This window comes from Amycolatopsis sp. lyj-90 (genome assembly GCF_046549035.1).
Lineage (GTDB): Bacteria > Actinomycetota > Actinomycetes > Mycobacteriales > Pseudonocardiaceae > Amycolatopsis.
Map to the genome: position 1 here is coordinate 449,846 of NZ_JAJPWP010000007.1, position 113,251 is coordinate 563,096.

The 113,251-nt window shown below is 67.9% G+C and carries 111 protein-coding genes, 1 tRNA gene and 1 pseudogene (1 of these 113 only partly in view); 48 read left to right on the forward strand and 65 right to left on the reverse strand.

The window, feature by feature from the left end; genetic code table 11:
• The first annotated feature begins 58 nt into the window (after positions 1-58).
• From ACLJPX_RS28420 to ACLJPX_RS28435, 4 genes and pseudogenes are all read left to right on the forward strand, one after another.
• Positions 59-1,192 (forward strand): metallophosphoesterase, encoded by a 1,134-nt coding sequence (locus tag ACLJPX_RS28420; protein WP_410603265.1) that lies wholly within the window; start codon positions 59-61, stop codon positions 1,190-1,192.
• 125 nt (positions 1,193-1,317) lie between these two features.
• Entirely contained in the window at positions 1,318-1,962 is a 645-nt protein-coding gene (locus ACLJPX_RS28425) for a DUF998 domain-containing protein (protein ID WP_410603267.1), read from the forward strand.
• A 22-nt stretch (positions 1,963-1,984) separates the two neighbouring features.
• Entirely contained in the window at positions 1,985-2,782 is a 798-nt protein-coding gene (locus ACLJPX_RS28430) for an alpha/beta fold hydrolase (RefSeq protein ID WP_410603269.1), read from the forward strand.
• Positions 2,783-2,792: 10 nt separating this feature from the next.
• Positions 2,793-3,156: pseudogene (locus ACLJPX_RS28435) on the forward strand (macro domain-containing protein); the annotation flags it as partial.
• Positions 3,157-3,258: 102 nt separating this feature from the next.
• Here the strand turns inward: ACLJPX_RS28435 and ACLJPX_RS28440 are convergent.
• From ACLJPX_RS28440 to ACLJPX_RS28450, 3 genes are all read right to left on the reverse strand, one after another.
• Positions 3,259-4,242: a hypothetical protein gene (locus ACLJPX_RS28440; RefSeq protein WP_410603271.1), complete on the reverse strand. Its 984-nt coding sequence runs from the start codon at positions 4,240-4,242 to the stop codon at positions 3,259-3,261.
• Positions 4,239-5,483, reverse strand: coding sequence for an MFS transporter (locus tag ACLJPX_RS28445; RefSeq protein ID WP_410603273.1), 1,245 nt, complete (start codon positions 5,481-5,483; stop codon positions 4,239-4,241). Before ACLJPX_RS28445 ends, ACLJPX_RS28440 begins: the two co-directional genes overlap by 4 nt.
• A gap of 75 nt (positions 5,484-5,558) precedes the next feature.
• On the reverse strand, positions 5,559-7,148 hold the full coding sequence (locus ACLJPX_RS28450; RefSeq protein WP_410603275.1) for a discoidin domain-containing protein: 1,590 nt from the start codon (positions 7,146-7,148) through the stop codon (positions 5,559-5,561).
• Positions 7,149-7,295: 147 nt separating this feature from the next.
• On the opposite strand from ACLJPX_RS28450, the gene ACLJPX_RS28455 reads away from it, so the two are divergent.
• A complete protein-coding gene (locus ACLJPX_RS28455; RefSeq protein ID WP_410603277.1) occupies positions 7,296-7,940 on the forward strand; it encodes an HAD-IA family hydrolase in 645 nt (214 codons plus the stop codon).
• On the opposite strand, the gene ACLJPX_RS28460 is transcribed toward ACLJPX_RS28455, so the two are convergent.
• Positions 7,930-8,397: an NUDIX domain-containing protein gene (locus ACLJPX_RS28460; RefSeq protein WP_410603279.1), complete on the reverse strand. Its 468-nt coding sequence runs from the start codon at positions 8,395-8,397 to the stop codon at positions 7,930-7,932. The two genes, ACLJPX_RS28455 and ACLJPX_RS28460, sit on opposite strands and share 11 nt — an antisense overlap.
• Before the next feature lie 142 nt (positions 8,398-8,539).
• On the opposite strand from ACLJPX_RS28460, the gene ACLJPX_RS28465 reads away from it, so the two are divergent.
• Both ACLJPX_RS28465 and ACLJPX_RS28470 read left to right on the forward strand, forming a co-directional pair.
• A complete protein-coding gene (locus tag ACLJPX_RS28465; protein WP_410603281.1) occupies positions 8,540-8,980 on the forward strand; it encodes a DoxX family protein in 441 nt (146 codons plus the stop codon).
• A 196-nt stretch (positions 8,981-9,176) separates the two neighbouring features.
• The gene (locus tag ACLJPX_RS28470) at positions 9,177-9,602 is read left to right on the forward strand and encodes a DoxX family protein (RefSeq protein WP_101610139.1); all 426 of its coding nucleotides are present in this window, start codon (positions 9,177-9,179) and stop codon (positions 9,600-9,602) included.
• 81 nt (positions 9,603-9,683) lie between these two features.
• On the opposite strand, the gene ACLJPX_RS28475 is transcribed toward ACLJPX_RS28470, so the two are convergent.
• The 5 genes from ACLJPX_RS28475 to ACLJPX_RS28495 form a co-directional block, all read right to left on the reverse strand.
• Positions 9,684-10,289, reverse strand: a complete 606-nt coding sequence (locus ACLJPX_RS28475) for a GTP-binding protein (RefSeq protein WP_101610140.1) — start codon at positions 10,287-10,289, stop codon at positions 9,684-9,686.
• Positions 10,270-10,641: a DUF742 domain-containing protein gene (locus tag ACLJPX_RS28480; protein ID WP_101610141.1), complete on the reverse strand. Its 372-nt coding sequence runs from the start codon at positions 10,639-10,641 to the stop codon at positions 10,270-10,272. The genes ACLJPX_RS28475 and ACLJPX_RS28480 overlap by 20 nt, the downstream gene beginning before the upstream one ends.
• A complete protein-coding gene (locus ACLJPX_RS28485) occupies positions 10,638-11,048 on the reverse strand; it encodes a roadblock/LC7 domain-containing protein (protein ID WP_410603284.1) in 411 nt (136 codons plus the stop codon). The genes ACLJPX_RS28480 and ACLJPX_RS28485 overlap by 4 nt, the downstream gene beginning before the upstream one ends.
• Positions 11,049-13,556 carry a nitrate- and nitrite sensing domain-containing protein gene (locus ACLJPX_RS28490; RefSeq protein ID WP_410603286.1) on the reverse strand — a complete coding sequence of 836 codons (2,508 nt, stop codon included), beginning with the start codon at positions 13,554-13,556 and terminating at the stop codon, positions 11,049-11,051.
• Between the two features lie 373 nt (positions 13,557-13,929).
• Positions 13,930-14,280, reverse strand: a complete 351-nt coding sequence (locus ACLJPX_RS28495) for a hypothetical protein (protein WP_410603288.1) — start codon at positions 14,278-14,280, stop codon at positions 13,930-13,932.
• Positions 14,281-14,576: 296 nt separating this feature from the next.
• On the opposite strand from ACLJPX_RS28495, the gene ACLJPX_RS28500 reads away from it, so the two are divergent.
• Positions 14,577-15,155, forward strand: coding sequence for a TetR/AcrR family transcriptional regulator (locus ACLJPX_RS28500; RefSeq protein ID WP_410603290.1), 579 nt, complete (start codon positions 14,577-14,579; stop codon positions 15,153-15,155).
• Positions 15,156-15,756: 601 nt separating this feature from the next.
• Here the strand turns inward: ACLJPX_RS28500 and ACLJPX_RS28505 are convergent.
• Positions 15,757-16,938, reverse strand: coding sequence for a kynureninase (locus ACLJPX_RS28505; protein WP_410603292.1), 1,182 nt, complete (start codon positions 16,936-16,938; stop codon positions 15,757-15,759).
• Positions 16,939-17,100: 162 nt separating this feature from the next.
• On the opposite strand from ACLJPX_RS28505, the gene ACLJPX_RS28510 reads away from it, so the two are divergent.
• Positions 17,101-18,960: an AMP-dependent synthetase/ligase gene (locus tag ACLJPX_RS28510; RefSeq protein ID WP_410603294.1), complete on the forward strand. Its 1,860-nt coding sequence runs from the start codon at positions 17,101-17,103 to the stop codon at positions 18,958-18,960.
• 151 nt (positions 18,961-19,111) lie between these two features.
• The gene (locus ACLJPX_RS28515) at positions 19,112-19,768 is read left to right on the forward strand and encodes a maleylpyruvate isomerase N-terminal domain-containing protein (protein WP_410603296.1); all 657 of its coding nucleotides are present in this window, start codon (positions 19,112-19,114) and stop codon (positions 19,766-19,768) included.
• Between the two features lie 8 nt (positions 19,769-19,776).
• Here ACLJPX_RS28515 and ACLJPX_RS28520 read toward each other — a convergent pair whose 3' ends face one another.
• Positions 19,777-20,670: an SDR family NAD(P)-dependent oxidoreductase gene (locus ACLJPX_RS28520; RefSeq protein ID WP_410603298.1), complete on the reverse strand. Its 894-nt coding sequence runs from the start codon at positions 20,668-20,670 to the stop codon at positions 19,777-19,779.
• A 371-nt stretch (positions 20,671-21,041) separates the two neighbouring features.
• Here ACLJPX_RS28520 and ACLJPX_RS28525 point away from each other — a divergent pair, with 371 nt between their 5' ends.
• The 5 genes from ACLJPX_RS28525 (at position 21,042) to ACLJPX_RS28545 (ending at position 28,843) form a co-directional block, all read left to right on the forward strand.
• Positions 21,042-22,256, forward strand: a complete 1,215-nt coding sequence (locus ACLJPX_RS28525) for an MFS transporter (protein WP_410603300.1) — start codon at positions 21,042-21,044, stop codon at positions 22,254-22,256.
• 443 nt (positions 22,257-22,699) lie between these two features.
• Positions 22,700-24,145, forward strand: a complete 1,446-nt coding sequence (locus tag ACLJPX_RS28530; RefSeq protein WP_410603302.1) for a GGDEF domain-containing protein — start codon at positions 22,700-22,702, stop codon at positions 24,143-24,145.
• A 110-nt stretch (positions 24,146-24,255) separates the two neighbouring features.
• Positions 24,256-26,409 (forward strand): phospholipase A2, encoded by a 2,154-nt coding sequence (locus tag ACLJPX_RS28535; RefSeq protein ID WP_410603304.1) that lies wholly within the window; start codon positions 24,256-24,258, stop codon positions 26,407-26,409.
• Positions 26,410-26,781: 372 nt separating this feature from the next.
• Positions 26,782-28,185 carry an LCP family protein gene (locus ACLJPX_RS28540; protein WP_410603306.1) on the forward strand — a complete coding sequence of 468 codons (1,404 nt, stop codon included), beginning with the start codon at positions 26,782-26,784 and terminating at the stop codon, positions 28,183-28,185.
• 187 nt (positions 28,186-28,372) lie between these two features.
• Positions 28,373-28,843 carry a helix-turn-helix domain-containing protein gene (locus ACLJPX_RS28545; RefSeq protein ID WP_101610153.1) on the forward strand — a complete coding sequence of 157 codons (471 nt, stop codon included), beginning with the start codon at positions 28,373-28,375 and terminating at the stop codon, positions 28,841-28,843.
• A gap of 72 nt (positions 28,844-28,915) precedes the next feature.
• On the opposite strand, the gene ACLJPX_RS28550 is transcribed toward ACLJPX_RS28545, so the two are convergent.
• Positions 28,916-30,376, reverse strand: a complete 1,461-nt coding sequence (locus tag ACLJPX_RS28550; protein WP_410603309.1) for a flavin-containing monooxygenase — start codon at positions 30,374-30,376, stop codon at positions 28,916-28,918.
• A gap of 103 nt (positions 30,377-30,479) precedes the next feature.
• On the opposite strand from ACLJPX_RS28550, the gene ACLJPX_RS28555 reads away from it, so the two are divergent.
• Complete coding sequence (locus tag ACLJPX_RS28555; protein WP_410603500.1) at positions 30,480-31,055, forward strand: TetR/AcrR family transcriptional regulator; 576 nt, start codon at positions 30,480-30,482, stop codon at positions 31,053-31,055.
• A 233-nt stretch (positions 31,056-31,288) separates the two neighbouring features.
• A complete protein-coding gene (locus ACLJPX_RS28560) occupies positions 31,289-31,699 on the forward strand; it encodes a hypothetical protein (RefSeq protein WP_410603311.1) in 411 nt (136 codons plus the stop codon).
• Between the two features lie 6 nt (positions 31,700-31,705).
• Here ACLJPX_RS28560 and ACLJPX_RS28565 read toward each other — a convergent pair whose 3' ends face one another.
• The gene (locus tag ACLJPX_RS28565; RefSeq protein WP_005165704.1) at positions 31,706-31,927 is read right to left on the reverse strand and encodes a DUF3618 domain-containing protein; all 222 of its coding nucleotides are present in this window, start codon (positions 31,925-31,927) and stop codon (positions 31,706-31,708) included.
• 124 nt (positions 31,928-32,051) lie between these two features.
• Here ACLJPX_RS28565 and ACLJPX_RS28570 point away from each other — a divergent pair.
• The 5 genes from ACLJPX_RS28570 (at position 32,052) to drmB (ending at position 44,388) form a co-directional block, all read left to right on the forward strand.
• Positions 32,052-32,125: transfer RNA gene (locus tag ACLJPX_RS28570), tRNA-Leu, on the forward strand.
• Positions 32,126-32,872: 747 nt separating this feature from the next.
• The gene (locus ACLJPX_RS28575) at positions 32,873-37,537 is read left to right on the forward strand and encodes a DEAD/DEAH box helicase (protein ID WP_410603313.1); all 4,665 of its coding nucleotides are present in this window, start codon (positions 32,873-32,875) and stop codon (positions 37,535-37,537) included.
• Complete coding sequence (locus tag ACLJPX_RS28580; protein WP_410603315.1) at positions 37,534-39,396, forward strand: UvrD-helicase domain-containing protein; 1,863 nt, start codon at positions 37,534-37,536, stop codon at positions 39,394-39,396. The genes ACLJPX_RS28575 and ACLJPX_RS28580 overlap by 4 nt, the downstream gene beginning before the upstream one ends.
• Positions 39,396-42,557 (forward strand): helicase-related protein, encoded by a 3,162-nt coding sequence (locus ACLJPX_RS28585; RefSeq protein ID WP_410603317.1) that lies wholly within the window; start codon positions 39,396-39,398, stop codon positions 42,555-42,557. Before ACLJPX_RS28580 ends, ACLJPX_RS28585 begins: the two co-directional genes overlap by 1 nt.
• Entirely contained in the window at positions 42,517-44,388 is a 1,872-nt protein-coding gene (gene drmB, locus ACLJPX_RS28590) for a DrmB family protein (RefSeq protein WP_410603319.1), read from the forward strand. Before ACLJPX_RS28585 ends, drmB begins: the two co-directional genes overlap by 41 nt.
• Positions 44,389-44,397: 9 nt before the next feature.
• Here drmB and ACLJPX_RS28595 read toward each other — a convergent pair whose 3' ends face one another.
• Complete coding sequence (locus ACLJPX_RS28595) at positions 44,398-44,718, reverse strand: hypothetical protein (RefSeq protein ID WP_410603321.1); 321 nt, start codon at positions 44,716-44,718, stop codon at positions 44,398-44,400.
• 65 nt (positions 44,719-44,783) lie between these two features.
• Positions 44,784-47,255, reverse strand: coding sequence for an AAA family ATPase (locus tag ACLJPX_RS28600; protein WP_410603323.1), 2,472 nt, complete (start codon positions 47,253-47,255; stop codon positions 44,784-44,786).
• Positions 47,256-47,417: 162 nt separating this feature from the next.
• Between ACLJPX_RS28600 and ACLJPX_RS28605 the strand changes: the two genes are divergently transcribed.
• A complete protein-coding gene (locus ACLJPX_RS28605; RefSeq protein ID WP_410603325.1) occupies positions 47,418-49,598 on the forward strand; it encodes a UvrD-helicase domain-containing protein in 2,181 nt (726 codons plus the stop codon).
• A 73-nt stretch (positions 49,599-49,671) separates the two neighbouring features.
• Here ACLJPX_RS28605 and ACLJPX_RS28610 read toward each other — a convergent pair whose 3' ends face one another.
• From ACLJPX_RS28610 to ACLJPX_RS28640, 7 genes are all read right to left on the reverse strand, one after another.
• Positions 49,672-50,271, reverse strand: a complete 600-nt coding sequence (locus ACLJPX_RS28610; RefSeq protein ID WP_410603327.1) for a dihydrofolate reductase family protein — start codon at positions 50,269-50,271, stop codon at positions 49,672-49,674.
• Entirely contained in the window at positions 50,268-51,077 is an 810-nt protein-coding gene (locus ACLJPX_RS28615) for a metalloregulator ArsR/SmtB family transcription factor (RefSeq protein ID WP_410603329.1), read from the reverse strand. The genes ACLJPX_RS28610 and ACLJPX_RS28615 overlap by 4 nt, the downstream gene beginning before the upstream one ends.
• A gap of 33 nt (positions 51,078-51,110) precedes the next feature.
• On the reverse strand, positions 51,111-52,118 hold the full coding sequence (locus tag ACLJPX_RS28620) for a methyltransferase (RefSeq protein ID WP_410603331.1): 1,008 nt from the start codon (positions 52,116-52,118) through the stop codon (positions 51,111-51,113).
• A gap of 23 nt (positions 52,119-52,141) precedes the next feature.
• Positions 52,142-53,269: an aminotransferase class V-fold PLP-dependent enzyme gene (locus ACLJPX_RS28625; RefSeq protein ID WP_410603333.1), complete on the reverse strand. Its 1,128-nt coding sequence runs from the start codon at positions 53,267-53,269 to the stop codon at positions 52,142-52,144.
• A gap of 75 nt (positions 53,270-53,344) precedes the next feature.
• Positions 53,345-53,932 carry a short chain dehydrogenase gene (locus ACLJPX_RS28630; RefSeq protein ID WP_410603335.1) on the reverse strand — a complete coding sequence of 196 codons (588 nt, stop codon included), beginning with the start codon at positions 53,930-53,932 and terminating at the stop codon, positions 53,345-53,347.
• Positions 53,933-53,946: 14 nt separating this feature from the next.
• The gene (locus ACLJPX_RS28635; RefSeq protein ID WP_410603337.1) at positions 53,947-54,711 is read right to left on the reverse strand and encodes an aminotransferase class IV family protein; all 765 of its coding nucleotides are present in this window, start codon (positions 54,709-54,711) and stop codon (positions 53,947-53,949) included.
• A gap of 17 nt (positions 54,712-54,728) precedes the next feature.
• On the reverse strand, positions 54,729-56,234 hold the full coding sequence (locus ACLJPX_RS28640) for an MFS transporter (RefSeq protein ID WP_410603339.1): 1,506 nt from the start codon (positions 56,232-56,234) through the stop codon (positions 54,729-54,731).
• A gap of 71 nt (positions 56,235-56,305) precedes the next feature.
• Here ACLJPX_RS28640 and ACLJPX_RS28645 point away from each other — a divergent pair, with 71 nt between their 5' ends.
• The 7 genes from ACLJPX_RS28645 to ACLJPX_RS28675 all read left to right on the forward strand — a co-directional run bounded on the left by ACLJPX_RS28645 (position 56,306) and on the right by ACLJPX_RS28675 (position 62,722).
• Complete coding sequence (locus tag ACLJPX_RS28645) at positions 56,306-56,929, forward strand: TetR/AcrR family transcriptional regulator (protein WP_410603341.1); 624 nt, start codon at positions 56,306-56,308, stop codon at positions 56,927-56,929.
• A 24-nt stretch (positions 56,930-56,953) separates the two neighbouring features.
• Positions 56,954-57,883, forward strand: coding sequence for a LysR family transcriptional regulator (locus ACLJPX_RS28650; protein ID WP_410603343.1), 930 nt, complete (start codon positions 56,954-56,956; stop codon positions 57,881-57,883).
• A 226-nt stretch (positions 57,884-58,109) separates the two neighbouring features.
• Positions 58,110-58,541, forward strand: coding sequence for an ester cyclase (locus ACLJPX_RS28655; protein ID WP_410603345.1), 432 nt, complete (start codon positions 58,110-58,112; stop codon positions 58,539-58,541).
• Positions 58,538-59,014: a DUF3237 domain-containing protein gene (locus ACLJPX_RS28660; protein ID WP_410603347.1), complete on the forward strand. Its 477-nt coding sequence runs from the start codon at positions 58,538-58,540 to the stop codon at positions 59,012-59,014. The genes ACLJPX_RS28655 and ACLJPX_RS28660 overlap by 4 nt, the downstream gene beginning before the upstream one ends.
• A gap of 65 nt (positions 59,015-59,079) precedes the next feature.
• Positions 59,080-61,416, forward strand: coding sequence for a xanthine dehydrogenase family protein molybdopterin-binding subunit (locus ACLJPX_RS28665; protein ID WP_410603349.1), 2,337 nt, complete (start codon positions 59,080-59,082; stop codon positions 61,414-61,416).
• Entirely contained in the window at positions 61,413-62,264 is an 852-nt protein-coding gene (locus ACLJPX_RS28670) for an FAD binding domain-containing protein (RefSeq protein ID WP_410603351.1), read from the forward strand. Before ACLJPX_RS28665 ends, ACLJPX_RS28670 begins: the two co-directional genes overlap by 4 nt.
• Complete coding sequence (locus ACLJPX_RS28675) at positions 62,261-62,722, forward strand: (2Fe-2S)-binding protein (RefSeq protein WP_410603353.1); 462 nt, start codon at positions 62,261-62,263, stop codon at positions 62,720-62,722. Before ACLJPX_RS28670 ends, ACLJPX_RS28675 begins: the two co-directional genes overlap by 4 nt.
• Before the next feature lie 55 nt (positions 62,723-62,777).
• On the opposite strand, the gene ACLJPX_RS28680 is transcribed toward ACLJPX_RS28675, so the two are convergent.
• Positions 62,778-63,737 (reverse strand): glycoside hydrolase family 25 protein, encoded by a 960-nt coding sequence (locus ACLJPX_RS28680; RefSeq protein ID WP_410603355.1) that lies wholly within the window; start codon positions 63,735-63,737, stop codon positions 62,778-62,780.
• Positions 63,738-63,867: 130 nt separating this feature from the next.
• Between ACLJPX_RS28680 and ACLJPX_RS28685 the strand changes: the two genes are divergently transcribed.
• The 3 genes from ACLJPX_RS28685 to bcp all read left to right on the forward strand — a co-directional run bounded on the left by ACLJPX_RS28685 (position 63,868) and on the right by bcp (position 65,300).
• Complete coding sequence (locus ACLJPX_RS28685) at positions 63,868-64,050, forward strand: hypothetical protein (protein WP_026466904.1); 183 nt, start codon at positions 63,868-63,870, stop codon at positions 64,048-64,050.
• A gap of 200 nt (positions 64,051-64,250) precedes the next feature.
• Positions 64,251-64,796, forward strand: coding sequence for a hypothetical protein (locus tag ACLJPX_RS28690; protein WP_410603357.1), 546 nt, complete (start codon positions 64,251-64,253; stop codon positions 64,794-64,796).
• A gap of 27 nt (positions 64,797-64,823) precedes the next feature.
• Positions 64,824-65,300, forward strand: a complete 477-nt coding sequence (bcp, locus tag ACLJPX_RS28695) for a thioredoxin-dependent thiol peroxidase (protein WP_410603359.1) — start codon at positions 64,824-64,826, stop codon at positions 65,298-65,300.
• Positions 65,301-65,352: 52 nt separating this feature from the next.
• Here the strand turns inward: bcp and rdgB are convergent, their stop codons facing one another.
• From rdgB to ACLJPX_RS28720, 5 genes are read right to left on the reverse strand one after another with little or no spacing between them, the layout of a single operon-like run.
• Complete coding sequence (gene rdgB / locus ACLJPX_RS28700; protein ID WP_410603361.1) at positions 65,353-65,958, reverse strand: RdgB/HAM1 family non-canonical purine NTP pyrophosphatase; 606 nt, start codon at positions 65,956-65,958, stop codon at positions 65,353-65,355.
• Positions 65,955-66,731 (reverse strand): ribonuclease PH, encoded by a 777-nt coding sequence (gene rph / locus ACLJPX_RS28705; protein ID WP_101613467.1) that lies wholly within the window; start codon positions 66,729-66,731, stop codon positions 65,955-65,957. Before rph ends, rdgB begins: the two co-directional genes overlap by 4 nt.
• A 23-nt stretch (positions 66,732-66,754) precedes the next feature.
• Entirely contained in the window at positions 66,755-67,522 is a 768-nt protein-coding gene (locus ACLJPX_RS28710) for an MBL fold metallo-hydrolase (protein ID WP_410603364.1), read from the reverse strand.
• A 30-nt stretch (positions 67,523-67,552) separates the two neighbouring features.
• Positions 67,553-68,359 carry a glutamate racemase gene (gene murI, locus ACLJPX_RS28715; protein WP_410603366.1) on the reverse strand — a complete coding sequence of 269 codons (807 nt, stop codon included), beginning with the start codon at positions 68,357-68,359 and terminating at the stop codon, positions 67,553-67,555.
• Positions 68,356-69,030, reverse strand: a complete 675-nt coding sequence (locus ACLJPX_RS28720) for a rhomboid family intramembrane serine protease (RefSeq protein ID WP_410603502.1) — start codon at positions 69,028-69,030, stop codon at positions 68,356-68,358. Before ACLJPX_RS28720 ends, murI begins: the two co-directional genes overlap by 4 nt.
• Positions 69,031-69,121: 91 nt before the next feature.
• Between ACLJPX_RS28720 and ACLJPX_RS28725 the strand changes: the two genes are divergently transcribed.
• Positions 69,122-69,994 carry an arylamine N-acetyltransferase family protein gene (locus tag ACLJPX_RS28725; RefSeq protein WP_410603368.1) on the forward strand — a complete coding sequence of 291 codons (873 nt, stop codon included), beginning with the start codon at positions 69,122-69,124 and terminating at the stop codon, positions 69,992-69,994.
• Here ACLJPX_RS28725 and ACLJPX_RS28730 read toward each other — a convergent pair.
• From ACLJPX_RS28730 to clpS, 9 genes are all read right to left on the reverse strand, one after another.
• Complete coding sequence (locus ACLJPX_RS28730) at positions 69,955-70,668, reverse strand: aspartate/glutamate racemase family protein (protein WP_410603370.1); 714 nt, start codon at positions 70,666-70,668, stop codon at positions 69,955-69,957. The genes ACLJPX_RS28725 and ACLJPX_RS28730 overlap by 40 nt on opposite strands.
• Positions 70,669-70,777: 109 nt before the next feature.
• Positions 70,778-71,728, reverse strand: coding sequence for a PLP-dependent cysteine synthase family protein (locus ACLJPX_RS28735; protein WP_101610184.1), 951 nt, complete (start codon positions 71,726-71,728; stop codon positions 70,778-70,780).
• 3 nt (positions 71,729-71,731) lie between these two features.
• Positions 71,732-72,004: a MoaD/ThiS family protein gene (locus ACLJPX_RS28740; RefSeq protein WP_034308802.1), complete on the reverse strand. Its 273-nt coding sequence runs from the start codon at positions 72,002-72,004 to the stop codon at positions 71,732-71,734.
• Positions 72,005-72,077: 73 nt separating this feature from the next.
• The gene (locus ACLJPX_RS28745; RefSeq protein WP_101613470.1) at positions 72,078-72,485 is read right to left on the reverse strand and encodes a Mov34/MPN/PAD-1 family protein; all 408 of its coding nucleotides are present in this window, start codon (positions 72,483-72,485) and stop codon (positions 72,078-72,080) included.
• Positions 72,486-72,540: 55 nt separating this feature from the next.
• Entirely contained in the window at positions 72,541-73,032 is a 492-nt protein-coding gene (locus tag ACLJPX_RS28750) for a hypothetical protein (RefSeq protein ID WP_410603373.1), read from the reverse strand.
• The gene (locus ACLJPX_RS28755; protein WP_410603375.1) at positions 73,025-73,264 is read right to left on the reverse strand and encodes an ATP-dependent Clp protease adaptor ClpS; all 240 of its coding nucleotides are present in this window, start codon (positions 73,262-73,264) and stop codon (positions 73,025-73,027) included. Before ACLJPX_RS28755 ends, ACLJPX_RS28750 begins: the two co-directional genes overlap by 8 nt.
• A gap of 31 nt (positions 73,265-73,295) precedes the next feature.
• Positions 73,296-74,288: a P1 family peptidase gene (locus tag ACLJPX_RS28760; RefSeq protein WP_410603377.1), complete on the reverse strand. Its 993-nt coding sequence runs from the start codon at positions 74,286-74,288 to the stop codon at positions 73,296-73,298.
• A complete protein-coding gene (locus ACLJPX_RS28765) occupies positions 74,285-74,842 on the reverse strand; it encodes a DUF2017 domain-containing protein (RefSeq protein ID WP_410603379.1) in 558 nt (185 codons plus the stop codon). The genes ACLJPX_RS28760 and ACLJPX_RS28765 overlap by 4 nt, the downstream gene beginning before the upstream one ends.
• Positions 74,839-75,138, reverse strand: a complete 300-nt coding sequence (gene clpS, locus ACLJPX_RS28770) for an ATP-dependent Clp protease adapter ClpS (protein ID WP_101610189.1) — start codon at positions 75,136-75,138, stop codon at positions 74,839-74,841. The genes ACLJPX_RS28765 and clpS overlap by 4 nt, the downstream gene beginning before the upstream one ends.
• A gap of 74 nt (positions 75,139-75,212) precedes the next feature.
• Here clpS and ACLJPX_RS28775 point away from each other — a divergent pair, with 74 nt between their 5' ends.
• From ACLJPX_RS28775 to ACLJPX_RS28785, 3 genes are read left to right on the forward strand one after another with little or no spacing between them, the layout of a single operon-like run.
• Positions 75,213-76,517, forward strand: coding sequence for a nicotinate phosphoribosyltransferase (locus ACLJPX_RS28775; protein ID WP_410603381.1), 1,305 nt, complete (start codon positions 75,213-75,215; stop codon positions 76,515-76,517).
• Positions 76,518-76,537: 20 nt separating this feature from the next.
• Positions 76,538-77,113 (forward strand): isochorismatase family protein, encoded by a 576-nt coding sequence (locus tag ACLJPX_RS28780; protein WP_410603383.1) that lies wholly within the window; start codon positions 76,538-76,540, stop codon positions 77,111-77,113.
• Complete coding sequence (locus tag ACLJPX_RS28785) at positions 77,110-77,763, forward strand: bifunctional 4-hydroxy-2-oxoglutarate aldolase/2-dehydro-3-deoxy-phosphogluconate aldolase (RefSeq protein ID WP_101610192.1); 654 nt, start codon at positions 77,110-77,112, stop codon at positions 77,761-77,763. The genes ACLJPX_RS28780 and ACLJPX_RS28785 overlap by 4 nt, the downstream gene beginning before the upstream one ends.
• A 77-nt stretch (positions 77,764-77,840) precedes the next feature.
• On the opposite strand, the gene ACLJPX_RS28790 is transcribed toward ACLJPX_RS28785, so the two are convergent.
• A complete protein-coding gene (locus ACLJPX_RS28790) occupies positions 77,841-78,506 on the reverse strand; it encodes a choice-of-anchor P family protein (protein WP_410603385.1) in 666 nt (221 codons plus the stop codon).
• Between the two features lie 153 nt (positions 78,507-78,659).
• Between ACLJPX_RS28790 and ACLJPX_RS28795 the strand changes: the two genes are divergently transcribed.
• The 3 genes from ACLJPX_RS28795 (at position 78,660) to ACLJPX_RS28805 (ending at position 81,844) form a co-directional block, all read left to right on the forward strand.
• Positions 78,660-79,250 (forward strand): biotin transporter BioY, encoded by a 591-nt coding sequence (locus ACLJPX_RS28795; protein ID WP_410603387.1) that lies wholly within the window; start codon positions 78,660-78,662, stop codon positions 79,248-79,250.
• Between the two features lie 125 nt (positions 79,251-79,375).
• Positions 79,376-81,433 carry an ATP-dependent DNA helicase gene (locus ACLJPX_RS28800; protein WP_101610195.1) on the forward strand — a complete coding sequence of 686 codons (2,058 nt, stop codon included), beginning with the start codon at positions 79,376-79,378 and terminating at the stop codon, positions 81,431-81,433.
• Between the two features lie 57 nt (positions 81,434-81,490).
• Positions 81,491-81,844: a hypothetical protein gene (locus ACLJPX_RS28805; protein WP_026466908.1), complete on the forward strand. Its 354-nt coding sequence runs from the start codon at positions 81,491-81,493 to the stop codon at positions 81,842-81,844.
• Between the two features lie 73 nt (positions 81,845-81,917).
• Here the strand turns inward: ACLJPX_RS28805 and ACLJPX_RS28810 are convergent, their stop codons facing one another.
• The 5 genes from ACLJPX_RS28810 to ctaD all read right to left on the reverse strand — a co-directional run bounded on the left by ACLJPX_RS28810 (position 81,918) and on the right by ctaD (position 87,953).
• Positions 81,918-82,322, reverse strand: a complete 405-nt coding sequence (locus tag ACLJPX_RS28810) for an OsmC family protein (RefSeq protein WP_410603390.1) — start codon at positions 82,320-82,322, stop codon at positions 81,918-81,920.
• 11 nt (positions 82,323-82,333) lie between these two features.
• A complete protein-coding gene (locus tag ACLJPX_RS28815; protein WP_410603392.1) occupies positions 82,334-84,085 on the reverse strand; it encodes a serine/threonine-protein kinase in 1,752 nt (583 codons plus the stop codon).
• A 17-nt stretch (positions 84,086-84,102) separates the two neighbouring features.
• Positions 84,103-84,861: a peptidyl-tRNA hydrolase gene (locus tag ACLJPX_RS28820; RefSeq protein WP_410603394.1), complete on the reverse strand. Its 759-nt coding sequence runs from the start codon at positions 84,859-84,861 to the stop codon at positions 84,103-84,105.
• Positions 84,858-86,087: a phosphoserine phosphatase SerB gene (serB, locus tag ACLJPX_RS28825; protein WP_410603396.1), complete on the reverse strand. Its 1,230-nt coding sequence runs from the start codon at positions 86,085-86,087 to the stop codon at positions 84,858-84,860. The genes ACLJPX_RS28820 and serB overlap by 4 nt, the downstream gene beginning before the upstream one ends.
• 87 nt (positions 86,088-86,174) lie before the next feature.
• Positions 86,175-87,953 (reverse strand): cytochrome c oxidase subunit I, encoded by a 1,779-nt coding sequence (gene ctaD / locus ACLJPX_RS28830; protein ID WP_076162482.1) that lies wholly within the window; start codon positions 87,951-87,953, stop codon positions 86,175-86,177.
• 135 nt (positions 87,954-88,088) lie between these two features.
• Between ctaD and ACLJPX_RS28835 the strand changes: the two genes are divergently transcribed.
• Entirely contained in the window at positions 88,089-88,925 is an 837-nt protein-coding gene (locus ACLJPX_RS28835; protein WP_410603398.1) for a phosphotransferase, read from the forward strand.
• Between the two features lie 61 nt (positions 88,926-88,986).
• Here ACLJPX_RS28835 and ACLJPX_RS28840 read toward each other — a convergent pair whose 3' ends face one another.
• On the reverse strand, positions 88,987-90,195 hold the full coding sequence (locus ACLJPX_RS28840) for a glycosyltransferase (protein ID WP_410603400.1): 1,209 nt from the start codon (positions 90,193-90,195) through the stop codon (positions 88,987-88,989).
• A gap of 109 nt (positions 90,196-90,304) precedes the next feature.
• Positions 90,305-91,042 carry an alpha/beta fold hydrolase gene (locus tag ACLJPX_RS28845; RefSeq protein WP_410603402.1) on the reverse strand — a complete coding sequence of 246 codons (738 nt, stop codon included), beginning with the start codon at positions 91,040-91,042 and terminating at the stop codon, positions 90,305-90,307.
• Positions 91,043-91,082: 40 nt separating this feature from the next.
• Between ACLJPX_RS28845 and ACLJPX_RS28850 the strand changes: the two genes are divergently transcribed.
• On the forward strand, positions 91,083-91,583 hold the full coding sequence (locus ACLJPX_RS28850) for a GNAT family N-acetyltransferase (RefSeq protein WP_410603404.1): 501 nt from the start codon (positions 91,083-91,085) through the stop codon (positions 91,581-91,583).
• A 1-nt stretch (position 91,584) separates the two neighbouring features.
• On the opposite strand, the gene ACLJPX_RS28855 is transcribed toward ACLJPX_RS28850, so the two are convergent.
• Positions 91,585-91,872, reverse strand: coding sequence for a hypothetical protein (locus ACLJPX_RS28855; RefSeq protein WP_101610204.1), 288 nt, complete (start codon positions 91,870-91,872; stop codon positions 91,585-91,587).
• A gap of 26 nt (positions 91,873-91,898) precedes the next feature.
• The gene (locus tag ACLJPX_RS28860) at positions 91,899-92,651 is read right to left on the reverse strand and encodes an AraC family transcriptional regulator (RefSeq protein WP_410603406.1); all 753 of its coding nucleotides are present in this window, start codon (positions 92,649-92,651) and stop codon (positions 91,899-91,901) included.
• Between the two features lie 51 nt (positions 92,652-92,702).
• Between ACLJPX_RS28860 and ACLJPX_RS28865 the strand changes: the two genes are divergently transcribed.
• Positions 92,703-93,266, forward strand: coding sequence for a class I SAM-dependent methyltransferase (locus ACLJPX_RS28865; protein ID WP_410603504.1), 564 nt, complete (start codon positions 92,703-92,705; stop codon positions 93,264-93,266).
• Positions 93,267-93,274: 8 nt separating this feature from the next.
• Here the strand turns inward: ACLJPX_RS28865 and ACLJPX_RS28870 are convergent, their stop codons facing one another.
• Positions 93,275-94,399, reverse strand: coding sequence for an alkaline phosphatase family protein (locus ACLJPX_RS28870; RefSeq protein WP_410603408.1), 1,125 nt, complete (start codon positions 94,397-94,399; stop codon positions 93,275-93,277).
• A gap of 50 nt (positions 94,400-94,449) precedes the next feature.
• Between ACLJPX_RS28870 and ACLJPX_RS28875 the strand changes: the two genes are divergently transcribed.
• Both ACLJPX_RS28875 and ACLJPX_RS28880 read left to right on the forward strand, forming a co-directional pair.
• A complete protein-coding gene (locus tag ACLJPX_RS28875; protein ID WP_410603410.1) occupies positions 94,450-94,665 on the forward strand; it encodes an FmdB family zinc ribbon protein in 216 nt (71 codons plus the stop codon).
• Between the two features lie 96 nt (positions 94,666-94,761).
• Positions 94,762-95,697: a mechanosensitive ion channel family protein gene (locus ACLJPX_RS28880; protein ID WP_410603412.1), complete on the forward strand. Its 936-nt coding sequence runs from the start codon at positions 94,762-94,764 to the stop codon at positions 95,695-95,697.
• A gap of 34 nt (positions 95,698-95,731) precedes the next feature.
• Here ACLJPX_RS28880 and ACLJPX_RS28885 read toward each other — a convergent pair whose 3' ends face one another.
• A complete protein-coding gene (locus tag ACLJPX_RS28885; protein ID WP_410603414.1) occupies positions 95,732-96,115 on the reverse strand; it encodes a DUF6401 family natural product biosynthesis protein in 384 nt (127 codons plus the stop codon).
• Between the two features lie 61 nt (positions 96,116-96,176).
• Entirely contained in the window at positions 96,177-97,295 is a 1,119-nt protein-coding gene (locus ACLJPX_RS28890) for a trans-sulfuration enzyme family protein (protein WP_410603416.1), read from the reverse strand.
• A gap of 58 nt (positions 97,296-97,353) precedes the next feature.
• Here ACLJPX_RS28890 and ACLJPX_RS28895 point away from each other — a divergent pair, with 58 nt between their 5' ends.
• Positions 97,354-97,839, forward strand: coding sequence for an Lrp/AsnC family transcriptional regulator (locus ACLJPX_RS28895; RefSeq protein WP_410603418.1), 486 nt, complete (start codon positions 97,354-97,356; stop codon positions 97,837-97,839).
• On the opposite strand, the gene ACLJPX_RS28900 is transcribed toward ACLJPX_RS28895, so the two are convergent.
• From ACLJPX_RS28900 to nucS, 13 genes are all read right to left on the reverse strand, one after another.
• Positions 97,836-98,669 carry a hypothetical protein gene (locus ACLJPX_RS28900; protein WP_410603420.1) on the reverse strand — a complete coding sequence of 278 codons (834 nt, stop codon included), beginning with the start codon at positions 98,667-98,669 and terminating at the stop codon, positions 97,836-97,838. The genes ACLJPX_RS28895 and ACLJPX_RS28900 overlap by 4 nt on opposite strands.
• A 10-nt stretch (positions 98,670-98,679) precedes the next feature.
• Positions 98,680-99,045: a hypothetical protein gene (locus ACLJPX_RS28905; RefSeq protein ID WP_410603422.1), complete on the reverse strand. Its 366-nt coding sequence runs from the start codon at positions 99,043-99,045 to the stop codon at positions 98,680-98,682.
• Between the two features lie 249 nt (positions 99,046-99,294).
• On the reverse strand, positions 99,295-101,070 hold the full coding sequence (locus ACLJPX_RS28910; RefSeq protein ID WP_410603424.1) for a 3-hydroxyacyl-CoA dehydrogenase family protein: 1,776 nt from the start codon (positions 101,068-101,070) through the stop codon (positions 99,295-99,297).
• 97 nt (positions 101,071-101,167) lie between these two features.
• On the reverse strand, positions 101,168-101,842 hold the full coding sequence (gene dhaM / locus ACLJPX_RS28915; protein ID WP_410603426.1) for a dihydroxyacetone kinase phosphoryl donor subunit DhaM: 675 nt from the start codon (positions 101,840-101,842) through the stop codon (positions 101,168-101,170).
• Entirely contained in the window at positions 101,839-102,471 is a 633-nt protein-coding gene (dhaL, locus tag ACLJPX_RS28920; RefSeq protein ID WP_410603428.1) for a dihydroxyacetone kinase subunit DhaL, read from the reverse strand. Before dhaL ends, dhaM begins: the two co-directional genes overlap by 4 nt.
• Positions 102,471-103,472, reverse strand: a complete 1,002-nt coding sequence (gene dhaK / locus ACLJPX_RS28925; RefSeq protein WP_410603430.1) for a dihydroxyacetone kinase subunit DhaK — start codon at positions 103,470-103,472, stop codon at positions 102,471-102,473. Before dhaK ends, dhaL begins: the two co-directional genes overlap by 1 nt.
• 68 nt (positions 103,473-103,540) lie before the next feature.
• Positions 103,541-104,542, reverse strand: a complete 1,002-nt coding sequence (locus tag ACLJPX_RS28930) for a DUF3558 domain-containing protein (protein WP_410603432.1) — start codon at positions 104,540-104,542, stop codon at positions 103,541-103,543.
• A gap of 47 nt (positions 104,543-104,589) precedes the next feature.
• Positions 104,590-104,856 (reverse strand): hypothetical protein, encoded by a 267-nt coding sequence (locus ACLJPX_RS28935; protein ID WP_410603434.1) that lies wholly within the window; start codon positions 104,854-104,856, stop codon positions 104,590-104,592.
• Positions 104,857-104,866: 10 nt separating this feature from the next.
• Entirely contained in the window at positions 104,867-106,564 is a 1,698-nt protein-coding gene (locus ACLJPX_RS28940) for a sodium:solute symporter family protein (RefSeq protein ID WP_101610220.1), read from the reverse strand.
• 154 nt (positions 106,565-106,718) lie between these two features.
• Entirely contained in the window at positions 106,719-107,741 is a 1,023-nt protein-coding gene (locus tag ACLJPX_RS28945) for a hypothetical protein (protein ID WP_410603435.1), read from the reverse strand.
• Between the two features lie 176 nt (positions 107,742-107,917).
• On the reverse strand, positions 107,918-108,694 hold the full coding sequence (locus tag ACLJPX_RS28950) for a hypothetical protein (protein ID WP_101610222.1): 777 nt from the start codon (positions 108,692-108,694) through the stop codon (positions 107,918-107,920).
• Positions 108,695-108,738: 44 nt separating this feature from the next.
• Entirely contained in the window at positions 108,739-109,701 is a 963-nt protein-coding gene (locus ACLJPX_RS28955) for a patatin-like phospholipase family protein (protein WP_410603438.1), read from the reverse strand.
• 319 nt (positions 109,702-110,020) lie between these two features.
• Positions 110,021-110,680 carry an endonuclease NucS gene (nucS, locus tag ACLJPX_RS28960; RefSeq protein ID WP_168214394.1) on the reverse strand — a complete coding sequence of 220 codons (660 nt, stop codon included), beginning with the start codon at positions 110,678-110,680 and terminating at the stop codon, positions 110,021-110,023.
• A gap of 37 nt (positions 110,681-110,717) precedes the next feature.
• On the opposite strand from nucS, the gene ACLJPX_RS28965 reads away from it, so the two are divergent.
• A complete protein-coding gene (locus ACLJPX_RS28965; RefSeq protein WP_410603440.1) occupies positions 110,718-111,257 on the forward strand; it encodes an NUDIX domain-containing protein in 540 nt (179 codons plus the stop codon).
• Between the two features lie 73 nt (positions 111,258-111,330).
• On the opposite strand, the gene ACLJPX_RS28970 is transcribed toward ACLJPX_RS28965, so the two are convergent.
• Positions 111,331-112,104: an enoyl-CoA hydratase-related protein gene (locus ACLJPX_RS28970; protein ID WP_410603442.1), complete on the reverse strand. Its 774-nt coding sequence runs from the start codon at positions 112,102-112,104 to the stop codon at positions 111,331-111,333.
• A complete protein-coding gene (locus ACLJPX_RS28975) occupies positions 112,077-113,063 on the reverse strand; it encodes a GlxA family transcriptional regulator (RefSeq protein WP_410603444.1) in 987 nt (328 codons plus the stop codon). The genes ACLJPX_RS28970 and ACLJPX_RS28975 overlap by 28 nt, the downstream gene beginning before the upstream one ends.
• A 71-nt stretch (positions 113,064-113,134) precedes the next feature.
• Between ACLJPX_RS28975 and ACLJPX_RS28980 the strand changes: the two genes are divergently transcribed.
• A protein-coding gene (locus ACLJPX_RS28980; protein WP_101610228.1) for a cysteine hydrolase family protein crosses the window boundary here: on the forward strand, positions 113,135-113,251 show its 5' portion. Its footprint extends 447 nt past the window's final position; only the first 117 of its 564 coding nucleotides appear in the window; the start codon lies at positions 113,135-113,137; the stop codon falls past the right edge of the window.

Sequence of the window (113,251 nt, forward strand, 5' to 3'; positions counted from 1 at the left end):
GAGAGGCCCTCAGCGAGGACCGCGGTAGAGACCAATGGTCTGTTAGTCTGGCCGCATCATGCCCCGCATCCTTGTCCGCGTCGCCGCGCTGATCGCCGTTCTCGCCCTCCTGTTCGGAGTGCCGTGGTGGACGATCGTCGGATCCCCCGAACTCCCGGCCGCGCTCGAAGTCCTCGGAACGATCGTGTTCGCCGTCGCCGCGCTGGCCGTGCCCGCGTGCATGATCCTCGGCCACGGCCCGTGGCAGCGCGACGTCGCGGCGAAGATCGGCGACCTCTCCCTCGGACTGATCTGGCTGCTGTTCTCCTTGTCGGTACTCGGAAACGTGCTACGACTCGTGCTCTCGGTGTCCGGAGTGGACAGTGCGGCGGGAATCGTGTCCGGCGTCGTCTTGGCGGCCTTCGCGGCGCTGGCGGCGTACGGGATGGTCGAAGCCCGGCGCGTGCCGCGGCTCAAGGAGCTCGACGTCGTCCTCCCCCGGCTCGGCGCCGGGCTCGACGGTCTCCGCTTCGCGATCATCACCGACACCCACTTCGGCCCGCTGAACCGGACGAAGTGGTCGGAGAAGGTCGTCGAGGTGGTGAACGAACTCGACGCCGACGTCGTGGCCCACGCGGGCGACCTCGCCGACGGTTCCGTCGCCAAACGCGCCCAGCAGGTCGCGCCGCTCGGCAAGGTGCGCGCGAAGCTCGGCAAGTTCTACATCACCGGCAACCACGAGTACTTCGGCGAGGCACAGGCCTGGCTCGACCACATGCGCGACCTCGGCTGGGAACCGCTGCACAACCGGCACCTGCCCGTCTCCCAGGGCGGGGACACGCTCGTCTTCGCCGGGATCGACGACCCGACCGGCGCCGCCTCGGGCCTCCCGGGCCACGGCCCCGACCTTCCCGCCGCGCTCGACGGCGTCGCCGCGAGCACCCCGGTCGTCCTGCTCGCGCACCAGCCGAAGCAGGTCAAGCAGGCCGCCGAGGCGGGGATCGATCTCCAGATCTCCGGGCACACCCACGGCGGCCAGATCTGGCCGTTCCACCTCCTGGTCCGGCTCGACCAGCCCGTTCTGGCCGGGCTTTCGCGCCACGGCGAGCGCACGCAGCTCTACACGAGCCGCGGCACCGGCTTCTGGGGACCGCCGCTGCGCGTCTTCGCACCGAGCGAGATCACCCTCCTGACCTTGCGAAACAGCAAGTAGTCCTCTGGTTGCGACGCCTTCGGGCGACGCACCGGGCATTACCGACAACTTTTTTTGTCTTGACAACTTGAGAGTTCGGAGCGAGAGTTGTGCGCAACGCACCCCCGCTCCGAAAGGCCGAGACGATGACCATCGCCGCCACCCGACCCCACCTCGCCGTTCCGGCCCGCGCCCTGCTCGCCTGCGGCGCCGTCTCGGGCCCGCTGTACTTCCTGACCTCGCTCACCCAGGCCGCGGTCCGCGACGGCTTCGACCCGGCGAAGCACCCGGCGAGCATGCTGAGCAACGGCGACGCCGGCTGGATCCAGGTGACGAACTTCCTGGTCACCGGCGTCCTGATGATCGCCGGAGCGAGCGGACTCAGCCGGACGCTGGAACCCGGTAGAGGAAGCGTCTGGGGTCCACGACTGCTGGGCGTCTTCGGCGTCAGCCTGCTGTTCGCCGCGGTCTTCAAGGCCGACGCGGGCAATGGCTTCCCTGCCGGCACCGGCCCGGCCGCCCTCAGCACGGCGGGCGTCCTGCACATGGCCGCGGGCTCGGTCGGCTTTCTCTCACTGATCGTCGCGACCTTCGTGTTCGCGAGCCGTTTCTCCCGTGAGGGCCACCGTGGCTGGGCCGTCTACTCCCGCGCCACCGGCATCGCGTTCTTCGCCTCGTTCGCCGGGATCAGCTCCGGCAACGCGAACGCCGTCGTGATGCTCGCCTTCTGGGCCACCGTGATGCTGGCCTGGGGCTGGGTCACCGCCGTCACCATCCGCACCGCCCGCTAGACAACCGAGGAGAATCCCCGTCATGAGCACCGTGACCTCGCAAGACGGCACCACCATCGCCTACACCCGCACCGGCTCCGGCCCCGCCGTCATCCTGGTCGACGGCGCGATGTGCCACCGCGAATTCGGCCCGGCCAAACCGCTGGCCGCCGAGCTGGCCCCGCACTTCACCGTCTACACCTACGACCGCCGCGGCCGCGGCGAGAGCGGCGACAACGAACCGTTCTCCGTCGCCCGCGAAGTCGAGGACATCGCGGCACTGATCAAGGAAGCGGGCGGGACCGCCCTCGTCTATGGGATCTCGTCCGGCGCCGCGCTCGCCCTCGAAGCCGCGAAAGCCGGGCTCCCCATCACGAAACTGGCGGTCTACGAATTCCCGCTGGTAGTCGACGACACGCGCCCGCCGGTCCCGGCCGACTACACCGAACGGCTGGAGACGGCCATCGCCACCGGACGGCCCGGCACCGCGATCAAGACCTTCATGCGCGAAGGCGTCCGTGTCCCGGCTCCGGTCGTGTTCATGATGCAGTTCATGCCCGCCTGGCCGAAGCTGAAGAAGGTCGCGCCGACCCTGCGCTACGACGCCGCGCTGTTCGACGGCCTGCACGACGGCACCCCGCTGCCCGAGGGCCGCTGGGCGAGCGTCTCCGTGCCGACACTGGTCATGGACGGCGGCAAAAGCCCCGCGTGGATCCGCAACGGTGTCTGCGCGCTGGCGAAGGCGGTCCCCGGTGCCGAACACCGCACGATCGAGGGACAGACGCATATGCTCAAGCCGAAGGCGGTGGCCCCGGTACTCATCGAGTACTTCAACGGCTGACGGAGCGGTCATGAGGATCGAACTGGTCGAAGGCGACATCACCGAACAGCAGGCCGACGTCGTGGTGAACGCCGCGAACTCGTCGCTGCTCGGCGGAGGCGGGGTGGACGGCGCGATCCACCGCCGCGGCGGACCGGAGATCCTCGCCGAATGCCGGGCCCTGCGCGCGGGGCACTAGCCTTCCGGCGCGCTGGGTGGTGCACACCGTCGGACCGGTGTGGTCCGATACCGAAGACCGCTCGCCGCTGCTGGCGGCCTGCCACCGCACCTCGCTGCACGTGGCCGCGGACCTCGGCGCGCACACCGTCGCGTTCCCCGCGATCTCGACCGGGATCTACCGGTGGCCGGTGGAATCGGCGACGGAGATCGCCCTCGGTGCGCGGCTCGCGTCGGGCCGCTGACGCTCCCCTCCGTGCAATGAAAGGCCCGTTACTTGCAAAATTTGCAAGTAACGGGCCTTTCATGGCACGCGCCGCCTACACCCCCGCAGGCGAGGCACCCCGCGCGACCAGCTCCCGGGCCGCCCCGCTCCCGTCCGCCGGTACCGCCCAGATCCCCGACTCAAGCCCGTAAGCCACGGTCCGGTCGTCGAGCCACGCCGCCTGGTCGTCCACGCTCCGCGTCTCCGCCAGCAAAGTCTCCCGACCGGAGGCCAGGTCGAGCACCGCCAGCCGCCACGGTGCCGCGAGATCGGCGGAAACCCGCTTCTTGAAGGCGATCCGCTTCCCGTCCGGCGAAAGCGACGGGCACTCGACGTTCTCCCGGATCATGTTCGCGCTGAACCGCTCGTAGTCCGCCTCGACGAGGTAGGTCTTCCCCTTCGTCCCCACGGTCGCGTAGAACTTCTTGCCGTCGGCCGCGAAGGTGATCCCCCAGTAGTTCACGTCGGACGAGTAGTACTGCTTGCCACCGAGGAACAACGCCATCTCCTCGACGCTCTTCAGCAGCTGCCCGCTCGTCAGGTCGAGGATCCCGGCCCTGGTCGAAAACCCTGTCTCCGCATAGGAATCCCCGTTGACGAACAGCGTCCAGTAGGCGAGTTTGCCGCCCGGGGAGACCCGGCCGCGGCTGGGTGTACCGGGCAGTTCGACCCGGCGGATCTCGTTGAGGTCCTTGTCCAGCACGATGACGTCGGTCATCGGCGGCAGCACGCCGGGTTGCGCGGCCAGGCAGAGTGCCGTCCCCGCCGACGCGGCGAACCGGTCGCAGCTGAGTCCGGCCACCTTCCGCGGTTCGCCGGGCGAATCCGCCGGAACGGTGGCGAGGTGGCCGAAGTCGGGACCTTCGGCGGTGTTGCGGAACAACAGCTGCCCCTTGGCCTGCACCGAGACCGGCTGGCCCGAAACCACGGCCACCGCGTTGACGCCCGGTCCGCGGTCCCGCGAGTAGAGGCCGTAGCCGACGGCCGCCGTGATCAGGACGGCGACCGCCGCCACCACACCCAGGATCCGCGTCTTCATGCGTATGTCCTCAGTGGACGGAGTACGGCGGCCGCGACGATCACGACCACCAGCGCGCCGGCGGCGACCAGGACCGCGACGTGCAGGTCCCAGGCGGTCCACGCGAGTCCGAAAAGGACGGACGCGAACATCCTCGTCGTCGCCTGGCCGGTCTGCACCAGCGCCAGTCCGCTCGCCCGCTGGTGCTCGGGAAGCAGCGGCCCGGCGGCGGCCATCAGGACACCGTCGGTGGCGGCGTAGAAGACACCGTGCAGCACGAGCGCCAGCACCGCGAGCACACCGCCGTCCACCGGCCCGAGCAGCGCCAGCAGCGCGACGACCAGCGCCACGTGCCCGCCGAGGAACACCTTCCAGCGGCCGATCTTGTCCGAAAGCCTGCCGAGGGGGACGGCGAGCAGGAGATACACACCGGCGGTTCCCAGCGGCAGCAAGGGAAAGAAGACCGCGCCGAGGTCCCATCGGCGCTGCAGGACGAGGTAGAGGAACGAATCGCTGAGGGTGACCAGGCCCAGCAGCGCGGCCCAGACGCAGATCCGGCGGAACGACGCCTGCCGGATCAGGCCCGCGGTCTCCCGCAAGGAGACCTTGTGCCGTTCGGCCCTCGGCTTGGGCTGGTGGTCCTTGACCAGCACCACCAGGATGATCACGCCGATCGCGGCGATGCAGAAACTCGTGAAGAACACCGAGTCGTAGCTGCCGAGGCTGAGCCACAGCACGGCCATCGCGACCAGCGGGCCGAGGAACGCGCCGAAGGTGTCCATCGCGCGGTGCACGCCGAACGCGCGGCCGAGGTGCTCGGGGTCGCTGCTCAACGTGATGAGCGCGTCCCGCGGCGCGGTCCGGACGCCCTTGCCGGTGCGGTCGGCCGCGAGCACCGCCCCGATCGCGACGGTGGACGAACCCGCCAGCATCAGGCCGATCTTGCCCAGTGCGGAGAGCCCGTAGCCGAAACAGGCCACCGCCTTGAGCCGTTGCCACCGGTCCGCGAGATGCCCGCCGACGAGCCGGACCAGCGCGGTGACACCGGAATAGAGGCCGTCGAGCACGCCGAACTGCAGCGGGCTCAGGCCGAGACCGAGGACGAGATAGAGCGGGAGGACCGCGGTCACCATCTCCGACGAGATGTCGGTGACCAGGCTGACCAGGCCGAGCGCGACGACGTTCCCGGTGACGGCCCGTTTCATGCCGCTCTTCGGTACTTCCGCCGCGGTGTCCGCTCCCCTGGCGGTGGCGATGTACATGGGAGACCTCCTACGCCGCGAGAAGGTGCCGGGCCGCGACGTACACGGCCGCGACCCGGCACCCGATCGCGTGGATCAGTGGCAGGTGTAGGTGGGTGAGGAGTCGATGGTCTTGCCGTCGAGGCCGATCAACTGCGTCGAGAACGCGTTGTCCGACATGTTCAGCTTGAGCACGCCGTAGGTCGAGATCGCCTTCGCCGTCGCCGGGTGCTCCGTCTTGACCGGGTACAGGGACGCCCCGCCGCCACCGCCGATGATCTGCACCGGTCCGTTCGGATCCTTGGCCCCGCTGGCGTTCTGCGGGAAGAACCGCTCGTAGTGGTGGTCGTGCCCGTTGAGCACGAGGTCGACCTTGCTCTTGACCATGGTCTCCCAGAGCGTGGCCATCTTCGGGTTGTCGCCGTGGTCACCCGAGGTGTAGCGCGGGTGGTGGTAGTACGCGGCGACGCAGGGCTTGGTGTTGCTCGCCAGGTCCTGCTTGATCCAGTTCAGCTGCTCGTCGCTGACGGCGTTCGCGGCCAGCCCGGGAGAGAACTCCGTGCTGTCGATGGCCACGAAGTGCCAGTTGCCCATTTCCCAGCTGTAGTAGGTCTTCCCGTTCGGCGTAGCGATCTTGCCGAAGTACTTCTTGTAGGCGCCCAGCGGGGTGTGGTCGTAGGTCTCGTGGTTGCCGGGGACCGGGTGCATGATGTTCTTGTACTTGCCCCAGGTCTTGTCGAAGTAGTTCGTGAAGTCCTCGATGTGGGCGTCGTCGTACTGGTTGTCGCCCATGGTGATCACCGCGGCCGGGTTCATCTGCCCGACCAGCGCGGCGGTCTTCGGGTGGACACACGAGGACGACGACGCGGTGCACTGTTCGGCGATGTCGCCCGAAGCGGCCAGCACGAACGACGAACCGCCGCCCGCCTGCGTGGTCGCCTGGATCTGGCCACTCGCGGCCGAAGTGTTGCCGGCGGCGTCCTTCGCGCGGACGGTGTACGTGTACGCGGTCGCCGCCGTCAGCCCGCTGTCGGTGTAGGGAGCCGTCTCCGACGTTCCCACGACCTGGCCGTTGCGGAGCACTTCGTATGCGCTGACACCGACGTTGTCCGTCGAAGCCGTCCACGTGAGGTCCACAGTGGACGAAGTGATCGCGCCGGCCTTGAGGTTCGTGGGCGCGGTGGGCGCCTGGGTGTCGCCGGTGGAGTCCGACGTCCCGTAAACCTGCATCTCCCACAGGGAGTAGCCGTAACTGGTGGCGCGCTTGGTCGCGACGAGGCGGAGGTACCGCCCGCGGGCGGCGAGACCGGTGAGGTCGTCGGTGCCGCCGTTGCCGTTGGTGACGGACTTGACGGAGGTCCACGCCGAGCCGTCGTTCGAGACTTCCAGCTTGTACGCGGTGGCGTACGCCGCTTCCCAGTTCAGCTTGACCCGGTTGACGGCGGAAGGACCGCCGAGGTCGACGCGGATGAACTGCGGGTCCGCGCCTTCGGCGCTGGCCCAGCGGGTGTTGGTCTTCCCGTCGACGGCGAGCGCGCCGCCGTACTCAGCGGCTTCGACCGAGGAGACGATAACGGGTTTTCCTTGGGACAAAAGGACATCAGCGGCCTGTGCGCTTCCGCTGAGCAGCGTCGGCAACAGGATGGCGGCCGCGCCTAAGGGCAGTAGTCGGGTTCGGGCCTTCACATCGATCTCCCCGGGAATCCGTGGCGGCGGGTTGAGAGGGACGGGTGCGCGGCGTTGTTCTTTTGTTCACTGTTCGTTTGGTAAGTTTCCTAACGAATGCGTACGGTAATCCGTGCCACTCAGCGAGTCAAGACGTAGACTCGTCCCATGACCGGCGCCTTGATCTTCGACTTCGACGGAACGCTGGTCGACACCGAAGCGGCCGTCCTCGTGGCCTGGCAGGAGACCTTCCGCGAACGCGGTGGCGAGCTCCCCCTCGACGTCTGGCACACCGTGATCGGCACGCAGAACACCGCCGTCGCGATGTTCGAGCTGCTGGCGAAGGACGACGAGAACCTGGACAGGATCGCGGTCCGCACCGGCGTGCGCGCCCGGGTCACCGAGCTGCTGGAATCCGTGGGCCCGCGTCCCGGCGTCCAGGAGTACCTCGACGACGCGAAGGAACAGGGCCTTCGGCTCGCCATCGCGTCGAGTTCGACCGGCGACTGGGTCTCCACGCATCTGAAGCGGCTCGGTCTGACGGACGCGTTCGAGGCCGTCCTCACCGGCGACCTTCACGAGGCGAAGCCGAGCCCGGACCTCTACCTGGCCGCGCTCGCCGCGCTGGACCTGCCGGCGTCCGAGGCGATCGCGTTCGAGGACTCGCCGCACGGCGTCACCGCGGCGAAGGCCGCCGGGCTGAAATGTGTCGCGGTACCGAACCCGATCACCGCGGTGCTGAACTTCGACCACGCCGATCTCGTCCTGGGATCGCTGGCCGACAAACCGCTCAGCGAGTTACTCAGCCGTTGAGCAACTCACCCAGCCGGGTGAGGAACGGACGCTGGCCCTTGAGTAGCTTCTCCTCCGCTTCGGCGAGCCCGAACCAGGCGACCCTGTCGACCTCCGGGAACTCCTGCGTCTTGCCCGACCGCGGCGGCCACTCCATCTCGAAGGTGCCGGGAACGACCTGAGCCGGATCGAGGTCGCCCTCCACCGCCCAGACCGTCACGACCTTGCCGCCGGACTGCTTCACCTCACCGAGCGGGCGGTACTCCCCCTCCGGCGCCGGCAGCCCCAGTTCCTCCTGGAACTCTCGCCGCGCCGCGGCCTCCGGCGTCTCGTCCGCCTCGTACTCCCCCTTGGGCACCGACCAGCCGCCCGCGTCCTTCTTCGCCCAGAACGGCCCGCCCATATGCCCGAGCAGCACCTCGGTCACCTCGCCCGACCTGCGGAAGAGCAGGATCCCGGCACTCGTCTTACCCGCCATGACCTCCAGTATGGCCTTGCTCCGATCGGGTGATGAGACCGCGCGGGAGAAAAAGTTTCCGCCCGGATGTCGATTCGCGTCGAGTCCGTCCGACGCATGAGCAGAAGCAGCCCGACAGCCTCTCCCGGAAGGACCCGGAACCATGACGCAGACCATCACCCCCGCCAAGACCACCTCCACCGTCACCCCGCGCACCGCCAAGGCACAGGGCGCGATCCAGTCGGCCGTCCGGATCGTCGTCTCGTTCCTCTTCCTCTGCCACGGTTTGCAGGGATTCGGCTTCTTCGGTGGCGTCGACGGCGCGGGCGGCTCCGTGGAACTCGGCTCCTGGCCCGGCTGGTACGGCAGCGTGATCGAGCTCGTCGGTGCCGCGCTGGTGCTGGTGGGCCTGTTCACCCGGCCGGTCGCGGTGCTCCTCTCCGGCGTCATGGCCTACGCCTACTTCACCGTCCACGCCCCGGAAGGCCTGCTGCCGCTGCAGAACATGGGCGAGCTGTCGACCCTCTACTGCTGGATCTTCCTGCTGATCGCGGTGGTCGGCCCGGGCACCTTCGCCCTCGACACGCTGCGCCGCCGACGCTGATACCGGAATCGCGAGGCCCCTTTCCTGGAATCATTCCAGGAAAGGGGCCAACATCGCGTTCCAGCCTATTGCGGCGTTGTTAAATTCGGACATACCATGGAATTACCCCCCGAAAGAAAGTTCCCTACAGATGGGGGTATCCGGCATCCTCTATCGCATCAATGGTTTAGACCACCTTGAGCCGGAAGGATGCGTCATGACCCAGACAGCCACCGCCACGACCACCGAGATCGGCCCGACCCCCGCCAAGTGGCAGGGCCTCGGCCTCTCCGTCGTCCGCGTAGTGGTCTCGTTCCTCTTCCTCTGCCACGGTCTGCAGAAGATGGGACTGTTCGACAAGCCCGCCGTCTCGTTCGGCACCTGGCCCGGCTGGTACGCCGGGGTGATCGAGCTGGTCGGCTCGCTGCTGATCCTGGTGGGCCTGTTCACCCGCCCGGTCGCGGTGCTGCTCTCGGGCACGATGGCCTACGCCTACTTCGTCGTCCACCAGCCCGACGCGCTGCTGCCGTTGCAGAACAAGGGTGAGATGGCCGCCCTGTACTCGTGGGTCTTCCTGCTGTTCGCGGTGGTCGGGCCGGGCACCTACGCGCTCGACACGTTGCGCCGCCGCCGCAAGTCCTGATCTCCCATCCTGTGCAAGGAAAGGCCCGTTACTTGCGAAATTTGCAAGTAACGGGCCTTTCATTGCGTCTGTGGTGAGGCGTCAGCGGCCCTGGGGCAGCCCAGCGGCCAGGTCGGACAGCGCGAGCACGTGCTCCATCAGCACGGTCAGCACCTGCTTCGTCGAGTCGCGTTCCCGCGCGTCGCACAGCAGCAGCGGGACGTCCATGCTGACGTCGAGCGCCTGCCGGACCTCCTCGGTGCCGTAGCGGTACGCGTTGTCGAAGCAGTTGACGGCGACGACGAACGGCAGCCCGCGGCGCTCGAAGAAGTCGACGGCCGCGAAGCAACTGTCGAGGCGCCGGGTGTCGGCCAGCACGACGGCGCCGAGCGCGCCTTCGGCCAGCTCGTCCCACATGAACCAGAACCGGTCCTGCCCCGGCGTGCCGAACAGGTAAAGGATCAGCTCGGGGTTGATGGTGATCCGGCCGAAGTCGAGGGCGACCGTGGTGGTCGTCTTCTTTTCGACGCCGGTGAGGTCGTCGACGCCCTCGGACGCCGCGGTGATGACCTCCTCGGTGCGCAGCGGGGGAACCTCGCTGACCGAACCGACCATCGTGGTCTTACCGACCCCGAACCCGCCGGCGATGAGGACCTTGACCGCGTTCGCGGTCAGGGATCGCCGGGGCTCAGAGTTTCCGGATGCCATCAAGAACCGCCTGGAGTACGTGTTTGTTGGGAGTGTCGGTGACCGGTGTCGCGGTGCGGAACAGCACGAGGTTCTGTTCGATGAGGTCGCTCAGCAGCACCTTCACCACCGGCAACGGCAGATCGATGCGCGCGGCGACCTCCGCGACGGAGGTCGGTCTCTGGCACAGGTTGAGGATCCGCCCGTACTCCGGCTCGAAGCCGGCGACCTCGTGCGCGGTGCGCATGGCGACCACCAGGGTGATCAGGTCGAGGCCGAGCGTGTCCGAGCGGGTGCGCCCGCCCGTGACGGCGTACGACCGGACCAGCGGACCGGCCTCGTCCTCGAACCACGACTCGTGCCGCCCGCTCATGGCGACGTGGGAGTCGCGGCGCGGGGCGCCGAGGTGAGCACCGCGCCGACCCGTTTGACCATCATGTTCATCTCGTAGGCCACGAGACCCATGTCCGCGTCTTCCTTGGCCAGCAGCGCGAGGCACGCGCCGCGGCCCGCCGCGGTGACGAACAGGAAGGCGTGGTCCATCTCCACCATGGTCTGGCGGACGTTGCCGCCGCCGAAGTGCCGTCCCGTGCCCCTGGCGAGGCTCTGGAACGCCGACGCCACCGCGGACAGGTGCTCGCCGTCCTGCTCCGACAGGTTGCCGGACCGGCCGATGAGCAGACCGTCCGCCGAAAGGACCACCGCCCTGTCCGCACCGCTGACCCGCTTGACCAGGTCATCCAGCAACCAGTCGAGTTCACTGACTCCCGCGTTGGCCATCTAGTCACGATCTCCGTACATGTCGTGGTCGGTGTAGTCGTCGGTGGGCTCGGTGTCCCGGCCTCGGCGCGTCCCCTGCTGGAACGCGGCGAGGCGGTTCCTGGCCAGCTCGGGGGTGTCCTCGCGGACCTCCTCGCGCTGGGCGGCAGGCCGGTCCTCCATCAGCTGGGGGACCAGGTTCGTCTGACGGCGGCGCTGCGGCAGCGGTGGCCTGCCCGGCGCCTCGGGGCCGGGTCGCCGGGTCTGCGGCGGACGGCCGTCCTGCGGTCGGGTGTCGGCGGGCGGCCACGCCGGCGGCTGCACCGGCTGCGGCCGGGCCTCGGCACGCGCGGGCTCCGGGCGGATCGGCTCGGGGCGGGGTGTTTCGGGCCGGGGCACCCGCGGCTGGCGCGGGGGAAGCGGCGGCAACGCGGCGCCGGGCGAATCGGGACCGGGCCGGTGCATGACCGGGGCCTGCGGGGCCACCGGCATCGGCACGGGGAGCTCGGGCCGTTCCGCGGGGAACTCGGTGCGGTGCCGGGCACGACGGCCCGGGAGCAGCGGTGCGGCGTCCGGCACCTCGGTGCTCTCGGGGTCCACCTCGTCCTCCGGCTGATCAGACGGGACCGGCGCGAGCAGGTCGGTGCGGACGAGCACGATGGCCCTGGTGCCGCCGTACGCGGACTCGCGCAGGTGCACGGAGATGCCGTGCCGCGCGGCGAGCCGCGCGACCACGAACAGGCCCAGCCGTGGCTCGGCTGACAACGCCATGATGCCGAAGTCCGGCGGATCGGCCAACATCCCGTTCAGCTCGGCGGCCTGCTCGGGCTCGATGCCGAGGCCCTGGTCCTCGACCTCGATCACGACGCCCTTGCCGACCACGTTGCCCCGGAGCTCGACGCGCGACTGCGGCGGCGAGAACGAGGTCGCGTTGTCGATCAGCTCCGCGAGCAGGTGCACGAGGTCGCCGACGACCGGGCCCTGCACCGCGATCGCGGGCATCTTCGCCGTCTTCACCCTGGCGAAGTCCTCGGTCTCGGCCGAGGCACCGCGGGTCAGCTCGGCCAGCGTGACCGGCTTGCGCCACTGACGGCCGGGCTGGCCGCCACCGAGGATGATCAGGTTCTCCGCGTTGCGGCGGGCGCGGGTGGAGAGGTGGTCCAGCTGGAAGAGCGTCTCCAGCTGCTCCGGGTCCTCCTGCTTGCGCTCGGCCTGGTCGAGCACCTTGAGCTGGCGGTGCACGATCACCTGGCTGCGGTGCGCGATGTTGAGGAACACCGTCTTGGTGCCTTCACGGGTCCTGGCCTCTTCGACGGCGGCCGCGATGGCGGTCTGCTGTGCCTTGTTGAAGGCCTCGGCGACCTGGCCGATCTCGTCGTCGCCGTGGTCGAGGAAGTGACCCTTGTCGTCGAGGTCGACGGGCTCGCCCGCCCGTACCCGGTCCACCAGTTCGGGCAGCCGGATCTCGGCGACGTCGAGGGTGTCCTCGCGCAGCCGGGCCAGCCTGCCGATGAGCCGGTTGGACAGCCGCAGGGCGATGAAGAACACGGCGATCGCCACCAGCAGCGCGATGGCCGCGGCGATGGCCGAGGTGATCAGCGTCCGGTCGGCGTCGTCGATGGCCTCGGTGGTGGCGGCGCCACTCTGCTCGACGAAGCCGCGCATCATCGCGTCGCCGACGCCGCGGGCCGACTGCAGCCAGAGCTGCTCGGGCACCGGGAGTGTGGCCTTGCTGTTCTGCAGGAAGGTGTTCTCGACCGTGCTGACGGCCTTCCACGGGTCGCTCGCGACGAGCTGGTCGAACTTCGCCTTGACGCCCGGGGACATCCGCGTCACGGAGGACTCGAGCAGCGACCGGTACGAACCGACCTGGGTGACGTACGCGCGGTAGGTCTCGTCGGTGAAGCCGCCGCCCGCCACGGCCGCGGCGGCGAGGGAGTTCGACCGCTGCAACTGGTCGATCGCGGTGAACAGCGGCACCGCGGTGATCCGCTGGTAGGCGTTCTCCGCGTTCGGCGCGTCCTGGGCGAAACCGGTGAGACCTTCGACGAACTGGTCGACGATCTGGTTGTAGTAGGTGAAGGCGTCGAGCAGCGGCAACTGACCGGAGTCGGCCGACTGCCGGATCTGCGGCATCTTCTGGAAGAGCCCGCTCACCGTGGCGATGTTGCGCTGCACGCTGTCGGGCGAGTTGCCGACCAAGGTCTGGAGATAGCTGACGACGCCTTGGGTGGCGGCGTCGGTCTTGGCGCGCTGCTCCACGAGCGCGGCGTGCTGCGAACGGTCGCCCGCGAGCTCGCGCAGCGTCAGCCGGCGCTCCTCCTGGATCTGAGCGAAGAAGGGGACCGTGGGCGCTTCCGAGCCCCGGATCCGTTGCGCGTAGTCGCGACCGTTGACCGCGTCGAAGATCAAGTACCCGCCGATCGCGAGACCGACGAGCATCAGCGCGATGCTCGGAATGAGCGCGATCGTCAGAACGCGCGAACGAATCGAAGAGCCGCGGCCTCGTCGAAGGGAAATCTGCTTCACCGTGGTCCGTTTTCCTTCCGGCAGTTATTGGTGTCGGGTCGCCGGGGATCTCATACCCGCGGGATCCGATAGCCGGATCAACACAGCGTGGTCCGCTCCGCCCGCGAAGACGCTAGGAGACCCAAACGGGTGAGTCAAGCCCGGACGCGAAGGGTAGTCGCGTATCGCCGTGACCAGGTGACAAGAGGCCGTCGGACCTCGAAAGTCCACCACGTGGACGGGGGTGCCCCGCGAAGTGACTCACCAGTAGATCACCTGGCGGTTTACCGCAGGCAGCGGCTTGATCGACGCTCATCGGACTCGATCAAGTAACAGCCCGTCGTACTCGTGTCCGCACGAAAAAGTCCACGAAAACTACTCGCCGTGACCTCGCTCACGCTTTCGGACCGGGGCTCCACATACCGTTCGGTTTGCGAACGACTTCACCCCGAAGGAAGGCGGCCGTAAGACCGTTCGATCCGCGGAATCGAGAATTGACGGCGCTTATTACGGGTGAATCGGCGAAATGATCTTCGGCGGCGCGGCCGAGCTCCTCCTCGAGGAGTGTGTCGACCCTCCTGGACGCGTCGCGGAGCATCCGGACGCCCGCCCAGCACAAGGTCGCCACCCCGGCGGCCAGAATCACGACGAGCGCCGTCTCGACCGGGTAACGCGAGCCGAATTCGTTGAGCAGGAAACCGGAAGCGACACCGAACACGGCGACGGCGGTATAGGTGATCGACACAATCCCCTCCTTCTCCAGACGCCGCGGCCCGCGCCTCGCCACTAAGACGAGTGACGCGGGTTTTCCTTACGCCACAGGGGAAGGATCTACGTCACACTCGCGGCGAGAGCGAATGTCGAGACTAACAGCGGATTCACCAAAGATCGCCTCGTCTCCCCCGAGGGGGCGAGGTGATCACCTTTTTGCCACCGATTCCCGAATGAACTTCACCATTTGCGCGGCCGTTACGAAGCCTTCCTATAAGGCGAATTCGCACGTCGGCAGCAGCAAGACAGAACGTTCTATATGCTGGAGGCATGGCAGCCACGACCACCCGCCGCTCCGCGGCCAGGGACCGCCTCCTGGAGACGGCGTCGAAGATCTTCTACACGCAGGGGATCCACTCCGTCCCCGTGGACGACGTCATCGTCGCGGCCGAGGTCAGCCGGGCGACCTTCTACCGGCACTTCCCCGGCAAGGAAGACCTGGTCCGCGCCTACCTCGAAGCCGAGCACGACCGGATCCGCGGGCTCGTCGCCGCCGCGGCGGAGCGGAAGCCGGAGCCTTCGAAGATGCTCGAAATCCTCGTCCTCGGCATCGGTGAGGAGATCTGCGCGCCGGGCTTCCGCGGCTGCCCGTTCATCAACGCGGCCGCCGAGTACCCGGATCCGGAGCACCCCGTGCGGCGGGTCGTGCGCGAACACCGGGCGTGGTTCCGCGACTCGATCGCGGAGATCGTCGGCGCGACGGGGCACCCCGACCCCGGCGGCGCCGCGCGGGAGCTGACCCTCCTGCGCGACGGGGCCATGGTCGGCGGCTATCTCGAAGACGCGGACGAGGTGCGCGAAAGCCTCGCGCACGCCGCCCGCGCCGTGCTCGGCGCCGGAGCTCCCTAACGCGAGTCGTGAGTGACAAAGAGGGCTAGAGCGGACCGGTAGTCGCTTACCTACGCGTGGCCAGGGCGAAGGTGAGGTGCGGGAGTCGAGGGGGCGCTCCGGTCTCGGAGCTCGATGACACCGGAATCTCACCGCGACAGGGTTCGTGTGTGGAGGATTTGGGACGCTCAACGTCCTAAATCCTCCACACACGGTTCACAACGACCACCTGACCGCTACTGGGTGGCGGCTCACGCGTGTGCGGGGTGTTGACGATGAAGGAATCGGGACGTTGAGTGTCCCGATTCCTTCATCGTCGATGGGGGGGCGGTCCGGTCTCGGGTCTTGATCAACGGAGGATCGGGGACACTCAACGTCCCCGATCCTCCGTCGATCAAGACCATGCCACCCCCACACCCCCGCGGACGGCAGCCGAGTGGGGAAGATTCCGGACGGTCAACGTCCCAAATCTTCCCCACTCACCCACATCGGACATTTATCCGCCTGAAGGTGTCCCCTGTGGACAGTCAGGATGCGGTCGGCTCTCGTCGACCGGCCAGATCCGCGACGCTGAAGGCTCGGCGCGACCCGACCGCGAAACATGCAACGTTCGCCCTTCTCCTCAATAGTTCCCCCGGCGCAATTCCCCCAGTGTCGTGACGGCGCGGAGCACCTCGCCGTAGGTGGTGTAGAGCGGCGCCAGGCCGAACCTCAGCACGTTGGGCGGGCGGAAGTCCCCGATCACCCCGCGCTCGATCAGGGCCGCCATCGTCTTGGCCGCGTCGTCGTCGACGACCGAGATCTGGTGCCCGCGATCGTGTCCGCGCGGGGTCGGGATCGTCGCGCCGTCGAGGAGTTCGTCCGCGCACCGGAAGAAGAAGTCACCGAGCGCGAGACCTTTCCGGCGCAGCAGCCCGCGATCCACGCCGTCCCAAACGTCGAGGGCCGCGTCCAAGGCCAGTAGCGAAAGCATGTCGGGAGTCCCCGCGCGGCCACGCGAGATCCCGGCGTGCGCCTCGTAGGCGCCGCGCATCGCGAACGGATCGCGATCGCCGGCCCAGCCGGCCAGCGGCTGATCGAACCGGTCCAGCCATTTCGTTGCCACGTAAAGGAAAGCGGGCGATCCCGGACCGCCGTTGAGGAATTTGTAGGTGCAGCCGACGGCGAGGTCCACTCCCGCCGCGTCCAGTTCGACCGGGAGCGCGCCGACGCTGTGGCAGAGGTCCCAGAGCGCGAGCGCCCCGGCCTGGTGCAGCGCGCCGGTCAGCGCGGCCATGTCGTGGACGCGTCCGGTGACGTAGTCGACGTGGTTGACCAGCGCGACGGCCGTCCGTTCGCTCACCTCGTCCGGCAGGTCCTCGGCGACGACCCGGCGCACCGTGCGCCCGGTCAGCCGGGCGGCCTCGTCCGCGAGGTAGCCGTCGGTCGGGAACGTGTCCGCGTCGACGAGGATCTCGTCGCGGCCCGGCCTGAGCCGGGTCGCGGCGACCAGCGCCTTGAACAGGTTCACGCTGGTCGAGTCCGCCACGACGACCTGCCCCGGCGCGGCCCCCACGAGCGGCGCGATCCGTTCGCCGACCCGTTCCGGCGCCTCCCACCAGCCTTCCGACCAGGATCGGATGAGCCGTCCGCCCCATTCCTCGCGGATGACCGCGGCGACACGTCCGGCGACGTGTTTCGGCGGCGCGCCCAGCGAGTTGCCGTCGAAATAGGCGACGCCCGCATCGAGGTCGAATTCGTTTCGCTTGTGCGCCAAGGGATCAGCCGCGTCCAGTGCCGCGGCCTCGGCTACGAGGTCAGTCACGTGGTCATCGTCGGTGACGGGGTTCCGGAAGTCCACGACTGACGCGATGAAAACGGAAAAGGTGGACATTTCGCGTAGCGCAACCGTGGCCGCGATTCTCTATCCACCACTGACCGAAGCCCTTACAGTGTGCCTGATCAGGCAGCATCGAGGAGGCCAGCGTTGACCAACCAGCCGACCGTCGCCGAGCAGATCGAAGGCCAGACCATCCCCGCCCTGCTTCACCGCAACGCCCAGGAGTTCGGTGAGCTGCCGGCGGTCACGTCCCTCGACATCGAGGGCAAGCCGACCCTGAACTGGCGTGAATTCCGCACCGCCATCGCGGAGGTGTCGCGCGGGCTCGCCGGGCTCGGGCTCGGCTCCCGCGACCGGATGCTGATCATGGCGCCGAGCAGTCCCGATCACCTGATCGCCGACCTCGCCGCGGCCCATCTCGGCGCGATCCCCTGCACCGCGTACGCGACGCTCAGCCCGGAGCAGATCGGGTACGTCGCCCGGCACAGCGCGGCAGGCGTCGTCGTGCTCGCCGGTGCCGACGAACTCGGCCGCTGGTCCCAGATCCTCGACGACCTGCCCGCGCTGCGCCACATCGTCCTGCTCGACGCGTCCGTGGTCCCCGCGGACGACAAACGGTTCCTCTCGTTCGCGGAGCTGCGCGCGGCGGGCGCCGAGGCCCACGCGGCCGACCCGTCGGCGTTCGAGACCACGTGGTCCGCGATCGGCCAGGACGACCCGCTGTCGATGATCTACACCTCCGGCACCACCGGCGAACCCAAGGGTGTCGTGCTGTCGCACCGGAACGCGATCTACGAGGCGATCGCGGTCCAGAAACTGCACGAGTCGCCGATGCACGCCACGAACATCGCGTACCTTCCGCTCGCGCACATCGCCGAACGCGAAATCTCGATCTACATGCCGATCGTGTGGGCCGGGCACGTGCACACCGTCGGCGACCCGACCACCGTCGTCGGAGCGCTGGGCCAGGTGCACCCGAAGAGCTTCTTCGGTGTCCCGCGGGTGTGGGAAAAGATGGTCGCGGGACTGAAGAACCTGCTCGGTTCGCTGCCGGAGGACAAGCGGAACGGGCTGCTCGGCGCCAACGAACTGCTGCAACAGGGCTACAAACTGCGCAGTGACGGCAAAGAGGTCCCGCCGGAGCTGGCGGAGAAGATCGCGCAGACCGACGCGGCCGCGCTCGCGCCGGTGCGGGCGATGCTGGGCCTGGACCAGATCGAGGTCGCCACCAGCGGTGCCGCCGCGCTGCCGGTGGAGATCCTGTACTTCATCGCCGGACTCGGCATCGAGATCCAGGAGGTCTGGGGACTGTCCGAGACCACCGGCGCGGTCACGTCGAACACGCCATCAGCGTTCAAGGCGGGCTCGGTCGGGAAGCCGCTGGAAGGCATCGAGGTGAAGGTCGCCGAGGACGGCGAACTGCTGGTCCGCGGCCCGATCGTGTTCCTGGGCTACCTGCAGGAGGACGGCTCGATCAAACCGGACATCGACGCCGACGGGTGGCTCGCCACCGGCGACATCGGGACCATCGACGAACGCGGCTTCGTCACGATCACCGACCGCAAGAAGGAACTGATCATCACCTCGAGCGGCAAGAACATCGCGCCGACGAAGGTCGAGGGCCTGCTCAAGGAGCACCCGCTGATCGGGCAGGCCGTCGCGATCGGCGAGAAGCGGCCGTACGTGACGGCGCTGATCGTCATCGACGACGAGATCGCGCCGGGCTGGGCGACCGCGAACGGCATCCAGCTCACCGAAGGCGAATCGCTCGCCGACAACGCGCAGGTGCGCGCGGAGATCGAGAAGGCCGTCGAGGCTGCGAACGCGCGGCTGGCGCGGATCGAGCAGATCAAGCGGTACCACGTGATCCCGAAGGCGTGGACGCCCGAAAGCGGCGAGGTGACCCCGACGCTGAAGCTGAAGCGGCGGATCATCAACGACCGGTACGCGCCGGCGATCGCGGATCTCTACGAGGCCTCCGCTCCGGCACCCGCCGCGGGTTCCTGACCCGGGGTACGCGCGCTGACATGAAAGGCCCGTTACTTGCAAATTTTGCAAGTAACGGGCCTTTCATGTCACGCGCGCGCCCCACACCCGGGCGGCGCCACCCGGCACAAAGCGGTCGCCGTCAGGGCGCCGCCGCTGCTAACTTGCCGCCGTGGATCTCTTCTCCCGCTCTTGGGCGGCGCTCCTCGCCGCCGTCGCCGAAACCCCCGACGAAGACTTCACCAAGCCGTCCGGCTGCGCGGGCTGGCTGGTCCAGGACCTGGTGTGTCACCTGGTGATCGACGCCCAGGACGTCCTGATCACTCTCGCCACCCCCGCCGAAACGGCACCGACGCGCGACGCGGTCACCTACTGGGAGGTCACCGACCGGCCGCCCACCGGCGAAGACGACCTCGACGCGCTGATCGTGCGGCTCGCCGCCGCGTACCAGGAGCCCCGGCTCCTCAAGTTCCACCTGGACGACGTCGGTTCGGCCGCGGGCCGGGCCGCCGGCCTCGCCGATCCGGGGATGCGGGTCGCCACCCGCGACATCGTCCTGTCCGCGGGCGACTACCTGGCCGCGTACGTCCTGGAGTGGACGTTGCACCACCTCGACCTCGTCGCGCACCTGCCGCACCTCGCGGGGCCGGCCGCCGACAGCCTCGCGAAGACGCGGCAGATCCTGGAGCAGCGCACCGGGGAGAAGTTCCCGGCGTCGTTCTCCGACACGGACGCGCTGCTGGTCGGCACCGGACGCCGCGAGCCGACCGGCGCGGAGAAGGCCGAACTGGGCGATCTCGCCGCGAAACTGCCGTTCGTCGTCGGCTAAGTGGCCGGTCAAGCGGTCCGGGTCGACTCCGTCCACTTGCGCAGCCGGGGCGGGACGCGCTTTTCGAGGCCGTAGTTCTCCAGGTGCGCGCTGAACACCTCGTCGAACGCGCGCTGCACGGTCTCGGTGTCCCACACCGGCCGCTCGAGGATGGGCTGCTTCAGGTACGGCTGTCCCATGACGTGCAGCTGCGGCCCGTTGCAGCGGATCATCTGCCCGGTGATCCCGTGGGATCCGGCGCCGAGCAGGAACAGCACGACCGGCGCGATCCGCGACGGCGTCCGGTCCGGCGGGCAGGAGCGCAGTGACCGTTCGGACTTCCACACCATCCGGGTGTGCGCGAGCGGGCACACCGCGTTCACCCGGATCCCGCTCTCCTCGAGGTCGAGCGCCCAGGAGTAGGTCAGCGAAGCGACGGCGCCCTTGCTGGCGGCGTACACGCCGAGCTTGCGCTGTCCGAGCGAAGCCCCGGACGAGATGTTGACGATCGAGCCCTGTTTTCCCCGCGCGACCATCGCCTTGATCGCGGCGAGGCCGGTGTACATGACGCCGAGGACGTTCACCTCGACCAGTTCGCGGGCCTGCTCGACGTCGTCCTCCCAAGGCAACGCCTCGTAGTTCAGGCCCGCGTTGTTGACCAGCCCGTCGATCGCGCCGAACTCGGCCAGGCAGAGGTCGACGATCTCCTGCGCCTGCTTCGGATCCGCGACGCTGTGCCCGCTGGCGACCGCTCTGCCGCCGAAGCGGCGGATGTTCTCCGCCGTCCGTTCGGCCAGCGCGACGTCGATGTCGTTGACCACGACGGCCCCGCCCGCCCTCGCCACGTGCACCGCGAACGCCTCGCCGAGGCCCCGTCCCGCCCCGGTCACGACGACGGCTTTGTCGTCGAGCAAACCGTTCATCGCCTTCACCCCTTTGGCCCGGCCGGCCTCCACCTCCAGGCCGGTCTCTACTCAGTGTTGGCCCATTCGGCCCAACCGGGACTCGGGCGGCGCTGAACGGCGGGCGGGCTGCGCCGAGCGAGTGCGGGGCGACAGGCGCGCAGATACCCGCGGACGAGTCAGAGCGGCGTCACTCACCGGTCAGACGGCGTAGCTCGATCGGCCTAACAGGCGAAGGATTCGCTGGTCTTCTGTTCGTCTCCCTGTAGCCGGAGGCATACTGAACGTTGTTCGGCGGGACATTAACTGTGACTCCCTCGTCGGCCACGTAACAAGGCAGGCAAGAATGCGAGGGAGTGAAGTTCACCCGATCGGGGGGAGGTGGTCACGGAGTGAAGACGAACGCGGCGCCGCGGATGACCGCCGCCCTGGCGAACCGCGAGTTCCGCGCACTCTGGCTCGCCGAGGTGCAGTCCCTGATCGGGGACCAGCTGACCATCGTCGCGCTGGCGATCCTCGTCTACGACCGCACCGGCTCCGCGCTGCTCTCGGCGGTCGTCTACTCCCTGACCTTCCTGCCCGCGCTGGCCGGCGGCCTCGGCCTCTCCCAGCTGGCCGACCGCTACCCGAGGCGTACCGTCCTCGTCTACTCGTCCCTGCTCCAAGCGGTGCTGATCGGGATCATGGCGATCCCCGGCACGCCGCTCGCCCTGCTGTGCGGGCTGGTGGTGCTGGCCCGGCTCGCGAACGCGCCCGGCAACGCCGCGCAGAACGCGCTGACCCGCGAGGTGTTCACCGACGACGACCTCTACCTCAAGAGCCAGGACATCCGGGGCATCTCGACCAACACCGCCATGCTGCTCGGCCTGGCGGGCGGCGGTCTGCTGGTTTCACAGGTCGGGGCGAGCTGGGCGCTGGGGCTGGACGCCGCGACGTTCCTGCTGAGCGCGGCCGTGGTCCGCTTCTCCGTCTCGCGGCGGGCGGCGGCCTCCGACGGCACCGGCAGCTGGTTCGGCGCGGTGAAGCAGGTGTTCGGCAACCGCCACCTGCGGGTGCTGGTCTGGTTCTCGTGGCTGGTCGGCCTGGCCGTCATCCCCGAAGGGCTCGCCGCGCCGCTGGCCGCCGAGATGGGCGTGGGGAAACAAGCCGTCGGCTGGTTGCTGGCCGCCGATCCGCTGGGCTTCGTCATCGGCGCGTTCCTGCTGTCCAAATTCGTCTCCGCGGAACAACGGCGGAAGCTGCTGGGTGTGCTGGCGGCACTGCCGATGGTCGCCCTGATCGCCTTCGCGTTCAAGCCGGGACTGATTCCGGCCTTGCTCCTGCTCGCGGCGGCGGGCGCCGCGGGGGCGTACCTGATCACGGTGAGCGCCACGTTCATCACCTGGGTCCCGAACGAACTCAGGGGCGGCGCGGGCGGGGTGTACCGCACCGGGTTGCGGGTGGCTCAAGGAATAGGGGCGGGACTCGGCGGGCTCGCCGCCGATCGGCTCGGGGCGGCGACCTCGGCCATCGCGCTGGCAGGCGTCGTCGGCCTGCTGCTGGCCGTCATGGTCGCGCTCAGCTGGGGGCACATCAACGGATCCAGCCCGGAACCGTTGCTGTCATGAGGAATCCACACTGGACGACCCCTGGGGCGGCACGGCCGCCCGGCGGGTTCGTACTCGGAAATCTCGACGGGACACTGCTTCGGCACCTGGGCCTTCGACAGACGGGCGAAAAGAAACGGCTCTCGATCAGAAGTCACGGCTCGACACGGTCACACACCTCCCGGCCACCTCGTTGCTGCGAACTAATACTCTGTCCGGGCTCAGAAGTCACGACTGGACACTATCGGTCACCCCTTCCACGACGCGTCTCGAAAAACATTCAGCTGTCAAGATCAGAAATCACGGGACACGATTGCCACCTCCGGTCGGTGTTCGCGGGCACCCTCGCCGGTGTCGAACAACTGATGCGATGGGATGATACCGGCCGTGGAATACGAACGGTGTATCAGTCGGTACCGGTGAGATTACTCAGCCGTGCCATCCGCGCGGAAAAGAGGTAGCAATTGCCAGCCGAGACCGGCGACCGCCGCCAGCACGGCGACGGCACCGGCGACCTTGACGATCAGGCGGGGACGGCCGCCACGGCGGACGGTGTGCCGGTGACCGAACGCGGGCAGACAAGCCCGGAAGGTGACCAGGCGGAACCGCCGCCGCGCCATCCCTACGATCCCAGGGCGTGGGCGCTGTGGCAGCGGCCGAAACGGTTCATCGCGTTCCTTTTCGCCATGGAGGCGATCGGAGTGGCGATCATGGTCGTCGCCACGATGAATTCCACGAATCCGGGAAGAACGGACTGGGTTCGTTTCGCGATTCTCGCCATCGGCGCCACGGCGCATATTCAGCTCACTCAGCGACAGGAAGAAAGGCGTCGTGATCGAAGCCGCACCGTTCTCATCGATCTCACCGCCGTATGGACATTTCCGGCCGCGGTCATCCTGCCGCTTTCACTGACCCTTTCCATCATCGCGCTCGTCCGGATCCAGCATTGGTTCATCGCCCGGCGGCCCGCGCACAACTTCGTGTTCTCGTCGGTCACCCACGGCGTTTCGGTGACCCTGGCGTCACTCACCTTCGCCGCGTTCGGGCCGCATGAATGGGGACGGATTTCCGGCTGGGACACCCTCGGCGAATTCGGCGTCCTGATCGTCACCGGGATGGTCTTCGAGGCGGTGCAGATCGCCTACATCGGCGGCATCCTCGCGATCGGCTCGTCGAAGCGGCCGTCGCTCTCGACCGTGCTCGGCAACGCGGCGGACAACCTGCTGGAGGCCATCACGATCGGCCTCGGCGCGGTCACCGCGGTACTGCTGTTGATCATGCCACCGATGGTGATCGTGATGGCCGTGGTGACGGTGGTGTTCAATCGCCTCGCCGAGATCGACCAACTGCAAAACGACGCGCGGACGGACCCGAAAACCGGTGTTCTCAACATGCGCGGATGGTCGGAGTCGGCCGATCGGGCGCTCGCAAGGACCGCCCGATCGGACGACAACCTTGCGCTTCTGATGATTGATCTCGACCACTTCAAGTGGATTAACGACACATATGGACATCCCGCGGGCGACGACGTCCTCCGCGATGTGGCACAGAAATTGGACGAGGTCACCCGGCCCGCCGACGTCATCGGCCGGTTCGGCGGCGAGGAATTCCTCGTGCTTCTCCCGGATATCGACGAAACCGCCGCGAAACTGGCCGCCGAGCGAGTGCGCAGCGCTATCGCCGAACTGCATATAGTGACTACCGACAAACGGGGCAGTCGCGTCACCATCGCGGGCCGTACTACCTCGATCGGGGCGGCTCTGTTCCCTCGTCACGGTGAATCGCTGGAGGAACTCCTGCACGCCGCCGACGCCGCCGTCTACGTGGCCAAGGAGAACGGTCGGAACCAGGTGCGGTTCGCCCAGGATCTGGACCGGCCCGCTCCTCCGCCGCCCACCGCCGAGACCTGACGCAAGCGCCTCCAGAGGACTGAACGCGCCACACCATCAGGGCACCCGGTGGGTGATCCCGGGGGTTATCCGGATGTCGGCCCCGATCGGCGGATGGCACCCTTGACGCCATGCCAGCGACAGCCGACGCCGACCGGAAGCCCGCCAGGATCCGGCGGCCGTGGTCGACTTCGGGCTGGCTGCTGCTGGTCACCGTGCTGGTCTTCGGGTTCGGCCTGATCGCGTCGCGGCCGGCCTCGCCGCCGGATCAGGGACCACCGACGGGTGACCTCCTCGCCGCCCAGAACGCGGTCGACGCGCTGGTACGGCCCGGCCGGGTCGAGAACGTCATCGCCGAACTACCCGCCGACTTCACCGCGGTCAGCGGGATCACCCCCGGCGTGATGACGGCACGCGACGGCACCGTACGCGCCGTCCACACCGACGGCGGCTGCTCGGCGCCCTGGGGCGACGACAACACCAAGTGGGATTACGCCGTCCCCTGCAAAGCCCATGACCTGGGCTACGACATCCTCCGCTACGCCGAACGCAAGGGGCACCCGCTCGGCCAGGACGCCAGGTCCACGCTCGACGACCGGCTCTCCGCCGACATGCACCATGCCTGCGCCCTCAACCCGATGGACTCGCGCGGCACCTGCGAGGTCGTCGCCTCCCTCTACACCGCCGGTCTCGTGCTCAACTCCTGGCACCAGCGCTGGGGGCCGCCGGTCGGCGACCCGCTCGGCCCGATGATCGTCGGGGTGCTGGTGATCGGCGCGCTGCTGGTGTTCCGCCTCCGTGGCTGGGTCCGCACCCGCCGGACCGTCGTCACGCTGCCCCGCGAGCCGCGTCCGGTGGTCCCGGTCGGCCGATGGGCCCTGCTCGGGGTCGCCGGGGTCGTGCTGATGCTGCTCGGCGAATCCGCCGTCGCGCTCGCGCATTGGGCAGGCGCGGCGGAGCGGTCGCTGTGGCCGTTCACCTGGCTCGCGCAGCTCTGCCCGCTGATCTTCTTCGCGGTGGGCCGGATCAACGAGGCGGGCTGGCGATCGATCCGCGCGACCGGCGGCCGCTATCCGCAGTACCTCGCCGACCGCGCCAGCCCGCTCCTGCGCCCCGCGCTGATCTTCGCCGTCGTCGCGCTGGTCGTGCCGCTCGCCCTGGAGGTGCTGGGGATCCCGACGGGCACGAACGCCACCGTCATGCGGATCGCGCTGCACCCGCTGTGGCTGCTCGGCGTCTTCCTGCTGACCGTCGTCCTCGCGCCGGCGCTGCTGGCGCTGTATCGCCGGACGCGCACCCCCTCCGTCGCCGGCCTGCTGGCCTTGACCTTGGCGAGCGAAGCCGCGGCGCAGTGGTCCGGCTCGGCGATCCCGCGCTACGCGGAAACGTTGTTCCTCGCCCTGTTCGTCCAGCAGCTGGCGTTCGCCCACGCCGACGGAGTCCGGCCGCCGCGTGTCGCGCTCCTGGCGACGGCGTTCACCGGCGCCGCCGGGCTGGGGCTCGCGGTCGCCGTCCTCGGCGAAGGGCCGATGCTGCTCGGCGGCCCCGGCGCCCCGGCCGCGTTGTCGGGCCCGCCGTGGGGTGTCCTCCTGCTCGGGCTGGTCCAGCTCGGGCTCCTCGGACTGCTCGCGCGGCCGCTGGCCCGGCTCGGCGAGAGTCCCGTTGTCGCCGCCACCGCCCGCCTCGTCCTCCGCGCCCCGATGAGCCTCTACCTCGGCTTCCTCTCCGCGATGCTGCTGCTCGTGGCGGTCGTTTACCTGCCAGGACCGGTCGTGGACGGCCTCAGCTGGCTCGCCAGGCCGAGGGTCCTGCTCGCGCTCGCCCTGCTGGCCGTCCCCGCCGCGCTCGTCTTCTGGTGGTTCGAACGTCATTCGGGACCGCAGCAGCGGGCCGTCGACGAACCGGGCCTGCGCGCCGCGGTGTTCTGCCGCGCCGCGGCGACGGTCGGGATGGCGTACGCGATGCTCGGCGTGTTCGGTTTCGCGCTGACCCGCTTCGGCGGCGCGTCGGCCGACGCCGACCTCCTCGGGCTGCGGCTCGGGCCGGTCCAGAGCCTGGTCAACCTGTTACTCGGGGTGTACCTGCTGCACACCGTCCGGAACGGCACCAGCCGGATGACCGGGACCTGGCTGGTCTGTGCGGTCGCGTGCGCTCCGCCGCTGATGGGGGCCCTCGACGGCAATCAGGTGAGCGCCGCGTCCGTCGCGCTGCCGGTCGCGACGATCGTCGTCGCGATGTTCGCGGCGGCCGCCACGCTGGTCCCGGCGCGAGCCGTACAGCGCTGACCTGGCCTTCTCCGTACCATTGAGGGCAAACCGGTGGTGCGTGCCACATCTTCGGGGGGATGTGTAATCCTGCGACAACCCGCAACAGGCACCATGCGTCCCTTGAGAAGACCGTAGAACCGGTACCGGAGAGAAGGAGCAGACCGCGTGGAGTACCCGCCTCGGAATGGGCATGGGGATCGACGTCCCGCCCGGCCTAGGCAGGACGCGCCCGGACGCGTTCCTTCCCGCCCGGCCCCGCCTCGTGGAGCCCGCCCGGCACCCGCCCGCCAGGCCGCGGCGCCGCCGCCCCGGCGCCCGGAACCCCGGCGCGCCCCCAGGCGGTCGTTCCGCGGGCCCAAGATCGCGCTGGGCCTCGTCTCGCTCCTGGTGATGGGCCTGACCGGCTACGCGTGGGCCGCGATGGACGGCCTGACGTTCGCGAACGTCGGCATCGGCGCCGATCAGGGCGACAAGCCCGCCGACGGCGCCCGCGACATCCTGCTCGTCGGACTCGACAGCCGCACGGACGCGCAGGGCAACCCGCTGTCCAAGGAGGTCCTCGCCCAGCTGCGCGCCGGGCAGGCCGACGGCGAACTGAACACCGACTCGCTGATCTTCGTGCACATCCCGAACGACGGCTCGAAGGCCGTCGCGATCTCGCTGCCGCGCGACTCCTACGTCGACATTCCCGGCGGTTTCGGCAAGCACAAGATCAATTCGGCGTATGCCCGCGCGATGCTCGACGAGCGCAAGAAGCAGCAGGAGAACGGCGTCTCCGACCCGAAGGAACTCGACCAGAAGGCCAACGAGGCCGGGGCGAAGACCCTGATCAAGACGGTCGAGCAGCTGACCGGCTCGACCATCGACAACTACGCCGCCATCAACCTGCTGGGCTTCAGCGAGATCACCCAGGCCATCGGCGGGGTGGACGTCTGCCTCAACGACGACGTCAACGACCAGTTCTCCGGCGCGAAGTTCACCAAGGGCCCGCACACCATCTCCGGTGTCGAGGCCCTCGGTTTCGTCCGGCAGCGCCACGGGCTGCCGCGCGGCGACCTCGACCGGGTCGTCCGGCAGCAGGTGTTCATGGCCGGGATGGCGCGCAAGGTGCTCTCGGCGGGCACGCTCGCGAACCCCGGCAAGCTGAACGACCTGATCACGGCCATCAAGAAGTCCGTCGTGCTCAACCAGAACTGGGACGTCTTCGGCTTCGCCCAGCAGATGAAGAGCCTCACCGGCGGTCAGCTCGAGTTCCGGACGATCCCGATCGTCAACATCGAGTACAAGACCCCGAACGACGGCGTCGCCATCCAGGTCGACCCGAAACAGGTGAAGGACTTCGTCCAGGGGCTCGCGGGCCCGCAGCCCGGCGAGCAGGCACCGGCGCCCACCGAGTCGGCCAACAAGGCGATCACAGTCGACGTCCGCAACTCCACGAACCGGGACGGCCTCGCCTCGACGGTGCTGAAGCAGCTCGTCGACAAGGGCTTCACCGCGGGCGACACGGCCACCGCCAGCGCGCGCAAGAAGACGGTGATCTGGGTCGCCAAGGGTCAGAAGGCGGCGGGCCAGGCCGTCGCCGCCGAACTCGGTGGCGACCCGACGGTCCAGGAGGACAAGAGCGTCGAAGCCGGGCGCGTGATGGTCTTCCTCGGCTCGGACTTCAAGCAGGCGAGCGGCGCTCAGGGCTCCGGCTCCTCGCAGAACGCCGCCGGTTCGTCGGCCGCGGCCCCGCCGCCCGAGCAGTCCGACGAGAAGCCGATCACCGCCGAAGGCGTGCCCTGCGTCAACTGACGCCCTCGCCGGGCGGGGCATTATTCACCCATTCGGCCCAGTACGTCAAAATTGGCATGAAAAGCACCCTCGAAACCGCGTAAGAGCGGACCACCTGCCGACTTTCATACACGTGAGTGCGCTCGTCCCAGGTTTTGTCACATGGGGTGAGCGGTGGGAGCAGGGTTGGCAAGGCAGGGGTCGGGGAGTGCTGATCGACGCTGAGAGCTATCAGCGGATACTCGGAGACGAGCTCCGCAAGCTCCGCCGTAAACGTGGCTGGACACGCAAGGAACTGAACCAGCATCTGCAGAGCGAGATCTCGCTCCAGACGCTGGCCACCTACGAGCTGGGCACCCGGCATTGTTCCGTGGTGCGGCTGGTCGAACTGTGCGTCGCGATGGACGAGCTGCCACAGGATCTGCTGGCCAAGGTGCATCGCCGGGTGTTCGTGGACGAACCTGGCCGGGTCCGGATCGATCTGCGCCTGGTGATCAAGGACGACCAGGAGGAACTGCTCCCCCTGCGACGGTGGGCGGACGATCGGCTCAAGCGGTCGGCCGACAGCGGATCCGCCGAAGTCCATCTCGACTTCGCGGCGCTGGAACGGATGGCCGAACTCTGCCGTATCCCCACCGTCGATCTCATCGGAAGGCTTCGCCGGCTCAACCCCTCATGAGCGCGGCGTTCCCCGGTCCGTGAAGGCCTTGCCCCCCATCTGGGCTTTCACGGACCCTCCCTCTTTCCCTCCTCAGCCGAGGAGGTCGTAGTCCTCGCGGCGCACCTTGCGGGTGTCCAGCCAGTACCGCCAGGTGAAGCCGGGCCAGATAGTCCGGTTGACGCCCTTCGCGTCCAGGTACCAGCTCTTGCAGCCACCCTGCGTCCAGATCCCCTTGGCGAGTTTGCGCTGGATCTCGCCGTTGAACCGCTCCTGCGCCTCCGGTCGCGGGTCGAGCGCCTTGCCCCGCCCGAGCCGCAGCGCCTGCGCGACGTAGGAGATCTGCGCTTCGATCATGAACACCACGGAGTTGTGCCCCAGCCCGGTGTTCGGGCCGAGCAGGAAGAACAGGTTCGGGAACCCGGACACGGTGATGCCCTGGTACGTCCGCATCCCCTCGGCCGACCACTCCTTGCCGAGGTTGCGCCCGTCGCGGCCGATGATCTCCAGATCGTCGAAGGCGTCCGTGACGTGGAATCCGGTGCCGTAGATGATCGCGTCGACCTCGTGCTCGACGCCGGCGCCGTCGACGACGCTGTGCTCGCGGACCTCCTTCACGCCTTCGGCGACGACGTCGACGTTCTCCCGCGCGAGCGCCGGGTAGTAGTCGTTGGAGACGAGGACCCGCTTGCAGCCCATGGTGTAGTCCGGTGTCAGCTTCCGGCGCAGTTCCGGATCCTTGACGGCCTTGAAGATGTTGCGCTTCGCGATGCGCTGGCCGATCTTCATCATCCACGGCTGCCCGTTGAAGCCGATCGCACGGGATTCGAGGCCCCAGTAGAGGACGTTGCGGAAGGCCCGCTGCAGCAACGGCACCGAGGCGAACGCCTTCTGCAGCGCTTCCGGCATTTCGCGGTCGGGCTTCGGCATGATCCACGGCGGGGTGCGCTGGAAGAGCGTCAGTTCGGCGACGTCCTTCGCGATCCGCGGCACGAACTGGATCGCGCTCGCGCCGGTGCCGACGACGGCGACCCGCTTGCCCTCGAAGTCGTAGTCGTGTTCCCACTGCGCGGAGTGGAACGCGCGGCCCTTGAACCGCTCGATGCCAGGCAGCTTCGGGATCTGCGGCAGGTGCAGCGCGCCGACCCCGGCGACCAGCGCGGGCGCGACGAAATCCTCGCCGGACTTCGACGCGACGTGCCAGCGGTTCTCGTCGGCGTCCCAGCGGGCGCCGGTCATCTCCTGGCCGAAGCGGATGAAGCGGTGAAGGTCGTACTTCGCGGCGACGTCGCGCATGTAGCGCCAGATCTCCGGCTGCGGCGAGTACGCCCGGGACCAGCCGGGGTTCTGCTCGAACGAGAACGAGTACATGTGCGAAGGGATGTCGCAGGCGCAGCCGGGGTAGGTGTTGTCCCGCCACGTGCCGCCCACGTCGTCGGCCTTCTCCAGGATGACGAAGTCCTCGCGGCCCTCTTTCCGCAGCTGGATGGCCATTCCGAGACCGGAGAAGCCGGTCCCGACGATGACGACACCGGTCTCGGTGCGGTTGCCCATGACCCGACCTCTCGCTCACATTACCTGTTACCGAGAGTTCACCTTACTTGAAGTAGGTTACCTTCGGTAGAGTGTTGTGGTGACGACGGCGAAGCGCAAACGCATGCCACGAGCAGAGCGCGAACGGCAGATGATCGAGATCGCCGAGCAAGTCTTCGCCGAACGCGGCTACACCGCGGCGTCGATGGACGACATCGCGGAGCGCGTCGGGGTCTCCAAGCCGATGCTCTACGAGTACTTCAACTCGAAAGAGGGGCTGCTGCTGGCCTGCATCCAGCAGTCGCGGGCGGCGCTGCGCGAGGTCACCGAACGGTCGATCGTCGGCGCGACGTCCGCCGAGGACGCGCTGAGGCGCGGGCTGCTCGCCTTCTTCGTCTTCATCCGGGATCGACGGCAGGCCTGGTCGCTGCTCCGCCACGAGATGGCGCTGATCGGCACCGGCGCCGCCGACGAAATCGAGCAGACCCGGCGCCAGCAGACCGACCTGATCGCCGCGCTGATGAGCGGCTACTTCGACTCGGGTGACGACCTGCGCGCCGAGGCGTCCGCGGAGTTCGTCGTCGGCGCGTGCGAACGGTTGGCGATCTGGTGCGAGCGACACGAGGACGTCAGCCCCGAAATGGCCACCGGATACGCGATGGACGTGCTCTGGTCGGGCCTGTCCGCGAGGGCCCGCTGAAGCGACCGTGAAGATGCGCGTGCATTAGGCCATTCGGTCGTCACTCAGAGCACATTGCCGCCAGTGTCTTGTGACACAGAGTTGTCCTACTGTATCGATGACACTGTAGAAACTCTGATGGACCTTCGCGACCTCCGTCAGGAGGGGGCGCCACCACCCGAAAGTGGCGTCATGACGGTGACGTGGCGAGGTCCACAGAGTGACGCATGCTCGCGAGGAGAGGGGTGAGGCGGATGACCGAACCGATCACCGCGTCGTACGTCCAAGAGGACGACGACTGGAAGGTCACGGTCAGCGGCTCCGGCAAGGAACTGACCGGTCGCGCGCCGGGCATCATCGCGGCACGGGACCGGGCGGACCAGCTGGTCGAGAAACTGTCCCCGCCGGAGCGGTCGACCGTGGTGCACCTGCTCAACGGCAGTGCGCTCGAGTTCACCGCCGCCTACATGACGGCGAGGCTGACGCTCCCGGAGATCGAACCGCTCGAGGTTCCTCCCCCGGCGAACGGCAAGGCCAAGGAGAAGATCGAGGCCAAGCCCCCGGTGCCCCAGGGCAAGGAACTCCCGAAGGCCGTCGACGAGGCGAAGCCCGCGGAGAAGCCCGAGCCCGCCAAGACACCTGCCAAGGCGGCCCAGACCTCCTGAGAGCCGCTACTTCAGGAGCTTGCGGATCAGCAGGACGCCGATCAGCACCGCCCCGCCGATGAGCGGGTACTTCACCTTGGGCTCGTCCAGCTTCGCGCGCAGACCGGTCTTCGCGGAATCCACGAGCTTCGCGGGGTTCGCCTTCGTGCCCAGCTGGTCGAGCGTGGCGACCAGCGCGTTCCTGGCCTGCTCGATCTCACGCTCGATGGTCTCGGGATCGCGAGCCACGTGTCCTCCTCGCCGCGACGTACTTGCTGGAAGCCCACGTTAGAGGACGCCGCCCGCCGAGGTGGCATCGGCCACGCCGAGAAACGCCGAACGTGTCGCACGCTACGATTTCAGAGCGGTACTGGGGCCCGTAGCCCAATTGGCAGAGGCACACGGTTTAGGTCCGTGCCAGTGAGAGTTCGAGTCTCTCCGGGCCCACCCCATCCACCTGGGACAAATCCGTTGCTCGCCCTGTGTGGCTCGCCCGCACTGTCATCGGCGTCAAGTCTTCGGTTCCCCGACTCGCCGGGAGCACAGGCCGACCTAGCGACGAAGTTCGATCACGGAGTGTTCGGTAGCGAACCGTCAGCGAGTCCGTTCGGTGGAATACTGGCGCCCGATCAGCCGCCGCGGCCGCCCGACACGGATCTACTGACGTCGAGACGCACGGCTAACTGCTCTGTTGTTCTTCAGCCGCCCTTCTCGGTGCGACCTTGAGGCACGGAGCTGCCACACCCACGCCACAGCGCCATATCGACCGAAACGAACGGCATGCTCGAACACATCGGGAACGCTGGCGTCAGCCATCCTGCTTCCGTCCTCGGGAACGCTCCATCGCCGGCTCTCCATGCACAGTCCGGCTGCCTATCCCTACTCCTGCGAAGGTCAGTGGGGGTGGCATCGAGAACCGCACCGACACTGATCAAGCTGTTGCCAAGACACGCTTCGAGTACGCATCTCTCCGATGCACAGGGTTCTCGTGGCCTCGCGACGCCCGTCCTTGCTCTCGGCGCAGAGCGACTTCAGCCGACGACACAAACAGATCAACTTCTCGTCGTAGACCGTAACAAGGGGGGTTGACAGCCCGAATATTCTGTCATGTTCGGCTGTCGCAGGGAGGGCAACACAAGTGATTCCGTCTATAGCAAATGTCGCTGACACTCGTTTCGGACGGAGGTCTGACACGTGAGTGAGCCCGGGCCCTCGCCCTCGACCGTCCGAGACATTGTGGTCCAGCAATCGGAGCGAGTACTCGAGACCTACCGGATCGACGCGGGTCTCATCCAGGAGCACGCCAATTCGGAACGTCGAATCACGCAGGGCGGCTACGGGGACCGCCAAATCTACGAGCTCGTCCAAAACGGCGCAGACGAACTACGCCAGGACCCCGGCGGCGAGATCGCCGTCGTGCTGACGGTGAGCCACCTCTACTGCGCGAACCAGGGGTCACCGATCACCCCCGAAGGCACTGACACGATTCTCCGGATGAGCGCGTCCCGTAAGCGAGGCGGCCAGATCGGACGGTTCGGTGTGGGGGTGAAGTCGGTGCTGAGTGTCTCCGATTCTCCTGAGTTCTTCAGCACCTCGGGCTCGTTCGGCTTCGATCGGCAATGGGCCGAAGATCGAGTGCGTTCCCTCCATTCGAGTGTGGAGGGTGTTCCGGTGCTGCGGATGGCCCGCCCGTTGGCGCTTGACGACGCCATGTCGGAGGACCCGCTCCTCGCAGACTTGATGTCGTGGGCCACGACCGTAGTCAGGCTTCCGCTACGACCCGGTTCGGTAAGTAGTCTGGCCAACGACCTGGCGAGGTTCCCCAAGGAATTTCTTCTCTTCTCCCCACACGTGGGGACCTTGACTCTGGAAGACCGACGCACGGACAAGGTCTCCCGTCGACAGCTGTTCCAGCGAGCGGACGGCGACCGGTACCAGATTCAAGAAGAAACCGCCAACGGCTCGACCGTGACGGCTCCGTGGAGGGTGTTCAATCGGATTCATCGGCCGAGCAAAGTAGCGTTGCACGCTGCAGGTGAGTTGCACGACCGGCCTGAGCTCGACCTCGCCTGGGCAGTACCTGATCGCAAGGGCCGGGGCAGCACGACAGGAACCTTCTGGGCCTACTTCCCGACCAAGTACCGTACGACCCTGCGTGGGATCGCCAACGCTCCTTGGAAAACCAGCGAAGACCGCCAAAACCTGTACGACGGTAATGCCTTCAACCGTGAGATGATCGACGCCATGGCGGCGCTGGTCGTCGATTCCTTTCCTCTCCTGTGCCGCCCGGAAGACCCGGCGTCCTATCTTGACTGTGCTCCGGCACGTGGGCGCGAAGAACCTCAATGGGCAGCCGAAGACCTCGTCGCCTCGATCTGGAAGGCGACTGTCACCCGACCATCCCTTCCGGACCAGCAGGGCACGATGCGACTGCCCGCGGTTGTAAGACTGCACCCACAGGACATCAAGACCGAATGGCTCGAGAAATGGCGCGCCTACCCCGGACGGCCTGTCGACTGGGTGCATCACACCGTGGACACGACAAAGCTCCGCCGTTCGAGTGCCGAGTTGATCTGCTCGGCTGCGCGACAGCCGATCGCCACCGTGTCCGAATGGCTCGAAGCGTTGGTCACCGACGGAACTCCTGCCGCCTCGGCTGCTGCCCTGCGAATCGCTGCTGACATGATCGCCTCCAATCATCACTTGGGCCACGAGGCGTTGAAGGCACGCATTCTTCTCACTGAGGCGCACGGCCACGTAGCTCCACATCGAGGAAGCGTCTTCAGGCGTGTATCCGAAGACTCGCTGCAGGACTCCAACGTCTATGTCGACAACCGGGTAGTCGACGAGTTCGGGGTGACCGGCGCACTCGACGCCCTCGGCATCCACGAGGCCGACGCACCTGGAAGGTTCGCCGCGGTCGTCGATCAGAAGTTCCACGACTACGACGACTCCCGGTGGACGGAATTCTGGCAGCTCTCACGTCAAGCCGGCCCGACGGCCACGATGACGACACTGCACAACTCCATCGACGACGTTGCTGGATCATTGTTCGTCCGCACGGTGTCAGGCTCCTTCCGTCCTCTAGGGAATTGCCTGCTTCCCGGTGCTGTCGTGCCCGGCGACGGGAGCCGGGACGAGGGCATCGCCGTCGACGTCACCTTCCATTCACCGGATCGGCAGGTTCTCCGCGAGCTCGGTCTCTCGGACCGTGCCCGTCGCTCCGTCGACCCTCGTCGAGAACCGTGGTTCCGAGACTACGAGACATCCATGTGGCAGGAGCACATCAAAAGCCTCGCCGATGAAGTGGCTCGTCCGCTACGCCGAGGTGTGCGCACTTCGGGCAGCGACCCTGCCGGCCCCTTGGGTTTGCTGATGGAGCTCAGCGACGCAGGAAAAGCAGCATTCATCGCGACCTTGCCGCTGGATGCGGTGGTTCCTGTCTGGACCTATCAGGTCGGCGGCCAGTCGACGACACGGCGTCAATGCCGGTCGCCGTTGGTGTGGATGGTGAACGAGCACGGCCGTATCAAAACGTCGAGAGGGCTTCGCCCAGCGGAACGGTGCGTAAGCCCGGAGCTGCGCGACCACGCAGACCTTCTGCCCGTCGCCGAGATTCCCTTGACCGTGGCGGAGGCGCTCGGGCTGCCGGACGACATCGGCAAGCTCGGACCGACACATTGGAAGGCACTCCTGGCAGAAATCGACGCCAGCACCGACGACCTGTTCCCTGGCAAGGCCTACGAACTTCTGATCGAGAGCGAGTCAGGGGCCGACGTCGGCAACATCCGCTGTCGAGTGGGCAATCGATGGTCCAGCTCGGTCCCTGATGCCGAAGTCGCGGTGACTGCGGACCGCGCGACCTATGACCTTCTGGTCGCGGAAAGTGTGCCCGTGACCTTGATCCCCTCCGAATCGACTGTGCGATTCATGGTCGAGACCTGGCATCTACGTGACGCCAACCAACTCGTCGAGAAGGAGTTTCGCTACGTCGAAGAAGCCGAGCCTGTTTCTCTTCTCACGGAGTTTCCGCATCTGGCCTGGCTCAACATCCCGAAACTCGACGGGTGGTCCATGGTCCGCTGTACCGAGCTGGAAGAAGTGACGAACACGCCTAACGGGACCAAGAACAAACCACTTCAGGTCGCGATCCAGGACAAGAAGATTCTTTTGCTTCAACCAAAGGACGATTTCGAGGTCCTCCGCGCAGTCGACGAGCAACTGAACCTGCGGCTCGGACCCAACGTGTGTCGGCAGGTCCTGGAACGACGCAAGCAAGACCGTCAAAGCGACGTGATCCGCGCCGCGAGCCAGGCCGACGACGTCGTAGACAAGGTCGAAATCCTTTTTTCTCCCGAACAGTTGAAGCGGAAATTACCCTCCGGCCTTGTCGAATACACGAAGACGGAAACCGGAGTCGAACCGGATCACCGCAAACTCGCACAGCTTGCAGTGAATGCGCACGGCCCTCGACTGTTGAGGACACACGCGAAGGACATCGAAAAACGAGCGCGTCTCACGCGCCAGTTCCGCGGAGACACGGCTTCTCGTGAGCTCGTCGCCGAGATGCGCTTCCCGGAAGCATATGCCGGTGTCAGGTCGGAGCCTGGCCGAAGTGCCGTGGAGGAAGTCTTCGGACCGAGCCAATTTCCTCGACTGCACGACTATCAAGAACGCCTGGCGGTACGCATGTTCGATTTGTTGTGCGAGCCGACACCACAGCGAGGCATGCTCTGCCTCCCGACCGGCGCCGGAAAAACTCGTGTGGCCGTCGAATCCGTGATCAGGGTCATCAAGGACCGGGGACTTGAAGGCAAGCCGGTCCTTTGGATCGCCCAAACGGATGAGCTCTGCGAACAGGCGGTACAGAGTTGGAAGTTCGTCTGGGAGAAGGTGGGACCTCCGGGAAAGCTCACGATCAGCAGACTGTGGGCAAGCCATTCCGCCTCGCCCGTACAGGCGAATCCTCACCTCGTCATCGCAACTGCCGCAAAGCTCGACAAACACCTGCCATCGGACAACTACCAGTGGCTGCTCGACCCGGCTCTGGTCATCGTCGACGAAGCCCACGTCTCGGTTGCGCCGACCTATACCCGGATCCTCCGGCAGCTCGGTCTCGCTCACAACAAGACAGAGCGACCGTTGATCGGGCTCACAGCGACACCTTTCCGGAACTACAACGACGAAGAGACAAGGCGCCTCATCGACCGCTTTGGCGGCCGCCGACTCGACCAGGGCGTTTTCGACGAAGACCCGTATCGAGCTCTGCAGAAGCTCGGCATGCTCGCGGAGATCGAGCATCGCGAGCTGGCAGGCACAACCACCGAGCTCGACGAGGCCGAGCTGGCAGGGATGCAGCTGTCGTTCCAGCAATACCTCCCTACAGCAACCGAGCGTCGTCTGGCGAGCGACGCCACACGCAACAGGCGGATCATCGACGAAGTCGAGAAACTTCCGACAGATTGGCCGATCCTGCTGTTCGCCACGTCGGTCGAGCACGCAAAGCTCATGATGGCCGCGTTGAACGAGCGCGGTATCCCGTCGGCCACGATCGACTCTGCGACTCCATCCAACGAACGACGGCAGGCGATCGAAAGCTACCGAAGCGGCAGGATCCGGGTGATCACCAACTACGGTGTCCTCGCCCAAGGTTTCGATGCTCCTGCAACGCGCGCCGTGGTGGTGGCACGTCCGACCTACAGCCGGAACGTCTACATCCAGATGATCGGCCGAGGTCTGCGCGGACCGGAAAACGGTGGCTCACGCTCATGTCTCATCCTCGACGTGAAGGACAACATCACCAACTACGAAAACGCTCTTTCCTTCACCGGTCTCGATGACCTGTGGAGGCGGGGGTGAACGACGCTGATCGGACAAGATTCCTCACTCCCGAGCAGCAAGCTGTGGTCTCCCGACCCGCCGACGCCATGACTCTCGTTACCGCAGGACCGGGAACCGGCAAGACCCATACGCTGATCCGCAGGTTGGACACACTGGTATCAGATGGGCTGAACGCCGGCGAGATCCTGGTCCTGACGTTCTCCAGAGCTGCGGTACGAGAACTACGGAGGAAAATCGTCGATCGTGACTCCGCGATCCGATTCATTCGTGCCCACACCTTCGACGCGTGGGCTCTGGAGCTGCTCACGACCTTGGACAGCGAGGGCGCCTGGGTCGGTCACTCTTTCGAGGAGCGCATCCGCAAGGCTACCGAGATGATCGAGGAGGGCGACGCCGACGAGTACTGTGACGGAATCCGGCATGTCGCGGTCGATGAAGTACAAGACCTCGTCGGCGCGAGGAGGCGCATGGTGGAAGCGTTGCTTCAACGCTTCGACTGCGGGTTCACGGTCGTCGGCGATCCCGCACAGGCGATTTACGGGTTCCAGATCGAAAATCCGGCAGAACGCGCCACGGAAACAGGCAGGTTCTTCCTCAACCTGACTACATTCTTCGGAGACAAGTTGACCAAGCTCGAGCTGACGCAGAACTTTCGCGCTCGACGCGAGACGGCCGAGTACGCACTTCCGTTCGGTCCGAGTCTACGGTCCTACACCGAGGATGCGGACATGAGTCTCCGGAACATCACCGGAGCGTTGCACGCAGCAACCAATTTCGGCCCGTTGGACGACGAGTACGCCCGCGCCGTTCTCAGTCAACCCGGTACCACGACCGCAATTCTTTGCCGCACCAACGGTCAGGCGTTGGTTGTCGCCGAGTCGTTGTCATCGGCCGGAATCGCCCACCGGCTGCAACGATCGGCGGCCGAGCGAGTCGTACCGATGTGGATCGGGCGGTTGTTCACGGTCCACAAGGAGAATATCCTGTCTTTGAGCAGCTTCGAGAATATCTCTGCTTCATTGGCACTTCCCGACAAAGCCGACCCGGAAATGCTGTGGCGTCTACTGCTCCGCGCCACCGGTGGCAACACGAGGAACAGGGTCGTGCGTCTCACTGACCTTCGTCGGGTCGTAGGGCAGAAGAAACTGCCGGACGAATTGCTCGACGAACCGGATACGCCACTGACGGTCTCGTCGTATCACCGCTCCAAGGGTCTCGAGTTCGACAGGGTTCTGGTTGCGCGCCCTGCCGGCAAGCAGGCCCATGACCGTAACGATGCAGCCGAAGAAGCGAGGATGCTCTACGTCGCCATGACCAGGGCACGCGATCTCGTGATGCGCATCGACACTCCGGACAACGGTGCGCCGATGAAGAAGGACCATTCGGACGGGAGGTGGTTGCGCCGCCGATGGCACACCCGCCAGTGCTTGGCATTCGAAGCGGACGGCGCCGACGTGGCAAGAGTGCTCCCGCCGGGAACGGAAGACTTCGTCGACGATCCTCCAAGCCTGCAAGAGTATCTCGCCGACAAGGTGCATCCTGGGGACGAGGTCGTCCTCGTCCGAGCCCATGACCTGCCGCTGGGGCAACGGGAGAGTCCGCCCTATCTGGTGATGCATGCAGATCGTCCGGTGGCAACGACTTCGAAGCAGTTCCGTGAAGTCATGCACAGGAATGCACGTCGCCGGGTCGGGGAGGTGCATTCCTGGCCGAAGAAGATCACCGGTATCCGCGTCGACACGATCGAAACCGTCGCCGGCAGTGAGGCAGCAGGAGCTGCAGCCGGCCTCGGACGCGGCGGAGTGTGGTTGATTCCGCGACTCGGCGGTCTCGGCAACATGGTTCACGGTCCAGGCTCGGCAAGAGGGGAGAGCTGATGTCCGATTACGAAGAGCACTACAGGTTCCGCGACGCGCTGCTCGAGGCGCTGCGCAAAGACGTCCTCGGACCGGCAGGCGGGCAGACCGAGGTCCTTTCCGACCCGCCGGGGACGGCCTACGTCTGCGGTGTTCTCTTCCCGCGGCAGGGCACTGACCTTCGACCGGAAGACGACCAGGACGTCTCACCCGCCAACAGGGAGGACGACGTCCCGGACACGGGCGTCGCGATGGCGAACCTGCAGGCGCCGTCATCCATGGGTCTCACGTTTGCCATGGACTTCAGCAAGGCGGACAGTTTCGACATTCGAGTCGAAGCGAGCGTCTACGACCCGATCGACCGTTCCGGGAATCCGACGGAGGCGAAACGGGCAGAACGAGGCAGCACCGGCACGACCGACTTGCAATGGCGACGCCGCAGACTCCCGACTTTCCGGCAGGTTGTGAAGATCTCCGGAATTGCCCAGGACGAGAGGTTCGAAGTCGCACCCGACCTCGAATGCAGGGTCCGACTACGACCGCCTCGGGGCGGTGTGGTCGCCGCGACCGTGACCTTGGTGAACACCAAACGAGTGGATGGGAACACCCTTCGCGATCAGCACTGCTTCTGCCAGCCGGTCATCGAAATCGAAGGGCCGGTTGTCCAACGCCCCGGGCCCGGGGGAGGCGACGAAGAGGAGGTATTGAGCAGCAGGCTCCTCCATCGCTTCGCGCCGACATTCGCAGTCGGCCACGGGTGTTCGGTCGAATGGGAATGGAAACCGCCGTCACCACGGGCTCTCGTCGATTTGGACGAAGCACATATGACGGTTCCGAGGGTTGCGACGACATTCGTTCCCTCACACGAAGTCCTGCTCACCGATTCGAACTCGGCCATCGACGACAAGGCGCTGCTGATGTCGGGAATCGCGGCCGCGCCGGACGACCAACTGATTGCGACACTTCGACGTCTGGCAAGCGCATACGAGAGCTGGATAGAAGAACGTCGTGCCGAGGTTCCTCGTCTGTCGAACGAGCGATTCCGGAAACGAGCAGATCAACACCTCGACCGATGTGTCACGGCGCATCGACGTATCGTGAGCGGCATCCGTCTGCTCGGACGTGACAGCCAGGCAATGGAGGCTTTCCGGCTCGCCAATGAAGCAATGGCCGAGCAGCGCGCACGCAGTGCTTGGATCAAGAACGGCCGCCAGGGCAAGGTCGTCCTCGACGGCCGATGGCGCCCGTTTCAGATCTCGTTCTTCCTGCAGTGTCTGGATGGAATGGCCGACTCGGACCACGAAGACAGAAGGCTCGTGGATCTCCTGTGGTTCCCGACTGGCGGCGGAAAGACCGAGGCATATCTCGGTCTGATCGCCTTCGCGACATTTCTTCGACGGCTACGTCACGGGAAGCATGGCGCCGGCGTCACGGCGATCATGCGGTACACCCTGCGACTGCTGACGTTGCAGCAGTTCGAGCGCGCAGCCTCACTGATCTGCGCCATGGATCGGCTCAGGGATCGCAACAAAGCCAGGCTGGGCGAAGCCGAAATATCACTGGGCATGTGGGTCGGCAAAGCTGCGACCCCCAATGATCTCCAGGATGCCGGAGTGTCACTGGACCAGCTCAGGAGCGGCAGGGAAGTGCACGAGAAGAACCCGGTTCAGCTGCGGAGCTGCCCTTGGTGTGGGACAGAGATCGATGCTTACGACTACACGGTCGACACCGTCGATGTGGAGTTGCGCATCTGCTGCCGAAGCACTGACTGCCCCTTCGCGGACGGAATCCCGGTCCACGTAGTGGACCAGACGATCTACCGTCACCACCCGACGCTCGTCATAGCCACGTCGGACAAGTTCGCGCGGCTGCCGTGGCGAAGTGACGTTGCCACACTCTTCAACCGCGACCTTCCGGACACGCCGCCTCCCGAGTTGGTCGTCCAGGACGAACTGCACCTCATTTCCGGACCGCTGGGCAGTCTCGCCGGCTTGTACGAAACTGCGATCGACGAGATCGCCGATCGTCCGAAGGTGATCGCTTCCACGGCCACGATCCGCCGGGCGAAGCAACAGGCCCGACAACTTTTCGACCGGGAGGTTGCACAGTTCCCTCCTCCCGGCTTGGATGCGCGTGACTCATGGTTCGCAGTGGAGTCGCCGCCTGCCAAGAAGGCGAGTCGACTCTACGTCGGGCTTCTCACTCCGAGCACCAGCCAGGCGAGCCTGCTCGTTCGGGCATACGCCTCACTCCTCGATCATGCGGATCTCATCGACGGTGACGACATCACACGCGATGCGTACTGGACGCTGATCGGCTATTTCAACAGCCTTCGCTTGCTGGCCGCGGCCGAGCTACAGGTACGCGCGGACGTCCGAGAGCGGATCGGTCAGCTGACCGACGACGAACGGGAACCGCGCTCCGTCGATGCTGTCGAGGAGTTGACCAGCCGGATCAATTCCGGGGAGATCCCGGAGAGGTTGAAGGAGCTCGAGCTGGCGTTTCCGGACAACGCCGCTCTCGATGTCGTTCTCGCCACGAACATGATCTCCGTTGGCGTGGACGTCGATCGTCTCGGCCTGATGGCCGTGATGGGGCAGCCCCAGACGACAGCAGAGTACATCCAGTCGACCAGCCGCGTGGGACGGAAGCATCCGGGTCTCGTGGTGACACTCTTCAACGCCGCTCGATCCCGTGACCGATCACATTACGAAAACTTCCTCTCCTACCATTCGGCACTCTATCGACAGGTTGAATCGACCAGCGTCACCCCCTATTCGGCTCGGGCCAGGGATCGCGCTCTACACGCCGTAATCGTGGGTTTGGCACGCTTACTGGTGCCGGAGTTGCGCGAGAATGAAGATGCAAGAAAGATCGAGAAGTATCGTCACCGGATGAACGAAATCAAAATTTTGATTCTCGACAGGGCAGCGCGCGTCGCACCGGAGGAGGTCGATGCGACCAGGGACCAGATCGATGCCATCGTCGAGGACTGGTGCGAGATGGCTCGACTCAACAGAAATCTCGTCTACGAAGCACCTCCCCGCGATGGCGTCCAGAAAAGGGGTCCATATGCGGCACTGCTGAGAACTTTCTTGGACGACGATCTGACGTACGCGACACCTACCCTGTGGAGCCTGCGTGACGTGGACGCAGAAACGCGTCTTGACTTGGAGAACTGAAATGGGCTTACGTAATCCCGACTCAAAGTCGACTACTCAGAAGAAAACCTCCGGACCTCGCCTCGGCTCCATCCGTCGAGGACAGGCTGTCAACACCTACGGCGTCGGCGCCATGGTGGCGATCGAGGACCAATCGTTCGTTGTAGGCGGCCTCGACGAGTGGCGTTTCGGCGACACTCAACCGATCCACGAACCTCGGCTGCAGAACCGTCTGGGCGTCAAGGAATTCAGGCCGCCACCTACAGAAGAGAGGAAGCAGAATAAGGCAATCGGCGTCCGACGCTTTCCCCTCATGCATTCCTGCCCCGAGTGCAAAGATTTGAAAGAATACAGGGAATTCGGAGCCACGCCAAGCAAGAACAAATGCGGCTGCGGAAGCGCTCTGATTCCTTCGCGCTTTGTCATCGCATGCCCAAATGGACATCTTGATGATTTCCCTTACTGGGATTGGCTGCACAGGAAAAACGAGCCCCGCGAAGGACCACACAACCTCCAGATGAAGAATGACGGCAGCTCGGCTTCTCTGCGCTCGGTAGTTGTCTCTTGTTCGTGCGGTCACACCAAATCCTTGGAAGGTGCCTTCGCCAAGACTGCTCTGCAGGCCCTCGGCATCACCTGTCGAGGGAAACGGCCATGGCTCGGCCGACACGCGACGGAAGCCGGCTGTGAACAGGTCGTGCGAACGCTACAGCGCGGCTCCTCGGCTGCATGGTTCGCAGTCAACAGGTCTTCCCTATCGATTCCACCTTGGTCCAACACGCTCAACAAGTTCGTCGAGCGGAACTTTTCATGGCTCGAGGGGCTCGCCTTGCTCTCGAACGCCGAGGAAGCTCTTGCCACGCAGCCCGCTGTCAAAGAGTCACCGTTCGCCCCGAAGGACATCGTCGCAGCAGTGCTGGAACGCAAGGCTTTGGCCGACGAAGAATCAGTGGACAGCGATGATGTCGCTCCGATGGAGGCCTTCGACGACTTCCGCATGGCCGAGTACGACCCTTTGTACTTCGGGACGACAAAGTCCGATGGAGGTGATGACTTCGAAAGCACAAGCTCACCGGACGCTCGGTCAGTCTTGTTGCCCAGTGGCATAGCACGCAGCATGCAGGTGAAGCGACTCAGAGAAGTAAGGGCCTTGGAGGCCTTCACTCGAATCGAGCCGCCTGACGCCGTCGCGGACAAGAAGCGATTGGCCTCGCTGGCACGGGACGAGAAGAATTGGCTTCCTGCGATAGAAGTGCTCGGCGAAGGCGTCTTTCTGTCACTGGACGCAGCACTGGTCGCCGACTGGGAAGGACGCGAGCGGGTGCGGCACCGCGCAGGAAAGATTCAGGAACGTCACGAGAAAGCACTCCACAACTCGGCGATGCGCCGAGGCGAGACCGGCATTACGGATGTCCGATCCCCGATCGACGCGCGATTCGTGCTCGCACACACGCTCGCACACACGTTGATCAACGAGTGGAGTCTCGAGGCCGGGTACCCTGCTGCGTCGCTACGGGAACGCCTCTACGTGTCGGACTCGCGCGTCGGACTGCTCGTGTACACGGCCACGAGTGATTCCGCCGGAAGTCTCGGCGGCCTGGTGGCGCAAGGCACGCACACCGGACTCGGCGAAAGCCTGAGGGCCGCGATGGAACGCATCTCCTGGTGCTCTCAAGACCCTCCCTGTATGGAGGCAGAAGCTGCCGGCACGGACAGTCTGAATCTCGCCGCGTGCTACGCATGCGTGATGCTTCCCGAGAGCAGTTGCGAGACCAACAACACGTTCCTAGATCGCGCGCTGCTCATCGGCGAGCCGGGATACCCCGGCACCGGCTTCTTCGAAGGTTTCTGAATCGCCGACTCATCGGTGGTCCGGCTCCTCGGATCGCACCAGAAGCTCCAGCGCGTCCACGCCTGCAGTCCACGCGGCGAGCTCGGCGGGCGGCGGAACGACCGCCGCCCGCCGACCGTGCAGGTACGCACTCGTGAGGTGGTACACCTCTTGGACATACCTGACCAGCCTTCTCGCCTCAGGGCGTCGCCGCTCCGGCACGGTCAGCATCAAAACCCACAGCCTCAACGATATCGAGCCCCGTGAGGTCCGAGTGGCGAAGAATGAGCTGTCGGCGGTCTTGGCCAAGGCTTCGAGCCGCATCCTCAATAGAACCAGTTCGCACTTCATCAACAGAATGCGATCGAGATCTCGGATTTCGGAGAACTCGTCGCGACCTTGCTGCGGTGTCCACATCAGCGACCGGCCGACGCGAGAAGATCCCGACAGAACCGCTCGGTCGTAGACGCTCGAACCTCCAGATTCGACACGGAGACGTCCAGGCGATGAGGATCGCCGTGCGCCCCGGCATTGAGATCATTGAGAAAGCCGGCGTCCGCCTGCAGCGCATCGATGAGCCCGACCGCCGGGTGCTCCGCCCGCACGATGCGGCGCACGACCTTCAACGTGGCTCGAGTGGTGAATACCTGGTCCATCTCCTTCAGTACAGACAGTGCCCGCCCGGAGGACCGTCTTTCCTCCTGGACGAATTCGCGCAACACCGCATCGATGGCTTGGCGACACAGCGAAAGCGTCAGGAGCGCAAGAGTGGCATCCGACAGAACCCGATTCGGACCACCCCCCACACCGCGCCGGAGAACGCTCCAGGCATCCTCGACGAGCACCTGCCAAGGGTGTGTGGAGTCGACACACTGAAGATTGTTGTGCTGATCTCGCCCCAACTTGAGGAGGATGACCTGCCCGACTTTGAGCCGGAGCACATCGACGAGTCGATCATCGTGTGTCAGCAACACCATCTGGCGTCCTTCGGTGACATACCGTTCCACCAACGCGGCAAAGGCATCGATTCGAAGATCGTCGAGTGCATGCACAGGATCGTCCACGACGAGGAACCTGAAGGGGTCGGTCTTACCTGCGGCAAGCAGAAGTGACAGCACGAAGGCGTTGTACTGTCCCGCCGAAAGTACGCCGAGCCCAGCCTCGTGTCCGTTCAGCCGCAGCCGCGGACCGGTCTTGTGTGCCCGACCGGTCGTCAGGCTCGGCGCGGGAGCCAGCTCGAGTCCCTCCAAGCCGGCATCGGCGAGCAACACCTGCAACAAGCTCTGCACGTCACGCTCCAATACGTCCCGCCTGTCACGGTGAACGGCGTCGAACGCCTTCGCCAGTCGTTGGAGCGCGGACTCGCAAGCACTGACCGAAGCGGCAGTCGCACCATGCTCGCGGTGCGCCTCGACCAGCTGCCGACAGTTGCGTCGCCGCTCCGAGGTCCACACCGATTCCCAGGCTGATGTCGCTACTTCCTGCAGCAAGTCTTCGATGTTGTCGGCGAACTCCGTGTCCACGACCAAGCCTGTCAGAATAGTCCACGCAAGGTCACCTTCGGCAGCCGGTTCATGTCCTACCAGCACCTCGACACGCTCAGCGAGCCTTACCGCACTCGACTCAAGGGCCACTATTCCCTTCGCTCGTCGTAGGACCGGTAGAACGCGCTCGACCAACAGTCGCCCCAAATGCGCGAGCTCCGTACGGGTCAGGTTGAACTCTTCGTGAACCGACCTCAGCCCTCTGCTCACAGAACGAGCCCGATCGGACCAATGTACCCCGTCGGCTCCGCACATCGGACAATCAGAATTCGGATCAGCGTCGATCCGCGAGATCAACATCTCCAATGCCTCGATGCCACCGCCTGACCAAATTTCCTGGCCGCTGTCCCGTTTGGTGCGGATGTTTTTCTCGACCGCCGTACGGGCGGCCTCGATCGACGTCACGACATCCACCGAAAGCTGGGGATCGACGGTGAGATGTTCGATGCATTCTTCACAGTCACCGAACTCCGCATGGAACCAGCCCTCGACGTCCTCCGCTGGAGTTTCCGGCAACCGGACCGGCCGAGGTACTTCGAAGTCCGGATACCGGAGTGCGAGTACCTCGTCCACTTCGGCTACTGCTGTTTCGACGCGGGCTCGAGCCAGCTGCCAAGCCGCAGCCGCAGCCGCAGCTTGTGCAAGGTATTCGTCCAAGAAGGACCGCAACTGCGACCAGACATCCCCCATCGCCAACGTCGCTTCCACGATGTCGACGGCATTGTCCGCCCTGAGCCGGTGAGTGAGATGGTCGTATCCGACGACCGGACGACGTGACGCCACAGAGCTCGCCCACTTGCCACCGGGGGTTATCTCGACCTCATGCTGAGTGTCAGACCTCCAGATGGCGATTGCGCTCTCGACGCCCGCTCCAGCATTCCACTCGAAATGTAACGTGTCACCGCGGCCGTTCTCCAGAACGACGCCAACCTCCGAGTCGACGAGACCCGAGTGGGAAACCACGGCGCCTCGCGCATCATCCGGGTTGAAGCCAGAGGCTCCTCCGGTGCCGCCGAAGAGTGCCACCTCGAGTGCGTCAGTGACAGTCGACTTACCGGTGCCGTTGGGCGCGTGCACCACCACGAGTCCGGCGGAAGCCGGGAAGTCCAGTCTGAACGGTTCTGTTGTCGCACCAGGAGCTCCCGAACCGTTGGCCGCTCCTCGAAATCCTGCCAATTCGATGGAACGCAAGAACCATGGCCCGACCGCCATGGCATCCTTGAGAGGATCCTCTGTCGTGTCGACGACGTCACGACACCGCTCGAGACCACGACGGACAATGAGGTCAGCCGGCCCGGTACACCCCGACGGGAGCAGCAGCTCCTCGACCTGTACCACAGTCATGGCCCGGCGTTCCCAACTTCCCGGACCAGTACCCGATTCGGACAACAGACCCTCCCGCCTGTGACGAACACACCGTAGTTCTCGACCCGCAGGGCTTGGCCTCGTCGACGGATCAACGATACTCTACAGGGTTGACCACAGACGGCAGAGGGGAAGACGAGTATGGCGACCGTGGTTCTCGCGAAGGAATTCCACCGGAATCTGGAGTTGGATGGCTCTCTTAAACCGCGAGCGTGGGATGTTCTCCGGAAACTGCAGATGGACGAGGATCTGACCGGACTCGATCTCAAAATCCCACAAGGTGCCCGCGATCCGCGCGTCCGCACCGCTCGTGTCACGGACAATCATCGCGCAGTCCTGTTCGCCACAGGATCGAAAGAAGACGCCTACTACCTTTTGGTTGCCATTCGACCGCACGATGAAGCCTATGAGTACGCCGTCAAGGTGACATTGCGTCTCAACCCGGCGAACGGTGTCGCCGAGGTGCTGCGCGAGACCACGCCACTGCCGGATCGCCCCTGGTCAAAACCGGCCGCTTCCGACGACGATCGTTCGTTCTTGTTGCCCTATCGCACTTCCGAGCTCGAAGACCTGGGAATTCTACCGTCATTGGCGAAGCAGGCGATCGAGGTGAGGGACGAGGACGCCTTGCAGGCACTGTGCCTACAGGCGCCCGCTTGGCAGGCCTGCGCCCTACTCGACCTGGCCTACGGCGAATCCTTGGACGCTGTACGCCGCTCGTATGCACGTGAAGCCGAGACCACCAAGGGCCTGCCGACCGATTCCAACGACCCTGAACAGCTTCGCGATTCTTTGAGCCGCTCCGCCTCGAAGATGGAATTCGTGGTCGTCGAGGACGACGATCACCTCTCGCGAATGGTTGCAGGCGATTTCGCGACTTGGCGCACCTTCCTCCACCCCACCCAACGTGACCTGGCCGAACGGCACCGGAAGGGCAGTTTCCGGATCGCGGGAGGTGCGGGCACAGGCAAAACAGTGGTCGCCATGCACCGGGCGGTACACCTCGCGAAGCGCAATCCGGCGTCCAGGGTACTGCTCACCACGTTCACGGTGACACTGGCAGCGCAGCTCGAAGACAACCTGCGAGCACTTGCAGATGAAGACGTGCTGAAGCGCATCGACGTGGTCGGGATCGACCGCCTGGCTCGCCAGATCGTCGCGCGAACCACGGGTCGCGACATCACTGTGGTGTACAGCGATGAAGAAGAACGCCGGTGGGAACACGCAGCAGCAGCGGTCCAGGATCTGTCACCATCCGATCGGGCAATCTTCACTCCTCGATTCTTGGCTGCCGAACACAGGCAAGTAGTCCTAGGTGAGGAGACCGCCACTCAAGAGACTTACCTCAACGCCATACGCAAGGGGCGCAAGGTGAAGATCGACCGGATTCAGAAGATCCGCTTGTGGCGGATCGTAGAGGAATTCGTCCATCGCCTTTCGGTCGACAAGAAGACGACGTTCTCGCTGATCGCCGCTGAGGCTGCAGCCATCGCCAAGTCCGACCGCCTCCCACAAGCAAACCGGTACGACCACGTCGTGGTGGACGAGGGACAGGATCTTTCACCTGCACATTGGCGCCTTCTGCGCGCCGTCGTCCAGGTCGGCCCTGACGACATGTTCATCTCCGAAGACGCACACCAGCGCATCTATGGTGCACAGGTCGTTCTGGGACGACTGGGAATCGAAACTCGCGGTCGTTCACAACGACTGACATTGAATTACAGGACCACACGGGAAGTCGTCGGCTTCGCGACCCGGATTCTCGAGGGCGAAGCCTTTTTGGACCTCGACGAAGACGACGAGTCGACTCGCCTGTACAGATCTCTTCTCACCGGGCCACGCCCGGAACCTCGACCTACGGACAGTTGGGAAGAAGCACAAGAGCACGCCGTCCGCACTCTCGAGAAGTGGGTCTCCGAGACTTCGGAGAACTCGCTGAGCTCGCTTGCGGTGCTCACTCCGGACTGGCGTGTTTCCGACAAACTTGTACGAGCAATGAAACGAGCGGGAATACCCGCCATGGTCACAAGAATCGATGGCCCGATGGACCCTCGACGAGTGCAGATCGCGACGGTTCACCGCGCCAAGGGAATCGAGTTCGACCGGTGTCTGGTCATCTCGGCAAATGCCGAAAAGTATCCACCCCGGAATGTCTTGGCGAAAGCCGCTCCGGCAGAGCGTCCGGTCATCGAAATGGAAAGTCGATGCCTCCTGTACGTGGCCTGCACTAGACCACGACGACAGCTCGTGGTCGTATGGCACGGAGAGCCCTCGAAGTTCCTACCGTTCGATGTGGACAACGTCGCACAGAGCGATGAATAGAGCGACCTGACTCGACTACCGCGATGAGCTTGCCCCGCCGACAGGAGGGTCAAGCTCATCGCGTACGAGGTGGTCAGCGCACGCGGTCGTAGACCACCGCCATCTCCCCCAGCTCCCCGACCTCCTGATAGGCCAGCGCCCACTTCGAAGCCGGCAGCCCGTCGACGAAAAGCCGCTGTCCGCCGCCGGTGATCTCGGGGCAGATCATCAGGTACAGCCGGTCGATCAGGTCGTCCGCGAGCAGGGCCTTGATGACGCTCGCGCTGCTGTTGACCAGGATGTCGCCCTCGCCGTTCGCCTTGAGGTCGGCGATGACTTCGGCGACGGGGGCGTTCACGACGCGGGCACGGTCCCAGGGCGCTTCGGTCAGGGTCGTGGAGAAGACCACCTTTTCCGCGTCGGTGAGCCATTTCGCGTAGGCGCGGTCACGCGGGTCGGCGTTCTCGTCGGCGGCGATGGCCGGCCAGAAGCCCAGGAATCCCTCCGCGTTCAGTCTGCCGAGTACCGCGGTCGTCGCCTTGTCGTGAATGCGGGCGAGGTGACCGCGGGCGACGTCGGTGGTGGCGTACGGGACGATCGCGCCCATGTCACCGGGGCCGCCGGGGCCGCTGTAGTGGCCGTCGAGGGTGAGGGCGATGTTCGCGGTGACGCGGCGGCCGGTCGTGTTCGTCATGGTGTTCGGTCCTTATCCTGAGTGAGGTGCTTGGCGAGGTTGTCGAGTACCTGGCCCCAGCCGGTTTCGATCCCGGCGATGAACGGGACGGCCTCGACGGTGGTTTCGGTGACGCGCAGGTCGAGCCGGAGCCGGGTCCCGCCCGGCGCGTCGGTGAACTTCAGGTCGTAGTGACCGGTGAAGAAGGTCTCCCCCTTGGCATCCAGCACCGAGAGATCGAACTCGAGGTGTTCGAGTCCGGTCGCGGCGTGGACCTTGCCCGCGGAGCGATACCGCCCCTCCGCGTCGCGGTAGTCGAGGACGGCACGTCCGCCCGCCCACGGCTCGATGACGCAGTCGGTGACGGTCATCGACGGCGGCACCCACCAGGCCGCGAGCAGCGCGGGCTCGGTCCACCGCCGCCAGACGGCGTCCCGCGGCGCGGCCAGCAGGCGGTCGAACGAGAACACCCGTCCATCCGCCCACCGGTCGCGATCCGCGGCCGCGGAGTCCGCGCCGATCGCGGCCTGATAGCGCGTGAGGACATCCCGCTCGCCCTCGTTCGCCTCGATGGTCGCGATCAGCTCCCGCAGCCGTCCGCCGAAGTCCTTCAGTGGAGCCGCCTCCACCGCGTAGACGCGACGCTGCCCGAGCGGGAAGACCGTCACGAGACCGGCGCGGGCGAGGGTCTGCAGGTGCTTGGTGGTCTGCGGTTGCCGCAGGCCGGTCAGCTCGGCGAGCTCACCGACGGACCGGGGCCGCTCGGCGAGAAGCTCGACGATGCGCCACCTCGCTCCGTCTCCCAGTGCTGCTGCGATCTGCTCCATGCCCAGAAGTATTCACTCAGCAGAATATTCTTGTCAAGGAATATCTTGGATCCGGAACTCCAGCAGGCTGCGCTGCTCGGTCAGGGTGGTCACGGAGTCGAAGACCAGACCGTGGGCGGCGGCGAGCTCACGAAGCTCGTCGAGGCGCCGCTCGCGACCGCCGTAGAGCACGAGCATGACCAGGTCCCACTCGGTCTGGGCCCCGAGTCCGCCGACGGCCTCGATCACGAGGACACGCCCTCCCGGACGGACGGCCTCGGCGCAGCGGGCCAGGATGCGGTGGGCGTGCTCGTCGTCCCAGTCGTGGAGGATGTCGGACAGCAGATAGGCGTCCGCGCCCGGCGGGAGCGGGTCGAAGAAACTGCCCGCGGTCACCTCGACCCGGTCTTCGAGCCCCTGCTCACGCAGTTCCTTCTCGGCACCGGCCGCGGTGGGCGCGAGGTCGACGAGATGACCGCGCACCGAGGGGTTGGCCGTCAGGATCGCGGCGAGCAGGCTGCCGTGGCCGCCGCCGACGTCGACGATCGTGCCGAAGCGGGACCACGCGAAGCCGGCGACGAGCCCCGGGATCTGCGCGCTGAACCGCTGCGTCATCTGCCGGTCGAACGACTCCCGCAGGCGGGGATGCTCGGCGAGATCGGACCAGAAGTCCTTGCCGTAGCGGCGGATGTAGCCCGCCTGGCCGGTGGCGACGCTGTGTGCGAGCTCGATGAACGCCAGTTCGCCTCGCCCGCCGGCGGCCTCCATGTCCAGAAGCCCCGCCAGGCCGTTCCCCGCGTCGGCGCGGAGGTTCGCGCCGTAGTCGGTGGTGCGGTAGCCGTTCGATGTCCGTTCCAGGACACCGAGAGTGGTGAGGTGCCCCAGCAGCAGTTCGAGCGCGAGCCGGGACTGGCCGAGTTCAGCCGCCAGGTCACCGGCGTCCGCGCCGTCGCCGGACAGCCTGTCCGGCAGGCCGAGGGTGACCGCGACCCGCAACGCCATCGGCGTCGCCAGCCCGGCCAGTCGGAGGAGTTCGTTCCTGTCGTTGTCATGGTTCGCCACGAAGATTCACTGTGGCAGGGCGGTCAAGCCGAAATCTCCCGTACCGCGACGATCAGGCGGTCGATTTCGTCCTCGGTGTTGTAGCCGTGCGGCGAGATCCGGAGTCCGCCGGATCTCGCCGAGCACGCGATCCCCCGCGCCTTGAGCCGTTCCGCCAGCAACGGGATCGGAAGTCCGCCCACCCGAACGGACACGATTCCCGAGCGGTGCCCGATTGCGCGTTCGGAAAGCACCGTCGCGCCGATCTCGGCGAACCCGTCGCGAACCCGTTCGCAGAGACCGTCCACATGCGACCAGATCTCCTCGATTCCCGCGGACAGCAGCAGGTCGATCGAGGTCCCGAGGGCGACGATCCCGGCGACGTTCGGCATCCCGCCTTCCAGCCGCCGGGCGCTGTCGTCCGGCACGTAGTCCAGGTTGTCCCAGTCCTCCCGATGGACGACGGAGTTCCAGCCCGGCTCCAGAGGCCGCAGCAGGTCCAAACAGGACTCCCGCACGTAGAGCACGCCGCAGCCCTGCGGCCCCAGCAGCCATTTGTGCCCGTCGGCCATCGCGAAGTCGACGCCCCACTCCTCCAGCCGGGCCGGGATCACACCGAGCCCCTGGATGACGTCGACGCAGAAGAGCGCGCCCGCGTCGCGGCACACCCGGCTCAGCGCGGCGAGATCGACCTGCCGGCCGTGCCCGAACTGGACCCAGCTGGTCACCACGAGTTTGGGCGGCGGGCCCGCGGCGATCGCCTCGGCGAAGGCCTCGGTGGTGAGCCCGCCGCGCACGCGATCCACCACCACGCCGCGATCGGCGAGCGCGAGCCACGGGTACAGCGTGGACGGGAACTCGAAGTCCGGGATGACGACGCGGTCGCCCGGCGACCAGTCGAGGCCGTTCGCGACGAAACCGAGGCCGGTACTGGTGTTCTTCACGAACGCGACGTCACGGGACGGCACCCCCATCAGCGTCGCCGCTGACGCGCGGGCCCGTTCGATCGCCGCACTGTGCGCGGCGTAGGTGAACTCGCCGTCCAGTGAGACCTCGACGGCTTGCCGGTGCATGGCCTCCACCGACGACGTGGGCAGCGGGCAGATCCCGGCGTGGTTGAGGTAGGCCCAGCGGTTCACGGCGGGGAACTGGTCGCGCGGCAACGGAGTCATCGGACCCTCCCTAAGTGAACACCGTGTCCACTTCGTTGGATCCGAAGCTAGCCGATAACCGGTCACGGTGTCCACTTACGGTGTCAACGTCCTCCCGGTGAGGCTCGCGGTCTCCACGGCCTCGACGTAGCTGCGGGCGACCTCAGCCGCCGGGGTGCCTCCGTCCGACTCGCCGAGCGCGGCGAGCGTTTCGCGCACCCAGCCGGGACTGACGGCGTTGACACGGAGGCCGCGCGGCAGTTCGCGGGCCGCGGCGGCGACGAACGCTTCGAGGCCGGTGTTGGTCAGGACGCCGAACGCGCTGCCGCGCAACGTCTCCGGGATCCGGCCCGCGGTCAGCGTCACGGAACCACCGTCCGGCAGGTGCGGGATCGCGTGCCGCACCAGGAACACCTGGCCGAGCAGTTTTCCCTGCAGCCCTTGGACGAACTCTTCGTCGGTGCCGCCGTCGACGGGGACGAGCGAGCCGCTCCCCGCGCAGCACACGACGTGCTCGATCCCCGGTTCGGCGGCGAACACCGCGTCGAGGGTGCCGGGCCGTTCGACGTCCACTTCGACTTCGCCGGAACGGGACGCGGCGAGCACGGTGTGCCCGCGTGCGGTGAGGGCTTCGGAGACCGCTGCCCCGATCGTTCCGGTGGCACCGACCACGAGGATCTTCATCGGCGTTCTTCCTTTCAAGGTCGGGTGAAGGGTTCTGTTTCGTAAGCCCGGTGCAGCGACGCGACGAACGACGGCGCCGACGGCAACGGCGTCTCGCCGATCCGGTGCACCGCGATCCCCGGCGTCCACGAGTTCATGACCACCGCGCCCGCCAGGTCCGGCAGATCGGCGAGGGTGATCTCCTGGACCCGCTGCGGCACGTCCAGCCGCCGTCGCAGGATGTCCATCGTGGTGCCCCGCAGCAGACCTGCGTCGGGCCACACCACCGTATCGCCGTCCCAGAACGCCAGGTTCCAGATCGTCGCCTCGCTGAGCTTGCCTTGGCGGTCCGTGAACGCGGCGTCGTCGAACCCTTCGGCCACGGCCTGACGCCGGAAGTACGTCTTCGCCGTCTCACCGGTGTGCTTGATCGACGGCAGCAGGCGTTCGTGTTCGACGACTGTCAGCTTCAGCGGACCTTCGGGGCCGGACGACGGAGGCCGGGTACGAACGAGGACTTCGAGATCGCCGGGCAGGTGGATCGTCACGGTCAGGGAGACGTCGGCGGGGCCGGACTCCAGCGCCGTGCGCAGGTACGAGCGGATCCGGTCGTCGGGGACCGCACTGCCGAACAGTTCCAGGGACGCGGTCCGCAGCCGGTCCAGATGCAGGTCGAGACCGCGGATCCGGCCGTCGCGCACCTGCATGGCCGTGAAGTGGGCGAAGCCCGCGAACGCCAGCGGGGCCAGGTCTTCCGCGGTCGCCGTCCGCCCGTTTCGCTGCGCCACGAAAGAACTCATGACCGCACCGTAATGGCTCAGGCCGTCACACGTCGCCGGAGCCGCAGAATCGCCAACGCCCCCAATCCGACAGTGACGGCGGCGCAGACGTAACCCACCGCGGAGAAGGCGGTTCCGAACGCCTCCCGCGCGGCCCCGAGCACCGCTTGCCCGCTGTCCGGTGGCAATCCCGCCGCGACCCGATCGGCCGCGGCGTGGCTTTCGCGGACGGCGTCGCGGGTTTCGGGCGCGATCCCCGGGGGCAGCAGACCGTCCAGCCGGAGCCGGTAGACGACGGTGGCGAGGGTGCCCATCACCGCGATTCCCAGTGCCACGGCCAGTTCGCCGCAAGTCTCGGACAGCGCGGCCGCCGAACCGGCGTGTTCTTCCGGCGCGGCGCCGACCACGAGATCCGTGGTGAGCACGGTCGCCGGGCTCAGCCCGAACACCGCGAGCGCACCGCCCACGACGACCGTCCACAGTGGATCATCCGGTCCGGACTGGGCCAGGACCAGGTAGCCGGCCAGCGAGACGACGGCGCCGGTCCCGATCACGGTCGCGAGCCCCAGCCGGGACGCCAGCGCGGGCGCGGCGAGAGAACCGCCGATGGCGGACAACGCCATCGGCGCGGTCAGCAGGCCCGCCCGCAGCGGCGACAGCCCAGCGGCCGTCTGCAGGAACTGCGGCACCAGGAAGTTCACCGCGGTGATGGTGAAGATCCCGATCGTCAACAGGGTCAGCGCGACCCGGAAGACTCGGGCCGCGAACAGTCCGGGCGCCACCAGCGGATTCGGGATCGCGCGCTGGCGCCGGGCGAACACGGTGCCGGTGACGGTGCCGAGGATCAGCACCGAGACGGTGACGGCGTCCGGTCCGGCGGCGACGAATTCCTTGAGCGCGTAGACGAGCGCGATCATCGTGGTCACCGACAGGACGACGCTGAGCACGTCGACCTTGTCCGGATCCGTGGCGCGGCTTTCCGGCAGCAGCGCGCGGCCGGACAGCACGACCAGTGCCATCACCGGTACGGCGACCAGGAAGACGGAACCCCACCAGAACATCTGGAGCAGCACCCCGCCGAGCAAGGGCCCGAGCGCGACGCCGACCGAGAACGTCGTCATCCAGACGGCGATGGCGGTGGTGCGCTGGCGGTCGTCGCGGAACATCGTGCGGATGAGCGCGAGCGTCGACGGCATCAGGGTCGCCCCTGCCAGGCCGAGGACCGCCCGCGCGCCGACGAACATCTCCGGCGACCTCGCCAGCGCCGCCGCCACCGACGCGGCGGCGAACGCCACGGATCCGATCAGGAGCAGGCGCCGCCTGCCGATGCGATCCCCGATCGCGCCCATCGTCACCAGGAAACCCGCGATCATGAAGCCGTAGACATCCATGGCCCACAGCCATTGCGTCGGCCCCGGCGCCAGGTCCGCCCCGATGTGCGGCGCGGCGAGGAACAGGACACTGACGTCCATGGCGAGCACGAACAACGGCAGCGCGAGCAGCGCGAGGCCGACCCATTCGCGGCGGCCTGCTTTCGGTCCCATCTTGCCCCCTATTGCGATACGATACGTACCGACTCGAAATCGACGATAGCCGGAAAGGGGCGAATCGGGCAATGGGGCAGACCGCCGGAGGCCGTCCGCGCGACGCGCACATCGACGAAGCCGTGCTGGACGCGGTCTCCGCGATCCTGGAGGAGACGGGCTACCGCGCGCTGGCGGTCGAGCAGGTGGCGAAGCGCGCGGAAGTGAGCAAGGCCGCGGTCTACCGGCGCTGGCCGAACCGTCAAGCGCTCGTCCTCGCCGAACTCCGCCGTCGGCTGGGCCAGGTCGTGGCACCCGACACCGGCTGCACGCTCTGCGACCTCAACGAAGCCCTGAACCTGTTCGCGCGGACCTTCACCTGCATGGGACCGGAATTCTTCAGCCCACTGCTCGCGGACTGCTCGGCCGACCCGGACCTGCGGAACACGTTCATGGAGACCCTGTTCGACCCGCCGCGCGAGGCTGTCCGTGCCACCCTCTCACTGGCGCTCGAACGCGGCGACCTCCGCGAGGACACGGATCTGACGCTGACCGTCGATACTTTGGCCTCGCTCGTCCACTACCGGCTGCTGTTCGGGCACGCGCCGGTCACGGAGCACGAGATAGAACGAGCCGTCACGAGTCTGCTCTCCGGGCTGGCCCGGGATTTTCCCGCCCTGGAGGCGAAAGCCGGAGTCACACACGGACGGTCGTGACGCCGGGAACGGAAGGAGTGCACAGTGGAGCTGGACCTGGGCGCGGTCCGCGCGTTCGTCGCGGTGGCCGAGGACCGGTACTTCGGCGAGGCGGCGATCCGGCTGGAGGTGAGTCAGCAGGCGATCTCCAAGCGGGTCGCGAAACTCGAAGCGGATCTCGGCGTGCGGCTGCTGTCGCGGACACGCGGAGGCGCCGAGCCGACCGAGGACGGCGAGGAGTTCCTCAAGCACGCTCGCGCGCTGATCAGCCTCGCGGACCAGGCCGTCGAACGGCTGCACGGCAGGCGCCACCCCCTGCGCGTCGACGTCCTCGGCACACGGCTGGCGACCATGGAGGTGATCCGGGCGTTCCACGCCGACCACGACGACGAACTGGAGCTCGTCACGCCGGGACTGGGTGCAGTGCGCCGGTCGATACTGCCCGAGACGGTCGATGCCGCCTTCGCCCGCGTCAACACCGTGACCGACCCCGCGATCGGCCGTACGCCCGCTTATCTGGAACCGGCGAACCTGCTGGTCGGGCGGTGGCATCCGCTCGCACGGCGGCGGCGGGTCGCGATGGCGGACCTCGCCGGCCTCACGGCCTGGATGCCGTACAACGCGCGGGCCAGCGAATGGGCGGAGTTCTGGCAGGAACTGTGCCCGGCGTTCGGCGTCCTCGTCGACACCGACGGCCCGAACTTCGGACTGGAGCACCACATCGAGGTGCTCAGCGAGTCGAAGGACCGTCTGGGTTTCGTCGGCGCGAAGATGCACGTGCCCTGGCATCCGGACGTCGTCCAGATCCCGCTCGTCGACCCGACGCCGGTGTACCCGTTCTCGCTGCTGTGGCGGCACGAGAACCGGCACCCGACGCTGCCGCTGCTGATCGAGCACGTCCGGTCCGGCTACCGGCCCTTCGACGCCGAGCGGCAATGGCTCCCGATGGCGGACCGGGCGGCGATGAGCTCCTAGCGGGCCTCACTCAGCGAAGGACGCCTTCGGATCAGCGGATGCCCCCAATACCTCGAGGTCGTTGCCCCGGAACGGCAACAGAATCGAACAGGGACGTCCAAGCTGGTCGCGGAGTCGTGAGTGGCGAGGACGGTTAGAACCGTCCTCACCACTCACGAGACCCAAGCACTCTTGCTTAACTATACGAACGGTCGTACGTTTAGTTCCCGACCCACTGGAGGGACCCGTGACGTACGCGCTCGTCCAAGCCCTGGCGCTCGCCAAGAGCAGGCAGGACATCCCCGCGGCACTCGACCTGCTGCACCCAGACATGCTCCTCGAAACCCCGGCCTTCGGGACCACGGCGAAAGGACGCGCCGAGAATGAGAGGGCGCTCAGGCACTTCTTCGCCTCCTTCCCCGACTACGACGTCACCCTCGACGGTCACGCAAGCGACGGCACGACACTCGCCTGCTGGGGCACCGCCCGGATGACGATGACCGGCGGCCGGTTCGGCGTCGTCCCCAGCGGCGATCGCGCCGAACTGCCCGTGTTCATCCGGTTCACGTTCGCCAACGGCCTCATCGCGTCCGAACGGTTCTTCTTCGACCTCTCGGCGCTCTGCGCCCAATCGGGCGTCTCGACCGACGCCGTCCGGCGGAAGGTGTTCGGCTCATGACCACTCGGGTGAAGGATGTCGGCGAACTCCGCACGGAACCGCTCTTCGACATCGTCATCGACCTACACCCGCCGCTGAACATCGGCGGCGGCCGGGTGCTCTTCGGCGCCGCGGGCGGCACGTTCGAGGGCCCGGAGCTGCGCGGCGAGGTCCTGCCCACCGGCGGCGACTGGGCGACGTTCCGCCCCGGCGGCACGATGGCGCTCGACGTCCGGCTGGCCCTGCGCACCCACGACGACGCGCTGCTGCACATGACCTACCACGGCCGCTGGCGGATCCCGGCCGACCTCCGCGCCGAACTCGCCGATCCCGCGACCCGCCATCTGGTCGACCCGGCCCGGTACTACTTCCGGACGACTCCGTACTTCGAGACCGGCTCCGAGCGCTACGCGTGGTTGAACGACGTCGTGTGCGCGGGTTCGGGCTACCCGGTCGAAGGCGGGATCGCCTACCGCGTCGCGAAGATCCTCTGACTCCGGACCCGCCGTGACCCGTGTGCACGATGCGCGAAGCACCATCGGTGCGGAAAAGTGAACGCATGGGCGAGGGGCTGATCGGCGCGAAGGTGACCCGGCAGGAGGACGTCCGCCTGCTCACCGGCCGGGCGCAGTACATCGACGACCTCCGGTTGCCGGGGACGCTCGAGGCCGCGATCCTCCGCAGTCCCCATCCGCACGCGCGGATCCTGCGCGTCGACACCACGTCCGCGAACGCCCATCCCGGCGTGTTCGCCGTGATCACCGGCGAAGACGTCGTGTCGAGCACGAAGACACCGCAGCCGGTGATCTGGTCGAACCTGCCGGACATGCGGGTGCCCGAGAACCACGCGCTGGCCGTCGGCAAGGTGCGGTATCCCGGCCAGGGCGTCGCGGCCGTCGCGGCGAAGAACCGGGCGACCGCCGAAGACGCGCTGGAACTGATCGAGGTCGAGTACGAGGAACTCCCGGCCGTCAGCACGCTCGAACAGGCGCTGGCGGACGACGCGCCGAAGCTCTACGAAGACTGGCCGAGCAATGTCGCCGGCACCGGAACCATCCCGATGGGTGACGTGAGCACCGCGTTCGCCGAGGCCGACGTCGTGCTCACCGAGTCGTTCCGCTTCGCGCGCCAGATGGGCACGCCGATCGAAACCCGCGGCGTGGTGGCGACCTGGGACCCGTTCACCGACCGGCTCGACGTCTGGCTCGCGACGCAGGCACCCAATCTCGCGCGCGAGCTGTTCGGCGAGGTCTTCGGGCTCTCGCTGGACCGGATCCGCGTGCGCACTCCGGACGTCGGTGGCGGCTTCGGCAACAAGTTCGACTTCTACGCCGAGGAGGTCGTCGCGGCGATCCTGTCCCGGCGTACCGGGAAACCGGTCAAGCTCATCGAGGACCGGGCGGAAAGCTTCGTCGCCAACGCGCACTCGCGCGAACAGAAGATCGACGTCGAACTCGCGGCCAAGGACGACGGCACGATCACCGGTCTGCGCGCCACCGTGTACGGCGTCCTCGGTGGCGTGCTCGGGACCGTCGGCCCCAGCCCGTGCTGGACGACGACGGCGCTGCTCACCGGTCCGTACGCCATCCCGAACGTGGAACTGAGCCTGGTCGCGGTGATGACGAACCGGTCGCCGTACGGATCGTTCCGCGGTTACGGGCTGCCGAAGGCGAACTTCGTGCACGAGCACCTGGTGGAGCAGCTGGCGAAGCGTCTCGGCATGGACGCGCACGCGGTGCGGCGCAAGAACTTCATCCCGCCGGAGGCGTTTCCGTACCAGAGCCCGGTGTTCGTCTACGACAGCGGCCGCTACGAAGACTGCCTGGATCTCTGCCTGAAGGCCGTCGAGGAGGCTGGCTGGGCGAAGCGCCGCGGAAACGGTGTCGGCATCGGCTATTCGTTCCACAACGAACTGACCGGGTTCGGGCCGAGCCGGATCATCAACCTTTCCGGGCTGGGGCATTCCGGCTTCGACGAGGAGGTCGTGCGGGTCGACTCGACCGGGCACGTGACCGTCCACACCGGACTGTCCGCGATCGGCCAGGGCATCCACACGACACTGGCGCAGGTGGCCGCGCATACGCTCGGTGTCCCGCTCGACCACGTCACCGTCGTTTCGGGGGACACCGACAGCTGCCCGTACACCGGCTACGGCACGGCGGCGAGCCGCGGGGCGGCCGTCGGCGGCGCGGCCGTGCTGAACGCGTCGACCCGGCTGCGGGCGAAGATCCTGCGGGTGGCGGGCCACATACTGGAAGTGTCCCCCGACGATCTGTCCATCGAGGACGGTGTCGTTTCGGTGAAAGGCGTGCCGGGCAAGGAGGTCACGCTGGCCGCGATCGGCGATGCGGCGTACCGGCGGCTGAACGGCGTCTGGCCGGAAGACGAGACGCCGACGCTGGAAGAGCGCGAGGTCTACGACCCGGTCAACGTCGCGACCTCGTTCGGCTGCACCGCCGTCCTCGCCGAGGTCGACCGGGAAACCGGTGTGGTGACGCTGCTGGACTACCTGATCGCGCACGACTGCGGCACCGTGATCAACCCGATGATCGTGGACGGGCAACTGCACGGCGGCGCGGCGCAGGCGATCGGCGGCGCGCTGTACGAGGAGCTGGTCTACGGCGCCGACGGACGGTTGGAGACCACGTCGTTCACGGGGTACCTGCTGCCGACCGCGACCGAGATCCCGCCGTTCTCCGTCTCCCATATGGCGACGCCCGCCGAACACGTTCCGGGCGGGTTCAAGGGGATGGGGGAAGCGGGCGTGATCGGTGGTGGCGCGGCGATCGCGCACGCCGTCGGAGACGCGCTACGCGAATACGGCGTCGACATCACGTCACTGCCCATCACGCCGCCACGGCTGCTGGCCGCGATCAAGCGGGGAGCACACCGGTGAAGGCCGCGCCGTTCGAGTACGTCCGGGCCGCGTCGCTCGACGAGGCCGTCGAGGCACTGTCGGGCACGCCGGACGCGCGGGTGCTGGCGGGCGGGCAGAGCCTCGTGCCGTTGCTGAACCTGCGTCAGGTACGGCCCACCCTGGTGGTCGACATCAACCGTGTCGACGAGCTTTCCTTCCTGCGCAAGGAGAACGGACAGCTCGAGATCGGCGCGCTCACCCGTCACCGGGTCCTCGAAACGTCCGAAACCGTCCGGTCCGAAGCCCCGCTGCTCGCCGAGGCGATCGGCTACGTGGGACACCCGGCGATCCGGAACCGGGGCACCCTCGGCGGCAGCCTCGCGCACGCCGACCCCGCCGCGGAACTGCCCGCGGTGATGATCGCGCTCGACGCCGGATTCACCGCGCGCGGGCCGCAGGGCGAGCGGGTGATCGCCGCGCGGGACTTCTTCCTCGGCCCGCATCGCACGGCGTTGGGCCCCGGCGAACTCCTGACCCGGATTTCGGTGCCGTCGCATCGGGGCGGCTGGGCTGTCGAGCAACTGAGCCGACGGAGCCGTGACCTCGCGCTGGTCGCCGTCTTCGCCACCGTGACACTGTCCGGCGACGTCTGCGAAACCGCGCGGATCGCCGTCGCGGGCGCGGGTCCCACGCCGATCCGGGCCACCGGTGCCGAAGAAGCGCTCGTCGGCCGCGCCCTGACGGACGACGTGATCGCTCTCGCCGCGGAACTCGCCGCCGCGGCGACGGATCCGCCCGACGACCTCCACGCCCCCGCCGACTACCGGCGCGAGATGGCCGCTGTCCTCACCCGGCGGGCGATCTCGCGAGCGAAGGAGGGCGCATGATCACGGTCAGCCTCACGGTGAACGGACGGACCTACCGCGCCGACTGCGAACCGCGGCGGACACTCGCCGACTTCCTGCGCCACGACCTGGGTTTCACCGGGGTGCGCGTCGGCTGCGAACACGGCGTCTGCGGCTCGTGCACGATCACCCTCGACGGCGCGAGCGCGCGCTCGTGCTGTCTGCTGGCGGTCCAGGTGGACGGCGCGGAGATCGTCACCGTCGAGGGACTGGCCGAGAACGGCGAACTGCATCCGCTGCAGGAATCGTTCCGGAAGCATCACGGGCTGCAATGCGGTTTTTGCACGTCCGGGATGCTGGCGACGGCGGTGGAGTTGCTGAAGGAGAACCCGGACCCGACGGACGCCGAGATCCGGCAGGGGATCTCGGGGAACCTGTGCCGGTGCACGGGTTACCAGTTCATCGTGGACGCCATCCGGGACGCGGCCAAACGTCCATGAAGGCCCCTTTCCCTATTCGAGGTAGGGAAGGATGCCTTCACGGACCTTCGAGCCGTCAGCCGACGATGTCGATCTCGAACTCCACGTTCGAGCTGTACTCGTAGTCGACCCAGACGGCGCCCGGCAGGGCGTACCGCCGGTGCGACACCGTCTTCGGGTTGAATCCGGGCGCCTGCAAGGGATTCCCGCCGACACCGACCTTGTCGCTGCCCCAGGCGAAGATGTTGCCCTGCCAGACGGGCGAGTCGGTGATGCCGTCGCCGTCGATCCGCGGGCGGACGATGATCGCGGCCGTCTCGCTGCCGGAGAGCAGCAGCCGCACGGACGTGGTGGCCGGACTGGCCGGAATGGTCTTGCGTTCCATGAGTTCTGTCGTCGCCTTCCGCTTCGGGGCGGCGCCGCCGCCGGTCAAGTGGGCGTTCGTGTAGGACTCGTTGAGGTCGACACTGCTCGCGCGGATGCCGGGGACCTGACCGGCGTCCGAGTACTGGTGCACGTCGTAGCGGCCGGCGGCGGCGTCGGGTTTGGCGCCGTAGCGCGCGATCCAGATCACCAGGTCCGGCACGCCGAACTGGTCGGGGCGCAGCATCTTGGCGAGCGAGTTGTTCAGGTAGATACCGGGACGGAACCCGTGCCCCGCCACGCGATTGCAGAACCTGATCGAGAAGTCGCGCTTACGGCCGTCGGGGATGTTCGGTGCCCCGGAACCCGGCGGATTGTCCTCCAGATCGAGCATCGGAACGCAGCCCGTCGCGCCGAGTTTCCGGACCTCGGCGATGAACAGGTCGGCTTGCGCTTCCGGCGACGGACTCGCCTGAGCGAAGTGGTAGCCGCCCACCGGAATCCCCACGGATCTCGCTCCGGCCACGAGCGCCCCGCCGGTGTGGCGGCCGCCGTTCGGCAAACCACCGCCATCGGTGAGCTTGACGAAGACGAATGTCACGCCGTGATTCTTGACGGCCTGCCAGTTAGTAACGGATTGGAAGCGGCTGTAGATATCGATTCCCAGCGCCATCTTTACAGCCTGACGGGTGAACCTGTTGGACAAAAGGGCCTAGTGGGCGATTACTCGTACGTCCGATTCGCCCTTTTGGGCGGCCCCTCCCTGGCTGACTCCGATCACCCGTGCCCGTACTGTGACGGCCATGGCGTCTCGAAGCCCCTTTCGCTGGATGACCCGGTGGGCGGACTGGTTCGAAGAACGCGGCGTCTACGTCCCGGGCGAAGAGAGCCGCGCGGTCGACCCGATGCGCGATTTCGGCTGGTTGATCGTGGCGTGGGTGTCCGGTCTGGCGATCTTCATCCTGTTCTTCGCCTTCGCCGTTTGACCTCTTCCGGTGTGCCACCGAGGTGACGACTGTCACTAGCCGTACCCTTCCGATCACGGATCGGCCACGGCTGTACACCAGGTGCGCTTCAACCCGGCCGTGCCGCTCCTCTCAGCTGGGAAAGCCAGTCACTCTGGACTCTTCGGCACTAATGACTACCTCGAACGGCCCACCCGCACCGCCGACTGGAGTAACCGCACATGGCGCCCCCGCGCACCCCGAAGCTCTTGATCGCCGCCTGCGCGCTGACGCTGGCAGCCGCGTGCGGGGTCCCGGCACCGGAGAAGGGGGCGGCCGTGCTCGGCGCGGACGCCCCGGCGCAGGGGCTGGCCGCGACGCACGCGGAAGGCGACCTCGCGTTCGGCGCCCCGCACCGGTTCGCGAGCGGGGTCACGATCTCCGTGTCCGCGCCGAAGGCTTTCCGCCCCAGCGCGTCGGCGTACCCGCAGAGCCCGCGCGCGGTGGCCTTCGGCATCGAGGTGACGAACGCGGGTGACGGGACCTACCGGCTTTCCGGCCTGTCCGTGACCGGTGAGGTCGACGGCGAAAGCTCGTCGGTCAAACAGGTCGTCGACGCGGTGCAGGGCTACAACGGCATCGCGGACGCGGGCAAGGACGTGGCGCCCGGCCGGTCGGTCCACCTGAACCTGGCGTTCGCCGTTCCGGAAAAGCCGGTGAAGCTGCGCCTGCAGGTGCGGCCGAGCCCCTCGGAACCCGTCGCCGCGAAGTACTGCGGAAAGGTCTGACGCCGCCGATTCGCTACCGTGTGCGTCATGACCGAGCAGCGACTCTCCCCCGGCGACAAAGCGCCCGACTTCACCCTCCCCGACAGCGAGGGCAACGACGTCAAGCTCAGCGACTTCCGCGGCAAGTCGGTCGTCGTGTACTTCTACCCGAGCGCCGGCACGCCGGGCTGCACGAAGCAGGCCTGCGACTTCCGGGACAGCCTCGCGCAGCTCAACGACGCCGGTTACCAGGTGCTCGGGATCTCTCCGGACAAGCCCGCGAAGCTCGCGAAGTTCGTCGAGGCGGAGGGGCTGACCTTCCCGCTGCTTTCCGACACGGAGAAGACCGCCCTCAAGGCGTACAGCGCCTTCGGCGAGAAGAAGAACTACGGCAAGGTCTACGAAGGCGTCATCCGCTCGACGTTCGTCGTCGACGGGGACGGCAAGATCGCCGTCGCCCAGTACAACGTGCGCGCCACGGGGCACGTCGCGAAGCTTCTGCGGGACCTCTCGCTGGCGTCGTAAAGCCTCGTGAGTGGTAAGGACGGTTCTAACCGTCCTTACCACTCACGAGAACTCAACCGGCCAGCTTCCGCAGCTCTCCCACCAGCGCCCGCAAAGCCTTCCCCCGATGCGAAGCGCCGTCCTTTTCGGACGGGTCCAGCTCCGCCGAGGTCCGCGTCCCGCCTTCCGGCACGAAGATCGGGTCGTACCCGAATCCGTTGGTACCACGGCGTTCCCGGATCAGCGTGCCGCGCCATTCCCCGCGCACCACGGTCTCGTCGCCCCCGGGGACGACCAGCGCCGCCGCGCAGACGAAACCCGCGCCCATGCGCTCGTCGGGGGTGTCGGACAGTTGAGCCAGCACGAGGTTCAGGTTCGCCTCGTCGTCGCCGTGCTTGCCGGACCAGCGTGCCGAGAGCACGCCCGGCATGCCGTTGAGCGCGTCGATGGCGATGCCGGAGTCGTCGGCGATCGCGGGGAGGCCGGTCGCGGCGGCCGCGTCCTGCGCCTTCGCGAGCGCGTTGCCCTCGAAGTCCGGGGCGGTTTCGGGCGCTTCGGGGAACTCGGGGACGTCGGCGAGGCCGATGACCTCGACGCCCTCGATCCCCTCCGCCACCAGGATGCGCCGGAGTTCGCCGAGCTTCTTCGCGTTGCGGGTGGCCAAAAGCAGCTTGGTCACTTCGCGCCCTTCTTCTTGTCCGGCCGCGGCTCGGGCAGTTCGCCGGGGTACGGCAGTGCGAGCGCCTCGGTCTGCAGCCGGGTCAGCTCCTCGCAGCCCGCGAGCGCCATGTCCAGCATGGTGTCCAAAGTGGACCGCGCGAAGGTGGCGCCCTCACCGGTGCCCTGCACCTCGATCATGGTGCCCGCGTCGGTGGCGACGACGTTCATGTCGACCTCCGCGCGCGAGTCCTCCTCGTAGGGCAGGTCGAGGCGCACGCGGCCGTCGACGACGCCCACGCTCACCGCGGCCACCGAGGACGAAAGCGGCTGCGGGTCGGCGAGGCGGCCCGCGGCGCCGAGCCAGGTGACGGCGTCGGCGAGCGCGACGTAGCCGCCGGTCACCGCGGCCGTGCGGGTGCCGCCGTCGGCCTGGATGACGTCGCAGTCGATGACGATCGTGTTCTCCCCCAGCGCCGCGAGGTCGATGCAGGCGCGCAGGGACCGGCCGATCAGCCGGGAGATCTCGTGGGTACGGCCGCCGACGCGGCCCTTGATGGATTCGCGGTCGCTGCGGGTGTTGGTCGCCGACGGCAGCATCGCGTACTCGGCGGTGACCCAGCCGAGGCCGGAACCGGCCCGCCAGCGGGGAACGCCTTCGGTGACGCTCGCCGCGCACAGCACCCGGGTGTCGCCGAATTCGATCATCACCGAACCCGCGGGCCACCTCTGGAAGCCACGGGTGATCTTGATGTCGCGAAGCTGGTCGTCGTTCCTGCCGTCTTTTCTCGCCACGGCCGTCACTCTAGAACCCCGTGTCAGATGTCGTAGACGGCGCCCTGCTCGACCAGCTCGGCGGCGGAGAACGCCACGGCCGCCTCGGCGAGGACGGCCTCACGGTCGGTCCAGGGTGCGACGTGGGTGAGCAGCAGCCGCCCCACCCCCGCCTTGCGGCCCAGTTCCCCCGCTTCCTTGCCGGACAGGTGGACGCCGGCCGGCCGGTCGGGCGAGTCGGTCCAGGACGCTTCGGACAGCAGGACGTCGACGCCGGCGGCCAGATCGGTCAGGGTGTCGCAGACGCCGGTGTCCCCGGTGTAGGCGAGGGTCTTGCCGCCGTGCGCGAACCTCAGCCCGAACGCCGGGGTCGGGTGGTCGACCGGGACCGCGGTGACCTCGAACGGCCCGATCCGCATGGGCTCGGTCCGCAGGGCGTCGAAGGCGAAGACGTCGGACAGATCGGTGATCGCCCGCTCCTCCTCGTTCGCCGCGTAAGCGAGGGCGAGCCGCTCGTGCACGTCCGACGGCCCGTACACCGGCAGCCTGCGCGGCCTCGCCGGATACGGCAGCGCGGGGTGGTACCGGCGCAGCACGGTGAGCGCGCTGACGTCGGCGCAGTGATCGGGGTGGAGATGCGAAAGGATCAGCGCGTCCAGATCGAACGGGTCACGCAAGGCCTGCAGCCTGGCGAGTGTCCCGTTGCCGAGTTCGAGCCCCAGGACGAACCCGTCCGCCTCGATCAGATAGCCGGACGCGGCGGCGTTGGGCCCGGGGATGCTGCCTGAGCAGCCGAGGATCGTGAGACGCACTGTGACACCTTAAGCACGGAATCGGCGATTTTACGCACTGGTGGGAGCCAGCACACCCGGAGCGAAACCCATGAACCGCTGAGCGAGTCTGGTGAACGGCTCGGCGGATCCGGTGGCGACGAACTCGTGCCGCGGCGGGGTGTCGCGCTCGGCGAGGAGATCGTCCTCGGTGAGGACGCGCACGAGGTCACGCGCGGTCTCTTCGGCGCTGGACACCAGCGTGACGTCCTGACCCATGACGATCTGCAGCACCCCGGACAGCAACGGGTAGTGCGTGCAGCCCATGACGAGGGTGTCGACCTGTGCGTCCAGCAGTGGTTCCAGATAACCCTGTGCGAGCCCGAGCACCTGGCGCCCGGTGGTGATCCCGCGTTCGACGAAGTCCACGAACCGCGGGCACGCGACGCTGGTGATCTGAACCTCCTGAGCGGCGTTGAAGGCGTCGTCGTAGGCGCGGGACCGGACGGTGCCCTCGGTGCCGATCACGCCGATCCGGCCGGAACGCGTGGCCGAGACGGCCCGGCGCGCGGCCGGGAGGACGACCTCGATCACGGGGACGTCATAGCGCTCCCTCGCGTCGCGCAGACAAGCGGCGGAGGCGGTGTTGCAGGCGATGACCAGCGCCTTCACCCCGCCCTCGACGATGTCGTCCAAGGCCTCGAGCGCGTACTGGCGCGCCGTCGCGATGGGAAGCGGACCGTACGGGTTGCGGGCGGTGTCGCCGACGTAGCGCAACTGCTCACCGGGCAGCTGCTCCAGGATCGCCCTGGCGACGGTGAGCCCGCCCACTCCGGAATCGAAGACGCCGATCGGGGCGTCGGCGCTCGGCTTGGTCACCCGGCGAGGTTACCGGCACCGCCGGGAGTCCCGTTTGAAGAGGCCTGCCTGGCTCGGGTCTTGTCCATCCTCGCCACCACCCAGGCCGCGAAGATCCCGGACAGCGCGCCGAACAGGTGGCCCTGCCACGAGACGTTCGGATCGCCCGGCAGCAGTCCCCAGAGCATTCCGCTCCAGATGCCCAGCAGCAGGACGGCGACCAGAATCTGCCCGGCAGAACGGTTGAAGATGCCCCTGACCAGCAGGAACGCGAGCCATCCGAAGGCGACGCCGGACGCTCCCACGGTCACCGTGCCACTCGGCGCGATCAGCCAGACGCCGAGACCCGACAGCACCCAGATGATCGCGGTCACCAGCACCCACCGGCCGATGCCCGCCGCCATCGCGAGGAAGGCGAACACCAGCACCGGGACGGTGTTGGAGAACAGGTGCCCCCAGCCGGAATGCAGCAACGGCGCCCAGAGCACGCCGTCGAGCCCGGAGACGTCGCGGGCGAGGATGCCGCCCTGGTCGAGGTCGGCGGGCAGCACGACGTCGACCAGCTCGACCAGGTAGAGCAGCACGGTGAAGGCCAGCGCCACGATCACGGCGGCCTTCGGGTTCGGCGGCAGGACGCGTTTGGCCGGGTCAGTACCGGACGACTCGCTCGCCGGGACCGGCTGGGAAGGCAAAGTGGTCACCTCCCCAGGCTACGGCGGGGATCGGCGAGATCGCCTCCGTGAGAACCCTGAATTGTCGGTAGGGGGTACTACGGTCGCTCGCATGGGGATGCCTTCTTCCGAGCACGTCGACGTGCCGGTCTACCTCACGCGACTCGGCCTCGAGCACGAGCCGCCGGGCCTCGGCGCGCTTTTCCGGCTGCACGCGGCCCATGTGGAACGGGTGCCGTACGAAGATTTCGAAGTCCAGCTGGGCCGGGTGACGTCGCTGGATCCGGCGGTGTCGTTCGGCCGGATCGCCGCCGGTCGCGGTGGCTACTGCTATCACCTCAACGGCGCGTTCTCGGCCCTGTTGACAGCGCTCGGCTACCAGGTCACGCGGCATCCGGGCGGGGCGCAGATGCCGGGCGACCCGGCCGGGATCCATCTCAACCACCTGCCGCTGACGGTGTCCGGGCTGGCGGAGGCACCGGAAACGGGCTGGTTCGTCGACGTGGGGCTGGGCGACGGCATCCACGAGCCGATCCCGCTGCTCGAAGGCGAGTACAAACAGGGGTCGCTGGTGTTCGGCATGCGGGCCTCGGAGGTCACGCCCGGCGGATGGCGGTTCGACCACGATCCGCAGGGCAGCTTCCTGGGGATGGATTTCGCGCCGGAGAAGGCCGTGATGCCGGACTTCGCCGAGAAGCACGTCGAGCTGTCCACGTCCGCGGATTCCGGCTTCGTCCGCACACTCGTGCTGCAACGCCGGGACGCCGACGGAGTCGACTCGCTGCGCGCGCTGACGTTGAGCCGTCTGCCGGGCGGCAAGACGGTGCTGGAGTCACCGGCCGAGTGGTGGACGGCGATCGAGGACGTCTTCGGCGTGCCGCGCGCCGGATTCACCGGTGAAGAACAGGACAGGCTGTGGCGGCAAGCCTTCGCGCAGCACGAACGTCACTTGGCGGCGGGGAGCGAGATCTTGCCGAGCGCGTAGTCCACGGCCGCTTCGGCGTGCAGCCTGGTGGTGGGGAACGTGGGCACCGGGCTGTCTTCGGGGCCGACGAGCAGTTCGATCTCGGTGCAGCCGTAGATGACGCCCTCCGCCCCCGCCTCGACGATCCGCGCGATGACCTCGCGGTACCGCTCGCGCGACTCGTCGGTGACGACGCCGTGGACGAGCTCGTCGTAGATGACCCGGTGCACCGTCTCGCGATCGGCCTCGTCCGGCACGAGCACGTCGAGCCCGTGCGCGGCGAGGCGTTCGCGGTAGAACGGCTGGGCCATGGTGAAACCGGTGCCCAGGAGCCCGACGCGCCCGAGGTTCGCGGCTTTGATCGCGGTGGCCGTGGTGTCCGCGAGATGCAGCAGCGGAATGCCGAGGCCGTCAGTGAGCTGGTCCGCGACCTTGTGCATCGTGTTGGTGCACAAGACGACGAAGTCCGCTCCGGCGGCTTCGAGGCCGCGCGCGGCTCGGTTCAGTTCCCGGCCGGCGTCGTCCCAGCGTCCTTCGGCCTGCATCGCTTCGATTTCGGCGAAGTCCACGGAGTAGAGCACGGTCCGCGCGGAGTGGTACCCGCCGCGCAGCTCCCGGACGCGCTCGTTGACCAGCCGGTAGTACTCGGCCGACGATTCCCAGCTCATCCCGCCCAGCAACCCGATGACCTTCATGCCCGCCATCGTGCCAGCGCTCAAGTTCCGTAGCGCGTGCTATGAAAGGCCCGTTACTTGCAAAATTTGCAAGTAACGGGCCTTTCATAGCACGCGCGGGAGCCAGAGGTCAGGCCCAGAGCTGCCCGTCGAGCCTCTCGGCAGCTTCGTCGAGCGAACCGGAGTAAGCGCCCGTCGAGAGGTACTTCCACCCCGCGTCCGCGACCACGAAGGCCACGTCGGCGGGCTTCCCCGAAGCGGCGGCCTTCTCGGCGACGGCCAGCGCCGCGTGCAGCACGGCACCGGTCGAGATCCCCGCGAAGATGCCTTCGTGCTCCAGCAGCTCCCGTGTCCGGCGAAGCGCGTCGTAGGCGCCCACGGAGAAGCGGCCGTTGAGCACGCTCGCGTCGTAAAGCTCCGGGACGAACCCCTCGTCGAGGTTCCGCAGGCCGTACACCAGCTCGCCGTAGCGTGGCTCGGCCGCGATGATCTGCACGTCCGGCTTCGCCTCGTGCAGGTAGCGCCCGACCCCGACCAGGGTGCCGGTGGTGCCGAGGCCGCCCACGAAATGCGTCAGCGTCGGCAGGTCCTTGAGCAGTTCGGGCCCGGTGCCGCGGTAGTGCGCTTCGGCGTTGGCCGGGTTGCCGTACTGGTAGAGCATCACCCAGTCCGGGTTGGCCTCGGACAGTTCCTTCGCCCGGCGCACGGCCTCGTTGGATCCGCCGGCGGCCGGGGAGAAGACGATCCGCGCGCCGTACGCCTGCAGCAGTTGCTTGCGTTCGGTGGAGGTGTTCTCCGGCATGACGCACACCAGGCCGTAGCCCTTGAGCTTCGCGGCCATGGCGAGCGAGATCCCGGTGTTGCCCGACGTCGGCTCCAGGATCGTGGAGCCGCGCCGGAGCCTGCCTTCACGCTCGGCGGCCTCGATCATCGCCAGCGCGGGGCGATCCTTGATCGAACCGGTCGGGTTGCGGTCTTCCAGCTTCGCCCACAACCGCACGTCGTGGGTGGGCGAAAGCCGGGGCAGGCCGACCAGCGGGGTGCCGCCGAGCGTGTCGAGCAGCGACTCGAAGCGAGCCATGGATCAGCCTCCGGCCACTGCGGGCAGGATGGTCAGGGTGTCGCCGTCCTTGACCTCGGCCTCGAGGCCACCGGAGAAGCGGACGTCCTCGTCGTTGACGTAGACGTTGACGAAGCGGTGCAGCTTCTCTTCCTTGACCAGGCGGGCCTTGAGGCCGCCGTGGCGGGACTCGATGTCGTCGATCACCTCGAGCACGGTCTTGCCGCTCGCCTCGACGGACTTCTCGCCGCCGGTGTGCGTGCGCAGGATGGTCGGGATGGACACGGTCACGGCCATGGTTTTCTACCTCCGGTGGGTTCTCTGCTACGCAGACGTTCGGGCCGGTCCGGGTTATTCCCGGGGCCGGGGTTCAGCCGGTGATCTCGACGGGCTCCTCGGTGATCTCCCCGTCCACGATCCGGTAAGACCGGAACTGATGCGAATCGGGGTCCTTGGTGGAGACGAGCACGTAGTGCGCGTCGGGTTCCGAGGCGTACGAGACATCGGTGCGAGACGGGTAGGCGTCGGTCGCGGTGTGCGAGTGGTAGATGACCACCGGCACCTCGTCGTTGGCGTCCATCTCGCGGTAGAGCTTGAGCAGGTCGCCCGAGTCGAATTCGTAGAACGTGGGCGAGCGCGCCGCGTTCAGCATCGGGATGTACCGCTCGGGGCTGTCCGATCCCTCGGGACCGGCGATCACCCCGCACGCCTCATCGGGATGGTCACGGCGGGCATGGGCGACGATCTCGTCGACGAGTTCACGGCGGATCCGGAGCACATCGCACATCTTAGGTGCTGGACGCGGCCTATCCACACTCTGAGATTGCCACCACTCAGAGCGTGTGGACGCCCGGAGCCGCCGGGTCGTCGAGGATCGCGGTCGTGATCAGGTTCTCGAGCGAGGCGAGCCAGGCGGACTTCACATCGCGGTCTCGCCTGGCCACGAAGTCGTTCGGCGGATGGGCCTTCCACCTAGGGCGGCGCAGGTACCTGACCTGCGCGTGGACGAGCAAGAGCCGCAGGTCGGCGACCCCGGCCCGGTCGAGGACCAGACTCGTCCCGCCCGGCCACCGGCCGAGGATCCTGGCGAGCGTGGCCCGCACTTCCGCGCGCATCTCCGCGCCGTGACGCTCTCGGAAGCCTTCGCTGTCGCCCTTCTTGCGGTAGGCGTCGGGAAACAACCTGTCGTCCCGGACGTCCTCGGCCCCAGACTCCAGGGCCTGGCCGAACTCGACCAGGATCCCTCGCAGCACTTCGGCCACGTTCTCCGTCAGGTCGAGCCGGACGCCGTCACCCTCCCGGACCGCGCGCGCCCCGTCACGCATGCCGGAGCCTCGCGCGAAGGCCACGCACTTGCAGCGCCGCGACCAGCTTCTCCGCTTCCGCCCACGGCCCCGGAGCCAAATCGACCTTGCCGCGGCGGTCGATGTCACCGGCGACCCGGTACGCGGTCTCGGTGGTGTAGCCGAGCACGTCGGTCAGCACCAGCGTGACACCGCCGTAGGTGTTGATGTTGTCGTTGTGGATCTCGATGATCCACGGGCCCCCTGGGTGCATGCCGATTTGATCAACGGACGGCACCTTCGCGTTACGCGAGGGCTTCGGGCCAGACGTCGCGGTAGGCGCGCATGCCGCCGGCGGAAGTGGCGTTGAGCACGCCGTGCACCATCGCCCGCCCGAACGCCCGCGCGGCCGCCGAGCAGAGCGTGTCCAGCACGGCCGCCCGCCGGGTCGCCGCGACCGGGCCCGCGCCACCGGGAAGCTCCCGGTCGCCGGTCGCCAGCGCGAAGACCGTGTCGCCGTCGAACATCGTGTGCGCCGGCCGCACGGCCCTGGCGATACCGTCCTGCGCGGCCACCACGAGCCGTCGCGCCTCCGCTTTGGACAGTGCCGCGTCGACCGCGACCACGCCGATGGTCGTGTTGAGCCCCGCCGCCTTCGCCTCGACGTCGCCGGGCCGGTCGGGCCAGCGGACGCCGAACTCGCCGTCGACCTCGTGATCCGCCGCGAACGCACGGCCGGTCGAGAGATCGACGGCCTCTCCGGCGGCGTTCACCGCGGCGACGACGCCGACGGTGAACTCCCCGACCCGCTCCGAGGCCGTGCCGATCCCACCTTTGAGTGATCCCGCCTTCGCCCCGGCGCCCGCGCCGACGGTCCCCAGCGGCACCGGACCGGCCACGGCCGCTTCACAGGCGGCGTAGCCGAAGGAGGCGTCCGGGCGGTTTCCCCAGTCGCTACGAGGCAGGTCGAACAGCACCGCCGCGGGGACGATCGGCACCACCTCGTGCGGTCGCGTCCCGACCGGTATCCCCAGGTTCCGCTCGGCGAGCCAGCGCATGACGCCGTCCGCCGCGGCCAGCCCGTACGCGCTCCCGCCGGACAGGCAGATCGCGTTGACGTGCTGGACCAGGTTCTCCGGCTCCAGCAGATTGGTCTCCCGCGTGCCGGGCGCGCCGCCGCGCTGGTCGACGGCCCCGACGGCACCGCCGGGGACCAGCACGACCGTCGTCCCGGTCGCCCAGCCGTCGCCGACCCGCTCGTGGTGCCCGACCAGCACGCCGGGAACGTCGGTGATCACGATGTCAGCGACTGGATGAGGGTCTCCTGCACCCAGGTCAGCCAGTGGTAGACGCCGAGATGCGGCGCGCGGGGATCGTCTTCGGGCAGTTCGTCGGGCATGTCCTCGGTGACGTCGAGCGCGGTGCCCAGCGCCAGCCGGACGTCGTTGAGCGCGCCGAGCCACGCGTCGGCCTGTTCGAAGGTCAGCCGCACGTTCCCGCCGTCCCGCGGCAGGGTGTCCAGCACGATCTTGGCGACGCCGACCTTCTTGTCCAGGAGGTCGGGCTCGTGGAGCGACCGCATCGCGGCGGCCGAGTCGAGGTCCTCGCGGGTCGGGTTGTCCGGGTCCAGCTTGTGGAAGTCCGGCAACAGCCGGGAGAGCACCGGATCGTCCGGCGACTCCGTCGGGCCGGTGCGGATCCCGGTCAGCTCGGCCAGCTCGTCCTGCGGCGCCTCCTCGGCGCGCGCGGTGAGCATGTCCTCCAGCTGGCTGACCAGACCGCGCAGGACCGCGGCCTCCTGCTGCTCGAACCCGGCGACGATGGTCTCGCCTTGGCGGCGCCATCCGTTCATGAAGTCTGCTCCATCGTCGCCCAGAGGCCGGCCGCGTGCAGTTTCGCGACGTCGATCTCCACCTTCTCCTTGGAACCGGAGGACACGATCGCCTTGCCCTTCTGGTGCACGTCGAGCATCAGCTTCGTCGCGTGGTCCCGGCTGTAACCGAACAGCTTCTGGAACACGTACGTCACGTACGACATGAGGTTCACCGGATCGTTCCAGACGACCGTCCGCCAGGGATTGTCCTCAGAGACGACTTCTACTCCCTGTGGATCAACCTGCGTCTGCTCGGATGCGACAGGCGTGGACATGCACTCCATGGTGTCACGGGCCCAACCCGGTACGGGTTGGCAGGTCCGGCCATGTGAGTGAATAGGCTGGCACCATGGGTTCCCCCGAGGCGGCCACTGGCGCCGGCACCGCGTTGCTCACCGACCACTACGAGCTGACCATGCTGGCCAGCGCGCTGGCCGACGAGACCGCGGACAGGCCGTGTGTCTTCGAGGTCTTCGCACGTCGCCTGCCCGACGGCCGCCGCTACGGCGTCGTCGCGGGCACCGGCCGGGTCCTCGACTCGATCGCGGACTTCCGGTTCACCGATGCCGAGCTGAGCCAGCTGGAAGCGACCGCCGTCGTCGACGACGCCACCCTTTCGTGGCTCTCGGAGTACTCCTTCTCGGGGAACATCGACGGCTACGCCGAGGGCGAGCTCTACTTCCCCGGCTCCCCGATCCTGACCGTCACCGGCTCCTTCGGCGACGCCGTCGTGCTGGAGACGCTGATCCTCTCGATCCTCAACCACGACAGCGCGATCGCGTCCGCGGCGGCGCGGATGTCGGGCGCCGCGCACGGCAGGCCGATCATCGAGATGGGTGGGCGCCGCACGCACGAGTGGGCCGCCGTCGCCGCCGCGCGGGCCGCGTACCTCGCCGGTTTCGCCACGACGTCCAACCTCGAAGCGGGCCGCCGCTACGGCATCCCGACGCGGGGCACCGTCGCGCACGCGTTCATGTTGCTGCACGACAGCGAGGAAGAGGCCTTCCGCGCGCAGGTGGACAAGATGGGCACCGACACCACCCTCCTGGTGGACACCTACGACATCACCAAGGGCATCGAAACGGCCGTCCGGGTGGCCGGGACCGAGCTCGGCGCGATCCGCATCGACTCGGGCGACGTCGGCCCGCTGGCCCGCAAGGCCCGCGAGCAGCTCGACGCCCTCGGCGCCAAGGACACCCGCATCGTGGTGTCCGGCGACCTCGACGAACACGCCATCGCGGCGCTGCGGGCGGAACCCGTCGACGCGTACGGCGTCGGCACCTCGGTCGTCACCGGCTCGGGCGCGCCGACCGCCGGGATGGTCTACAAACTCGTCGAGGTCGACGGCAGGCCGGTCGCCAAGCGCAGCGCGCACAAGGAGTCCCGCGGCGGCCGGAAATCCGCGCTGCGGCGGCACCGCGGCACCGGCACCGCCGTCGAAGAGGTGATCTGGACCGCCGCCTCGACCGCACCGGAACGGGGACCGGACGACCACGAATTGCAGATACCGCTGGTCCGGGACGGCCGGACGGTGGATGATTTGCCCACGCTGGACGACGCGCGCCAGCGGCTGCGACGGGCTTTGGTGAGCCTGCCGTGGGAAGGCCTCAAGCTTTCGCACGGCGAGCCCGCCATCCCGACCGTATTCGTCTAGAGAGAACTCAGGAGCAACACATGGGGACCGCCTTGATCGTGGTCGATGTGCAGAACGACTTCTGCGAAGGCGGGTCGCTCGGCCTGCCCGGTGGCGCCGCCGCCGCCGAAGCGATCTCCAAGCAGGCCGCCGAGGGCGGCTACGCGCACGTCGTCGCCACCCGCGATTACCACATCGACCCGGGCGACCACTTCAGCGAGACGCCGGACTTCAAGGACAGCTGGCCGCGGCACTGTGTCGCGGGCACCGCCGGCGCGTCGTTCCACCCGGCGCTCGACGTGGTCCCGGTCAGCGAGGTCTTCTCCAAGGGCGAGTACACCGCCGCGTACTCGGGCTTCGAGGGCAACGCGCGTGACGGCAAGACGCTCGACGCCTGGCTGAAGGAGCACGACGTCACCGAGGTCGACGTCGTCGGCATCGCGACCGACTTCTGCGTGCGCGCGACAGCGCTCGACGCGGCGAAGGCGGGCTTCACCGTGCGAGTGCTGCTGGACCTCACCGTCGGCGGTTCGCAGCCGACGGTCGACGCGGCGCTCAAGGACTTCGACGAGGCCGGCGTGACCTACACCGGGAAGGCGCCGGTCCCGACCGCATGATCCAGCACCACCTCCAGGACACCCTGATCGAAAACCGGCTCATCGCGATCCTGCGAGCCGACAACGCGAACCGCTTCGCCGACGCCGCCACGGTGTTGCACGCGGCGGGCGTGCGGGTGCTCGAAGCGGCGTTGACCACGCCGGGCGCCCCGGAAGCCATCGCGGTCATCCGCAAGAAGCTCGGCGACGACGCGCACGTCGGCGCCGGGAGCGTGCGTGAACCGTCCGATGTGGACATCGCGGCGGACGCGGGCGCGACGTTCCTGGTCACGCCCACGGTGAACCCGCTGGTACTGGAGCGCGCGCACGAACGCGGGCTGCCGGTGGTCTGCGGCGCGCTGACCCCGACCGAGATCGACCAGGCCTGGCGCCTCGGCGCGGCGGCGGTGAAGGTGTTCCCGGTCGCCGCCGTCGGCGGGGTCGCCTACCTGCGGGCGATCCGGGCGCCGATGCCGGACATCCCGCTCGTGCCGACCGGCGGCGTGCACCTCGCCGACGTCGCGAAGTACCTCGAGTCGGGTTCGATCGCCGTCGCCGCGGCCACTCCGCTGCTCGGCGACGCGCTCACCTCCGGTGGATCGCTGACGGACCTCGCGACCAGGGCGGGCGAGTTCGTCGCCGCGGCCGCGAAGTACGTCTCGCGCACTTGACCCCTTCCGCAACTAGTCCTCTGGTTGCGGTGGTTGGGAGTACGAACTACCGCAACTAGAGGACGAAACGCGGTGGGTCAGGGCTTCTTCTTGCCGTAGGGGTCGCAGCGCGCGGTGCCGAGGTAGATGTCGCCCTTCGCCGGTCCGCCGCCCTGCGGGAACAGCTTGATGTGCAGCATGTGCGTCACGAGGCTCCCGTCGGGCGGCGTCGGCGTGACGGTCTCGTTGACCGTGAGCGACGCCAGCGCCGTCCCGCCCTTGCCGCCGGCGATGGTCAGCCGGTAGTTCTGCGGGATGTTCTCCGGCAGCGTGAACCCGGTGATGTCACCGAACTCGATGTAGCCGAGGCTGCCGTCCTTGGTGGTGCTGCACTTCGCCATGAACGTGCGGACCTTGATCACCGGACCGCCGAAGCGTTTGAGCAGGCTCATCTCGAACCGCCGTCCGGACGCCTCGCCGACGGCCGCCGCGCCGGTCCGGCCGCAGTTCGAGTCGCCGCCGCCGAACCGGGCGAAGTCACCGGTGGCCCCGCCCCGAGTCGTCCCGGTCAGCGGCCCGTCGACGTCGCACGGCGCGAGATCGCCGGTGACGACGTGCTCGTCGCCGATCTCCACGTCGAGCGAACCGACCGACGCCGACGCCGTCGCGGGTGCCGCGTCGGCCGACGCGATCGCCGGGATCCCCGTCACCAGCGCCCCGGTCAGCATCGTCACCGACAACAGCCTCGAACCGAGTTTCTTCATGTCCGGCAGCCTTCACCAAGTGCCTGACCGGCGCAGGTCCACGCCACCCGGACGAGTGGACGGGCGATGACCGTGAGGTGGCCGACATTCGGTCCGCCGCCCGCCGTCTGGCGTTAACCTCGGTTCACATTCGTGTACTCATAGGAGGTCTGAGTGTCTTCGCTGTCTGTGGCCGGCCACCGTCCGGTTCTCGCCGACCTCGTTCCCGGCGCTTTGGTCCGTGACGCGGTCCTGGTCGCCGGTGGTGCCGCCCTGACCGGTGCGGCCGCGCAGCTCATCATCCCGGTGCCCGGCTCGCCGGTGCCGATGACCGGCCAGACGTTCGCCGCCCTGCTGGTCGGCGCCGCGCTCGGCTGGAAGCGTGGTGCGCTGTCGATGGCGCTGTACCTCGCCGTCGGCGCGGCAGGCTTCGGCTGGTTCCAGGACGGCTCCTCGGGCCTGTTCGGCGCCAGCGCCGGCTACATCGTCGGCTTCGTCTTCGCCGGTGCCCTGGTGGGCGCGCTCGCCGGCCGCGGCGGGGACCGCACGCCGCTGCGCATGGCGGGGACGATGGTGGTGGGCAACCTCGTCATCTACTCGATCGGCGTGCCGTGGCTGATGGCCTCGCTGGACGTCGGCCTGTCGGCCGGGCTCGCGAAGGGTGTCGTGCCGTTCCTGATCGGGGACGCGCTGAAGATCGCCGTCGCGGCCGCGCTGCTTCCGGGCACCTGGGCGCTGGTTTCGCACTTCCGCAAGGACGTGTGACCGGCCCTTTCACCGCCCCAAGCGCTGCTATGAAAGGCCCGTTACTTGCAAATTTTGCAAGTAACGGGCCTTTCATTGCACGGGCCTCAGGATCTTGACGGTGGCCCCGGCTATCGTCTTGTCCCGTGCCCTCCCGTGCTGACTTCCCCGGTGTCCTCGAACTCCTGACCCACGCGGTCGAGTCCGTGGGTGGTGCCGAGCGCGAGGGCCAGGTCCAGATGGCGGACGCCGTCGGCCGCGCCATCCGCACCGGTGAGCACTTGGCCGTCCAGGCGGGCACCGGCACCGGGAAGTCGTTGGCGTACCTCGTTCCCGCGATCCGGCACGCGGTCGAGAAAGAGGCCACGGTCGTCGTCTCCACGGCCACCATCGCCCTGCAGCGCCAGCTGGTCGACCGAGACCTCCCCCGGTTGGCGAAGGCGCTGAAGAAGCCCCTCGGCCGCGAGCCCACCTTCGCGATCCTCAAGGGCCGCCGTAACTATCTCTGCCTCCACCGGCTCGATTCCGGCGCCCCGGACGAGCCGGAAGACCAGCAGCTGTTCGACCCGTTCGCCGTCTCCCGGCTGGGCAAGGAGGTCACGCGGCTGCGGGAATGGTCGTCCGACACCGAGACAGGTGATCGCGACGAGCTCGTCCCCGGCGTCTCGGATCAGGCGTGGCGCCAGGTTTCCGTCACGGCCAGGGAATGCCTCGGCGCCTCGCGCTGCCCCATCGGCACCGATTGCTTCGCGGAGCGGTCCCGTGCCGAGGCGGGCAAGGCCGACGTCGTGATCACCAACCACGCGCTGCTGGCGATCGACGCGCTGCAGGGCTACCAGGTGCTCCCCGACCACGACCTGGTGATCATCGACGAGGCGCACGACCTGGTCGACCGCGTGACGTCGGTGGCCACCGGCGAGCTGACCAGCGGCATGGTCTCCGCCGCCGCCCGGCGCTGCGGGAAGCTGGTCGACGACGAAGTGGCCGACCAGCTGCTCGAGGCGAGCGACGGGCTGGCCCTGATCCTCGACGACATGCCGTCGGGGCGCATGGACTCGCTGCCGCAGGCCCTCAACGGCGCGATCCCCGCGGTCCGCGACGCCGCGCATCGCTGCCTCACCTCGCTCGGCAAGGACCGCAAGGAAGACGTCGACGAGGCCACGGCCCGCAAACTGGCGCGGTCGCTGCTCGAAGAGGTCCACGACACCGCTGTCCGGCTCCTCGAAGCCTTCGACGACGACAAGGCGCATCAGCGCGATGTCGTCTGGCTGACCGGGGACCGCTTCTCCACCAACCCGCGCCCGCCCGCGCTGAAGGTCGCTCCGCTGGGTGTCGCGGGGCTGCTGCGTGAACGTGTCTTCAACCAGCACACGACCGTTCTCACGTCGGCGACGCTGACCCTGGGCGGCACGTTCGACACCATGGCCCGGCAGTGGGGTCTACCGCCCGGTGGGGCCAGGGTCGAGAAGTCACCGGGCACGGCGACCGAGAAGGCCGCTCCCGCCGACAGCGACGACGCAGAGGGCCCGAAATGGACGGGCCTCGACGTCGGCTCCCCGTTCGACCACAAGCGCAACGGCATCCTCTACCTGGCCAAACACCTGCCGCCGCCGGGCCGCGACGGGCTGCAGCCCTCGACCATGGACGAGCTGGCCGAGCTGATCGAGGCCGCGGGCGGGCGCACGCTTGGCCTGTTCTCCTCGATGCGCGCGGCGAAGCAGGCCACCGAGGAGATGCGGGAGCGGCTCGACCTGCCGATCCTCTGCCAGGGCGACGATTCCACCGGCCTGCTGGTGCAGAAGTTCTCCGAAGACGCGCGCACCTGCCTGTTCGGCACGCTGTCGCTGTGGCAGGGCGTCGACGTGCCGGGCCCGTCGCTCCAGCTCGTGGTGGTCGACCGCATCCCGTTCCCGCGCCCGGACGACCCGGTCTCGTCGGCGCGGCAGCGAGCCGTGGAAGCCAGGGGTGGCAACGGTTTCCTCACCGTCGCGGCCACGCACGCCGCCTTGCTGCTCGCGCAGGGAACCGGACGCCTGCACCGTTCGGTCACCGATCGCGGCGTCGTGGCGATCCTCGATTCGCGGCTGGCCAACGCCCGCTACGGCGGATTCCTGCGTGCCTCGCTGCCGCCGTTCTGGCCCACCATGGACCCGAAGGTCGCCCGCGACGCGCTGCGCCGCCTCGACGCCGCCGCCCCGGCCTGAGTGGCCTGGAACACGGCCGAGTACCGTAAACGGAACGCCGAAGACAGGGAGAACCGGTTGTCCCACGAGTCGCCCAACGCACAATCCCGGACCGTCAGCGTCGATGACACCGGGGTGCGTCGCCAGCTCGCGGACGGAAGCGAGGAAGCCGTCACGTGGTCCGAGCTGTCCGCGGTGGTGGTCAGAGTGATCCCTGAAGGCCCGTGGAAGGAAGACGTCTTCTTCATGCTCGCCGGCGCCGACGGGAAGGGCACCGCGATCCCCAGCGGCGACCCGGCCGCAGACGCGCTGATCGAGCGGCTGCAGACGCTGCCCGGCTTCGACAACGAGAAGTTCATCGAGGCCATGACCACCGACGCCGACGAGGCGTACGTGGTCTGGAGCTCCGAAGGCCACGCCGCCAAACACTAGCCCCAATGCTATGAAAGGCCCGTTACTTGCAAATTTTGCAAGTAACGGGCCTTTCATAGCATTCCCCGAAGGCCTACTCGACCGGGAAGCTCTCCGTGACCGGGATGCCCTTCTTCAGCGTCCGGCTCACCGTGCACAGCCGCTCGATGGCGCGGTCCACCGCCACCGCGAGCGCCTCCCGGTCCGCCGCGGCGAGCGAGGACACGTCGACGTCGAAGGCCACGTGGACGGCGTCGAGCTCCGAAGCGCCGTCGCGCCTGTCCGCGGTGACGCCGACCCGGAACTTCGAGTCCTCACCGATCCGGCGCGTGATGAGGTTCTCCGCGGTGACGGCCGAGCAGCCCGCCGCCGCGATCTGAAGCAGTTCGGCGGGCGAGAAGGCGCCCTCGGCCCCCTTGCGGCCGATCACGACCTCGGCACCGCGTTCGTTGCGGCCGATGAAGCGGTGCTCACCGTCGCGCTGGACTTCCAAAGACACGGTTTTCCCTTTCAGAGTGACGGCAGCCTGGGCGCGATGTCCCTGGCCAGCCGTTCCGCCGCCGGGCACATCTCCTGCGGCTTCTTGACCTTGTCCGAGACGTAGATCTCCACCGTCTCGATCATGGCCCGGCCGTCGCCGGTGAAGGTCCGGTGCGGGATCTCGGCCTGGCAAGCCTCCCACTCGGACGAGATCTCGACGAAGGCCTCCCGCGATCCGAGAGGGATGCGCGTGCCGCCATCCTCGAACGGCGCCCACTCCCGTTCGAACCGGATCGTCACCTCCATGTCGCGGTGGTTCCAGTAGCACTCCCAATTGCCGAAGACCGGATCCGGTTCGGCAGGGCCACCGACGACCTTCGACGGCGAGTCCCCGCCCAGCGCGCAGGCGTCGAGACTCCCGAGCGAGCCGGTGGGGAAGGGGACGGGACGGCGTTTGATCGGTTCCCTGTTCAGCACGGCCGTCGCGTGCACGGCGACAGGATCGACGTAGTCGCACAGATGGGCGTGCCAGTCCTGGATGTGCTTGGCGTGCACCCAGACCTGGTTGCCGTCCGGCAGCGGGATGACCCGCTCGCACTTCTCCTCGGGCTGGCCCGCCACCTCGCGCACGCTCAGCCGCCCCGGCACCGGCTTTTCCAGCAACGGCGCTTTCGGGATCGTCAGTTCGAGGCGGACGTCGACGATGTCCCCGTCGTCGGGGCTCATGCGCAGCAGGATGCCGCAGGCGTTGAAGTTGCCGTTGGCGGTATCCAGTTCGGGGGTGCCGAACTGCTTCAGCACGGAAGGGTCCACCAGCGCGCAGGGATCAGCCGTCCGGAGGTCGCCGACCGAATCGGCCGGACGCGGGGCGGCCGCCATCGACGCCGGTTCCTTCAGGGCGTAGACGAGGCCTCCGACCAGGACGAGCGCCGCGGCGACGCTTCCGATCGCGACGGCACGTTTGGTCACCCGGATCTGCCGGGACCGCGCCGGGGCGGCCACATCCGCGACTTCGGCCAGCAGCTCGGCCGCGCGGACGGCGTTCGGGCGTCCGGCGGGTTTGCGTCGCAGCAGCTCGGTCAGCACCGGTGCCAGCGTTCCCGCCTGGCGGATCGGCTCCAGGGTGTACGACGTCGCCCGCCGGAGCTGGACGAACGGTCCCGCGTTCGGGTCTCCCCACACCGAGGTGCCTTCGACGGCGGTGAACAGCGTCGCGCCGAGCGAGAACACGTCCGCCGCGGCACCCGCCTGATGCCCCTCGGCCATCTCGGGCGCCAGGTAGCCGGGAGTCCCGACGTCGAGGCCGCCGCCGGTGCGCGTCACCTCCGCCCACTGCGCGATGCCGAGGTCGGTGAGTTTCGCGGTGCCGTCCTCGGCCACCAGGACGTTGCCCGGTTTGACGTCGCGGTGGACCATGCCTTTTTCGTGCATCGCCGCGAGCGCGTTGGCGAGCTGGACACCGATCTTCGCCACCTTGCCGGGTGACAACGGACCGTCGGCGTCGATGACGTCGGCGAGGCTGCGCGAAGGCAGGTACTCCATGACGAGCCACCGGTCGTCACCGTCCATCACGGCGTCGAAGACGGTGACCACGTTCGGATGGTGCAGGCCCGCGCCGATCCGCGCCTCACGCCGGATCTGGCCACTGTCCCCGGCCTGCGAACGCTTCAACGCGACGACCCGCCCGAGGTCCTGATCGGTGGCACGCCAGACCACGCCCATGCCCCCGGCGCCGATCCGCTCCTCCAAGCGATAGCGCCCGGCGATCAGCCGGTCACCCATGAGGGGAGTATAGGAGGTTAAGCCCTTTGGGCGATGACCGTGACGGTTCCGGGATCGACTTCGGTGAATCCGGCGTCCCTGACCGCGACGACACCGTCGCGGCGCCACGAGCCTTCGGGATCCTCGACCGGGCACAGCGCTTTCCAGGTCGCGACCGGCGGAGTCCGCACCGAGCACCGGAACCCGGTCTCGGCCCAGGCCGCCAGTTCGGCCTCGTCCAGCAGCGAGGCCAGGATCATCGTCGCGTGCCCGACCTGGGCGGATCCCTTGCCGACGGTCATCGAGACCTCGGGGTTCAGCAGCAACCGCGGGAGTCCTTCCGGCGCGGGGCCGGGCTCGTCGGCCGGGAGTTCGCTCCCGGAGATCTGCAGCCGCGAGACCTCTTTCGGCGTATCGACGACGCGGCCGGGCAGCAGGGCCCGCGCCTCGGCACCGTCGACCTCGATCGTGATGCCCGGCAGTTCCTGGACAGCCTGCCAGTGCGCGCCCCGCGCACGACGGGCGACCTTGCGGATCCGGCCGTCGACCCACGCCTTGAGCGGCTCGTGCCATTCACCCTCGGGCCCGGCGCGTTCGTCGAGGCAGACGGCGACCGCGGCCGCCGCGGCGGCCTCCAGCAAAGCGGTCCGGGAAGGTGGTTCGGCGCGTTCCATCCGCAGGATCACCGGCATGGCACGGACCTCGCCGGGGTCCTCGTCGGAGGTGTCCACCGTGTCTTCGGCCGGTAGCCCCAGCCAGTAGGCGTAGCGCGCGGCCAGCGGCTCCAGCACGCTCATGGCCGGGACAGTTCGAGGCCGTCGGCCGCGTCGGCCGCCTCGATCTCACCCCGAGTGACGCCGAGCAGGAACAGCACGGCGTCGAGGTACGGGTGCGAAAGCGCGGTGTCGGCGACCTCGCGCAGCGCGGGCTTCGCGTTGAAGGCGACGCCCATCCCGGCGACCGACAGCATGTCGATGTCGTTCGCCCCGTCGCCGACCGCGACGCACTGCTGCAGCGAGATCTCGTACTCCTCGGCGAACCGGCGCAGTGCCGTCGCCTTGCCCGCGCGGTCCACGATCTCCCCGACCACCCGGCCGGTGAGCTTGCCGTCGACCACTTCGAGCTCGTTCGCGGCGGCGAAGTCGAGGCCGAGGTCGTCCACGAGGGCCTGGATGATCTTGGTGAACCCGCCCGAAACCACCCCGCAGCGGAAGCCCATCCGCTTCAGCGTGCGGATGGTCGTGCGGGCGCCCGGGGTGAGTTCGATCGACGCGGCGACCTCTTCGAGCACCGTCTCCGGCAGGCCTTTCAGTAGGGCGACCCGGCGCTCCAGCGATTCACTGAAGTTCAGTTCGCCGCGCATCGCGGCCTCGGTGATCTCGCGGACCTGGGGTTCGACGCCGGCGTGCGCGCCGAGCATCTCGATGACCTCGCCCTGGATGAGCGTGGAATCGACGTCGAAGACGACCAGCCGCTTGGCCCGGCGGGCGAGCCCGGCCCGCTCGACCGAGATGTCGATCCCGGCCTCGACGGCGGCGTCGGCCAGCGCGGTGCGCAGCGCGGCGTCGGCCTCCGGGGTGTCCTGGGCGAGCGAGGTGTACAGCTCCAGCCCGGTGACCGGGTAGTCGGCGACACTGCGGATCGAGTCGATGTTGACGTTCAGCGCGGCGAGGCGGCGCGCGACGTCGGAGAACGCCCGCGCGGTCACCGGACGGCCGAGCATCAGCAGGACATGCGTCGAGTCCTTCTGGCCGATGGCGAACGGGTCGGCGCCGATGGCCGAACCGATCTTCACCTCGACCTGCATCCCGACCGACGCCATCGCCTGCTCGACGTATTCCTGCAGGCCTTCGGGGTCGCGGTACACCCCGGCGAGCACGCCGAGCACCAGCTGGCCTCTGATGACCACCTGCTCGACGTCGAGGATGTCGACGTCGTGGCGCGACAGCACGGCGAACAGCACCGAGGACACGCCCGGCTTGTCGGGACCGGTGGTGGTGATGAGAACTGGTGTCTGCGTCACGGGGTCAGTCTCTCTTAGCCGGACATGAAAAAGGCGCGTGCCGCACCTCGGTGTGAGGCAGGGCACGCGCCATTTCCGCTTATCGGGTCACTTCTCGCTGGAGTTGTCCTCGGAGTGATCACCCGGCATGACCGCCTCGGTGAGCACCTGGGACGGCGCCCGGTGGGAGTTGACCTTCTGCTTCCCGAAGAAGCCGATCTCACCCTCCTTGTGGATGCGCTCGACCATATGCGGGTAGTGCAGTTCGAACGCCGGGCGCTCGGACCGGATCCGCGGCAGCTCGGTGAAGTTGTGCCGCGGCGGCGGGCAGGACGTCGCCCATTCGAGCGAGTTGCCGTAGCCCCACGGGTCGTCCACCGTGACGATCTCGCCGTACCGGTAGCTCTTGAAGACGTTCCAGATGAACGGCAGCGTCGAGGCACCGAGGATGTACGCGCCGATCGTGGAGATCGTGTTCAGCGTGGTGAAGCCGTCGGACTGCAGGTAGTCCGCGTACCGGCGCGGCATGCCTTCGGCGCCGAGCCAGTGCTGCACCAGGAACGTGGCGTGGAAGCCGATGAACGTGGTCCAGAAGTGCCACTTGCCGAGCTTCTCGTCCATCATGCGGCCGGTGATCTTCGGGAACCAGAAGTAGATCCCGGCGAACGTGGCGAACACGATCGTGCCGTAGAGCACGTAGTGGAAGTGCGCGACGACGAAGTAGCTGTCCGACACGTGGAAGTCGATCGCCGGCGCGGCCAGCATGATGCCGGTCAGACCGCCGAAGAGGAACGTGACGATGAAGCCCATCGAGAAGATCATCGGCGTCTCGAAGGACAGCTGGCCCTTCCACATCGTGCCGATCCAGTTGAAGAACTTCACGCCCGTCGGGACCGCGATCAGGAAGGTCATGAAGGAGAAGAACGGCAGCAGCACGGCACCGGTCGCGTACATGTGGTGCGCCCACACCGCCACCGACAGCGCGGCGATCGCCAGCGTCGCCCAGACCAGGCCCTTGTATCCGAAGATCGGTTTGCGGCTGAAGACCGGGAAGATCTCCGACACGATCCCGAAGAACGGTAGGGCCACGATATAGACCTCTGGATGGCCGAAGAACCAGAACAGGTGCTGCCAGAGGATCACGCCGCCGTTCGCGGGGTCGAACACATGCGCCCCGAGATGCCGGTCCGCCAGCAGGCCCATCAGGGCCGCGGTCAGGATCGGGAACGCCAGCAGGATCAGGATGCTGGTGACCAGGATGTTCCAGGTGAAGATCGGCATCCGGTACATCGTCATACCGGGGGCGCGCAGGCAGACCACCGTGGTGATCATGTTGACGCCACCGAGGATGGTGCCGAGACCCGAGACGACCAGACCGGAGATCCACAGGTCGGCGCCGACGCCGGGCGAGTGGATGGCGTCCGACAGCGGGGTGTAGGCGAACCAGCCGAAGTCGGCGGCGCCACCCGGGGTCAGGAAGCCGGACATCACGATCAGGCCGCCGAAGAGGTACAGCCAGTACGAGAACGCGTTCAGCCGCGGGAACGCGACGTCCGGCGAACCGATCTGCAGCGGCAGCACGAAGTTCGCGAATCCGAAGAGGATCGGCGTCGCGTACAGCAGCAGCATGATCGTGCCGTGCATCGTGAACAGCTGGTTGTACTGCTCCTGCGAAAGGAACTGCTGCCCGGGACGCGCCAGCTCGGAGCGGATCAGCATCGCCATCGCGCCGCCCACCATGAAGAAGGCGAACGACGTGACCAGATACATGATGCCGATTTGCTTGTGGTCCGTCGTGCGGAACAACCGCAGCAGGTACGAACCCTTAACCGACTCGCGCGCGGGGTACGGGCGCGTGGCGATCGGCTTGGGGGCTACGGCCGTCACTCCTGCCTCCAACACTCAAACCTTGTGGTGGTCAATGTTCTGCCGTCGGCCGGGTTCGGGACCCATTTCGGCGGCTAGTGGGGATCGTAGCCCTCACTACCCACCGTCGCGCGCACCGGCTGGCAAGATCGCGCCGTGACCGACGAACACACGCGTGCGGGAGTGGCCGCCGCGGTCGCTGTAGGTGACCGGTACGGACTGCCGACGGGTGATCCGGAGGTGCTGCATTTCAAGTCGAACGTGCTGGTGAGACTGGGTCCGGTGGTGGCGCGGGTGCCGGGTACGACGCGCTTCGCCAGGCCGTCCCCCGCGGACTGGCTCGCGCGCGACGTCGCGCTGTCGAGGTATCTCACGGAACGTGATGTGCTCGTCGTCTCACCCACCACGGATCCCCCGGCGGGACCGCATTTCGCCGACGGCCTGCCGGTCACGCTCTGGCATTACACCCCTCATGAGCCGGGGCACACGCTGTCGCCGCGAGAGGTGGCGATATCGCTCGCCCGGGTGCACGCCGCACTCGCGGACTACCCCGGTGAACTGCCCGATCTCGGCCCGGTCCGGGAACTCCGGACGCTGCTCGACCGGCACGGGTCCCTCATGGGCGATGCGGCACCCCGGTTGTACGAAGAACTCGAACGGGTCTCCGCGGCACTGCCCGACTTGCCTGTGCGGCCGCTGCACGGGGACGCCCACCCGGGGAACGTCGTCGCGACGGCGGCCGGACCGTGCTGGCTCGACTTCGAGGACACCTGGCGCGGGCCGCTCGGCTGGGACCTCGGCGTGCTCTACGCGGAAGCGGGCGCTCCGGCTCTCTCCGCCTATCCGGCCGATGTGGCGTCTTCGTCGCTGGAGCCGTTCATCGCGCTTCGGCGGTTGTTCGAGGTTCCCTGGCGGTTCGTGATCGCGCGGCGGTTCCCTTCGCGGCTCGGGGAGGCCGAAGCGGCCCTGGAGCGCTACTTCTCCCGCGTCTAGTCCTCTAGTTGCGGAGGTTGGTAATGCGAACCACCGCAACTAGAGGACTACTTGCGTGGCGCTACACGGCCTCCATCAGGAGTTGAGCCGCCACATCGACGCCGTCCGTCCGCACCTCACCGCCGACGCGACCGGCCCGCTCGGCGACCCCGGGCCGCAGCACCTCCGCCAGCGCGGAGGTCAGCGACTCCGCCGTCGGCTCCCCGGTGATCGAGGTCCCGACCCCGAGGTCCCGGACGCGCTGCGCGAAATACGGCTGGTCGAACATCTGCGGGACGAGCACCTGCGGCACCCCGGCCCGGGTCGCCGCCGTGGTCGTCCCGGCGCCGCCGTGGTGCACGACCGCCGCGACCCGCGGGAAGAGCGCCTGCTGGTTGACGTCCCCGATGGCGATGCAGTCGGGTTCGTCGTCGATCAGCGACAGTCCGGTCCAGCCGCGGAACACGACCGCCCGCCGCCCGTGCGCCCTCGCCGCCTCGATCATCGCCTTCGCGATCTCCTCCGGAGCGCGAATGCTCCCGAATCCGAAGTAGACCGGCGGTTCCCCGTCGTCGAGGAACGCCTCCAGTTCCGGGGACAACGGGCTGTGATCAGGCAGGATCCAGGCCCCGGTCTGGTGCACGTCCAGCGCCGACGGTCCCCGCCACGGCGCCAGCACCGGATCGGCGGCCAGCCACGGCTGTTCGGTGAAGATGTGCCCGCGGACGTCGCCGACCGGCGGCAGGCCCAGCAGTTTCCGCCGCGCGTCGAGCACCTCGCCCCATTGCCCGTTCCACCGTTCCGCGTCGTCGGCCCACAAGGCCGGGATGGTGGCATCGGGATTCTTCGGCGCCCACCCCGGGAAAACGGGCGGACGATGGTGCAGGGAAGGCAGCGTTATCGGGCAATAGGCGGTGAAGAAATACGGGATCCCTATTCTTTCCGCCACCGAATGGGCGGCGATGTTCAACGCCATTCCCGCGACGACGGCGTCGCAGCCCTCGGCCACGTCCGGCATCGTCTCGAACTGGTCGACCACCACGGCCTCGGCCATCGCGCGCCGCCCCTCGGGCGTGGCCATCGCCTTGGTCATCGCGGAATCCGGTTTCGCGGTCGACCGGAGCCCGGGACCCAACGGGGCGAAGGAAATCCCGAGCCCTTCGGCCCATTCACGGAAATCCGGCGGCGCGCACAGCCGGACCTCCTGGCCGAGTTCCCGCAATCGCACCGCCAAGGCGACCAGCGGCTGTACCTCACCCCTCGTCCCGATAGTGGACAGGAGTACACGCATGGGAATCCCCCTTCGGCAAAACGTGAAGGCACGAATTGTGGACCGGGAATGGGGGCTTGCCGCAAGTCCCCCTGTCCGCTATACCTTTGAAGGGGCGAGGGAAACGTTTCTACGCGGGGTACCAGCCCAAGATCGCTTCGACGACTCCGGCCGGATCCTCCAGCGGCGTCAGATGTCCCACCTCCGGCAGCACGACCAGCGTCGCGTCCGGCAGCGTCTCCACCAGGGTGTTCGCCGCGGCCGGCGGGGTCAGGCCATCCTCTTCGCCGACCACGACCAGCGCCGGCACGTTCGCCGATCGCAGTGTCTCGACCGAATCGGGCCGTGCCGCCATCGCGCGCGCCGCCCACGCGATGCCCGACGGCGGCTGTGTCGTGATCAGTTCGCGAAGCCGATCCGCCACCTCGGGCCGGGTGTTCTCGGCGAGCAATCCGGGGGTGAGGGTTTCGGGCAGCCACCCGGCGCCTTCGGCTTCGACCCGGGCCGCGAGGTCGTGCCGGGCCTGCGCTGCCTCGGGGGTGTCGGCGGCCGCCTTGGTGTCGAGGAAAACGAGGCCGCCCACGCGTTCCGGTGCGACACGCAGCACCGCCATCGTCAGGTAGCCGCCCATCGAGCAGCCGCCGAGAACGACCCTGTCGAGTTCGAGCCGGTCGAGCAACGCCACGACATCGCGGGCGGCGTCGTCCAGGCTCGGCTCCCGGCCGGTTTCGGGCAGTGGGCTGCGGCCGAGGCCGCGCTGGTCGGGCGTGATCAGCCGGAGGCGCTCCGAGAGCGGCGCGCGGACCGCGTCCCACATCCGGGCGTCGACGGGGAAGGCGTGCAGCAGTACCAGCGGGAGATCCTTCATGGCGACAATTCTGTCGCACCCCCGCGCTACCGTCGGATCCGTGCTGACAGAGATCAAAACGGAGAGGCTGCTGCTGCGGAGGCTGCGCGAGGAAGATCGCGAGAACATCGTCGCGCTGCAAGCCGATCCCGAGACGAACAAGTTCAACGCCGAGCCGCACACCGTCGAAGGTTCGCAGGAACTGTACGACGCCTGGATGAAGCAATGGGCCGAGCACGGGTTCGGCTACCTCACGGTGTCCGCTTCGGACGAGCCGGAGGTCATCGTCGGCTTCGGCGGAGTCCGGTATCACGAATGGAACGGCGAGCGCGTGCTGAACCTCGCGTACCGCTTCTGGCCGTTCGCCTGGGGCAAGGGCTACGCGACGGAGATGGCGGCCGCCGTCGTCGACTGGGCCGAGCGGGAGATCCCCGGCGTCCCGGTGATCGCCAACATCATGGCGTCCAACACCCCGTCGATCCGGGTCGCCGAGCGGCTCGGGTTCAAGATCCACACGGAGGAGGAATTCGCGGGAGAACCTTCACTGCACCTGCGGCGCTGACTCACCAGCGGCCCGGACGTCGCCGGGACCGCGCGTCCCAGCACGCCTTGTGCCAATGGCGGCGGTCGGCGACCCCGCCGGTGTCGTCGGCGGGCCAGACGACCAGATGCGGGGTCCCCGGCCGGATCTCGTGGTCGCAGCCGGGGCAGCGGTAGTCCTTGGTGGCTTGCGCGCCGGGCACGGTCCGGACGAGCCACTCCCCGTCCGTGGCGGATTCGGAGCGCGCCCAGCCGGTCGACGCGCCGAGGTCGGGGCGTCCACCGCGGTCGGGACGGTTACGTCGAGGCACCCCGGAACCGTAACCGGAGGCCTGACTCAGTCGCCGAAGTAGGCGCCCGGCGTCACACCGACAGCCCGTCGGAAAGCGACGACGAAGGCGCTCGGCGACGAGTAGCCGATCCGGCGGGAGACCGCCGTCAGCGGCATGTCCCCGGCCAGCAGCGGCAATGACGCGCGCAGCCGGGCCTGCACCCGCCACGCGCCGAACGTCGTCCGGCACTCGGCGAGGAACAGCCGCGCGAGCGTGCGTTCGCTCGCGCCCACGTCGCGCGCGAAGTCCGCGAGAGCACGCCGGTCCGCCGGATCGGAGATCACCGCCCGGGCGACGGTCAGCGCCCGCTCGTCGGACGGCATCGGCACGGTGATCGGCACGACGTCCACCGGTTCGAGCAGGTCGAAGACGACGGCTTCGGCGCGGCGGCGGGCGCCGTCGTCGAGCGCGGCCGAGCCCAGGTGGTCCAGCAGTTCCCGCAGCAGCGGCCGGACGGCGACAAGTGTCGGCACGGGCCAGCGGACCGGGCACCGGTCCTGAGCCGCGTAGACACCCCGCAACACGGTCTGCGCGGTGGCACCGGTCCGGTGGACGACACCGGCCGGGATCCACAGCGCCCTCGTCGGCGGGAGCACCCAGTGCTGCTCGCCGACGTTCACGCTCAAGATCCCCCGCGCCGCCCAGGCGAGCTGGTGACCGTCGTGCTCGTGCCACGGCAACCAGGTGCCCGCGGGCAGATCCATCTCGCCGAGCACCATCGCCGTCGTCATCGGGGGAAGGAGTCCGATTTTCGACATCACTTGGCAGCCTATCGCCTACCAGCCACGGCTAGCTTCGGATTCATGCCGATGAACCTGGTGCACCGCAAACTCTGCAGTTCCGCGCTGTGGGCGAAGGCCGTCGCCCACGAGATGCCGGGCAACGTCGCCGGTTTCGATCTCGGTGACTCCGTACTGGAGATCGGCCCCGGCTACGGCGCGACCACCCGGGCGCTGGTCGGGCTCGTCCCCCGGCTCACCTCCATCGAGATCGACGAAGCGTCGGCGGACCTTCTCAAGAGCGAGTTCGACGGCCGTGTGCGGATCGTCCAGGGCGACGGCGCGGCGATGCCGTTCGAGGACGGCGAGTTCTCCGCCGTCGTCTGCTTCACGATGCTGCACCACGTGCCGACGACGAAGTTGCAGGACGCGATCTTCGCCGAGGCTTTCCGGGTGCTCCGCCCCGGCGGAGTCCTGCGGGCGATGGACAGCCTGGCGAGTGTGCCGTTCCGGCTTTTCCACCTCGGCGACACGATGAACGCCCTCGACCCGGTCTCGGTCTGGCCCCGGCTCCAGGACGCCGGATTCACCGGTATCAAGGTCGACCACGTCCCGAAACGCTCCATCAGTTTCTCGGCGAGGAAGCCGGACTGAACGCGGGATTAGCCGCGCGCGAGGACCAGGGGGACGAGTTGTTCGGCCGGGGTCAGCGAGCCGTGCTGACCGACCAGAGAGGACTCGACGGCCTCGGCCAGTTCCCGCACGAGCCCGAATCGCCCCTTCGCCGCCACGACGACGTCACCGATCCGCGGCCGGACCCGGTCGGCGACCGGCCCGAACCAGCCCGCTTCGATGGCCTCGTCGCGGGAGAGGGTCCACGCCCGGTCACTGATCACTTCGCGCCAGGCCGCCAGCACGTCGGCCTCCGCCCCCGGTTCGGTGTAGACGTGCCGTGCCCGGACCTCGCCGCCGATGGCCCGGACGCCGCCGAGCAGCGCGGGCGTCTCGTCGATGTCGAGCGCGCCCTCGACGGTCACCATGCCGTGGTCGGCCACGACCGCGAGGAGCGCGCCGGACGGCAGACCGTCCACAAGGGACTCGACCAGCCTGTCGACCTGCCGCAGCTGCATCCGCCACGGTGGCGAACCGGGGCCGTAGATGTGGCCCAGCATGTCGAGTTCGCTGTGATAGCCCCAGCAGAACGCCGGCCGCGTCTCGAGACACCGCAGGATGCAGGCGGCCAGGTCGCCGAGCGCGTGGACGCCCACGTAGCGGGCGCCGGACTGCGTCGCCCGGGTGAGCGCGGTGTCGGCGAACTTCGCCGAGGACACGACGCTGGTGGTGATCCCGGCGGCCGCGGCGCGCTCGAACGTCGTCGGGAGGGGCTGCACCTCGCGCGGCGGCAGCGCCCCGCGGAGATCGCCGCCGTCCACGTGACTCGACCAGCGCAACGCGTTCATGACGCCCGCCCCCGGGACTTCGAAGCTGTAGCCGACCAGGCCGTGCTCCCCCGAGGCCAGCCCCGTGCCGATCGCGCCGAGCCCCGCCGCCGTCGTCGCCGGGAAACCGACCCGCAGCGGCGACTTGGCCAGCTGCGTGAGCACGGGCGCGTCGGCGGCGTGCTCGGCCAGCAGTTCCCAGCCGAGACCGTCGATGAGCAGGACGCACGCGCTGGACGCCTCGGCCAGGCTCAGCGAGTTGGCGAACCCGGCGCCACCGAGGGCGGAAAGCACGGACGGGACGACTTGGCCGAGATGCGGCACGTGTGCCGCGACAGGCAGTTCCACCCGGCCAGCTTCTCATCTCGGAGCGGCGTCCGGGATGAGAAGATGAGCGCATGCCGACTTACGCCTACCGCTGCCGCGAGTGCACCGAGACCTTCGAACTGCTCCGGCCGATGAGCGAGTCCGGCGCGCCCGCGCCGTGCCCGGAGGGCCACCAGGACACCGTCAAGCTGCTGACGACCGTCGCGCTGACCGGATCGGCCTCCGGCCCGGCCACTGTTCCCGCAGGTGGGGGCGGCGGTTGCTGCGGAGGCGGCTGCTGCGGCTGACCACTCGTTCGGGTGGCCTAACGTGTGATCGCCCGAATGGCGGGTACCTCCCTCCCACCAGTCTGGATCCTCCAGTCGTGGGAAGGGAGAAGCCCAGTGGCCACATCAGCACTGGCGGCCGTCGATTTCGGTCAAGGCGTGTCCAGCGCCTGGAGTTCGGTCGCCACGTTCGTCCCTAAGCTGCTCGCGTTCCTGGTCATCCTGTTCATCGGCTGGCTGATCGCCAAGGCGATCGCGAAGGCCGTGAGCATGGTGCTCGAGAAGGTCGGGTTCAACCGGCTCCTCGAACGCGGGGGCTTCAAGCAGATGCTCGCGCGAGGCCAGTTCGACGCGTCGAACATCATCAGCAAGATCATCTACTACGCGATCCTGCTGATCGCCCTGCAGATCGCGTTCGGCGTGTTCGGCCCGAACCCGGTGAGCTCGCTGCTCAACGACATCGTGGCCTGGCTGCCGCGCGCCATCGTCGCGATCGTCATCGTGGTGATCGCCGGCGCGATCGCCAAGGCGGTCAAGGACCTGGTGGGCAACGCCCTCGGCGGCGTTTCCTACGGCAAGGTGCTCGCCACCATCGCCTCGGTGTTCATCTGGGGCCTCGGCGCGATCGCCGCGCTGAACCAGATCGGCGTGGCCACCGCGGTCACGCTGCCGGTGCTGATCACCGTGCTCGCCACGGTCGGCGGGATCGCCGTCGTCGGTGTCGGCGGTGGCCTGATCAAGCCGATGCAGCAGCGCTGGGAGACCTGGCTCGGCCGGGCCGAGGCGGAGATCCCCGCCGCGAAGGCGCAGGCCGAGGCCTACCAGCGGGGCCGGGAGGACGCGAGCCGCTCCGGTGACGTGCCGACCGAACGGACGACCGCGCACCAGCCGGTGCCCGCCGGGCATCACGCGGTGAACGATCCGAACGTGGCCGGTGGCCAGCACTCGGCCCAGCAGCAGTTCCCGCCGAACCAGGGTCAGGTGCCGCAGCACCAGGATCCCGGCCAGCGGCCCCCCGGCGGGTCAATGCCCCCTCCGCCGGAGTACCGCTGACCTAGAACGGGAACGGGTAGGGCGTCCGGCCGCCCTATCCGTTCCCGGTCGGCAGTACCCGGCTGCCGTCGATCGTGGCGGCCAGTGAACACACTCCGACCAGGCGAGCGGTCGTCCAGTCGCTGGTACTCCAGGCGGTCAGATCGGCCGGGGCGCGGAACGTCCAGCCCTTGGCCTTGGCTTCGTCCAGCAGCCCTCGCGTATAGCCGGCGAGCAGCACCACCCCGGCGACGGCCGCCGAACCTTCGACCCCCGCCGCGAGGATGTCCCGTACCGCGGCGGAGTGCTGATCGAAGACCGCCGACAGCCCGGGAAGAGCCGCCGCCGCGGCTAGCCCGGCGACGCCGATCTGCTCGTGAAGCCGCGAAAGCGTGCTACGAGCCGAAGATTCCACCCAGGACGAGACCAGATCTTTCACCCGACCAGGTTAGCCAGGTCGGACGATTTGTCGACATCCCGGTGATCACGATCGCAGTGATTCAGCACGCTTTGAGTGCCTGATCCAGGTCGTGCCAGAGATCCTCGATGTCCTCCAGCCCCACCGACATGCGGATGAGCCGGTCGGTGACGCCCGCCCCGCGCCGGTCGTCCTCGGCGACGATCCGGTGGCTGATCGACGCGGGATGCTGGATGAGCGAGTCCACGCTGCCGAGGCTGACGGCCGGGGTGATCAACCGGACCGCGCCGATGAGCGCGTGCGGATCACCGTCGACCTCGAAAGCGATCAGCGGACCGCCGATGCCCGGATAGTGCACGGCGCTCACGTTCGCGTGACCGCGAAGCCGCTCGACGAGCTCGGCGGCCGTCGCGGACGCGGCGTTGACGCGCAGCGGAAGGGTCGAAAGGCCGCGAAGCAGCATGTACCCGGCCAGCGGGTGCAGCACGCCGCCGGTGGCGAACCGGATCTGCCGCAACATCCCGGCGTCCTCGGCGTTGCACGCGACCACGCCGCCCATGACGTCGCCGTGGCCACCGAGGAACTTGGTCGCGCTGTGCAGGACGAAGCGGGCCCCGTGGCGTCCGGGCCGCTGGAGCACGGGAGTCGCGAAGGTGTTGTCGACCAGCACCGGGACTTCGCCCGCCGCGCGCACGATCTCGGCGATGTCGACCTCGCGCAGGGTCGGGTTCGCCGGCGTTTCGAGCAGCACAAGCCCGGTTTCGGGGCGCAGCGCCGCGGCGACACCCTCCGGATCGGCCCAGGTCACCTCGGTGCCGAGCAGACCGGACGTGAGCATGTGGTCGGTGCAGCCGTAGACCGGCCGGACGGCGACGATGTGCCGCTTGCCCTGCGCGACGGCGGCCAGCAGCGAGGCCGACACCGCGGCCATGCCGGTGGCGAACGCGACGGCGTCGTCGAATCCTTCGAGTTCGGCCAGCGCCTTCTCGAACCGCTCGACGGTCGGATTGCTCAGCCGCCCGTAGACCGGGAGCCCGGACAGCGAGCCCGTGGTGGCGAACTCGTCGATGCGGGCCGCCTCTTCGACGCTGTCCCGCGACGGGTAGGTCGTGGACAGGTCGAGCGGTGCGGCGTGGACGCCGAGGTCCGTGAGATCGTCACGGCCGGCGTGGACGGCCCGGGTGCGCAGCGTTGCGGTCATACCGAGATGGTGCGATTTTCTCCGGATCGAACGCAATATCCTCGGATATCATTCGCGGATGTCGGATTCTGTCGAACTGAGCACGGCCGACCTGCGGATTCTGCGGCTGCTGCAGAACGACGCCCGGATCTCGAACAAGGATCTGGCCGCCGAGGTCGGCATCGCGCCGTCGACCTGCCTCGACCGTGTCAACCGGCTGCGCGAGCTCGGGGTGATCATCGGCCAGCGCGCGGAGGTCGACGCCGCCAAACTCGGCCGCCCGCTCGAAGCGCTCCTGTTCGTCCAGGTCCGGCCGCACCGGCGGACGCTGGTGGACGCGTTCGTCGAGCATCTGCTGTCGTTGCCCGAGGTCCGCGCGGTCTACCACCTGACCGGACCGGACGACTTCCTCGCGCACGTCGCCACCGCTTCGGCGACCGAGCTGCAACGGCTGGTGCTCGACGAGCTGACCGCCCGCGACGAGGTCGCCAGGGTGCACACGAACCTGGTCTTCCAGCACTGGAGCGGGGGACCTTTGCTCCCGCCGGGCCAGGCCGTGTCCTAGTCGATCCGGACCTTGAACGGATGGCCGACGTCGGTGGGGCAGGTGAAGATGTTCAGCGCTCCCCTGCGATGGAACGACCAGCCCGCCGGTTCGTCCTCGGCGACCTCGCAGCCGCAGCCGACCTCGTGTTCCTCCGTGGCCAGCGAGATCGTCTGCCGCAGCTCCGCACCGCATTCCCGGCAGCCCAGCTCGTGACGGCCGGTCGCGTACCAGGCCGTCCAGCCGCCGATTTTCGAGTAGTGCGCCAGCTCCGGCCAGCCCTCCGGATCGTCGCTCGCGTCTTCGGGGATGCCGAGCGCGGCGCGGGTCTCCGCCGGGAAGTCGCAGAGCCGGGGCAGTTCGTCGATCGAGCACGGTTCGAAAACGCAGGGTTCCGGCAGGTAAGCGGCCTCGGCGTCCTCGGGAGCGGGCGGCGGGTCCGTGAGGTCCCCGACCTCGCCGGAATCGCGCCACACCAGCCGGACCGCGGGCCCTTGATGATGCGGGCTGTTGTGCTGCATCGGGCAGAACAGGATCTGGAGAACGTCGGTGCCCTCCGGGAAGGGCAGCTCGGGGAAGTCGTCGCGGAAGAACTGCGCCGCGCTGACCATCACCGGGACCGGCCCGTCGAGCGGATGCCCGCCCGCCCAGGCGTCGTCGGACGCGTCCGGGTCGGGAGGCCAGGTCACCGGGCACTCGGGCCACGGCTCGTCCGACGGCCAGAGCAGCGGGCCGCCGAAGTGGCTTTCGTCAGGGCGAGGCTCGCCCGGCGCGGGGTGCAGCCGGATGGCCGTCCGGACCAGGTCGTTCAGGCCGGGGATCGGCACCCCGCCGTATGTCAGCTGACGCACCCACGGGAGCTTAGAGGTCTGGCAGCGGATCTTCAGGTTTTGCCGCATTCCGCGAGATCTCCGCGTCGGCGGCGTGGACGGCCGCGATGTACTCGTCGTCGATCTCGTAGACGATGCCGTTGAACTTGAACCACGGGTTGCCGCCCGTCTCCACGGGGCCGATCCGATGGTTTCGCAGGGTCACCGAGATGACGCGTTTCGGCGTCGTCCTGCTCCAATGCCCGGTCGACAGCACCGTGATCGTCTTGCGGGTCACCGCGAAGAACACGCTGGGATTGGTGCTGCCGAAGATGTCGGCTGGGAACACGTACTGGATCTCGTCGTCCGGATCGAGGAATTCCTTGATCCGGTTCCTGACCCCCGAGGAAACCGGCATTGAGCCAGGCTACCCAGCCCGGCCACCGCTCGTGAGTGGTAAGGACGGTTAGAACCGTCCGTACCACTCACGAGGTGCCGCCTGGCGCGGCACGGTCAGTGCACAATCGCCGTGGCCGATGCCCCCAATGCGGCATTGGAGACGCTGAGCGTCTCCAATGCCGCATTGGGGGCATTGCCCGCGAGGCTGAAACCCGGCCACGCCCGCTTGCGGGACGGGGTTCCCGCGTCCTGAAGGACGCAAGTGGTGTTACCTGGCCGAGTAGTCCTTGAAGCCCTTCCCCGTCTTCCGGCCGAGCCGTCCGGCGGTCACGAGGTGCTCCAGCAGCGGCGCGGGCGCGAAGCCCTCCTCGCGGAACTCGTTGAACAGGGTCCGCTGGATCGCCAGCGAAACGTCCAGCCCGACGACGTCGAGCAGTTCGAACGGGCCCATCGGCAGCCCGCAGCCCACCTTCATCGCGGTGTCGATGTCGTCGGCCTCCGCGTAGTGCGCCTCGAGCATCTTCACCGCGTCGTTGAGATACGGGAACAGCAGCGCGTTGACGATGAACCCGGCCCGGTCGCCGCAGTGCACCGGATGCTTGCCCACCGCCGCGCAGACGGCGTCCACGGTCGCGATCACGTCGGGCGCGGTGGCGATCGTCGAGACGACCTCGACGAGTTTCATCACCGGCGCCGGGTTGAAGAAGTGCACCCCGACGACGTCCGACGGCCGCGAAGTGGCGGCCGCGCATTCGATGACCGGCAGTGAGGACGTGGTCGTCGCCAGGACCGCGCCCGGCTTCACGACGTCGTCGAGCGCGGCGAAAACGGCCTGTTTGACGGCCAGGTCCTCGGCCACCGCCTCGATGACGAGGTCGACGTCGGCCAGTTCGTCGAACTCCACCGCGGGTGAGATCCGGCCGAGTGCGGCGGCGGCGTCCTCTTCGGACAGCCTGCCCTTGACGACGGACTTGTCCAGCGACTTCTTCACCCGCGCGACCGACGCGGCGGCCTTCTCCGCGCTCCGCGCGCGCAGGATGACCTCGTAGCCGCGTTTCGCGAACACCTCGACGATGCCGGTCGCCATGGTCCCGGTCCCGACGACGCCGACCTTGCGCACCTCTCGCGGCGCCACGGTGTCCACTGTGGACGCCTTGACCGAGTCGGTCACCGTCGGCGAATCGGGCTCGTCGTAGGCGTAAAAGCCTTGTCCCGTCTTCCGGCCGAGCAGGCCCGCGGTGATCATCTGCTTCAGCAGCGGCGCCGGCGCGTGGAGCCGGTTGCGCGACTGGTGGTACATCGTGTCGAGGATCTCGTACGCGGTGTCCAGCCCGATGAGGTCGAGCAAAGCCAAGGGCCCCATGGGATATCCGCAGCCGAACCGCATCGCGGCGTCGAGATCCTCGCGCGTGGCGTAGCGCTGCTCGTACATGCGCACGGCGTGGTTGAGATACCCGAACAACAACGCGTTCGCGATGAACCCGGCGCGGTCGCCGATCACCACCGGCGTCTTGCCGAGACGTTCGGCGAACGCGACGACGTCGGTGATCACCTCCGGCTCGGTGACCACCGTGCGGACGATCTCGACCAGCTTGAGGATCGGCGCCGGATTGAAGAAGTGCATCCCGACGACCTTGCCCGGCCGCGCGGTCTGCACCCCGATCTCGGTGATCGACAGCGAGGAGGTGTTGGACACGAAGATCGTGTCCGGGCCGGTGATCTTGTCCAGTTCCGCGAACACGTCGGATTTCGCTTCGAGGTTCTCCGGGATCGCCTCGATCACCAGGTCCACATCGGACAGTTCGGTCAGCGACGTGGTGTACCGGATCCGGCCCAGCAGGGCGTCCCGGCCGCCGGCGTCGAGTTTCCCGCCGGACACCGCCCGTTCGGTCGAATGCTCCAGATGACCCCGGCCCCGGTGCACGCCGTCGTCGTCGATCTCCACCGCGACGACCGACACTCCGCTCCGCGCGAGCACCTCGGCGATCCCGGCACCCATGGTGCCGAGACCGATGACTCCCACACTCGAGATTTCCCGCGCCACAACCGGCCTCCGGAGGTTACTCGCTGGTAGTTTTCTCCGATCGTGCCATGCCGGGGCGCGGAAAGCACCGGCTGTCACCCTCCGGATCGAGTAAGTGTCACTCCCCGAAGTTCTGGTCGACGAGGTCCTTGACCTTGGTGAGCGCTTCTTCGGCCTGCGCACCCTTCGCGCGGACCTCGATCCGGTCGCCCTGGCGTGCGCCGAGCGCCATCAACGCGAGCACGCTGTTGGCGTCCGCGGTCTCCTCGCCGAGCCGGACGGTGACCTCGGCGTCCAGCCCGGCGATGCTCCGGACCAGGACCGCGGCGGGCCGCGCGTGCAGGCCGACGTCGTTGCGCAGCGTGAGTTCGACACTGCTCTCGCCGTCTTGCGCACCGCTGTCGAACGTCAGGTCCGGTGGAGCTCCCGCCGAGGCCGCGGCTCCGGCGACGGCCTGGCGATCCGCCCCGCCCTGCGCCGCGACGGCGGCGGCGATCGCGCCCTCGACGAGCGGCGCGTCCACCACGACCGCGGCCGACGGGTCGGCGAGCGATTCGACGGCGAGGTCCGCGGTCATCTGCGCGCTGCCCAGGTCGTACAGCAGGACGACGCCCGCCCCCGAATCGGCGCGCTGCGTCGCGGCGACGACCTCGTCGTAGTCCGTTCCGATCCCGCCTTGCGCCAGGCCGCCCGCCGCCACGATGGTGACGTCCGGCGCCATCTGGGCGGCGAGTTCCGCGAGCCCTTCGGCGAGTTTGGCGCTGTGGGAGACGAGCACGATTCCGACGCTCACTTGGCGGCCTCCGCGAACGCGCGCAGCAGCAGCGCCGTCGAGCGGGCTCCGGGATCGAGATGCCCCTTCGCGCGTTCACCGAGGTACGACGCCCGGCCCTTGCGCGGTACGAGGTCCACAGTGGACTCGGCACCCTTGTCGGCGGCGTCCGCGGCCGCGGTCAGGATCGCGGCGATGTCCTCGCCGGAAGCCTCCTCCGCGGCGGAGACGGCCGGGATCAGCGCGTCGACCATGGTCGCGTCTCCCCCGACGGCCTTGCCTCGTGCCTGCACTCCTTCGAGTGCCGCGCGCAGGGCTTCCACGAGCAGCGGGCCGTCCACTTCGGTGGTGTCGCCCAGTTTGACCGACGCGCGCAGGAAAGCCGTGCCGTACAACGGTCCCGCCGCACCGCCGACCTTCGAGATCAGCGTCGTGGCGGCGAGTTTCGCGACCGCGGCGGGGGTCTCGGGAGTCTCGGGGGCCATCGCGTCCAAAGCGGACACGATCGCGGTGAACCCCCTGTCCAGGTTCTCGCCGTGGTCGGCGTCGCCGATCGCGCGGTCGAGGTCGATCAGCTCGGCGCGATGCTCGGCGATCACCGTTGCCGCCGCCCGCAAGGCGGCAGCGAGCGTCTCGGCGGTGCAGGCCATCAGACTCCCCACCTCAGGGCCGGGGTGTTCACCGGCGCGTCCCACAACTCGGTCAGCTCGTCGTCCAGTTTCAGCAACGTCAGGCTCATCCCCTGCATCTCGAGGCTGGTGATGTACGGCCCCACCAGGCGCCGCTCGACCACGATCCCACGCTCGGCCAGCAGCCGCTCGGCGATCCCGTGGGCGAGGTACAGCTCGACCAGCGGGGTGCCACCCATCGAGTTCGTGAACAGCAGGACCTTGTCGCCGTCGGCGAAGGGCAGGTCCGAGACCACCGCTTCGATCATGCGCGCGACGAGTTCGTCGGCGGACACGGCCGGTGTCTTTTCGATGCCGGGCTCGCCGTGGATCCCGATGCCGAACTCGATCTCGTCGTCGGCGAGTGCGAAACTCGGCTCGCCCGCGTGCGGCACGGTCGGCGCGGTGAGCGCGACACCGATCGAGCGGACCTGGCCGATCACCTTGCACGCCAAGGCTTCCACCGCGTCGAGCGAGTCACCGCGTTCGGCGGCGGCGCCGGTGAGCTTCTCCAGCAGGACCGTGCCGCCGACACCGCGACGGCCGGCGGTGTACGTGGAGTCCTTGACCGCGACGTCGTCGTCGATGACCACGCTGCGCACGTCCAGCCCTTCGGCGGCGGCGAGTTCCGCGGCGGTCTCGAAGTTGAGCACGTCGCCGGTGTAGTTCTTCACGATCAGCAGGGCGCCCGCGTCACCCGTGGTGGCCTTGACCGCGGCCTCGACGGCGTCCGGCGTCGGCGAGGTGAACACCGCGCCCGGGACGGCGGCCGCCAGCATGCCCTGTCCGACGAAGCCGCCGTGCAGTGGTTCGTGCCCGGAACCGCCGCCGGAGATCACCGCGACCTTGCCCGCCAGTGGCGCGTCCACGCGCACCACGATCGCCGGGTCGTCTTCGACGCGCAGGACGTCCGCGTGCGCCAGGGCGAGCCCGCGCAGGGATTCCGCGACCACCGTCTTCGGGTCGTTGATGATCTTCTTCATGGCGGTCTCCGACACGTCGGCGGGTGGGATGTCCCCTTCCTACCTCGCCCGGCCGGATGCCGCCAGCGTCAGGGCTTCGGCAGCTTCGAGATCACCGATTTGGCGATCTTGGCCGTCTTCTCGCAGGACGCGGTTTCGTCCTTCTTCTCGTCGTAGTTCTGGTACGACACGGCGACGAGCTCGACGTACTCGCCCGTCCACGGCTTGTGCTGCCACTCCATCTTGCACTCGGCGCTGCTGCCGGTGCCCGCCTTCTGGAAGACGGTGATGCCATCGACCTCGACCTTCTTGGTCCCGTCGCGTTCCTGCGGCGGACGGCCGGGACGGAAGCCGATGGTGATCCGCGGGTTGGAACCCGGCGTCCAGTCACAGGCGTGGAAGGTCGTCGGGGAGGTCGCACCGTGCGGCGCCACCTCGCCGAGGACCGCGGTGTCCGCGACGGTGCACGGGTCGACCGCGGTCAGCGTGCCCGCGGTGGAGGGGTACTTCGCCGGGGACGAGTGCAGGCTCTTCACGCCCTTCGCCGCCACCGAGCGGGCCGCCGCGCAGGGATCGCCGCCGTCGTAAGTGACCGAGAAGCTCACTCCGCGCTCGGGTTTGCGCAACGTCATGACGCCGACGTCGCAGCTCTTGCCGTCCTTGCTCTTCCGCTCGACCTGCGGCAGGCCGTCCACCGCCGTGACCACGGCGCCACCGGTTTCGGACAGATAGGTCGACGCGCCGATGTCGACACTGACGGAGAACTGCTTACCGCCCGCGTCGACGACCTTCGCCCGGCAGCCGCCGAACGAGCTGGTCGACGGCACCGGGTCCTCCGGGGCGCCGAGGTCGCTCAGCGCCTCTTTGCCCACCAGCGGGCACGGGTCGATCGTGCGCATGATCGCCGGGGTGACGGCCGGGTCGTTGATGTTCCCGCTCGGCACGTCTCCGCCACTGCCCGCCTCCGCGGCGACGGTGGTACGGGCGAAGTTGGACTTGCCGAGGTTCTGTCCGCAGGCGGAAAGCGCGCCGAGCGCGGCCACCAGGGCCAGCGCGGACGCGATCCGGCGACGTCGAGCGTTGAGCAGCACGAAGTGCACGGTAGCCGGACCGCCGCGGCGCTGTCCGGACAACCCGGCTATTCGCCGCCCTCGTCGGTTTCGGACGTGGGCGGGACCACGATGGGCCGCAGCTTCGCCCACAGCACGAACAACGCCGCGAACACCAGCATGCCGATGCCCGCCCACAGGTTGATCCGGACACCGGCGGCCTTGGCCAGCTCCGCTTCGGTGGTGAAGCCGATGCCCATGATCGTGAGCACCAGCCCGTAGCCGCCGATGAGCAGGGCGATGATCAGCCGGATGTCGAAGACGCCGGCCTTCTTGGGAGCTTGGGACGCAGCCATCTCCGGCCTCCTAGAAGATGATGTTGAGCACGATGGTCAGGATCAGCACGATGCCCGCGAGCAGGCCCGGCTTGCGGTACCAGCCCGCGTCGTCGCCGGTTTCGTCGTGCTTCAGCGACTCCTTCGGGGTGAGGGAGTAGACGAGGCCGACCAGCTGGGCTTCCGGCTTCGGCGCGGTGGCGAGCGAAACCGCGACGCTGACCACGATGTCGACGGCGAACGCCGTACCGGCGGCCACGAAGCTGACGCCCTGCCCGGTGAGCCCGAGGACCCCGGCCTGCGAAAGCAGCCACACGGTGATCGCTGACGCGGTACCGGCGACAAGGCCGACCCAGCCCGCCGTCGGCGTCATCCGCTTCCAGAACATGCCGAGGATGAAGGTGGCGAACAGCGGCGCGTTGAAGAAGGAGAACAGGTCCTGCAGATAGGTCAGGATGTTCCCGGAGTTCGACGCGATGAACGCGGTGCCGATCGCCAGCACCGTGCCCGCCGCGGTGACCAGGCGGCCGAGACGGAGGTAGTAGCCGTCGGACTCGTTCTTCTTCACGTACGACTGCCAGATGTCGTAGGTGAAGACGGTGTTGAACGAACTCAGGTTCGCCGCCATACCGGCCATGAAGGACGCGAGGAGACCGGCGATCGCGACGCCGAGCATGCCGTTGGGCAGCAGGTCGCGCATCAGCAGCAGGATCGCGTTGTTCGCGGTGACCCCGCTGGGCGCTTCGCCGCCGTCGAGCAGGATCTGCTTGTCCTGGACGTACTCGGACACGGTGACCGCGGCGATCATGCCGGGGATGATCACGATGAACGGGATGAACATCTTCGGGAACGCGCCGATGATCGGCGTCCGCCGCGCGGCCGACATGCTCTTGGAGGCCATGGCGCGCTGGACTTCGACGAAGTTCGTGGTCCAGTAACCGAACGACAGCACGAAACCGAGGCCGAAGACGAGGCCGAGGATGGAGAGGAAGCTGTTGCCGAAGCCGGTGAGGTTGTCACCCGGCCAGGAGGACAACTGCGCCTCGCCGCCGGGGCCGGCGGTCACCTTGTCGACCAGTCCCTGCCAGCCGCCGACCTTCACCAGCCCGACGATGGTCAGCGGCAGCAGCGCCGCGACGATCACGAAGAACTGCAGGACCTCGTTGTAGATCGCGGCGGAGAGACCGCCGAGCGCGGTGTAGGAGAGCACGACCGCGGCCGCGACGATGATCGACACCCACAACGGCCAGCCGAGCAGGAGGTTCACGACGCTGGCGAGCAGGAACAGGTTCGCGCCCGCGATGAGGATCTGCGCACTCGCGAAGCTGATGCCGTTGACGAGGTGGGCGGGTTTGCCGAACCGGCGGAGCATGAACTCCGGGACACTGCGGACCTTCGAGCCGTAATAGAACGGCATCATCACGATGCCGAGGAACAGCATCGCCGGGATCGCGCCGATCCAGAAGTAGTGGAAGGTCGGCAGGCCGTAGAGCACACCGTTGGCCGACATGCCCATGATCTCGACGGCGCCGAGGTTCGCCGAGATGAAGGCGAGGCCGGTGACCCACGCGGGCAGTGAACGGCCGGAGAGGAAGAAGTCCAGGCTGCTCGAGACCGACCTTCGCGCCATGTACCCGATGCCGAGCACCAGCGCGAAGTAGAAGGCGAGCAGGACGTAGTCGATAGGACTCGCGTCGAGCCGCAGGTTCGCATCGGCCAGCACGTGCAACCGACCCACCTCCAGAGTGAAAATGTCCACGAGAAGCGCCGGTAGCGCGTCAATCGCGGACCATACTGCATGGATTCAGGTACGGCAGTGTGGGTGGCCAGGCCGGGAGCGCACCGCTCCCGGCCTGGTGTTCAAGGCAGATCCGGAGCGGGGATCACGGCGCCAGGCGCCAAACCACCGGCACGCCGCCGTAATCCCTCCAGTCGTTCGTCGCGAACCCGGCGAGCGAGCCGTCGTCGGCCGCGACCGAGGCTTCGAACGTCGAGTAGCCACTCGGCGCGCGGACCTCGCCCGGGGTCGTGGCGCGCCACACGATCGCGTTGCCAACTATCACCGGTCCCGATGGGTTCGGCACCAGTCCGGCCGTCAGGCCGACCTGGTTGACGCTCAACGCCCTCGCGCCGCCCGCCAGCCCGACCGGCTCCGCGCCAGGGGACGCCCAGCGCACCGCCTGCTCGACACCGCCGTAGATCCGTGTCCCGACCACGACCCCGTTGCGGATCGCGTAACCCCAGCCCTGGGAGGATGAGCCCGTCGACAGGCGCCGGACGGCCCCGTCCTTCCACAGTGTCGAACTGCCTCCCGACTCGAACAGGATCGTGCCGTCCTCGTCGAGGTCGCGCGCGTAGTCCGTGTCCGGCGTGCTCGGGACGATCACCGGCGCGCCGCCCTCCGCCCGCCACAGGACCGCGGCGCCGCTCCCGGTGCCACCGTTGAACTTCATGGCCCGGCCGAGCGCGTCGCCGCGTGTGTTGATCGCGACGCCGTACACGTAGTCGTAGCCCGCCGGGACGTCCTTGACGTGGAACCCGTTCGCGTCCAGCGTGTACGCCCGGCTGATCATCGAGTCGTAGTCGTGCGCCGTGCCGACGATGACGCCCGCCGGGTTCTCGTCCTCGGCCAGCGCCGCCTCGTAGCCGCTCGGCACGCCGCGCAGCACCGGCTGCCCGTTCCGCCAGCTGACCACCGACTGCCTGCCGTTGATCGTGAACGTGCCCGTGTACTCCCCCTTGCCGTCGGAGCCGGTCAGGAACCCGCTGCTGCCGCCGGGCGGCAACGGCAGGACCGTCGGGCGCCACGCCATGCGGTTCGCCGCCTGCGCGGGCTGCGCCAGTACCGCGACCGAAAGCGCGGCGACGACCGGCACCGCGAACCGTACCCAGGACTTGAGTTTCATGGTCTCTCCCTCGTGGTCCCCCGACCTACGTGGATCATCACGCCGGAGCGCGGCATCCGGTTGTCCGCCAAAGGGAGCAACTTCCCGTCGAGTCCGATGAGGACACGGGCCGGGAACCGGAAAAGGGCCGCCCCGGCGTCTCCGCCGGAACGGCCCTTCTCGCGACCGGTGGGGGTTTACCGGTCCGTGGGCAGGCCTACTTCGCCGTCCTCCTTGATCAACCTGGCGAGGACGTCGTCAGGCAGGTACGTGCGGTGCGGGTAGTTCGGTCCCCACGAGTTGAGGAACGGCACGGCGCCGAGTTCGTCGGCACGCGGGTTGCCGAGGACCTCGTGCACCTCGTCGACGGTCTTCGCCCAGCGATAGGCCTGGATGCCGTTCTTGACGTCGGGCGTGTAGGCGGCCCGCTTGACGTGGTCGTCGCTGGCGTAGCTCTCCGACCACGAGACGTGGCCCAGTTCCAGCAGCACCTCGGCCGCCGCGCGGACGGACGTGCCGTTGTTGTCGCCGGGGTTGGTCTCGTCCCATTCGTCGCGCAGCTTCGACTGGTCCCACAGCCACCGCGCGGCGTAGAGGTCGCCGTTGAACAGCGTCATGCAGCGCGACCAGCCGAACCCGACACAGGCGCCTTCCTTGCCCTGGTCGTAGAAGGCGTACTGGGTGTCGCCGTCCGTCGATTCGCCGGGTTCGAGGCAGACACAGTGACCGCCGCGGATCCGGGTGAGCGACTTCGCGCCGCCCTTCGCGACGAAGAACTCGCCGGATTTCGGGTCCTTCTCCGGGACGTCGAATTCCGCGTACCAGTTGACGCCGATGACGACCGGTGACCGGGTGGGCCGGTCCTGGGTGGCCAGCGCGGTCAGCGGATAGCGCTCGACGTGGCGCCAGTCGTCCGGGACGAACCGGCCGAGGCGGCCGTCCGCCGGATCACTGCCGATCGGGCGATAACGCATGGGATCCTCCTATCCCTCATCCCACCGGAATACCGCCGGCGAGTTCACTGCGGCACAATCTTTTCCAGAAACCGCCGCGCGGCCTCCCGCCCGTTTTCGAAGAGGTGCTTCTTCTCCTCTTCACCGAGCCCGAAGTCGACGGCGGAAACACCGGTCGTGTCGACGTACACCGTCCGCCGGTTCACACCTTCCTCGTGAAGCCGGTAACGATTCCAGTCCGAAAGCAGGGTTTCGAGCGAACCGATGGCGATCCGCAACGCGCTCTTCACCGGTTTGTCCCTGCCGGCGGCGGGTTCCCCGGAAAGCTTCACGCCCCAGGTCGGCCAGCGCGGCTTCTTCGTGTCGGTCCGGTCGAAGACGGTGATCGGGAAGTTCGACAGCAACCCGCCGTCGACCCAGGTGACGGTGCCCCCGGGGCGGACGTCGACCTGCACCGGCCGGAAGTAGAACGGGATCGACATCGACGCGCGGACGGCGTCGACGATCTTCTCCTCACCGGGATCGCGGCCGTACTGGGAATAGTCCCAAGGCAGCCGGACGAGCACGCGGCGGGTCAGGTCACTGACGTGGACGACGAGGGAATACCGTTGATACGAAAGCAAAGTACCTTCGGGATCGTCGATGGCGAGATCGGCGAAAGTGCGCACTCCCGCCTCCTCCAGGAGCGGCGTCAGCCATTCGGCGAGATAGTCGCCGGTGTGCATCCCGTCGTGCAGGACCAAATCGACACCGTCGCCGATCGGGCCGGTGAGCTTGTCGAGCAAGGACTGATCCTGGAACCGGTGGCAGTCCATGTCGTTCATCACCGCTTCCAGACCGCCGAGATCCTTCCCGGCCTTCTGATAAGCGGCGACCAGCGCCGCGACGATCGCACCCGCGCTCGTCCCGGCGATCCGCGGGAACGAATAACCGGCTTCGTGCAACTCCAGCACCGCGCCCAGCAACCCGATGCCTTTGACGCCGCCGCCTTCCAGCACCAGATCGACACGCTTCGGAGAATCAGCCATGGGACATCACCCCTGCACCCGCGACCACCGGACTTCGGCGGTACCCCTCGCGGAAATCGAGTGTGACACAGCGCGAGACCACGTAATCCGGCGTTCACCCGAATGGCACGGAAACAGCTGGTTCTTTTGCAGGATGAGTCGAGTTCGTTAATTTCCCGCCGCCCTTTAGGGCATTCTGTGGCGCGAGAAAGAATGCAGATACAAAACCGAGGACTCGATCGGATCTCGGCTGTTCAGCGCGTGACCGGCCACAAGTGGTCCTCTGGTTGCGATAGTTGCACGCGCAAGTACCGCGACCAGAGGACGAATCGCGTGGGGATCAGAAGAGGCGGAACTCGTCCGACTCGATGCCGCGCAGCGCGTCGTAGTCCAGCGTGAGGCACCGGATCCCCCGGTCCTCGGCCAGCACCCTCGCCTGCGGCTTGATGATCTGCGCCGCGAAGACGCCCTGCACCGGCGCCAGCAGCGGGTCGCGGTTGAGGAGTTCGAGGTACCGCGTCAGCTGCTCGACGCCGTCGATCTCGCCGCGCCGCTTGATCTCGACGGCGACACTGGCACCCGCGGCGTCACGCGCCATGATGTCGACCGGCCCGATCGCGGTCGGGAACTCCCGCCGCACCAGGGTGTAGCCGTCACCGAGGGTCTTGATGTGCTCGGCGAGCAGTTCCTGCAGGTGCGCCTCGACGCCGTCCTTCTGCAGGCCCGGTTCCACGCCGAGTTCCTGGGCGTGGTCGTGGAAGATCTCGTCGATCTTGATGACGAGCTTCTCCCCCTGCTTGTTCTCGACGATCCACAGCTTGCCGTCCTCGATCAGCCAGCAAGGCGGGCTCATCCAGTTCAGCGGCTTGTAGGCACGGTCGTCCGAGTGCACGGACACCGAGCCGTCGGCCTTCACGAGCAGCAGCCGGGTGGCCATCGGCAGATGGGCGGTCAGACGGCCGGCGTAGTCGACCTGGCAGCGAGCGATCACTAGGCGCACCACGCGAGGGTAGGACAAGCATGGCGATACTGTGCGCATGGACCCCGTTCAGCGTGTCAGTTCGCGTGAGGTGTACCGGAACAACTGGATGACCGTGCGCGAAGACGCCGTCCGGCGGCTCGATGGTTCCGAGGGGATCTACGCCGTCGTCGACAAGCCCACCTGCGCCGTGATCATCCCTTTCGACGGCGCCCGGTTCCACCTGGTCGAACAGTTCCGCTATCCGCTCGGGCAGCGTCGCTGGGAGTTCCCGATGGGCACCGCGCCCAACCGGGCCGACGTCCCGCCGCTCGAACTCGCCGCCCGCGAACTGCGCGAGGAGACCGGGCTGATCGCGGGGTCGATGACCGACCTCGGCCGGACCGACGTCGCCCCCGGCATCTCGAGCCAGCGCGGGCACGTGTTCCTGGCCACGGACCTCACTCAGGGTGAAGCCCAGCGCGAGGTCGAGGAGCAGGACATGCGGACGGCGTGGTTCGAGCTCGACGAGTTCGAGAAGATGATCGTCACGGGTGACATCACCGACGCGCAGACGCTGGCCGCCTACACGCTGCTGCTCATGCACGAACGCGGCTGACTCCCGCCCTCGGGTGCTATGAAAGGCCCGTTCCTTGCAAATTTTGCAAGTAACGGGCCTTTCATAGCAGCGCTCAGTCAGGCCAAACCGGGGATCGTTTCTCCAGGAAGGCCGCCATTCCCTCCCGCGCCCCGGGTAGCTGCGACGCCGAGGCCATGACCTCCAGCGCCAGCGCGTAGGCGTCGGCCTCGGGCCGGTCCAGCTGCGCGTAGAGGGTCTGCTTCCCCAACGCCTTGCTCGCCCGGCTCCCCCGCGTCGCGCGCGCCAGGAGCGAGGCGACGGCTTCGTCCAGCGAGTCGTCCGGGACCACGCGGTTCACCAGGCCCCAGTCCAGCGCGGTCGCCGCGTCGACGACGTCGCCGGTGAGCGCCAGTTCCATCAGCCGTTTCCGCCCGATCGACCGGGCCACCGGCACCGCGGGGGTGTGACAGAACCAGCCGCCCTTGCCGCCGGGCAGCGCGAATCCGGCGGATTCGGCGGCGACGGCGAGGTCGCAGGTGGCCACCAGCTGGCAACCCGCCGCGGTCGCGAGCCCGTGCACCCGCGCGACGACGACCTGCGGCACCGACTGCATCGTGCCCATCAGGTCCGTGCACAGCCGCAGCAGCTCACGGACACCCGTCAGGTCGCGTGCGGAGACGTCGCCGAAGTCGTGTCCCGCCGAGAACACCGGTCCGGCGCCGGCCAGGACGATCCCGGTGGCGTCGGTCTCCCCCGCCTCGCGGAACGCCGCGAGCAGCTCCGCGAGGTGGTCCGCCGACAGCGAGTTCCGCCGCGCGGCGCGGTTCATGGTGACGGTGACGGTGTCCCCGTCCCGTTTCACGAGGATGTGCTCGTACTCGGCCATGCTTCGACGGTAACCGACCGGAACGTCCGGCGATACGAATCGGGCCCGACGCCGACGTCGGCCCGCAGCCGTCGCCGCAGGTTGGCGGCGGTGCCGAGGCCGGAGCGCTGCGCGACGCGCTCGACGGGGAGTTCGGTCGTCTCCAGCAGGCGGCGCGCGAGCCGGACCCGCTGCGCGCGCAGCCAGCGTCCGGGCGTCACGCCGGTGGCCGCCGCGAACTCGCGGTGGAAGGTCCGCTCGCTAAGCCCGGCGTGGCCCACGAGGTCGTCGACGCCGATGTCTTCGGCGATCCGCGCCAGCGCCCAGTCCATTGTGGACGAAACGCTCGGCCGCGACGGTTTCGGCGGCAGCGGGTTGTCGACATATTGCCGCTGGCCGCCTTCGCGCGCGGGCGGCATCACGAGCCGCCGGGCGAGGGCTGCCGCGACCTCCGCGCCGTGATCACGGCGCACCAGGTGCAGGCAAAGGTCCAGCCCGCCGACCACCCCGGCGGACGTCAGCACGTCACCCTCGTCGGTGAACAGGACGTCCCGCTGGACGACGGCGTCGCGAGCGGCGGTTTCGAGGTCGTCCAGCAGCCGCCAGTGCGTGGTGACCGACCGGCCGTCCAGCAATCCGGCCGCGGCAAGCGTGAAGGCCCCGGAACACAGCGACGCCACGGTGATCCCGGCCCGGTGCGCCTTGCGCAGCGCCGCGACGGCGGCCGCGGGCACCTCGGCGTGCGGATCGACCCTGCCGGGCACGAGGACGAGATCGCAGCCCGCCAGCCCGCTCAGCCCATGGGTCGCCTCGACCTGGCCGAACGGGTGGATGGCGACCCGGTCACGGCCCGGCGCGCAGATCCGGACCTCGAAGGGGCCGATGCCGCTGTCGGTCCGGTCCACGCCCCAGACCTCGCCGATCACGCCGAGATCGAAGGCCCGGCTGCCCGGCAGGAGGAGCACACCCACGGTTCGCATGGCAGAAAAGTACCGCATCGCGCTTCTTCTGCCACTCCCGTCCGGCCGCGGAACGCACGAAACTCGAAGACATGACCACTGAGAACACCAAGGCCCTGCTCGTGATCGACGTCCAGCGCGGCTTCGACAAGCCCGTCTGGGGCCCGCGCAACAACCCCGGCGCGGAGGCCAACATCAAGGCGCTCGTC

Excerpts from the sequence above, each read along its gene's own strand:
- ACLJPX_RS28420 (WP_410603265.1), top strand. The coding sequence starts at position 59 with ATGCCCCGCATCCTTGTCCGCGTCGCCGCGCTGATCGCCGTTCTCGCC.
- ACLJPX_RS28425 (WP_410603267.1), top strand. The coding sequence starts at position 1,318 with ATGACCATCGCCGCCACCCGACCCCACCTCGCCGTTCCGGCCCGCGCC.
- ACLJPX_RS28430 (WP_410603269.1), top strand. The coding sequence starts at position 1,985 with ATGAGCACCGTGACCTCGCAAGACGGCACCACCATCGCCTACACCCGC.
- ACLJPX_RS28440 (WP_410603271.1), bottom strand. The coding sequence starts at position 4,242 with ATGAAGACGCGGATCCTGGGTGTGGTGGCGGCGGTCGCCGTCCTGATC.
- ACLJPX_RS28445 (WP_410603273.1), bottom strand. The coding sequence starts at position 5,483 with ATGTACATCGCCACCGCCAGGGGAGCGGACACCGCGGCGGAAGTACCG.
- ACLJPX_RS28455 (WP_410603277.1), top strand. The coding sequence starts at position 7,296 with ATGACCGGCGCCTTGATCTTCGACTTCGACGGAACGCTGGTCGACACC.
- ACLJPX_RS28460 (WP_410603279.1), bottom strand. The coding sequence starts at position 8,397 with ATGGCGGGTAAGACGAGTGCCGGGATCCTGCTCTTCCGCAGGTCGGGC.
- ACLJPX_RS28465 (WP_410603281.1), top strand. The coding sequence starts at position 8,540 with ATGACGCAGACCATCACCCCCGCCAAGACCACCTCCACCGTCACCCCG.
- ACLJPX_RS28470 (WP_101610139.1), top strand. The coding sequence starts at position 9,177 with ATGACCCAGACAGCCACCGCCACGACCACCGAGATCGGCCCGACCCCC.
- ACLJPX_RS28475 (WP_101610140.1), bottom strand. The coding sequence starts at position 10,289 with ATGGCATCCGGAAACTCTGAGCCCCGGCGATCCCTGACCGCGAACGCG.
- ACLJPX_RS28480 (WP_101610141.1), bottom strand. The coding sequence starts at position 10,641 with ATGAGCGGGCGGCACGAGTCGTGGTTCGAGGACGAGGCCGGTCCGCTG.
- ACLJPX_RS28485 (WP_410603284.1), bottom strand. The coding sequence starts at position 11,048 with ATGGCCAACGCGGGAGTCAGTGAACTCGACTGGTTGCTGGATGACCTG.
- ACLJPX_RS28500 (WP_410603290.1), top strand. The coding sequence starts at position 14,577 with ATGGCAGCCACGACCACCCGCCGCTCCGCGGCCAGGGACCGCCTCCTG.
- ACLJPX_RS28520 (WP_410603298.1), bottom strand. The coding sequence starts at position 20,670 with ATGAACGGTTTGCTCGACGACAAAGCCGTCGTCGTGACCGGGGCGGGA.
- ACLJPX_RS28535 (WP_410603304.1), top strand. The coding sequence starts at position 24,256 with ATGCCAGCGACAGCCGACGCCGACCGGAAGCCCGCCAGGATCCGGCGG.
- ACLJPX_RS28540 (WP_410603306.1), top strand. The coding sequence starts at position 26,782 with ATGGGCCTGACCGGCTACGCGTGGGCCGCGATGGACGGCCTGACGTTC.
- ACLJPX_RS28550 (WP_410603309.1), bottom strand. The coding sequence starts at position 30,376 with ATGGGCAACCGCACCGAGACCGGTGTCGTCATCGTCGGGACCGGCTTC.
- ACLJPX_RS28555 (WP_410603500.1), top strand. The coding sequence starts at position 30,480 with ATGCCACGAGCAGAGCGCGAACGGCAGATGATCGAGATCGCCGAGCAA.
- ACLJPX_RS28560 (WP_410603311.1), top strand. The coding sequence starts at position 31,289 with ATGACCGAACCGATCACCGCGTCGTACGTCCAAGAGGACGACGACTGG.
- ACLJPX_RS28585 (WP_410603317.1), top strand. The coding sequence starts at position 39,396 with ATGTCCGATTACGAAGAGCACTACAGGTTCCGCGACGCGCTGCTCGAG.
- ACLJPX_RS28595 (WP_410603321.1), bottom strand. The coding sequence starts at position 44,718 with ATGAAGTGCGAACTGGTTCTATTGAGGATGCGGCTCGAAGCCTTGGCC.
- ACLJPX_RS28600 (WP_410603323.1), bottom strand. The coding sequence starts at position 47,255 with ATGACTGTGGTACAGGTCGAGGAGCTGCTGCTCCCGTCGGGGTGTACC.
- ACLJPX_RS28605 (WP_410603325.1), top strand. The coding sequence starts at position 47,418 with ATGGCGACCGTGGTTCTCGCGAAGGAATTCCACCGGAATCTGGAGTTG.
- ACLJPX_RS28610 (WP_410603327.1), bottom strand. The coding sequence starts at position 50,271 with ATGACGAACACGACCGGCCGCCGCGTCACCGCGAACATCGCCCTCACC.
- ACLJPX_RS28615 (WP_410603329.1), bottom strand. The coding sequence starts at position 51,077 with ATGGAGCAGATCGCAGCAGCACTGGGAGACGGAGCGAGGTGGCGCATC.
- ACLJPX_RS28625 (WP_410603333.1), bottom strand. The coding sequence starts at position 53,269 with ATGACTCCGTTGCCGCGCGACCAGTTCCCCGCCGTGAACCGCTGGGCC.
- ACLJPX_RS28630 (WP_410603335.1), bottom strand. The coding sequence starts at position 53,932 with ATGAAGATCCTCGTGGTCGGTGCCACCGGAACGATCGGGGCAGCGGTC.
- ACLJPX_RS28635 (WP_410603337.1), bottom strand. The coding sequence starts at position 54,711 with ATGAGTTCTTTCGTGGCGCAGCGAAACGGGCGGACGGCGACCGCGGAA.
- ACLJPX_RS28640 (WP_410603339.1), bottom strand. The coding sequence starts at position 56,234 with ATGGGACCGAAAGCAGGCCGCCGCGAATGGGTCGGCCTCGCGCTGCTC.
- ACLJPX_RS28645 (WP_410603341.1), top strand. The coding sequence starts at position 56,306 with ATGGGGCAGACCGCCGGAGGCCGTCCGCGCGACGCGCACATCGACGAA.
- ACLJPX_RS28660 (WP_410603347.1), top strand. The coding sequence starts at position 58,538 with ATGACCACTCGGGTGAAGGATGTCGGCGAACTCCGCACGGAACCGCTC.
- ACLJPX_RS28665 (WP_410603349.1), top strand. The coding sequence starts at position 59,080 with ATGGGCGAGGGGCTGATCGGCGCGAAGGTGACCCGGCAGGAGGACGTC.
- ACLJPX_RS28675 (WP_410603353.1), top strand. The coding sequence starts at position 62,261 with ATGATCACGGTCAGCCTCACGGTGAACGGACGGACCTACCGCGCCGAC.
- ACLJPX_RS28680 (WP_410603355.1), bottom strand. The coding sequence starts at position 63,737 with ATGGCGCTGGGAATCGATATCTACAGCCGCTTCCAATCCGTTACTAAC.
- ACLJPX_RS28685 (WP_026466904.1), top strand. The coding sequence starts at position 63,868 with ATGGCGTCTCGAAGCCCCTTTCGCTGGATGACCCGGTGGGCGGACTGG.
- ACLJPX_RS28690 (WP_410603357.1), top strand. The coding sequence starts at position 64,251 with ATGGCGCCCCCGCGCACCCCGAAGCTCTTGATCGCCGCCTGCGCGCTG.
- bcp (WP_410603359.1), top strand. The coding sequence starts at position 64,824 with ATGACCGAGCAGCGACTCTCCCCCGGCGACAAAGCGCCCGACTTCACC.
- ACLJPX_RS28725 (WP_410603368.1), top strand. The coding sequence starts at position 69,122 with ATGGGGATGCCTTCTTCCGAGCACGTCGACGTGCCGGTCTACCTCACG.
- ACLJPX_RS28730 (WP_410603370.1), bottom strand. The coding sequence starts at position 70,668 with ATGAAGGTCATCGGGTTGCTGGGCGGGATGAGCTGGGAATCGTCGGCC.
- ACLJPX_RS28735 (WP_101610184.1), bottom strand. The coding sequence starts at position 71,728 with ATGGCTCGCTTCGAGTCGCTGCTCGACACGCTCGGCGGCACCCCGCTG.
- ACLJPX_RS28740 (WP_034308802.1), bottom strand. The coding sequence starts at position 72,004 with ATGGCCGTGACCGTGTCCATCCCGACCATCCTGCGCACGCACACCGGC.
- ACLJPX_RS28750 (WP_410603373.1), bottom strand. The coding sequence starts at position 73,032 with ATGCGTGACGGGGCGCGCGCGGTCCGGGAGGGTGACGGCGTCCGGCTC.
- ACLJPX_RS28755 (WP_410603375.1), bottom strand. The coding sequence starts at position 73,264 with ATGCACCCAGGGGGCCCGTGGATCATCGAGATCCACAACGACAACATC.
- ACLJPX_RS28765 (WP_410603379.1), bottom strand. The coding sequence starts at position 74,842 with ATGAACGGATGGCGCCGCCAAGGCGAGACCATCGTCGCCGGGTTCGAG.
- clpS (WP_101610189.1), bottom strand. The coding sequence starts at position 75,138 with ATGTCCACGCCTGTCGCATCCGAGCAGACGCAGGTTGATCCACAGGGA.
- ACLJPX_RS28775 (WP_410603381.1), top strand. The coding sequence starts at position 75,213 with ATGGGTTCCCCCGAGGCGGCCACTGGCGCCGGCACCGCGTTGCTCACC.
- ACLJPX_RS28780 (WP_410603383.1), top strand. The coding sequence starts at position 76,538 with ATGGGGACCGCCTTGATCGTGGTCGATGTGCAGAACGACTTCTGCGAA.
- ACLJPX_RS28785 (WP_101610192.1), top strand. The coding sequence starts at position 77,110 with ATGATCCAGCACCACCTCCAGGACACCCTGATCGAAAACCGGCTCATC.
- ACLJPX_RS28790 (WP_410603385.1), bottom strand. The coding sequence starts at position 78,506 with ATGAAGAAACTCGGTTCGAGGCTGTTGTCGGTGACGATGCTGACCGGG.
- ACLJPX_RS28815 (WP_410603392.1), bottom strand. The coding sequence starts at position 84,085 with ATGGGTGACCGGCTGATCGCCGGGCGCTATCGCTTGGAGGAGCGGATC.
- ACLJPX_RS28820 (WP_410603394.1), bottom strand. The coding sequence starts at position 84,861 with ATGAGCGTGCTGGAGCCGCTGGCCGCGCGCTACGCCTACTGGCTGGGG.
- ACLJPX_RS28840 (WP_410603400.1), bottom strand. The coding sequence starts at position 90,195 with ATGCGTGTACTCCTGTCCACTATCGGGACGAGGGGTGAGGTACAGCCG.
- ACLJPX_RS28845 (WP_410603402.1), bottom strand. The coding sequence starts at position 91,042 with ATGAAGGATCTCCCGCTGGTACTGCTGCACGCCTTCCCCGTCGACGCC.
- ACLJPX_RS28860 (WP_410603406.1), bottom strand. The coding sequence starts at position 92,651 with ATGTCGAAAATCGGACTCCTTCCCCCGATGACGACGGCGATGGTGCTC.
- ACLJPX_RS28865 (WP_410603504.1), top strand. The coding sequence starts at position 92,703 with ATGAACCTGGTGCACCGCAAACTCTGCAGTTCCGCGCTGTGGGCGAAG.
- ACLJPX_RS28875 (WP_410603410.1), top strand. The coding sequence starts at position 94,450 with ATGCCGACTTACGCCTACCGCTGCCGCGAGTGCACCGAGACCTTCGAA.
- ACLJPX_RS28890 (WP_410603416.1), bottom strand. The coding sequence starts at position 97,295 with ATGACCGCAACGCTGCGCACCCGGGCCGTCCACGCCGGCCGTGACGAT.
- ACLJPX_RS28895 (WP_410603418.1), top strand. The coding sequence starts at position 97,354 with ATGTCGGATTCTGTCGAACTGAGCACGGCCGACCTGCGGATTCTGCGG.
- ACLJPX_RS28905 (WP_410603422.1), bottom strand. The coding sequence starts at position 99,045 with ATGCCGGTTTCCTCGGGGGTCAGGAACCGGATCAAGGAATTCCTCGAT.
- dhaL (WP_410603428.1), bottom strand. The coding sequence starts at position 102,471 with ATGGCCTGCACCGCCGAGACGCTCGCTGCCGCCTTGCGGGCGGCGGCA.
- dhaK (WP_410603430.1), bottom strand. The coding sequence starts at position 103,472 with ATGAAGAAGATCATCAACGACCCGAAGACGGTGGTCGCGGAATCCCTG.
- ACLJPX_RS28935 (WP_410603434.1), bottom strand. The coding sequence starts at position 104,856 with ATGGCTGCGTCCCAAGCTCCCAAGAAGGCCGGCGTCTTCGACATCCGG.
- ACLJPX_RS28945 (WP_410603435.1), bottom strand. The coding sequence starts at position 107,741 with ATGAAACTCAAGTCCTGGGTACGGTTCGCGGTGCCGGTCGTCGCCGCG.
- ACLJPX_RS28950 (WP_101610222.1), bottom strand. The coding sequence starts at position 108,694 with ATGCGTTATCGCCCGATCGGCAGTGATCCGGCGGACGGCCGCCTCGGC.
- ACLJPX_RS28955 (WP_410603438.1), bottom strand. The coding sequence starts at position 109,701 with ATGGCTGATTCTCCGAAGCGTGTCGATCTGGTGCTGGAAGGCGGCGGC.
- ACLJPX_RS28965 (WP_410603440.1), top strand. The coding sequence starts at position 110,718 with ATGGACCCCGTTCAGCGTGTCAGTTCGCGTGAGGTGTACCGGAACAAC.
- ACLJPX_RS28970 (WP_410603442.1), bottom strand. The coding sequence starts at position 112,104 with ATGGCCGAGTACGAGCACATCCTCGTGAAACGGGACGGGGACACCGTC.
- ACLJPX_RS28975 (WP_410603444.1), bottom strand. The coding sequence starts at position 113,063 with ATGCGAACCGTGGGTGTGCTCCTCCTGCCGGGCAGCCGGGCCTTCGAT.